The following is a 114,225-nucleotide window of genomic DNA, read 5'->3' as shown; positions in this document are numbered from 1 at the left end:
GCCTGGAATACACCTCGTGGGTTGAACGCATGCGCACGCCAGAGGTACTGCGGGCAGCAATCCTTGAGCTGCAACAGGCGATGGGCCAGGAAGTGCGCGATTATTACGAAGTTCAAGCCGACGGCACCTTCAGCACCGATGTGCTGGTGGTCTTCGCCGAACGCTGATTGATTTTTCCCGACCTGCCCACGGGCGGGTCGCTTGATGAAATGAGGAACGCATGAGCAAGCAGATTCTGATTCTCCCTGGCGACGGTATTGGGCCGGAAATCATGGCCGAAGCGGTCAAGGTCCTTGAGCTTGCCAACAGCAAGTACAGCCTGGGCTTCGAGCTGAGCCACGACGTGATCGGCGGCGCTGCCATCGACAAGCACGGCGTGCCGCTGGCTGACGAGACCCTGGACCGCGCCCGGGCTGCCGATGCGGTACTGCTCGGCGCCGTGGGTGGGCCGAAATGGGACAAGATCGAGCGTGACATCCGCCCTGAGCGCGGCTTGCTGAAAATTCGTGCGCAACTGGGCCTGTTCGGTAACTTGCGCCCGGCCATCCTCTACCCGCAACTGGCTGACGCGTCGAGCCTCAAGCCGGAAGTGGTGGCGGGCCTGGATATCCTCATCGTGCGTGAGCTGACCGGCGGTATCTACTTCGGCTCGCCACGGGGTGTGCGCGAGTTGGAAAATGGTGAGCGTCAGGCCTATGACACGCTGCCATACAGCGAGAGCGAAATCCGCCGTATCGCCCGTGTCGGTTTCGACATGGCGCGCGTGCGCGGCAAAAAAGTCTGCTCGGTGGACAAGGCCAATGTGCTGGCTTCCAGCCAACTGTGGCGTGAAATCGTCGAAGAAGTCGCCAAGGATTATCCGGACGTCGAACTGAGCCACATGTACGTCGACAACGCCGCCATGCAACTGGTGCGCGCACCCAAGCAGTTCGACGTGATTGTCACCGACAACCTGTTCGGCGACATCCTGTCCGACCAGGCGTCGATGCTCACCGGTTCCATCGGCATGCTGCCGTCGGCGTCCCTGGACACCAATAACAAAGGCATGTACGAGCCGTGCCACGGTTCGGCGCCAGACATCGCGGGGCAGGGCATTGCCAACCCGCTGGCGACGATTTTGTCGGTGTCGATGATGCTGCGCTACAGCTTCAACCTGGGCGATGCGGCGGACGCAATCGAGAAGGCCGTCAGCCTGGTGCTGGATCAGGGCTTGCGCACCGGCGATATCTGGTCCCAGGGTTGCACCAAGGTCGGGACGCAAGAAATGGGCGACGCAGTAGTCGCCGCGCTGCGGAATCTGTAATCTCTCGGGCCCGCTTGCAGTTGTTGCTGCAAGGCGGCCCACTTTTTAACAAGGTGTAGTTGCGATGAAACGTGTAGGTCTGATCGGTTGGCGCGGTATGGTCGGTTCCGTGCTCATGCAGCGGATGCTGGAAGAGCAGGATTTCGATCTTATTGAGCCGGTGTTTTTCACCACTTCGAACGTAGGTGGCCAAGGGCCGTCCGTGGGCAAGGATATTGCCCCGCTCAAGGACGCCTACAGCATTGAAGAGTTGAAGAGCCTTGACGTGATCCTGACCTGCCAGGGTGGCGACTACACCAGCGAAGTCTTCCCCAAGCTGCGCGAAGCCGGCTGGCAGGGTTACTGGATCGACGCCGCTTCGAGCCTGCGCATGCAGGACGACGCGGTGATCATCCTCGACCCGGTCAACCGCAAGGTCATCGACCAGCAACTGGACGCCGGTACCAAGAACTACGTGGGCGGCAACTGCACCGTCAGCCTGATGCTGATGGGCCTGGGCGGCCTGTTCGAAGCGGGCCTGGTGGAGTGGATGAGCGCGATGACTTATCAGGCGGCCTCCGGTGCCGGCGCGCAGAACATGCGTGAACTGATCAAGCAGATGGGCGCGACCCACGCCGCTGTCGCCGATCAACTGGCTGACCCGGCCAGCGCGATCCTCGATATCGACCGCCGTGTGGCCGAGGCCATGCGCAGCGATGCTTACCCGACCGAGAACTTCGGCGTGCCATTGGCCGGTAGCTTGATCCCCTGGATCGACAAGGAACTGCCCAACGGTCAGAGCCGCGAAGAGTGGAAGGCCCAGGCCGAAACCAACAAGATCCTGGGGCGTTTCAAGAACCCGATCCCGGTGGATGGCATCTGCGTGCGCATTGGCGCCATGCGTTGCCACAGCCAGGCGCTGACCATCAAGTTGAACAAAGATGTGCCGATCGCCGATATCGAAGGGCTGATCAGCCAGCACAACCCTTGGGTCAAGCTGGTGCCGAACAACCGCGATATCAGCATGCAGGAGCTGAGCCCGACCAAGGTCACCGGCACCCTGAATGTGCCGGTGGGCCGCCTGCGCAAGTTGAACATGGGCAGCCAGTTCCTCGGCGCGTTCACCGTCGGCGACCAACTGCTGTGGGGCGCGGCTGAGCCGTTGCGTCGCATGTTGCGGATTTTGCTGGAGCGTTGATCGCTTGAGGCAATAACAGAAACCCGCGTTCTGGTGACAGGCGCGGGTTTTTTGTTGCCTTTGAAGCCCTTATCGCAGGCAAGCCAGCTCCCACACTTGAATGTATTCACAGGTCAAAATGTGGGAGCTGGCTTGCCTGCGATGAGGCCATCAACAACACCGCAAAAAGCAGGCTAATTGCCTCGCCTGCCACCACCCGGTAAAGTGCCGCTCCCCCGTAATGCCCGAGGCAATCCCATGACCCAGACCTTTGAAATCGCCGTGATCGGCGCTACCGGTACCGTTGGCGAAACCCTGGTGCAGATTCTCGAAGAGCTGGAGTTCCCGGTGGGCACCTTGTACCTGCTGGCGGGTAGCAACTCGGCGGGGGCTTCGGTGCCGTTTCGGGGCAAGAACGTGCGGGTCAAAGAGGTCGACACGTTTGATTTCAGCAAGGTGCAGTTGGCGTTCTTCGCTGCAGGCCCAGCGGTGACCCTGAGCTTCGCCCCGCGTGCCACCGCCGCTGGCTGCGCGGTGATCGACTTGTCTGGCGCATTGCCCGCCGAGCAGGCGCCGCAAGTGGTGCCGCAGGCCAACGCCCATGTGCTGGGCGCGTTGAAAAAGCCTTTCCAGCTCGGCAGCCCGAGCCCTTGTGCCACCTACCTCGCGGTGGTGCTGGCACCGTTGCGCAATGTAGTGGACATCCAGCGCGTGAGCGTCACCGCCAACCTGGCCATCTCTGCCCAGGGTCGCGAGGCCGTCAGCGAGTTGGCGCGCCAGACTGCCGAACTGCTGAACGTGCGTCCCTTGGAGCCAGCGTTCTTCGATCGGCAAGTGGCGTTCAACCTACTGGCGCAAGTCGGCACGCCAGACGTCCAAGGTCATACCGCCCTGGAGAAGCGCCTCGTACACGAACTGCGTGCGGTGCTGGAAACACCTTTACTAAAGATTTCCGCCACCTGCGTTCAAGCCCCGGTGTTTTTCGGCGATAGCCTGACTGTGTCGCTGCAACTGGCCGCGCCGGTCGACCTGGCCGCGGTGAACCGCGCCCTCGACGCTGCGCCGGGAATCGAGCTGGTCGAGGAGGGCGATTACCCCACAGCCGTAGGCGATGCCGTCGGCCAGGACGTGGTGTACGTCGGGCGAGTTCGCGCAGGTATCGACGACCCGGCGGAACTAAATCTGTGGCTGACGTCAGATAACGTACGCAAAGGCTCGGCCCTGAACGCCGTGGAACTGGCGCAGTTGTTGATAAAAGACCTTGTGTAAAAGATACTTGGCGGCAATTTGTAGATTGATTCTAGCCAGGCGCTATGCTTGGTCCCAAGTGAAACACAAGCGCGTCGGTGACCTATCGGCTCGCCATGCCTTATGGCAGCGGTTACCAACCTTCTCGCAGAGCGGGAAGTGTTCAAACAAAGGATGAGGCTATGGTTCAAGTTCGCAAACTGGTGTTAGCAATAGCGGCCGCCTCGGCGCTGTCCTCCGGTATGGCGCAGGCGCTGCAACTTGGGGAGATGACCCTCAAGTCGAAGTTGAACCAGCCGCTGTCGGTGGAAATCGAATTGCGCGATGTGGGCGGCCTCACGGCGTCCGAGATCACCCCCAGCCTGGCTTCGGCCCAGGCCTTCGTGGATGCGGGTGTCGACCGCCAGGCGTTTCTCGATGACCTGACGTTCACGCCGGTGATCAACCCCGAAGGTCGCAGCGTGGTACGTGTGACCTCCAGCAAGCCGTTGCCCGATTCCTACGTGCGTTTCCTGATGCAGGTGCAATGGCCCAATGGCCGCTTGATGCGTGACTACAGTGTGCTGCTCGACCCGGCCAAGTTTGACCAGCCGGCACCGACTGCCAGCGCGCCGGCCAGCTCTGCGCCTGCCACTGGCACGCTTGCCCGGCACACCACCACGCCCCACGATACCTTGTGGGAGATTGCCGCGAAGAACCGTCATGGCGCCTCGGTCCAGCAAACGATGCTGGCTATCCAGGCGCTTAACCCGGATGCCTTTGTTGACGGCAACATCAACCGCCTGAAAACCGGCCAGGTGCTACGCCTGCCGGATATCACCCAAAGTACAGCCCTGGCCCAGCCGCAAGCGATTGCCGAAGTGAGTGCGCAGAACGCCGCCTGGCGCCAGCGCCAGCGTAGCCCTCAGGGGCAAGTGGCCGGTAAGCCGCAGTTGGATGCAACCCGGCGCACCCAGGCCGGCAATGCGCCGTCGAGCACCCAGGCCAAGGACAATTTGAGCCTGGTATCGGCGCAAGCCGCCAAGAAAGGTGGCAAAGGCGCAGCCGGGGACAGCCGCGCCCTGAGCGACAAGCTGGCGATGACCCAGGAGGAGCTCGACACCACGCGGCGCGACAACGAGGAACTGAAAAGCCGTGCCGCCGACCTGCAAAGCCAGTTGGACAAGCTGCAGAAGCTGATCCAACTGAAGAATGACCAATTGGCTCGTTTGCAGGCGCAAACCGGTGAGCCAGCCGCGATCCCCGCGCAGTTGCCCGGTGAGCCTGCAGCCGAGCCTGCGGCCCCTGTTGCAGCGCCAGCGCCTGAACCTGTCAAGCCGGCTGCCGCGCCGGCCAGTACCGAAGGCAAGTTCAATGATCTGCTGACCAACCCGATTGTGCTCGGCATCCTTGGCGGTGCGGCCCTGCTGGTGGTGCTGCTGCTTCTGTTGCTATGGGCTCGCCATCGCAATGCTCGCCGTGAAGAAGAGAAGCACCTGCGCATGGCTCGGGCGTTGGCCGAAGAGCCTGAGTTCGTTTCCAATATCGATCAAGACCTGCCGCCTGACAGCTTCGAGGGCCTTGAAGTGCCGCCGCCGAGCGTCAAGCTCGCCACCGCAGCGGCGCCAACAGCCGCACCCGCACCAGCCCCGGTGGTCGAGACGGTTGTGGCACCGACGGTCGCCTCCGTGCTGGCGCCGTTGGCGGTTGCCGTGGCTCAGGAAAATTCCAGCGACGCCCTGGCCCAGGCCCAATCCCATATTGACCGTGGCCACCTGAACCAGGCGGCGGATGTGCTTGAACAAGCCATCAAGCACGAGCCCAAGCGCAGCGACCTGCGTTTGAAGCTGATGGAAGTCTATGGCCTGCAGAACAACAAGGACGGGTTCGTCACCCAGGAGCGCCAGTTGGTGGCCAACGGTGAGAACCATGCCCAGGTCGAGCAGCTCAAGGCGCGCTTCCCGGCCATGGCCGTGTTGGCGGCGGGTGTCAGTGCCGCAGTGGCCGCCGCAGCCCTGGATGCGCAATACGTCAAGGACCTGCTCGATGACAAGCCGGCCTCGGCTGCGCAGGCAGATACCTTCGACACCGATTTCGACCTGAGCCTGGATGACCTGGAAGCCGCCTCGCCGGCCGAGATCGCGCAAGACCAGCAAACCTTTGAAACACTGCTCAAACAACAGACCGAGTCTAAGGCCGACGCACAGGACCTGTCGGACTTTGACCTGGACCTGCAGCTGGACCCGCCCGCGTCGCAAACCGATGACGACTTCCTGTCGGGCCTTGAAGAGCAGATCAAGGATGTACCGCCGGTGGAGCCGCCGACTCTGACGCCGGCTGCGCTGGACGAATTCGACCTGCCGGAAGACTTTGACCTGTCGCTGGCGGACGAGCCGAGCAACCCAGCGGCCAAGCCCGATGCCTTCGCGTCGGAGCTGGACGACGTCAATGCTGAACTGGATCGATTGTCCCAGAGCCTGGAGCATCCGCCGATCGAGCCTTCCTTCACGGCTGAAGATGCCGCGCTGGGTGCTGAGGATGAGCCGGATTTCGACTTCCTCTCGGGCACCGATGAAGTGGCTACCAAGCTCGACCTGGCCCAGGCCTATATCGACATGGGCGATGCTGACGGCGCGCGAGACATCCTGTCCGAGGTGCTGACCGAAGGCAACGAAGGCCAGCGTGGCGAAGCCAAGGAAATGCTCGGCCGGATCTAACGGTCGAGGCAGAAAAATGTGGGAGCGGGCTTGTTGTGGCGAGGGAGCTTGCTCCCGCTGGGGTGCGTAGCGCCCCTGAAAAGCCGGCTCCAGCTGCGCTGTCGAACGGGAGCAAGCTCCCTCGCCACAAAAACCCCAGATTAAAAGCCCCCTCTCATGCACCCTGACGCCCTATAATGCCCGCCTTTGCGCAACTCATCAGGCTCACAGTTCTTGGCAAATATAGATAACGCAGCTGCCGAAATGGCGGCCGCAGGCTTTTACCGCATCGCACTGGGCGTGGAATACAAAGGCTCGCGCTATCGCGGCTGGCAGCGTCAGGCCTCTGGGGTGCTGACGGTGCAGGAAACCCTGGAAAACGCCCTGTCCAAAGTCGCCAACTCGCCGGTGTCGCTGATGTGTGCCGGGCGTACCGATGCCGGCGTGCACGCGTGTGGCCAAGTGGTGCACTTCGACACCCAGGCCGAGCGTTCGATGAAGGCGTGGGTGATGGGGGCTAATATCAATTTGCCCCATGACGTCAGCGTCAGCTGGGCCAAGGTCATGCCGGCGCATTTTCACGCCCGTTTCAAGGCCATCGCCCGCCGTTACCGCTACGTGATCTACAACGATCAGATCCGCCCGGCGCACCTCAATGAAGAAATCACCTGGAACCACCGCCCGCTGGATGCCGAGCGCATGGCCGAAGCCGCGCAGCATCTGGTCGGGGTGCATGACTTCAGCGCCTTCCGTGCCGGGCAGTGCCAGGCCAAGTCGCCGATCAAGGAAGTCCACCACCTACGGGTGACGCGCCACGGCAAGATGATTGTGCTGGATATCCGTGCGGGTGCCTTTCTGCATCATATGGTGCGCAACATTGCTGGCGTGCTGATGACCATCGGCACCGGTGAGCGTCCGGTGGAGTGGGCCAAGGAAGTGCTGGAAAGCCGCATTCGCCGCACGGGCGGGGTCACGGCGCATCCGTTCGGCCTGTACCTGGTGGATGTGGAGTACCGCGACGAGTTCGAATTACCGGAACGCTTTATCGGGCCGCACTTCCTCACCGGTTTCAGCGAACTTGGCGGCTGACGCCCGGAAAAGCTTTTGTTACCATCCGGGACTTTCTCGGTCCAACCCTGAGGTTCCTACGACATGTCAGCCGTTCGTAGCAAGATTTGCGGGATTACCCGCATAGAAGACGCGCTGACGGCAGTCGAAGCGGGGGCGGATGCCATTGGCCTGGTGTTTTATGCCAAGAGCCCACGGGCGGTGAATGTGCTGCAGGCGCGGGCGATCATCGCTGCATTGCCGCCCTTCGTGACCACCGTGGGGTTGTTCGTCAACGCCAGCCGCTGCGAGCTCAACGAAACCCTGGATGCGGTGCCGCTGGATATGTTGCAGTTCCATGGCGACGAATCGCCAGAGGAATGCGAAAGCTATCAGCGCCCGTACATCAAGGCGTTGCGGGTCAAGGCCGGGGACGATATCGCCGCAGCCTGCGCCGCTTATACCGGCGCTCGCGGGATTCTGTTGGACACCTACGTCGACGGCGTACCCGGTGGCACGGGCGAGGCGTTCGACTGGACGCTGATTCCCGAGGGGTTGAGCAAGCCGGTCATTCTCGCGGGTGGGCTCACTCCAGCGAATGTCCAGGCGGCCATCGAACAGGTCCGGCCGTATGCCGTGGACGTCAGCGGTGGGGTGGAGCAGGGCAAGGGGATCAAGGACCCGAGCAAGATTCGCGCGTTCATGCAGGCCGTGCGCAACAGCAGGGATGGGATGTGACGGCTGGCAGTCTGCCGCCGTCCATAACTACCACTGTGTAAAACAGCCCGGCGCCGCCTGTGGGTGGCCCGGAAACGAAGTGGCAACCCTGCGCTGGCAGGTTGTCTGGAAGGCCGAGGATACGGGCGGGAAATGGCAGGTCCAACGTCTGACCCCGTCCCGCCTGTGTCATCGCCACATATGAATTTAGCTCAAGGGCATACGCGGGGCTGTGTTCGAGCCACCGGTACTGGAGAAAAGAAAGCATGAGCAACTGGTTAGTAGACAAACTGATCCCTTCGATCATGCGTTCCGAGGTGAAAAAAAGCTCGGTTCCTGAAGGTCTGTGGCACAAATGCCCATCCTGCGACGCGGTGCTGTATCGCCCGGAGCTGGAAAAGACCCTGGACGTTTGCCCCAAGTGCAACCACCACATGCGTATTGGCGCACGCGCCCGTATCGACATCTTCCTGGATGCCGATGGCCGTAATGAACTGGGTGCCGACCTGGAGCCGGTTGACCGTCTCAAGTTCCGCGATAGCAAGAAGTACAAGGACCGCCTGGTCGGCGCACAGAAGCAGACTGGCGAGAAAGACGCGCTGATTTCGGTCAGCGGCAAGCTGCTGGGCATGCCGGTAGTGGTCTCGGCCTTCGAATTCTCCTTCATGGGCGGTTCCATGGGTGCCATCGTCGGTGAGCGCTTTGTTCGCGCTGCCAACTATGCCCTGGAAAATCGTTGCCCAATGATCTGCTTCGCCGCCTCCGGTGGTGCGCGTATGCAGGAAGCCCTGATTTCCCTGATGCAAATGGCCAAGACCTCGGCGGTACTGGCGCGTCTGCGTGAAGAAGGCATTCCGTTCATCTCCGTACTGACCGACCCGGTCTACGGCGGCGTCTCCGCCAGCCTGGCGATGTTGGGCGATGTGATCGTTGGCGAGCCTAAAGCCCTGATCGGTTTTGCCGGCCCACGCGTGATCGAGCAGACCGTGCGGGAAAAACTGCCGGAAGGCTTCCAGCGCAGCGAGTTCCTGCTGGAGCACGGTGCGATCGACCTGATCATTCCGCGTGGCGAACTGCGCCCGCGCCTGGGCAGCCTGCTCGCGCAAATGATGGGCTTGCCGACGCCTGTGTACATCGCGCCTAAGGTCGAGCCGATCGTCGTGCCGCCGGTGCCAGCAAACCTATGACCCAACGTACCCTGGGCGAATGGCTCGCCTACCTTGAGCAGTTGCATCCGTCCGCCATCGACATGGGCCTGGAGCGCTCGCAACAGGTAGCGGCCCGCCTCGGGTTGGGCCAGCCGGCACCGCGTGTGATCACGGTGACCGGCACCAACGGCAAAGGCTCCACCTGTGCCTTTGTCGCCGCGCTGTTGCAGGCCCAAGGCCTCAAAGTCGGCGTGTACAGTTCGCCGCACCTGCTTCGCTACAACGAGCGGGTGCAGCTCAATGGCGTCGAAGCCACTGATGCCCAGCTGTGCGAAGCCTTCGCAGCCCTGGAAGCCGGGCGTGGCGACATTTCCCTGACCTATTTCGAGATGGGCACCCTGGCGGCGTTCTGGCTGTTCGAGCGTGCGCAACTGGATGTGGTCGTGCTGGAAGTCGGCCTCGGCGGGCGTCTGGATACGGTCAACGTGGTGGATGCCGACCTGGCCCTGGTGACCAGCATTGGTGTCGATCATGCCGATTACCTGGGCAATACCCGCGAATCGGTATCTTTTGAAAAGGCCGGGATCTTCCGTCAGGGCCGTCCGGCGCTGTGTGGTGACCTGGACCCACCGCAACCCTTGCTCGACAGGGCGCGCGAACTGGATTGCCCGTTCTACCTGCGGGGTCGCGAGTTCACCCTGGACATCGGCCACACCCATTGGCAATGGCGTGGGCAGGATGCACGTGGCCAACGGGTAGAGCTGCTTGATTTGCCGTTGCTGAACCTGCCGATGGAAAACGCCGCGCTCGCGCTGCAAGCCTATTTGCTGCTGGACCTGCCGTGGGACGCCGCGCAGATCGCCGCGACCTTGCTGGCAACGAAAGTGGTGGGGCGCCTCGATCGCCGAACCTTCGACTGGCAAGGCAAGCGCCTGAGCCTGATGTTGGATGTAGGCCATAACCCCCATGCTGCGCAGTACCTGGCTCAGCGTCTGGCACTTACGCCGCCGGTGGGGCGTCGCCTGGCGGTGTTCGGGTTGTTGGTCGACAAGGACCTGGACGGCGTGGTTGCGCCACTGCTGGGCAGCGTCCAGTCTTGGGCCGTTGCGCCGCTGGACACGCCACGCAGCCGTCCTGCGGTTGAGTTGGAAACTGCCTTGCAGAACCTTGGCGCGCCGGTGACGTCGTATGCAAGCGTCACTGCAGCCCTGGAGGCGCAGTGTGCGGTAGCGACGGCCGAGGACGAAATCCTGTTGTTCGGATCATTTTATTGTGTTGCCGAGGCGCTTGAATGGCTGGCCCGGCGCTCCACGGAGGAAGCTGCACATGGCATTACTGGATAGCGCATACAAGCAGCGAATGGTCGGGGCCTTGGTGCTGGTGGCGTTGGCGGTAATCTTTCTGCCGATGCTGTTTTCCCGCCAGGACGAACAGCGCCAGGTGGTGGTTGAAGCTCCTGCTGCGCCCCAGGCGCCGGTGGTGCCGCAGGTTCAGGTCGAACCGGTGGTCGTGCCTGAGCCTCAGGTGTTGCCGGAAGAGCCTGTGCCCGTCGAGGAGGAGGTCGCCACACAGCAGGCGCCTTCACAGGCCCCTTCGATGCCGGTGCAGCCAAGTGTGCCGGTGGTCAAGCCAACGCCAGCCCCGGCTGTCGCCGCCAAACCGGCTGCACCGGCGCCAGCGCCCAAGCCGGTAGCGCCGCAGCCTGCAGCGCCTGGCAAGCCGGATGTGGGGCAGAGTCGCATCGACCCTAATGGCCTGCCGATCAGTTGGTCGATCCAACTGGCCAGCCTGGCCAATCGCGAAAGTGCCGACGCCTTGCAGAAAAAGCTGCGTGCCCAGGGGTATAACGCTTATATCCGCAGCGCTGACGGCAAGAACCGTGTGTTTGTCGGGCCGCTGATCGAGCGTGCCGAGGCAGATCGCCTGCGCGATTTGCTGGGTCGTCAGCAGAACCTCAACGGGTTTGTGGTGCGTTTCCAGCCCGAGCGCGGCTGAACGGGCAATATGCTCTAAATGTGGGAGCTGGCTTGCCTGCGATGGCGGTGGTTCAATCGACAACGATGTCGAGCGTGCCGCCCTCATCGCAGCATAGGTATCTACATAACTCTGTTAGCTCAACGGTAACCACGATGCGACGCGAGCCGCTCTTGATCTTGATCTGCTTTTGATCTTAGGCGCCCCGTTAAACCACGCTGGCGGATTACGGGCACACCGAGCCTAAGCGAGGTGCCGAGTGGTGGGGCAAGAGCGCTTTGCTTACTTTTGTCTGGGCCGGCATTCCGGCTTTTCGAAAGTGAGCCGCCGTCAGGGCGGAACCCTAAGTGGCCGTTACCGCAGGAATGGATATGTACACGGTCCAACTGTGTTGACTGTCAGGCCGTCTTCGCAGGCAAGCCAGCTCCCACATTGGATCGCGGGGCATCAGTTATATCTGTGTCGGCTGCCAGGCCGTCACGGGAGCAAGCTCCCTCGCCACAGATTTAGCGTCGTGCCGAAGTTGTGTAGATACCTATGCTCATCGCAGGCAAGCCAGCTCCCACATTGGTTTGTGCTGGGGTTGAAATGCGATTGGTCCGTCACAATCTATTGATTTGCAAAGCACCCGCAATCACCGCTTACCGATAGCCCGGCGCTCTGCTAAAATGCGCCGCCTTATCCGTACGTAGGCTGCACTGTGCCATTTACCTGGGTTGATTGGGCGATCGTTGCAATCGTCGCCATCTCCGCTTTGATCAGTCTGAGCCGCGGCTTTGTAAAAGAAGCACTGTCGTTGCTGACCTGGATCATCGCAGGAGTCGTAGCCTGGATGTTCGGTGGTTCACTGTCAGTCTACCTGGCCGGGTACATAGAGACACCTTCGGCTCGCGTCATCGCGGGCTGCGCCATCATGTTCATCGCCACGCTGTTGGTGGGGGCAATGGTCAATTATCTTATTGGCGAGTTGATACGTGTCACCGGCCTCTCCGGGACCGATCGATTTCTCGGCATGGCCTTCGGGGCTGCGCGTGGCGCGCTGCTGGTGGTCGTGGCGGTCGGGCTGTTGAGCCTGGGGCCGGTACAGCAGGATTCGTGGTGGCAGGAGTCGGTACTCGTGCCAAAATTTCTATTGGTTGCAGACTGGTCCAAGAACCTCATCCTGGGGTGGAGCAGTCAGTGGCTGGCCAGCGGAATCAGCGTACCCGCTGATCTTCCGTTCAAGGAGCACCTCTTACCGGCCAAAACGCCTCAGTAAGCTGTGTTCAGTCAAGATTCATTAAGTAGGGGTTGCGTCGCATGTGTGGCATCGTCGGTATCGTCGGTAAGTCGAACGTCAATCAGGCGCTGTATGACGCGCTAACCGTCCTCCAGCACCGCGGCCAGGACGCTGCCGGTATTGTGACCAGCCACGACGGCCGGTTATTCCTGCGCAAGGACAATGGCCTGGTGCGTGACGTGTTCCATCAGCGTCACATGCAGCGCCTCGTCGGGCACATGGGCATTGGCCATGTGCGCTACCCGACTGCCGGTAGCTCGACCTCGGCCGAAGCTCAACCGTTCTACGTCAACTCGCCTTACGGCATCACCTTGGCGCACAACGGTAACCTGACCAACGTTGAACAACTGGCCAAGGAGATCTACGAATCTGACCTGCGCCACGTCAACACCAGCTCCGATTCGGAAGTGCTGCTCAACGTGTTCGCCCACGAGCTGGCTCAGCGTGGCAAGCTGCAGCCGACCGAAGAAGACGTGTTCGCCGCCGTGATCGACGTGCACAACCGTTGCGTCGGTGGTTATGCGGTGGTGGCGATGATCACCGGTTACGGCATCGTTGGTTTCCGCGACCCCCACGGCATTCGCCCGATCGTGTTCGGCCAGCGTCACACCGACGAAGGCGTCGAGTACATGATCGCTTCCGAAAGCGTGTCCCTGGACGTGCTGGGCTTCACCCTGATCCGCGACCTGGCGCCGGGCGAGGCTGTCTACATCACTGAAGACGGCAAGCTGCACACCCGTCAATGCGCTGTAGCACCGAAACTCACCCCATGCATCTTCGAGCACGTCTACCTGGCGCGTCCGGATTCGATCATCGACGGCGTCTCGGTCTACAAGGCGCGCCTGCGCATGGGCGAGAAGCTGGCCGAGAAGATCCTGCGCGAGCGTCCCGAGCACGATATCGATGTGGTCATCCCGATCCCGGACACCAGCCGTACCGCTGCGCTGGAACTGGCCAACCACCTGGGCGTCAAGTTCCGCGAAGGCTTCGTGAAGAACCGCTACATCGGCCGTACCTTCATCATGCCCGGCCAGGCTGCGCGCAAGAAGTCGGTACGCCAGAAGCTCAACGCCATCGAGCTTGAGTTCCGCGGCAAGAACGTGATGCTGGTGGATGACTCCATCGTGCGGGGCACCACCTGCAAGCAGATCATCCAGATGGCCCGCGAAGCCGGGGCGAAGAACGTGTACTTCTGTTCCGCCGCGCCTGCGGTGCGTTACCCGAACGTGTACGGTATCGACATGCCGAGCGCCCATGAGCTGATCGCGCATAACCGTTCGACCCAGGATGTGGCCGACCTGATCGGCGCCGACTGGCTGATCTACCAGGACCTGCCGGACCTGATCGAAGCGGTTGGCGGTGGCAAGATCAAGATCGAGCAGTTCGACTGCGCCGTGTTCGACGGCAAGTACGTGACCGGCGATGTCGACGAGGCCTACCTGAACAAGATCGAACAGGCGCGCAACGACTCGTCGAAGATCAAGACCCAGGCGGTCAGCGCGATCATCGACCTGTATAACAACTGAGTAAACACCGGCCCTGAGGGGCCGGTTTTGTATCTTAAATAAAGCATTGAGTAAGGAGTCGCAGCATGAGTCAGGAATGGGATGCCGGTCGGTTGGACAGCGACCTCGATGGCGTAGCTTTCGATACCCTGGCTGTGCGCGCCGGCCAGCACCGTACCCCGGAAGGTGAGCACGGCGACCCGATGTTCTTCACCTCCAGCTACGTGTTCCGTACCGCCGCCGACGCCGCTGCGCGGTTTGCTGGCGAAGTGCCGGGCAACGTGTATTCGCGCTACACCAACCCGACCGTGCGTGCGTTCGAAGAGCGCATTGCGGCCCTGGAAGGCGCCGAGCAGGCCGTGGCGACTGCCACCGGCATGGCGGCCATCCTGGCCGTGGTGATGAGCCTGTGCAGCGCCGGCGACCATGTGCTGGTATCGCGCAGCGTGTTCGGCTCGACCATCAGCCTGTTCGAGAAGTACTTCAAGCGTTTCGGTATTGAAGTGGACTACGTGCCCCTGGCGGACCTGTCCGGTTGGGAGGCGGCCATCAAGGCCAATACCAAGCTGTTGTTCGTCGAATCGCCGTCCAACCCGCTCGCTGAGCTGGTGGACATCGCCGCGCTGTCCGAAGTCGCGCATGCCAAGGGCGCGATGCTGGTGGTGGACAACTGCTTCTGCACCCCGGCCTTGCAGCAACCGCTGAAGCTGGGTGCGGACATCGTGGTGCACTCGGCAACCAAGTTCATCGACGGCCAGGGCCGTTGCATGGGCGGCGTGGTGGCCGGTCGCAGCGAGCAGATGAAGGAAGTGGTGGGCTTCCTGCGCACCGCCGGCCCGACCCTCAGCCCATTCAACGCCTGGATCTTCCTCAAGGGTCTGGAAACCCTCAGCCTGCGCATGAAAGCCCATTGCGCCAACGCCCAGGCCCTGGCCGAGTGGCTGGAGCAGCAGGACGGTATCGAGAAGGTGCATTACGCCGGCCTCAAGAGCCACCCGCAACACGCCTTGGCCCAGCGCCAGCAGCGCGGTTTCGGTGCAGTGGTGAGTTTTGAAGTGACGGGCGGCAAAGACGGCGCCTGGCGCTTCATCGACGCGACGCGCTTGATCTCCATTACCGCCAACCTGGGTGACAGCAAGACCACCATCACCCACCCGAGTACCACCTCCCACGGGCGCCTGGCGCCGCAGGAGCGTGAAGCGGCCGGCATCCGGGACAGTCTGATCCGCATCGCGGTGGGCCTGGAAGATGTTGCTGACTTGCAGGCAGACCTGGCCCGCGGGCTGGCGGCCTTGTGATCGAGTGGTCCATGGAGGCTGCGGCGGCCAGTAACGGGCGCGTGGCGCTGGTGACGGGCGCGGCGCGGGGCATTGGCCTCGGGATTGCCGCGTGGCTGATCAGCGAAGGCTGGCAGGTGGTGCTGACCGACCTGGACCGCGAGCGCGGTGCCAAGGTGTCCAAGGTGCTGGGCGACAATGCCTGGTTTATCACCATGGACGTGGCCGACGAGAAGCAAGTGGCCCAGGGTGTCGCCGAGGTGCTGGGGCAGTTCGGGCGCCTGGATGCGTTGGTGTGCAACGCGGCGGTGGCCGACCCGCGCAATATCACCCTGGAAAGCCTCGACCTGGCGTACTGGAATCGCGTGCTGGCGGTCAACCTCAGTGGGCCGATGCTGCTGGCCAAGCACTGCGCGCCTTACCTGCGTGCCCATGGCGGTGCCATCGTCAACCTGGCCTCGACCCGGGCGCGTCAATCCGAGCCTGATACCGAAGCCTATGCGGCCAGCAAAGGTGGGCTGTTGGCCTTGACCCACGCCCTGGCCATGAGCTTGGGGCCGGAAGTGCGGGTCAATGCAGTCAGCCCTGGCTGGATCGACGCCCGTGACCCGGCTGCGCGGCGTGCAGAGCCGCTCACCGACGCCGATCATGCCCAGCATCCGGCGGGCAGGGTGGGGACGGTGGAGGACGTGGCGGCGATGGTGGCCTGGTTGCTGTCACGTCAGGCCGGGTTCGTCACTGGGCAAGAGTTCGTGGTGGACGGCGGCATGAGCAAGAAGATGATTTACAGCGAGTAGGGCGGGTAGCTGTCTTGAAGTCATTTTGTCTTTTTCAGAAAAACTTCAAGCAGGCTATTGACTTAGGTCCGCTACCTGCGTAAATTTCGCGGCCTCAACGAAGCAAAGGGTGATTAGCTCAGCTGGGAGAGCATCTGCCTTACAAGCAGAGGGTCGGCGGTTCGATCCCGTCATCACCCACCACTTCTTGAGAGTTTTGCCCTAGGGCAAGACGCAACGTTAAAGGTTGCACCGACGCGCAGCGGTAGTTCAGTCGGTTAGAATACCGGCCTGTCACGCCGGGGGTCGCGGGTTCGAGTCCCGTCCGCTGCGCCATATTTTCCAGGTTCGATATGTCGGGCTTGAGATTGAACAGCCAAGGCTGATCGATCAGATGTTTAAAGGTGGTTGAGGGTTCATGCTCAATCAGCCAAGCGATACGCAGCGGTAGTTCAGTCGGTTAGAATACCGGCCTGTCACGCCGGGGGTCGCGGGTTCGAGTCCCGTCCGCTGCGCCATATCTGCATCAAGGCACACTGAACGCCTTGCAGCACAAGGAAAGCCACTGGCTCACCTTGATCCGATAGCAAAGACCCTGGTCGAAAGACCGGGTTTTTTTGTGTCTGGGGTTTGAAAAAAACCCATCTTCTTCGCTGCCATCAGCGCTCATTATCGGCAAACGGCCGGCAGATCATTTCGATGCTGTCGGCCGTTTTGCGTTCTTGTGTCAAAAAATTTCAATGTGGTTATTTGCCGCAGGCGCAGAAACCTTTAAAGTTAACCCTTCGGTCAACTTTGCACTGTCGTCATGGCCTTTTGATTCGTCGAGAAAGGCTTCTGCAAGTCTCCAGATTCGGTGTACTTAACCATAAGGGCGGATTTATAACCGCTCAGAGGATGATCCATGTCCAACCGTGAAATAACCCGGCGCTCGTTCCTCCAGGGCGGGCTGGTGGCGGGTGTGAGTGTCACGCTCACGCCGCTCAGCACCCAGGCGCTGGCTGCCTTGATGGAAAACAGCGTGACCGTGCCGTCTGAAAAGTGGCTTGGCCATAACGGCAAGGCGCGCCAGCGTAACGATGCCTTGTCGAAAGTCTGCGGCAGTAAGGTGTTTGCCCGCGACATCCGTTCCAAGGACATGCCTGGCTGGCCCCAGCAGCAAGGTCACGCCATGTTGCTCAAAACCATCAAGGCCGACCAGATCTACGCGGGCTACGACCTGTCGTGGCTTGGCGCCGAGTTGCAGCCGGACCGCATTGTCACCGCTGCCGACCTGGACAAAGACGGTATCGTCTTCCCGGAAGAACATGCGCCGGACCCATTGCTGCCCGAGGGCAAAGTGCCGATGTTCATCGGTCACCCGGTGGCGATCCTGATCTGGAACGACTTCGAGCGTTTCCGTCAGGCCAAGAACAAACTCAAGTTCAATGACAAGGCGATTCGTTACGGCGCCAAAGTGCCGTATTACGAAGGTGACCCCTACGGTAGCTTCCGCTACGTGCGCGTGGGTGGCCCGACCTCGGCCGACGAAGACGAATTCGCCAGCCTCAAGGATTCGATCCTGTTCCCGATGCTGAAAAACCGTCGCCCAGTGTGGAATTCCCAGCCGAACCTGCACGGCAACCTGACCGAGCGCGGGCTGTTCTACGCCGAGCGCATGAAGAGCCAGATCAACACGCCACCGGACAACTGGCTAGTGTTTGACGAGCGCTACAAAACCCCATCGATCGAACCGGCCGCCATGGAGCCGGACAACGGCAACGGTTGGTACGATCCAGCAACCAAAACCCTGCACTTCGTGGTGGCCACCCAGTGCCCATTGGAAGTTGCGACCGAGACCGCCAAAATGATCTCGCCGTCGCGCTTCGGCCTGGCTCATCTGAACATGCACCCGGGTTACACCGTGGGTTACGGTTCCAAAGACCACAACATTTTCGTCTACTACGCCGCCCTCGCTGCGTTGTATGGCGCCGGTGTGCCGGTGCGCCTGGCCAACGACCGTTACGAGCAATTCCAGAGCGGCATCAAGCGTCACCCGTTCGATATCCGCTATCAGTTGGCAGTCGACAAGAACGACCACAGCTTCAAAATCTTCCTCGCCGACATGAGCGTCGACGGCGGTGGCCGGATCAACTACAGCCCATCGGTGGCTGCGGTCGGCGCCACGGCGGCGCAGTCGATTTACTACATGCCGCAGAACGACCTGCAGGTCACTGCGTACCACTCCCGTGGCGTTGAAGCCGGTTCGATGCGTGGCTACGGCACCCTGCAAAGCATGGCGGCGACCGAAATGATGGTCGACGAAATAGCCGGTCGACTCGGTGTAGATGCCATCGAGCTGCGGCGCAAGAACGCACTGCGTTCGGGCATGAAGAACACCCAGGGCGCGATCCCTGCCGGTGCGTTACGGTTGCACGAAATTCTCGATAAGGCCGCTGCGCACGATGTGTGGAAAAACCGCGACGCGATCAAGCAACAACGCGAAGCCGCAGACCCGGATAACTGGTATGGCGTCGGTTTTGCCATCTGCCAGAAAGACTTCGGCACCGGTTCCGAAGCGCCGATGGCCAGTGTTGAATTCAGCGCTGACGGTCGCATCAGCCTGCGCCACATCGGAATCGAAATCGGCACCGGCATGTCCACTTCGCAGTCGCTGGTGGTTGCCGACTTCCTCGGCAGCCCGGCCCACGAAGTGAAGACCGGTGAAACACAATGGCAGGAAATGCAGCTGGTCACCGGCGGCAACCCTTACACCATGAGCCAGGCCGAGCAGGACAACCTGCTGCGCAACCCGCGTTGGGTGGGCAAGCTCGCGTCGGCGTCGTCCGCGACCAACTCGGCGTACTACTTCAGCCATGCCACCCGTGAAGCGGCGCGCGTTCTGTTCAACCACGGCTTGTGGCCGGCTGCGCTGGAGATCTGGCGCCAGGGCCCGTTCGGCGGCCAGGCCAACCCTTATGTGGTGCGCCGCGAAGACGCGCATTGGGTGGACGGCAAGCTCACCGCCAACGGCATGCAGCCATTGAGCTTTGAAGAACTGGCCAAGCGCGCTCATGAGCGCGGCCTGGTCACCGCTGCCACGGTCCACGGGTTCAACCGCTGGAGCTGGGCCGAGGCTGAGTACAGCATCGACGGCGTGCGCGAGCGCCTGCCGCTCGACGGTCTGGCGGTGAAATACGGCGATGGCGCACCGAAAGCCAAGCAGGCGCTGATGAGCACTGCCGGTTTCCACCTGCTCGATCGCCAGAACGTCAGCTATCCCGCCACCCAGTTGAATAACGCTGCGGTGACGTACTACAGCCCCGTCGCCACGTTGGTCGAGTTGAAGGTCAACAAGGGTTCAGCGCAGGTCGAAGTGCTCAATCACCATTCGTGGGTCGAGTGCGGGCGTGTGCTGGTTGAGGAGTTGGTCAAGGGCCAGCTCGAAGGCGGTGTGGCCATGGGCATCGGTCACGCCTTGATGGAGGAAATGCCGTTGTACGAAGGCGGGCCGGGGGAGGGCGACTGGAACTTCAACCGCTACCGTCTGCCGATGGCACGTCATGTTGCCGTGTGGAAGCAGACCTCGGAGATTCTGCCGGCGCTGTCGCCAAGCGACCCGTCCAAAGGTATCGCTGAAGTGGTGATGATCCCGATTGTCGGGGCCATCGGTAATGCGGTGGCACACGCCATCGGTAAACGTGTTCGCGACCTGCCAATCACGGCTGCACGCATCAAGGAGGCCCTCAATGGCTAACCGTCCGCTTCAACTGACCCTCAATGGTCAACCCGTCGGCCCGGTGGACATCCCTGATGACCTGCCGATGATCGACTACCTGCACGAATACAAAAACCTCACCGGCTCGCGGTTGGGCTGCGGCCAAGGCATTTGCCACGCCTGTGTGGTGATCGTCGACAACCCGGACGGCACCAGCGAAGAAGTGCGCACCTGCATCACTGGCGCGCATTACTTCGAAGGCAAGCAAGTGCGCACTATCGAAGGCCACGCCAAGCGCGATGAGTCGGGCCAGGTCACTGAGCTCAACCCGATCCAGCAGCGCTTCGTGGATGAGTTCGCCTTTCAGTGCAGCTATTGCGCGCCGGGCTTCGTCAACGCGGCGACCGTGTTGGTGGAGAAACTGCAACGCCAGCCGACCGTGCACAGCAAGCTGGAACAAGTCATCGAGGACAGCCTCGGTCATCACGTCTGCCGTTGTACCGGGTACGTGCGTTATTACAACGCCACCCGCAACGTGCTGACCGATCTCGGCCTGGTCAAGGAGGGTTAAGCATGAAGCTTTTTCTGACCCGCCTGGCCTTGGCGGTCGGCCTGGCCGCGCCGGTATTGTTTGCCCACGCTGATGATCAGGCCAAGCGCGGCGAATACCTCGCCCGCGCCGCTGACTGCATGGCCTGCCACACTGCACCGGGCGGCGCGCCGTTTGCCGGCGGCCTGCCGATTGTCTCGCCGTTTGGCACCATCTATGGCACCAATATCACGCCAAGCAAAGAACACGGCATCGGCTTGTACAGCGATGACGAGTTCTTCGCTGCGTTGACCGAAGGCAAGCGTCGCGACGGTGTGTACTTGTATCCGGCGATGCCCTACACCTCGTACCACCTGATGCCGCGTGAAGACTCGGACGCCATTCATGCGTACCTCAAAACCATCGAGCCGATCGAGCGTGCAGCGCCGGTCACGAGCCTGAGCTTTCCCTTCAACGTGCGCCTGGGCTTGATGGGCTGGAACGTGCTGTACGGCAAAGCGCTGAAACTGGAACCGGCCGAAGGCAAGAGCGAAGCCTGGAAGCGCGGCCAGTACATGGTCGAAGTGCTCGGCCACTGCGGCGAATGCCACACGCCACGTGGCCTGCCCGGTGCGATGGAGCTGGACAAGCGCCTGACCGGCGGCATCCTCAATGGCTATCTGGCGCCCAGCCTGCTCGCCACGGACCTGGCCGCGCGCGGCTGGAATGAGCAGGACCTGGCCACGTTCCTCAAGCACGGCATGAGCGCCCAAGGGACGATGTTCAACGAGATGTTCCCGGTGTTCCACAACAGCACCCAGGGCCTGAGCGATACGGACCTGGCCGCGATGGCGACCTTCCTGCTCGGCGATAAACCGCCGGCAGCCAAGGCGTTGGTCGAAGTGCCGGTGGACAAGCTCGGCCCGAGCGCTCAGCGCGGCCGCCAGGAATACCTGAACGTCTGTGCCGGTTGCCATGCTGCGGGTGGCGAAGGCAAGCCACACATCGCGGTGGCGATGCGCGGCAACACCACGCTGCGGCTGGAAGACCCGCGTAACCTTGTGCGGGTGATCGAGGACGGGATCGGCGAGCAGAAGTTCTCCGGGTTCGAGCATATGCAACCGATGCCGGGCTTCGCGGGAAAACTCAGCCCGGAACAACTCACCGATTTGATCAATTACCTGCGCCAAGGTTGGGGTGGGCAGTCGGCGGAGCTGGCGGTGAGCGATGTGCAGAAGCTGCAGGCTGAGGCGCCGTCCATCGAGCGCAAGGCGCACTGACATGCAGCATCTGGATCTGCAAGTGGTGCGACGGGCGCTGGCGTGGTCGATGGCGGGGCAGCGCCTTTGGCTGTGCACCGTGCTGGCCACCTACGGCTCGGCGCCGCGGGCGCCGGGTTCGCTGTTGGCGGTGAACGCCGCTGGGCAGTGGATTGGGTCGTTGTCGGGTGGTTGCGTCGAGGAAGACTTTCTCGAGCGCGTCGCCGAAGGTGCGTTTTTCGATGCGGTCAACGTGGTGCGCTACGGCGCAGGGGACGATCCGCGCTCGCGGGTCAGCCTGCCCTGCGGCGGCATTCTCGATGTATTGGTTGAGAAGTTCGAGCCTGACTGCGAGGTGCAGGCGCACCTGCGTGAAGTGGAGTCGGCGCTGCTCGGGCAGCGCCGCTTGATTCGCCAGGTCGACCTGGCCAGCGGGGAGCGCAGCCTGGTCGCTGATTGTGAGCAGGGCGCGCGCATCGAGCGTGACAGTGCGCGGGTACACATCCGCGTCGGTGCGGCTCAGCGTCTATTGCTGGCCGGGTACTCCAGCGTGGCGCAGGCGTGTGCCGAGTTTGCAGTCGGCCTTGGGTTTGAAGTAATTCTCTGCGACCCACGCGAGGAGGTGCTCGAAGGCGTGGTGCTCAATGGCGTGGAGATTCGTCGCCAGTTGCCGTCGGTGTTTATTGCCGACGGCGGCTGTCACCGTGATACGGCGGTGGTGGCGCTGACGCATGACCCGCGTATCGACGATCTGGCGATGATGGAAGCGGTGCGTACCGACGCGTTCTACATTGGCGTGATGGGGTCGTTGCAGACCTCGCAGAAACGGTTTGAGCGACTGCGCCGCGTCGGTGGGTTGGGGGAGCCTGAACTGGCGCGGATACACGCGCCCATCGGGCTTAACCTGGGCAGCAGGACGCCGTCGGAAATTGCGTTGGCGGTATTGGCCGATATCGTACGGATTCGTAGCGGGATTGCACGTGACCAGCTCTGAAGCGCATCTTTGCTTGAAGGCTTTATGTAAATGTGGCGAGGGAGCTTGCTCCCGCTGGGCTGCGAAGCGGCCCCAAAAGCCTGGGAGCGCTACGCACTCCAGCGGGAGCAAGCTCCCTCGCCACAGTTTGCCTGTGTTTACATCCCGAATTTATCCCGCAACCCGTAGTACCAAGCCCCCAGCGCCGCAAACGGCGTGCGCAACATTTGCCCACCCGGGAACGGGTAATGCGGCAAGCCCGCAAACGCATCAAAACGCTCAGCCTGACCTCGCAAGGCCTCCGCCAGTACTTTGCCTGCCAAGTGCGTGTACGTCACGCCATGGCCGCTACAGCCCTGGGAGTAATAGATGTTGTCACCCAGGCGACCGACCTGCGGCAAACGCGACAGGGTGAGCAGGAAATTGCCGGTCCAGGCGTAGTCGATCTTCACGTTCTTCAGTTGCGGAAAGGCCTTGAGCATTTTCGGTCGGATGATCGCTTCGATATTCGCCGGGTCCCGCGCGCCATAGACCACGCCGCCGCCGAAGATCAGGCGCTTGTCGCTGGTGAGGCGGTAGTAGTCGAGCAGGTAGTTGCAGTCCTCGACACAGTAATCCTGTGGCAATAAAGTCTTGGCTACTTCATCGCCCAGTGGCGCCGTGGTGATCACTTGGGTGCCACACGGCATCGACTTGGCCGCCAGCTCCGGCACCAGGTTGCCCAGGTAAGCGTTCCCCGCGACGATAATGAACTTGGCCCTGACCCTGCCTTCGGCGGTGTGTACCACCGGATTGGTACCGCGCTCAATGCGCACCGCTGCCGATTGCTCATAGATCGTGCCGCCCAGGGATTCCACAGCCGCGGCTTCACCGAGCGCCAGGTTGAGCGGGTGGATATGGCCACCGCTCATGTCCAGCAAACCCCCCACATAGTTGTCACAGGCCACCACCTCGCGGATGCGGCGCTCGTCCAGCAACTCCAGTTGCGTATGGCCGTAGCGCTCCCACAGGCGCTTTTGCGACTCCATGTGGCCCATGTGCTTGCTGTTGAGGGCGGCGAACACGCCACCGTCCTTCAAGTCGCACTGGATCTGGTACTTGGCCACGCGCTCACGGATGATCCTGCCACCTTCAAACGCCATCTGCCCCAACAACTGCGCCTGCTGGGGCCCGACGCTGCGCTCGATCACGTCGATATCGCGGCTGTAGCTGTTGACGATCTGCCCACCGTTGCGACCCGAAGCACCAAAACCCACCTTGGCGGCTTCCAGCACCGTGACGCGAAAGCCGTTCTCCAGCAAAAACAGCGCACTGGAAAGCCCGGTATAGCCGGCCCCGATCACGCACACATCGGTCTCGACTTCACCTTGCAACACAGGACGGGGCGGAACTGCATTCGCGGAAGCGGCGTAATACGACTGGGGGTAGGGGGTGTTCGCCATCCTGGAACCTCTGTTTTATATTTTTTACGAGTGCGCCGATCCTACCTGAGTTGAAAATTGCCTGCCAGCCACCCGAAAATCACGGGTGTACCCGGCGCAAATAAAAAATTCGCATATTCATAGGGTTAGCTGCAAAAAAGATGTTGACACCCCTTCGGAATTCCGTAGAATGCCGCCTCACAGCAGGCACGTAGCTCAGTTGGTTAGAGCACCACCTTGACATGGTGGGGGTCGTTGGTTCGAGTCCAATCGCGCCTACCAAACAAAATCCGCTCTGCTGGGCGGTCTGGAAGGGCTCACCGAAAGGTGGGCCCTTTTTTGTTGCCTGAAATTTGGGCAAGGGAAAGTCAAGACGCCGGGCAGCGTCCTTCTGGGCTTGTATGTCCAATCAGGCGAAAAGCGTCGCCACCGCCAGCAGGCAAATTACCTGGGCGAACAGCTGGCAGCGTATTTCGCCAAGCGTGGTCGCCATACTACTCATTTGTCCGGCATACATAGCGGGAACCCTCATTGTCGGCATGACGCCGTGAATGAACTCCAAGTACACACAGCTGCATCGTGGAGTATAGGCGCTGATCAGGAATTTTCCCTGCCGACGCCCTAGCGAGTTCATCTTCACGACTTTTCCAAAAAAACTGCGCTGAATCTCTGCATGGCACCGTACCGCCCGAAGCCATCCCCCCACAAAAATTATTGGTTTGCAGCAACAATTTTTCTTGTTGGACACCCCCGGCCTTAGGCAGCAAAGTTGCGCCACTGACGCTCGACCTTCCAGGTCAACAATAAAAAACCGAGCCGACTGCACGCCACTTTCACGCTGTGAGCCCTTTGCCCACATCCTGCTGTAATGGCGCCGCAGCGCGCACTAAAGGACCTCCCCGCCATGCAAACTGTTGTGAACTTATGGCCGTTGATCGGCGTACTTGTCATCGTGGTCGGCTTTGTATTGCGCTTCAATCCGCTGTTGGTGGTCACCGCAGCCGCCATCGCCACCGGGCTTGCCGCCCAGTTCCCGCTGGAAAAAATTCTCGCCACCATGGGCGATGGCTTCCTTCAGACCCGTGCGCTGCAACTGATTCTGTTATTGCCGCTGGCGGTGATTGGCCTGCTGGAGCGCCATGGCCTGCGCCTGCATGCGCAGAACTGGATCGCACGCTTCGAACGCGCCACGGTCGGGCGCTTGCTGATCATTTATCTGTTTGTGCGTGAGTCCACGGCGGCCATGGGGTTGACCAGCCTGGGTGGGCACCCGCAGATGGTTCGGCCGCTGCTGGCGCCGATGGCCGAGGGCGCTGCAGAAAAACGTTATGGCAAGCTGCCTGACAAGCTGCGCCACAAGGTACTGGCCATGTGCGCTGCCACCGACAACGTCGGGTTGTTCTTTGGTGAGGACATCTTCGTGGCCTTTGGTGCGATTGCGTTGATGCACACCTTCCTGCTTGGCTCGGGGATTGATGTGGAGCCGCTGCACATTGCGGTGTGGGGCATCCCGACGGCGATCTGCGCCTTCATCATTCACGCTATCCGGTTGCATCGTTTCGACCGGCGCTTGACCCGCGAAATGAGCTCGGCCACCGCTCCGGTGGAGGCTGCTCAATGATTATTTCCATTCAATACCTGTACTGGCTGGCGGGCGTGCTGTTGCTGATCACCGCCGGCATGATCCTGCTCGACCGTTCCCACCCCAAGCGCTGGTCCAGTGCGCTGTTCTGGTTGTTGTTCGCCGTACCGTTCCTTATAGGCGAGCGCCTGCCTTCGGTGGTCATCGGAGTGGGTGTGGTGGTGATGGCATTGATTGCGGGCTTGGGCGGCGTTGGTCGTGGCCGCCATGCCGAATTGCACGACAAGGCGTCCCGCGCCAGTGCCGGGCGCCTGGGCCACAAACTGTTCATCCCGGCGTTGGCGATTCCGCTGACCACGGTGATTGGTTCAGTGTTGCTAAAACACACCGAAATCGGCGGTGTACCGCTGCTGGACCCGAAGAACACCACCTTTGTCTCCCTCGGCATCGGTTGCCTGATCGCCCTTGGCCTGGCCTGCTGGCTGACCCGGGATACGCCGGTACAAGCGTTACGCGAATCCCGTCGCCTGACCGAAGCCCTGGGCTGGGCCATGGTGCTCCCGCAAATGCTGGCGATGCTCGGGCTGTTGTTCAATGAGGCCGGGGTGGGTACGGCAGTCGCTCATGTCACCACCACCTACATCAACCTGGATTACAAGTTGGTGGCGGTGATGGTCTATGTGTTGGGCATGGCCTTGTTTACCGTGATCATGGGCAATGGTTTTGCGGCCTTTCCGGTCATGACCGGTGGCGTCGGCGTGCCGGTGCTGGTGGGGATTTACGGCGGCAACCCTGCAGTGATGGCGGCGATTGGTATGTTCTCTGGCTATTGCGGTACGTTGATGACGCCGATGGCGGCCAACTTCAATATCGTACCGGCGGCGCTACTGGAGCTGCCGGATAAAAATGCGGTGATCAAAGCCCAAATACCCACGGCGCTGATGATGCTGGTGGTCAATATCGTGCTGCTCTATCTGTTGATGTGAGGCCACTGTGCAAAACGTATTGCTGACGGGCTTCGAGCCCTTTGATAAGGCGGCGGTAAACCCCTCTTGGGAGGCCGTGCGCCAGTTGGACGGTGTGCAGTTGTACGAGGGGGTGCAGATGGTTGCGCGTTGCTTGCCCTGCGCATTTGCCACCGCTGCCGAAACCTTGCTCCAGTTGATCAACGAACTGCGGCCGGCAATGGTCATCGCCACGGGCCTGGGGCCTGGGCGCAGTGATATTTCCATCGAGCGCGTTGCGATCAACGTAAACGATGCGCGTATTCCCGACAATCTGGGGGCGCAGCCGATTGATATTGCGGTAGTGGATGGCGGCCCGGCGGCGTACTTCTCGACGTTGCCGATCAAGGGCATGGTCAAGGCGGTGCGTGAGGCGGGTGTTGCGGCCTCGGTATCGCAGACGGCGGGGACGTTTGTGTGCAATCAGGTGTTTTATCGCTTGCAGCACGCCTTGGTGGGGACTGGGGTGCGCAGTGGATTTATTCACGTACCTGGTTTGCCTGACGCGGGCGAGCCTTCGATGGCGCTATCGACAATAGTCGAGGGTTTGAGGGTTGCGGCGTTGGCAGCCTGGCAAACCCAAGTAGATATCGCCTTGAGTGGTGGTCAGGTGAGCTGACGGCAGGCGCTGTTGTTTGGGTACGCTGTGTTGCGATTTCAACTACAGTTCAAGCACATATTTGCGTTGGGAAGTCGCCATGTTAAAGCGTACGAAGTTTGTGTCGGTTGCGTTGTCCCTTGCACTGTCCGTGACCAGTGGCCTTGCCCTTGCAGATCCAGGCAATGGCAAAGGCCAGGGTAACAATAAAGGTGATGTCTACGGTGGGCAGGGCAAAGGCCAAGGCAATACCAAGGGTGATGCCTATGGTGGGCAGGACAAGGGTAAAGGCCAGGGTAATAACAAAGGTAATGCCCAGGGTGGGCAAGGTAAGGGCAAGGACAATGGCGGGCCCTCCAGGAATGACTTCAGCGTTGATCGCGGTCTCGTACTGAACGTGCTGGGCGGTCACCGCGATTATTGGAGCCCAGGGCCAGCCTTACCGCCTGGCATTCAGAAAAACCTGGCACGCGGCAAGCCCCTGCCGCCCGGTATTGCCAAGAAGCTGGACGGCCGCTTGCTGGGTCAGTTGCCTCGCTACGACGGTTACGAGTGGCAGCAAGCGGGAACCGACTTGATATTGGTGGCCATTGCGACCGGTATCATCTACGAAGTTCTGAACGGTGCGTTTGATTGAGTTGCAGCGCCTTCAGGCTTCACGGCCGGGGAAAAACAACTCAAAACAGGTTACGCCATCTTCACTGCTTACGCGGTACCGCCCGTTATGCAGTTGCATGATGGTCGCTACGATCGAGAGTCCCAGTCCGTTGGACTGGGATGACCGCTCGCGGGATTCATCCACCCGGTAGAACCGTTCGAACAGCCGCGGCAGGTGCTCGGCCGGGATCGTCTGGCCGTGGTTGCTGACCCTCAGGTTGATGCCCGCACCATCCGGCACTGCCTGGATACTCAGTTCCGAGCCCGGCGCGCCATATTTGATGGCGTTGGCGCACAGGTTGGCCAGGGCACGGCGCAGCAACATCGGTTCAGCCCAAATCACCCCTTCGCCCAAGGCGGTGATGTGCATGTCCACATCACCGGCCAACCCCTCGAAGTAATCCGCGATGCGTTCCACTTCATCCGCCGCGTCCAGCGCCTGGCGCTGGCGCAGTGCGCTGGCGGGGTCGGTGCGGGCCAGGAACAGCATGTTGTCGAGCATTCGCGCCAGGCGTTCCAGCTCTTCGACATTGGAGGCCAGCAGTTGCTGGTAGCTCTCGATGCTGCGCTGCTGCTGCAGGGCAACCTGGGTTTCGCCGAGCAGGTTGTTGATCGGGGTGCGCAGTTCATGGGCCATGTCGGTGGACACTTGGCCCAGTTGTACAAAGCCTTTGGCCAGGCGTTCAAGCATGGTGTTGAACGAGTCGATCATGGGCAGCAACTCTTTCGGTGCGCCGTGGCTGTCGAGCCGTTCGGCCAGGTTGCTGACGCCGATCCCTTGGGCATGCCGGGCCAGGCGGCGCAATGGCAGCAAGCCGCGATGAACCAGTAGGTAACCCACCAGCGCCAGGATGATCGCGGCGATACTCGCCAGGATGTATACGCTGAGTCGATAACTGGCGAGCACCGCGGTGCGCTCTGTCATCAGGCGGCCGCTGGTGATTTGCAGGCTGCCCAGGTCGCCGGAGTCGATAGCCACGGCCACCAGCGAGAAGGGAATACCGTTCAGGCCTGGCAAATGTTGCACGTCGCTCAACATGAGTTTGTGATCCTTGGGGAGCGGCTGGATCGACGGCAACTCAATATTCCCCGGGTTTACCAGCAGCAGTGGCTGTTTGCCGGGGGCGGCAATGCTCAGCACGGATTCGCGATTGCCCAACATGTTCTGGAACAGCTCTGGCTTGGTCTTGATCAGGTCCAGGGTATTGCTGTCGTTGAGCAGGTTGCGCAGCTGATCCACCCGCGATATCAGCGCGGCGTCGTCGCGGCGGATCAGTTCGCGCTCCAGTTCCCGGTACAGCGCCACGCCCAGGGTGGCCAGCAGGGCAAAGGCGAGCAGGGCGAAGATCAGTGCAAGGCGCAGGGTCAGGGAGTAAGGGTGTTGGCGGTTCATGGCTGGGTATCGAAGCGGTAGCCAATGCCCCGTACGCTGTGGATCAGCTTGAGCTGGAACGGGTCGTCGATTTTCAGGCGCAGGCGGCGCACGGCGACATCCACCACATTGGTGTCGCTGTCGAAGTTCATGTCCCATACCCGCGAAGCAATCAGCGAGCGGGACAGCACCTGGTCCTGGTGCGTCGCGAACAGATGCAGCAGGGCGAACTCTTTGTTGGTCAGGGTAATGCGCGTGCCGGCGCGGGTGACCCGACGTTTGAGTACGTCAATGTGCAGGTCGGCGATTTGCAGTTGTTCTTCATCCCGGCTCGGGCCACGACGGTTGAGGGTACGCAGGCGCGCCACCAGTTCGGCGAACGAAAAGGGCTTGATCAGGTAGTCATCGGCACCCAGCTCAAGGCCTTTGATGCGGTCGGCGATGTCATCGCGGGCGGTGAGGAACAGCACCGGCGTATCGGCTTCTTTGCGCAGGCGGCGCAGCACTTCCCAGCCATCCATTTTCGGCATCATCACGTCCAGTACGATCACGTCGAACGGCGTTTCAAGGGCCTGGTGCAAGCCGTCCACGCCATCGCGGGCCAGGCTTACGCAATGCCCCAGCTCCTGCAGGCCATTGAGCAGATAATTACCGGCCTTGGGTTCGTCTTCGACTACGAGGATGTTCATGGAAGGTGCTCTGCTCCAATAAGTTGCGCCAGTGTAGCCCGATCAATTGTCATTGGCGCAACCGGTGCCCTGGACTTGGTAATCCAGCACATGTTCGCGGTCTTGGTGGTCCAGGTAGCGCAGTTGCGCCGGCACAACCCCGCATTGGCCGTAGGTGTCGGTGCTCGACAGCACCTTGGCGACATCCAGGTGCACGAAGAAGCCGGTTTTATCGTGGATCACGTGGGTGGCGGGGGCGGTGTCGGCAGCGAATACCGAGCCAGTGGCAAGCAAAGCGGCGAAGCCTAAGGCGAAGAGTTTCATGGTGGTGTCTCACGTTCCGGGTGGGTAGTGAGCTCACGGTAACCAGGCGACCCCAACAGCCAACCAACAGGATCATGACAAGTTCGTCATTTTTGCCTTGGAACTGACGGGCCAGGACTCGGCGTTTACAAGCGTCGAGGTGATCCGTAGATTGCAGGGCCCAGCCCATGAGGAAGCCGCGCAGTGTCCAGCCCAACTCCAAATGTATTTACCCGGCGTTACCGCGCCTTTCTGTTCGATATGGACGGGACCCTGCTCAACTCCATTGCCGCTGCGGAGCGCGTCTGGGGCATCTGGGCTGCACGGCATGGCTTGGATGTGGAAGCGTTTCTGCACACCATTCATGGCGCCCGCGCGATTGATACGATCACCCGCCAGGCATTGCCGGGCGTCGATCCACAGGTAGAAGCCCAATGGATCACCGAGGCTGAGCTGGACGATGTCGAAGGCATCGTGGCGATTCCCGGCGCGGTGGCGTTTTTGGCGAGCCTGCCCGTCGATCAATGGGCGTTGGTCACCTCAGCGCCAAAGGCATTGGCCGTGCGCCGGCTGCAAGCAGCGGGCATCCCCGTGCCGGCGGTACTGGTGACAGCCGAAGATGTGAAGACGGGCAAGCCCGATCCGGCCTGTTATGTGCTGGGTGCTCGGCGCCTGGGCGTGCCGGTGCAAGACTGTCTGGTGTTCGAGGACGCCACAGTGGGTATTCAGGCTGGGGAAGCGGCGGGGGCGGATATCATGGTGGTGACCTCGACACACTTGACGCCGATGGTGACCGCCCATGCTTGCATCGAGCAATACGGTGCGTTGAAAGCCGAGCGTGGGGCTGATGGCTTGCTGTCCTTAAGTTCGTTGGCGCCATGATACGTGGAAGGCCGAGCCCGTTACCGGTCTCGGCCTTCCATGCAGTCGATGGGATCGGACAGTGCCTGCAGCCGGCTGTTTTTCATCCCCTGGCGCGACACCACCATTTCCCTGAGTATCTCGGTGGCGAGCCGGTTGATGGCTTCTATACCGTGATAATGCGCGCGCACGATGCCGGTAATGGCGAAGTGATCGGTTCCCGGGCCGCTGAGAACGGCTGAGAGAGTACCGTCGGCATGCAGCGTGCACTCAACGGTATAGCTGGGCAGGCGCGCTGCCAGTGCTGATTCGATCTGGGCTTTACTGAGGGTGTCCATCTGTATCTGCCCCTTTGGCTGACTGCGCAAGCCCAATGATAGGTGGTGCGGCGGCGCTGTAAATACCGGCGATCCGATAACAGGTAACCGCCCTCAGCGTGCGGTTTTTTCATGGGTGCGATGAGCTGCACGCTGACGCAGCTTGCGCAAGATCACCTTCTGGATGGGCTTGAGGCAGAACGCAAGCAGGTAGCCGCAGAGCAGAAGCGCAAGATCCAACCAGGAATGGGTGTCGGGATCAGCCCCTTCCACTTCCATTCTTAAGCAGCATCCGAGTGCCACGAAGACCAGCCCTATCAGCAGGGCGATCATCCAGGATTTTGAAACAAGCGGTTGCGACGCGGCTGGCCTCATCGACGTGTTCCCGAAATGCACTCGGACGGCAGGATAAAGTGTCAGAAGTTGGGCTGCCAATAGCGCGACAAGTTCCGGATACCCTGACAGTTTCATCTTGCAGCGAAGGGAGGGCTCAAGGTGCGCTGGTCTCGCGCGGAAGCGCGAACAGGCCAATTGGGTTTTCGCCAGCCGTTACAGTGAACGAAAAGGCTGGCTACTGGAGGCGTTTCAAGGCGTCTGGTTTTTGTCGGGTGCAGTCAGGCCGGCCTGGATACGCTGGTAAATCTCCTCGCGATGCACGGCAACATCCTTAGGTGCGTTGATGCCGATTCGTACTTGCTGGCCGCTAACGCCCAGGATGGTGATCGTAATGTCATCACCGATGTTTATGCTTTCACCGACTTTGCGGGTGAGTATAAGCATGGACTTCTCCTTGAATTACTTTTAAGGACACATGTTTCAGACAGGGTAGGTGTCGGATGTGTGTAGCTTACTGCGAAGCGCTTCCCTGTGACTGCCTCTTTCTAGGACGCATAGAGGCGACATTAATTCCCATGGCGGTATCATACAGGTCGCGATACATGATTCGCATTGTTTAAGCCAACGTTTATGACGGCCAGAATAGACAGTGAATGGTAAAGTTGCCTCTTTGATCCTCAAAGGAGCAGGGCAGTGCGTAAAGTAGCGATGGCAATTGTGGTGTTGGCGTTGGCCGGATGCGGTGAAGGTAAGTCGGTCGACGCCCCCAAGGCCAAGCCTGCCGTGACCGAAAGCCTGCCGCAAACCGGTGCGATTGCCGCTCAGGAATGGGATATACGGGTCGGCCCGCCGGACCATAAGCTGCAGGCGATCACCGACCTAACCGCCTGGTTGCTGGAGCACGGGTTCAATTTCTACATTGTGAAAGTCGACGGCAAGGATGAGGTGCTATTGGGGCCGTTCGCGACCAAAGCCGAGGCCGAAGCCAAGCAGGCGCTGCTAAACGAAAAAATGGCGCGGGCCAAGAAAAACGACACCGTGTCGGAGATTATCGAACACAAGGCTGCGCAGTAGTGGGCGAAGTGGGCGGCCCCCCCGCCCACAGTCAGCCGCAGGCCTTCAGGTTGACCGGGCCGACGAATTCATTACCACGTCCCATTACGCACGCCACTGTCTGGTTGCGCTGGCGCTCCCAGGTTTGCACCGGATAGGTCTTGTTCCAGGCTTCATACAATTGCCGGTCCTGCTTCGACAGGCGCAGGCCATACTGCTTGCTCATATAAAAATACGTGCGTGCGATCATCCCGCGAATGGACGGGCGCGGCATGACTTTCTTCGCCTTGAAGTCCACCTGGGTCAGGCATGAGCCGTACTGCCCGCTTTGCACCGGCAGCCAGCCAAAACTGAAGTTGTTACGGTCACCATTCACTTCGCCGATGCTCGGCACCAGGTTGTGCAGGTCTGCCTCGGCGCGCTTGAACACCTCATCATGGCGCGTGCAGTTTTTTCGCCCGCCATTTTGCCAGCATTGGCGCTGATGTCCGATTTGCCAGGCCGGCACGATGTGTTCCCACTCAATGCGTGCAGCGCGGTTGGCGTTTTTGCGGGGGATGTAACCGCAGGCTTTCAGGTTCACCCGGTTACCGGTGTATTTGCAGCCGCAATAAAATTCGGTGGATTGCGGCGCGTAGAGCTTCCAGGCGATTTTCTTGGCTTCGCTGAAGGTGCGAGGGGCTTGGGCGTTGGCGGTGAAGGCTAAAAACAGACAGCACACAGCAATAAAACGGGCACTCACAATCAATCTTCCTTCGGCACAACCCAAAAAATCTGCACGCCACCGTCGTCCCGATAGGCGAGGGTGACGTTGTCATTTTCTGCAATCTCTTCCAGTAAACGTTGCCAATCGTTCTCCGGTTCCTCGGGTAAACGGAAGATCAACGCCGCCTTGGCTTTCTGCGCGTTGGTCGAGTTGATGATTTTTTGCACGCGGATAGCCAGGCGCTGATAGGCGTCAGGCGCTGCAGGTGCTGCGGAAGAGGGCTTTGCCACAGAGCATTCCTTAATGGGCTGTACGCACATACAGTATTTAACTGTAGGCAATTTCGCAACTGCTTAAATTTCAAGAAGTTCGTCTGACAGCGAATCAGGGAGTTTGTTGAGGTTCGGGGGGAGAGGGGCTGAATGTGGCGAGGGAGCTTGCTCCCGCTCGGGTGCGTAGCGCCCGCAAGTATTTTGGGCCGCTTCGCAGCCCAGCGGGAGCAAGCTCCCTCGCCACAAAAGCATCTTTCTACAGATGAATCAGCAGGGATCAGTATTCCCAGAAGATCCGTTGCAGTTCCTTGCTGTCCTGGGTCTTGGTCAGGGCGACCATGGCCAGGATGCGGGCTTTCTGCGGGTTCAGGTCAAGGGCGGCGACCCAGTCGTATTTGTCGTCTGGCTGTTCGGCGTTACGCAGAACCATGCCACCGGCGTTGACGTGGGAAGAGCGAATGATCTGCACGCCTTGTTTACGCAATTCCACCAGCGCTGGAACGACCTTGGACGATACTGACCCATTGCCGGTACCGGCGTGAATGATCGCTTTGGCACCCGCTTGGGCCAATGCCTTGTAGGCAGTGTCGCTCACGTTGCCATAGCCGTAGGCAATTTCAACGTCAGGCAGGCTTTTGATGGTCTTGATGTCGAACTCAGAATCCATGGTGTGACGCTTGGCCGGCAGGCGGAACCAGTAGGATTTACCCTCGACGACCATGCCCAGCGGGCCCCATGGGCTCTTGAACGCTTCGGTCTTGATGTTGATCATCTTGCTGACGTCGCGGCCAGATTGGATCTCGTCGTTCATGGTCACCAGCACGCCTTTGCCCCGTGCATCCTTGCTACCCGCGACCGCAACGGCGTTGTACAGGTTAAGCATGCCGTCTGCCGACATCGCGGTGCCTGGGCGCATGGAACCGACCACCACGATAGGCTTGTCGGTTTTTTCCACCAGGTTCAGGAAGTAGGCGGTTTCTTCAAGGGTGTCGGTGCCGTGGGTGATCACGATGCCGTCCACGTCCTTGCTGTCGGCCAATTCGGCGACACGGCGACCCAGTTGCAGAAGGTTTTCGTTATTGATGCTTTCCGACGCAATTTGCATCACTTGTTCGCCGCGAACATTGGCGATCTGGCTAAGCTCAGGAACGCCGGCGATCAGTTGTTCGATGCCGACTTTGGCCGCCTGGTAGGTGGCACTGTTGGCCGCACTGGCGCCGGCGCCAGCGATGGTACCGCCGGTGGCGAGGATGACTACGTTGGACAGTTTGGTCTTGCTTTCGACTTCCTTTGCCTGGGCGGCAACGGGGAACAGCAGCAGAAGGGCCAGGGCGCCCGGAATGACGTTCTTCAATGCAGATTTCATTATTTTTCTCTCTGGTTTTTGATGAGTGCTGTAGCAGGTTCATCTAGAACACCCGGGCGGTTCTGAACGCCGCGAGGTGCTGAGAAAGAGCAGGATTTGTACCAGACTGAGCATGTTGGTTTTTATAAATTAACTTATTGATTTAAAACAACTTAATCTAATATTTTAGTTTCATGGGGCTTGGCGCTGTCCGGCTTTCCGAACGCGAAGGGTTGTGGTGTTCGGTTGTCCGAAAGCGAACACGATTTGTCCGAGCGCTGTGGTCGATCATTCGCAGTGCAGCCTGTCGTTTTCAGCGAACGTCAGAGAGGGTGAATTTGCTTAAACGTATCAGCCGTCGGTAGCTCAAGGGAGAGTTTGGAGGCCGCCAATGAAAGGCTTGCTGCTACCGTTGACAAATCTCGACAAGGTTCTCATAGTTTGCTCAACGCAAACGTTTGCGAGATGTTTCACTGCGCCCTTGGCGCATCGTGACAGCTCGTATCAGCCGCCCAAGTGGGAGGGCTGCCGAAGGGCTCTTCGGTGCAAGCGTTGCTCACAATAATCATAAGATCGGAGTGAACCCATGAAGCTGCCATTTGCTGGACGTCTTCTTGCTGTTGCTGTGCTTGCTGCCGCATCCGCCGCTTTGCCTCTCTCTTCTGCATTTGCCGATGACGCTGCCAAAACGCCTACCGTGGGTTTGGTCATGAAGTCCCTTGCCAATGAGTTTTTCGTCACCATGACCGACGGTGCGAAGGATTACCAGAAAGCGCACCCAACAGAATTCAAGTTGATCTCCAACGGCATCAAGAACGAAACCGATACCAGCGCGCAGATCGCCATTGTCAACGAAATGATCAACGCCAAGGTTGATGCGCTTGTCATTGCTCCCGCCGACTCCAAGGCACTCGCCAGTGTGCTGAAAAAGGCTTCTGATGCCGGTATCAAGGTGGTCAACATCGACAACCGCCTGGACCCGGAAGTACTCAAAAGCAAAAACCTCGATATTCCTTTTGTAGGCCCGGATAACCGCAAAGGCTCCAAGCTGGTGGGCGACTACCTGGCCAAGCAACTGGCCGCCGGTGACAAGGTCGGCATCATCGAGGGCGTACCCACTACCACCAATGCCCAGCAGCGCACCGCAGGCTTCAAGGATGCGATGGACGCGGCAGGCATGAAGATTGTTTCCACCCAGTCCGGTAACTGGGAAATTGACCAAGGCAACAAGATCGCGGCAGCGATGCTGAGCGAAACGCCGGATATCAAGGCGCTGTTGGCCGGTAACGACAACATGGCTCTGGGCGCTGTTTCCGCCGTGCGTGCGGCAGGCAAGGCCGGCAAGGTGTTGGTGGTAGGTTACGACAACATTGACGCGATCAAGCCAATGCTCAAGGACGGCCGCGTGTTGGCCACCGCTGACCAGGCCGCCGCCCAGCAAGCCGTGTTCGGTATCCAGAACGCGCTGAAGCTGGTCAAGGGTGAGAAAGTCGATGCCAAAGATGGCGTGATCGAAACCCCGGTCGAACTCGTCATCAAGCAGTAATCCTGGCAGTACCCAACAGCGCCCGCTCGTCCTGAGCGGGCGCCTGGAGATTTTCCTATGTCATCTTCCGCCCCGAACGCTGTCCTCTCGGTCAGCGGTATCGGTAAGACCTATGCCCAACCGGTTCTCTCCGACATCACCCTGACGCTCAATCGCGGGGAAGTGTTGGCGCTGACCGGTGAGAACGGCGCAGGCAAAAGTACCTTGTCGAAGATCATCGGCGGCCTGGTCACGCCCACCACCGGGCACATGCAATTCAACGGTCAGGATTATCGCCCCGCCAGCCGCACCCAGGCCGAAGCCTTGGGCGTGCGCATGGTCATGCAGGAACTCAACCTGCTGCCGACGCTGACCGTGGCTGAAAACCTGTTCCTGGATAACCTGCCGAGCCGCTGTGGCTGGATCAGCCGCAAACAACTGCGCAAAGCCGCGATCGAAGCCATGGCCCAAGTCGGCCTGGACGCGATCGACCCGGACACACTGGTAGGCAGCCTGGGCATTGGTCACCAGCAAATGGTCGAGATCGCTCGTAACCTGATCGGCGACTGCCATGTATTGATCCTCGACGAGCCCACGGCGATGCTTACTGCTCGTGAAGTCGAGATGCTGTTTGAACAAATCACGCGCCTGCAGGCTCGAGGCGTGGCGATCATTTATATTTCGCACCGGCTCGAAGAGTTGGCCCGTGTCGCCCAGCGTATTGCGGTATTGCGCGACGGCAAGCTGGTCTGCGTCGAGCCGATGGCCAATTACAACAGTGAGCAGTTGGTGACCTTGATGGTCGGTCGCGAACTGGGTGAACACATCGATTTGGGCCCGCGCACCATCGGAGGCCCGGCCTTGACCGTGACGGGCCTGACCCGTTCGGACAAGGTCCGCGATGTGTCCTTTGAAGTACGCGCCGGTGAAATCTATGGCATTTCCGGCCTGATCGGCGCCGGCCGCACCGAATTGCTGCGCCTGATTTTCGGCGCCGACCCGGCCGACAGCGGCACCGTGGCCTTGGGTTCGCCGGCGAGGGTGGTGAGCATTCGCTCGCCGGTCGACGCGGTCGGTCATGGTATTGCCCTGATCACCGAAGACCGCAAAGGCGAGGGCCTGCTGCTGACCCAGTCCATCAGCGCCAACATCGCCCTGGGCAACATGCCGGAAATTTCCGGCGGGGGCGTCGTCAACAGCCGTAACGAAACCGCTCTGGCCAAGCGCCAGATCGACGCCATGCGAATCCGCAGTTCCAGCCCGACGCAACTGGTGTCCGAGCTGTCGGGTGGTAACCAGCAGAAGGTGGTGATTGGCCGCTGGCTGGAGCGCGACTGCGCAGTAATGCTGTTCGATGAGCCTACCCGCGGTATCGACGTCGGTGCCAAGTTCGATATCTATGCCTTGCTCGGTGAACTGACCCGCCAAGGCAAAGCGCTGGTGGTGGTGTCCAGTGACCTGCGTGAGCTGATGCTGATCTGTGACCGCATCGGTGTGCTGTCCGCCGGGCGCCTGATCGAGACCTTCGAGCGTGACAGCTGGACCCAGGACGAATTGCTCGCCGCCGCCTTTGCCGGCTATCAGAAACGTGATGCGCTGCTCAACGAAGCAGCACCTAGGAATACCCCATGAAAACAAACATTTCCCCCGGTAAAACTGGCGGCAACTTCTATGGCCTGGGTACTTACCTCGGGCTGGCAGGTGCCTTGCTGGCGATGATTGCGCTGTTCTCGGTGCTCAGCGATCACTTTCTGTCCTATGACACCTTCAGCACCCTGGCCAACCAGATTCCAGACCTGATGGTGCTGGCGGTGGGCATGACCTTCATCCTGATCATTGGCGGCATCGACCTATCTGTGGGATCGGTACTGGCATTGGCGGCCTCGGCAGTCAGCGTGGCGATCCTGGGCTGGGGCTGGAGCGTGTTGCCCGCCGCTCTGTTGGGCATGGGCTGCGCGGCGTTGGCCGGCACCATCACCGGTTCCATCACGGTGGCCTGGCGCATTCCGTCATTTATCGTATCTCTCGGCGTGCTGGAGATGGCCCGCGGCGTGGCCTACCAGATGACGGGCTCGCGCACCGCTTATATCGGTGACTCGTTTGCCTGGCTGTCCAACCCGATTGCCTTCGGTATTTCCCCGTCGTTCATCATCGCCTTGCTGGTGATCATCGCGGCCCAGTTGGTTCTGACCCGTACGGTCTTCGGCCGCTACCTGATCGGCATCGGCACCAACGAAGAAGCGGTGCGCCTGGCGGGTATCAATCCCAAGCCTTACAAGGTCCTGGTGTTCAGCCTGATGGGCCTGTTGGCCGGTGTGGCGGCGCTGTTCCAGATCTCGCGCCTGGAAGCGGCGGACCCGAATGCCGGTTCGGGCCTGGAGCTGCAAGTGATCGCCGCCGTGGTGATCGGTGGCACCAGCCTGATGGGCGGGCGTGGCTCGGTCATCAGTACGTTTTTCGGGGTGTTGATTATTTCGGTCCTGGCCGCCGGGCTGGCGCAGATTGGCGCGACGGAACCGACTAAACGCATCATTACCGGTGCCGTGATCGTGATCGCCGTGGTCCTTGATACTTATCGCAGCCAGCGCGCCAGTCGGCGGGGCTGAACCATGGCAACGATCAAGGATGTGGCAGCGCTTGCAGGTATTTCCTACACCACCGTGTCCCATGTGGTGAACAAGACGCGCCCAGTCAGCGAGCCGGTACGCATCAAGGTCGAGGCGGCGATCAAGCAGTTGGACTACGTGCCCAGTGCCGTCGCACGCTCGCTCAAGGCCAAGACCACGGCCACCATCGGGCTGCTGGTGCCCAACAGCCTCAACCCGTATTTTGCCGAGCTGGCTCGGGGTATCGAGGATTACTGCGAGCGTAATGGCTATTGCGTGATCCTCTGCAACTCGGATGACGACGCAGAGAAACAGCGCAGTTATTTGCGCGTGTTGCTGGAAAAGCGCGTCGACGGCTTGATCGTCACATCCGTGGGCGGTGATGACAGTGGCCTTGCCGCAGGCTTGAGTGCAGTGCGCACGCCCATGGTGATTGTCGACCGGGCGCTGGATGGGATTGATGTGGACCTGGTGCGCATCGATCACGAAGAGGGCGCTTACCTGGCGACCCGGCACTTGCTGGAATTGGGGCACCGGGACATCGCCTGTATCGGCGGCCCTGGGCATACCCGCGTGGCGCAGATGCGCCTGGCGGGTTACCAGCGTGCATTGCGCGAGGCGGGCATCGAGGTGTTGGCCAGTCGTACCCTGGAAAGCGATTTCACCAGCACGGGCGGGTATGCCGCAGCTGTACAGTTATTATCGCAACACCCGCCCAGCGCGATTTTCGCCAGCAACGATATGATTGGTTTTGGCGTGCTGCGCGCCGCCGCCGAGCGCAATGTGCGGGTGCCGGGCGAGCTGTCGGTGATCGGTTTCGATGACATCCAGATGGGGCGCTACGTCTATCCGGCGCTGACGACGGTCGGCCAGTCGATCCTGCAGTTGGGCGAGACTGCGGCCGAATTATTACTGCAACGAATAGCAACACCCCAACTGCCGATCGATCAACGTATCGTGACGCCCAGTATTGTTTTGCGTGAGTCGACCGCGCCATTGGCTGATGTGTTCGCCCAATACCGCTGAACCGAATTGATGAGTACTGATGTATGCCAGCAAAAGTAGTGGTAATAGGCAGCTTGAACATGGACCTGGTCACCCGCGCCAGTCGCTTGCCGCGTGCCGGTGAAACCCTGATCGGCCAGACGTTCTCCACTGTGCCCGGCGGCAAGGGCGCCAACCAGGCCGTCGCCTCGGCACGCCTGGGGGCGAGTGTCGCAATGGTGGGATGCATCGGTACCGACGCCTATGGCAGCCAATTGCGCGATGCGCTGTTGGTGGAAGGGATCGATTGCCAGGCAGTCAGCACGGTGGACGGCTCCAGCGGTGTGGCGTTGATCGTGGTCGATGACAGCAGCCAGAACGCCATTGTCATTGTGGCCGGCAGCAACGGTGAGCTGACGCCTGCGTCGCTGCGAACGTGCGACGCTGTGCTGCAGGCGGCAGACGTGATCATCTGCCAGCTTGAGGTGCCGATGGAGACCGTTGGGTATGCGCTCAAGCGGGGTCGCGAGCTGGGCAAGACCGTCATCCTCAACCCGGCCCCGGCAAGCGGACCATTGCCCGCTGACTGGTATGCCTCGATCGATTATCTGATCCCCAATGAAAGCGAGGCCAGTGCTCTCAGCGGCGTAGCGGTCGACTCCCTCGACAGTGCCAAGGTCGCCGCGACCGCGCTGATCCAGGCGGGTGCTGGCAAGGTCATCATTACCCTGGGCGCCCAGGGCGCGCTGTTTGCCGACGGCAAGAGCTTTGAGCACCTGGTGGCGCCGAAGGTCAAGGCGGTGGATACCACCGCTGCTGGCGATACCTTTGTCGGTGGCTTTGCCGCCGCGCTGGCCGCGGGCCAGAGCGAAGCCGAGGCGATCCGTTTTGGCCAGGTGGCGGCGGCGTTGTCAGTGACACGCGCCGGCGCTCAGCCTTCCATTCCTACGCTGCACGACGTACAAGGTTTTGTGCCCGCATGAAAAAGACACCTTTGCTGAATATCGCCCTGTCGCGCGTGATCGCGTCCCTGGGCCACGGTGACATTCTGGTCATCGGCGATGCCGGCCTGCCGGTACCTCCCGGCGTCGAATTGATCGACCTGGCACTGACCCAGGGCATCCCGGACTTCATCAGCACCTTGCGCATCGTGCTTAGCGAAATGCAGGTGGAAAGCCATGTTCTGGCAGAAGAGATCCTGCTGAAACAACCGCCCGCGCTGACCGCGCTAAATACGCTCACAGAGCAGGCTGCACTGGGCGAGCGACGCCTGCTCAGCCATGACCAATTCAAGCAATTGAGCCGCAATGCCCGCGCTGTGGTGCGCACTGGCGAGTGCCAGCCGTACTGCAATATCGCTCTGGTGTCCGGCGTAACGTTCTAGTGTCCCCTATGACAAGGAGTGCTTTATGCAACGTGGTCTACCTACCCTGAAAAACCTGTTCCGGAGTGTTCTGCTTTTGTCCGCGCTCACTGCTGCAAGCGCCCAAGCGGCGGAAAAAATCGACCTGATCATCGATACCGACCCGGGTGCCGATGACGTGGTGGCCTTGCTGTTCGCCATGGCCTCGCCGGAGGAGTTGAGCATTCGTGCGCTGACCACCGTCGCCGGCAATGTGCGCCTGGACAAGACCTCCCGCAACGCGCGCCTGGCGCGCGAGTGGGCAGGTCGCGAGGACATCCCGGTGTACGCAGGTGCGCCAGCGCCGTTGTTGCGCAAACCGATCTACGCCGAGAATATCCATGGCAAGGAAGGCATCTCGGGCGTCACGGTGCATGAACCGAAAAAAGGCCTGGCCGAAGGCAATGCCGTCGACTACCTGATCAAGACCCTGAGCAGCGCCAAGCCGCACAGCATCACCATCGCCATGCTCGGCCCGCAGACCAACCTGGCACTGGCACTGGCTCAAGCGCCCGAAATCACCCAGGGCATCAAGGAAGTGGTCGTGATGGGCGGGGCCCACTTCAACGGCGGCAATATCACCCCAGTGGCCGAGTTCAACCTGTTCGCCGATCCGGTGGCGGCGGAGATCGTGCTCAAAAGCGGTGTGAAGTTGACCTACCTGCCGTTGGACGTGACCCATAAAGTCCTCACCAGCGACGCCCGCCTGAAGAAGATTGCGGACCTGAACAACAACGCGAGCAAGGTCGTCAGCAGTATTCTGAATGAGTACGTCAAAGGCGATATGGAGCACTACGGCATTCCGGGTGGCCCGGTCCATGACGCTACCGTGGTGGCGTACCTGCTCAAGCCTTCGCTGTTCAGCGGTCGTGAGGCCAATATGGTGGTCGACAGCCGCGAAGGCCCGACCTTCGGCCAGACCATCGTCGATTGGTATGACGGCCTCAAGCAGCCGAAGAATGTGTTCTGGGTTGAGAATGGCGACGCCCAGGGCTTCTTCGATCTGCTGACCGAGCGCCTGGCGCGTCTGAAGTAAGTTAGCGGGGCGGCGCTCGTCGCCCGGTTCTATTCGCGCTCTTGGGCGCCCATGTAGTCGGCCGGGTATTTCTCGAATATCTGGCCGATGAACGCTTGTGCCGCCTGGGTGCCCAGTTCCTTGACCAACAGGTCGATACCAATGATCGCCAGTTCTTCCGGGCTTCCGGGGCTGTAGGAACTTTGCCCTTGGGGCCACTTGGCTTTGATGTCGGCTTGAAGCGTTACGGTGGTCATGGAAATCTCACGGGCTGAAAAATGCGGGGGCAATGCACTGGAACGCCGTTCCAGAGGGGCGCAGTTAAGCATTTTGTACGGCATTTGGCACTGCTACTTAGGCATGAAGCAGCGGCTGTGCGACACTGCTGGCCTGTTAAATGGCCGGGAAACACCGCGTGCAAATCGATTTGAGCAAGCCCGACAAACTGACGCTGGACGCCGTGCGCCAATTGATTGGCAGCGCCAGTGATGACGAACATACCCAGTTGCGGGTGACCAAAGAAGGCATCGCCTACATTTCTTCCGGCGTAGTCGGGGGGGCTGATATCGCTGGCCTGGTGTTTCGCCTGGAGACCTGGGCCAAAGGTTCCGGCTATGTCGGCAACGTGGCGGCCAGCGATGAAGTCTGGGTCATGCAGATTTTCAACGCGCTGAAGCAGAATTGGCCTACTCCTTCGTCGGACTACATCGATATCTACTGAATACGTTCATATCTAGTCACGATTCACCAAGCGATTGCAGGCCGTGACTCAGGCAGACTTGCCCACAGGCGGTTAACGTCTTGAAACCAATCGCTTTGAATGCTGTCGCACGATCTCTGTCCACTTTTTATCATAGGAGGCTTCATGCCTTGGAAGCTCGCATCATTCGGTACTTTGTTGGCTGCGCTTGCGTTGGCGGGTTGCAGTACCCCGGGTGCCTCTGAGCCAGGCAAAGCTGCCACTGTGACCGATGCCGGTCATAGCCGCTGTGAGTCGAAGGCCGCAGAGTTCGCCATCGGCCAGAAAGCCTCGCCCCAGTTGCTGGAGCAAGCACGCACGCGTGCTGGCGCGCAGAATGCACGCATCCTCAAGCCCAACGACATGGTCACGCTGGAGTATCGCTCTGACCGCCTGAACCTGAACACCGACGACAATCTGGTGATCAACCGGGTTAACTGCGGCTGATACGGCTTTTGCATCGCCCATAAAAAACCCCGTCACATGGACGGGGTTTTTTTAGCTCAGCGGAGAATTACTCGCCGCGAACCTGTGCAGCTTGCATACCCTTTTGGCCTTTCTCAGCCACGAAGGAAACGGTTTGGCCTTCTTTCAGGCTTTTGAAACCGTCGCTTTCGATAGCTTTGAAGTGTACGAACAGGTCGTCACCGCCACCTTGAGGAGTGATGAAGCCGAAGCCTTTTTCATCGTTGAACCATTTAACGGTGCCGGTTTGGCGATTAGACATGGTGTATCTCCAAGAAACATATATTTTCAGTAGTGCTGTGCTGCTCAGGCCAACTGGGCACACAGGGCTATCATAGTCGAAATGTTCGGCTTGGGAGCCCCCCCCAAGGCACTGTTTGCTAATCAATCGCTTTGCGTTTGACCCGTTGTTGGGCTGAAAGCCCCGATTTACGGGGCTTTGCGACGAAATATCAGCTGTTAAAAAAAGCCGTAAAACCTGCATAATTTGTGTGAAATGGCAGTTTTCAGGCCGTTTTTTCAGCGAAATGACCGTCGAATCATCAGCCAATCTTACTTTTTCTTCACCACTTTGCAGGACGAAATAGCCGCGACTGCTTTGTTTCTAAGCTCCGGGCTGGCGTTCTGGTTGGTCATCAATTCCTTGATCTCGGCAGTGCTCAATTCGGCATTGATCTTGTCAGCGCCACATTCACAGTGGGCTTTGGCAGTTTTGACGTCCACGTTCCGGCTGGCGGCGGCACTGCAGTCGCTGACGAAGGCGTCACGGGCGCCAACTGGCCAGTTGGAAGGGGCTGCAGCCTGCGCGCCGAGGGAAAGGAGGCTCAGGGTAGCGGCGACAGCGAGGGTAGAGGTAAAACGCATCATGGGATGCTCCTTTGGGTCGAGGACGAACGGCGATTCTCAGTGGCTTTGAGGCCCTGCGTACAGCTCAAGTTCACTTTTGCAGCTATAAAGCCATGAATTGCTCTTTACCCAGCGCTTGGCCGACGCGATGACCGTTCATCTGTGCTAGCATCCTCGCCTGGCTATTTCCGGGCGCGCCATTTGCCGCCTTGCCAGGTTCTTTTTGTTCACTCCAGTCACTCTGGTTCGATTATCGGTTGGCCGAAAGGCTCCTGCCGCTGTAAGGCAGGCGTTCATTATTGAGCGGCCTGGTGTTGGATCTTGTACTGGCTCATCCCAACCCACGTGACCTTTGGTAGGGGTCACCACTAGGAGAGGAGGCGCCATGCCAACTATTACTCTTCCCGACGGCAGTCAGCGTTCATTCGATCATCCGGTTTCCGTAGCCGAGGTCGCCGCATCCATTGGTGCTGGCCTGGCCAAGGCCACCGTGGCCGGCAAGGTCGACGGCAAGCTGGTTGACGCCAGCGACCTGATCACCAGCGACGCCAGCCTGCAAATCATCACGCCCAAGGATCAAGAGGGGTTGGAGATCATTCGCCACTCTTGCGCGCACTTGATTGGCCATGCGGTCAAGCAACTGTATCCAACCGCCAAGATGGTGATCGGCCCGGTCATTGAAGAAGGCTTCTATTACGACATCGCCTATGAGCGTCCTTTTACTCCGGACGACCTGGCGGCCATCGAGCAGCGCATGCACGCGCTGATCGAAAAAGATTATGACGTCATCAAGAAAGTCACCCCGCGTGCCGAAGTGATCGACGTGTTTACTGCACGTGGCGAGGACTACAAGCTGCGTCTGGTAGAAGACATGCCGGACGAGCAGGCCATGGGGCTGTACTACCACGAAGAATATGTGGATATGTGCCGTGGCCCGCACGTGCCGAACACGCGCTTTCTCAAATCGTTCAAGCTGACCAAGCTCTCCGGTGCCTACTGGCGCGGTGACGCCAAGAACGAACAGCTGCAACGGATCTACGGCACGGCCTGGGCTGACAACAAGCAACTGGCCGCCTATATCCAGCGCATCGAAGAAGCTGAAAAACGCGATCACCGCAAGATCGGCAAGCGCCTCAACCTGTTCCACCTTCAGGAAGAAGCGCCGGGCATGGTGTTCTGGCACCCGAATGGCTGGACCCTGTACCAGGTGCTTGAGCAGTACATGCGCAAGGTGCAGCGCGAAAACGGTTACCTGGAGATCAAGACTCCCCAGGTGGTTGATCGCAGCCTGTGGGAGAAATCCGGGCACTGGGCCAACTACGCCGACAACATGTTCACCACCCAGTCGGAAAACCGCGACTACGCCATCAAGCCGATGAACTGCCCATGCCACGTGCAGGTATTCAATCAGGGCCTGAAGAGCTACCGCGAGTTGCCGATGCGCCTGGCCGAGTTCGGTGCCTGCCACCGTAACGAACCATCGGGTGCGCTGCACGGCATCATGCGGGTGCGTGGCTTCACCCAGGACGACGCCCACATCTTCTGCACCGAAGAGCAGATGCAGGCCGAGTCCGCAGCGTTCATCAAGCTGACCATGGACGTTTATCGCGATTTCGGCTTTACCGAAGTCGAGATGAAGCTGTCCACTCGTCCGGAAAAACGCGTCGGTTCCGACGAACTATGGGATCGCGCCGAAGCGGCATTGGCCGCTGCGCTTGACAGTGCGGGCCTTGCGTACGATCTGCAGCCGGGTGAGGGCGCGTTCTACGGTCCGAAGATCGAGTTCTCGCTCAAAGATTGCCTTGGCCGTGTCTGGCAGTGTGGTACCCTGCAGCTCGATTTTAACCTGCCGATCCGTCTGGGAGCCGAATACGTCTCCGAAGACAACAGCCGTAAACACCCGGTTATGCTGCACCGGGCGATCCTCGGTTCGTTCGAACGGTTCGTCGGTATCCTGATCGAGCACTACGAGGGCGCGTTCCCTGCGTGGCTGGCTCCGACCCAGGCAGTGATCATGAATATCACTGATAAACAGGCAGATTTTGCCGCTGAAGTTGAAAAAACTCTCAACGAAAGCGGATTTCGTGCCAAGTCCGACTTGAGAAATGAAAAGATCGGCTTTAAAATCCGCGAGCATACTTTGCTCAAGGTTCCCTATCTTTTGGTTATCGGAGATCGGGAAGTCGAGATGCAGACTGTCGCTGTGCGTACTCGTGAAGGTGCTGACCTGGGCTCGATGCCCGTCGCCCAGTTCGCTGAGTTCCTCGCGCAAGCGGTTTCCCGGCGTGGTCGCCCAGATTCGGAGTAATTATTATTAAGCGTGAAATGAGACAAGATAAACGAGCTGCACCGAAAGCCCCGATCAACGAGAATATCTCGGCACGCGAGGTTCGGTTAATTGGCGCTGATGGCGAGCAGATTGGCATCGTCTCGATTGATGAAGCGCTTCGTATTGCAGAAGAGTCCAAGCTGGACCTGGTGGAAATCTCCGCCGATGCAATCCCACCTGTTTGTCGGGTGATGGACTACGGCAAATCGATCTTCGAAAAGAAGAAGCAGGTTGCCGCAGCGAAGAAGAACCAGAAGCAGATTCAAGTAAAAGAAATCAAGTTTCGTCCAGGGACGGAGGAAGGGGATTACCAGGTAAAACTGCGCAACCTGGTACGTTTCCTGAGTGATGGGGACAGGGCCAAGGTATCCTTGCGATTCCGCGGCCGTGAGATGGCCCACCAGGAGCTGGGGATGGAACTCCTCAAGCGGGTTGAAGCTGACCTGCTGGAGTACGGTTCGGTCGAACAGCATCCTAAGATGGAAGGACGCCAGCTTATTATGGTCATCGCCCCGAAAAAGAAGAAGTAATCAACAGGGCACGGCAGGCCTTCTGATTATGTTTATCAACTGAATGCGGAGTACCGAACATGCCAAAGATGAAAACTAAAAGTGGTGCTGCTAAGCGGTTTCTGAAAACTGCTAACGGCATCAAGCACAAGCACGCTTTCAAGAGCCACATCCTGACCAAAATGTCGACCAAGCGTAAGCGTCAACTGCGCGGTAGCAGCTTGCTGCATCCGTCTGACGTGGCAAAAGTCGAGCGCATGCTGCGCCTTCGTTAATTTTGGTTCAAGAATAGAGGAAGTAACTCATGGCTCGTGTAAAGCGTGGCGTCATGGCCCGTAAGCGTCACAAAAAAATTCTGAAACTCGCTAAAGGCTACTACGGCGCGCGTTCACGCGTATTCCGTGTTGCCAAGCAAGCGGTAATCAAGGCAGGCCAATACGCCTACCGTGACCGTCGTCAGAAAAAACGTCAGTTCCGCGCTCTGTGGATCGCTCGTATCAACGCCGGTGCACGTGTTAACGGTCTGTCCTACAGCCGTTTCATCGCTGGTCTGAAAAAAGCGTCCATCGAAATCGACCGTAAGGTTCTGGCTGAACTGGCCGTGAACGAAAAAGCGGTGTTTGCTGCGATTGTCGAGAAAGCTAAAGCCTCCTTGGCTTAAGTACCCCCGACAGTCACCCTGGGCTACTCCTGTGGCCCAAGGTGGTAAACGTCATAAATAGGGGAAGAGCCTTCAAGCTCTTCCCCTATTTTGTATCTGGAGTCTGTACATGGAAAACCTGGACGCGCTCGTCGCCCAAGCCCTTGAGGCTGTGCAAAGCGCTGAAGATGTAAATGCCCTGGAGCAAATCCGGGTTCACTACCTTGGCAAGAAAGGTGAATTGACTCAGGTGATGAAGACCCTGGGAAATCTGCCCGCTGAAGAGCGTCCGCAAGTCGGTGCGCTGATCAACGTCGCCAAGGAGCGTGTCACAGAGGTTCTCAATGCGCGCAAGGCGTCGCTCGAGGAGGCCGATCTTGCGGCCAAGCTCGCCGCCGAGTCCATTGACGTGACCTTGCCTGGTCGTGGCCAGGCGTCGGGCGGTCTGCATCCGATCACCCGGACTCTGGAACGTATCGAACAGTTCTTCACCCACATCGGCTACGGCATTGCCGAAGGCCCTGAGGTCGAAGACGACTACCACAACTTCGAGGCGCTCAACATCCCAGGCCATCACCCGGCCCGGTCGATGCACGACACCTTCTATTTCAACGCCAACATGCTGCTGCGCACCCATACCTCGCCGGTACAGGTCCGCACCATGGAAGCGAACAAGCCGCCGATCCGCATTGTCTGCCCAGGCCGTGTGTACCGTAGCGACTCGGATATCACCCATTCGCCGATGTTCCACCAGGTCGAAGGCCTGCTGGTTGATCGCGATATCAATTTCGCCGACCTCAAAGGCACCATCGAAGAGTTCCTGCGGGTGTTCTTCGAAAAAGAGTTGGCGGTACGTTTCCGTCCTTCGTTCTTCCCGTTCACCGAGCCATCCGCTGAAGTCGACATGGAATGCGTGATGTGCAGCGGTAAAGGCTGCCGTGTGTGCAAGCAGACCGGCTGGCTGGAAGTGATGGGCTGCGGCATGGTTCACCCCAACGTGCTGCGCATGTCCGGGATCGATCCGGAAGAGTTCTCGGGCTTTGCCTTCGGCATGGGCGTTGAGCGTCTGGCCATGCTGCGTTACGGCGTGAACGACTTGCGTCTGTTCTTCGACAACGACTTGCGGTTCCTCGCGCAATTTCGCTAGTCGTAACGAATCTTTAGGAGAGCAGGATGAAATTCAGTGAACAATGGCTGCGTGGTTGGGTAAGCCCGCAGGTAGATCGCGACGAGCTGGTTGCTCGCCTGTCGATGGCCGGTCTTGAGGTCGATAGCGTTACGCCGGCCGCCGGTGTTTTCAGTGGTGTGGTGGTCGGCGAGGTGTTGAGCACCGAGCAGCACCCGGATGCCGACAAATTGCGTGTGTGCCAGGTCAGCAACGGCTCGGAAACCTTTCAGGTCGTGTGCGGAGCGCCTAATGTGCGCCCGGGCCTGAAGATCCCGTTCGCTATGATCGGCGCCCAGTTGCCGGGCGACTTCAAGATCAAGAAGGCCAAGCTGCGTGGCGTTGAATCCAACGGCATGCTGTGCTCCCAGGCCGAGCTGCAAGTGGGTGAGGGCAATGATGGCCTGATGGAGCTGCCGGCCGACGCGCCAGTGGGTCAGGACATCCGTGTTTACCTGGAACTGGAAGACGCCAGCATTGAGGTCGACCTGACCCCCAACCGCGGCGACTGCCTGTCCCTGGCTGGCCTGGCCCGTGAAGTGGGCGCGCTGTACAACGCACCTGTCACTCGTCCAGTGGTCGCTGCCGTACCGGCGGTACACGACGAAGTACGCTCGATTGAGGTACTGGCGCCAAACGCCTGCCCGCGTTACCTGGGGCGTGTGATCCGTAACGTGGACCTGTCCACGCCAACCCCGCTGTGGATGGTCGAGCGCCTGCGTCGTGCCGATGTACGCAGCATCGACGCCGCCGTCGACATCACCAACTACGTGATGCTGGAACTCGGCCAGCCGTTGCATGCGTTTGATCTTGCCGAAATCAATGGCGGCATCCGCGTGCGTATGGCCGAAGAAGGCGAGAAGCTGGTGCTGCTCGATGGCCAGGAAGTCAGCCTGCGTGCCGACACTCTGGTCATCGCCGACCACACACGTGCCCTGGCAATTGCCGGCGTGATGGGTGGCGAGCACAGCGGTGTATCCGCGACCACCCGTGACGTATTCCTTGAAAGCGCGTTCTTCGACCAGATCGCGATCGCTGGCAAGGCTCGTTCCTACGGCCTGCACACCGATGCGTCGCACCGCTACGAGCGTGGCGTGGACTGGAAACTCGCCCGTGAAGCCATGGAGCGCGCTACCGGCCTGCTGCTGGAAATCACCGGTGGTGAAGCCGGCCCGATTACCGAAACCGTCAACGAACAGTTCCTTCCGTCGATTGCGCCGATCACCCTGCGTGCCAAAAGCGTTGAGCAGATGCTTGGCCTGGTCATCGAGCCGGCTGAAATCGAGCAACTGCTGTCCGCGCTCGGCCTGGGTATTTCTGCGGGCGGGGAAGGGCAGTGGCAAGTTGCAGTACCTAGCCATCGCTTCGACATCAGTCTGGAAGTCGACCTGATCGAAGAGCTGGCGCGCCTGTACGGTTACAACCGCCTGCCGGTTCGCTATCCGCAAGCACGCCTGGCACCGCAACCGAAGGCCGAAGCGCGTGCGCATCTGCCTGAACTGCGCCGCCTGCTGGTAGCCCGTGGTTATCAGGAAGCTGTGACCTATAGCTTCATCGATCCAAAACAGTTCGAGTTGTTCAACCCTGGTGTTCAACCGCTGTTGTTGGCCAACCCGATCTCCAACGATATGGCCGCCATGCGTTCGTCGCTGTGGCCGGGCCTGGTGAAGGCACTTTCCCACAACCTGAACCGCCAGCAAGACCGCGTGCGTCTGTTCGAAAGCGGCTTGCGTTTCGTCGGCCAGCTTGATGGCTTGAAGCAAGAGCCGATGCTGGCGGGCGTCGTCTGCGGCAGCCGTCTGCCGGAAGGCTGGGCGCAAGGCCGTGAGGTCGTGGACTTCTTCGACGTCAAGTCAGACGTGGAAGCGGTGCTCGGCTTTGCCGGTGCGTTGGACGCCTTTACGTTCGTGCCGGGTAGCCACCCAGCCTTGCATCCAGGCCAGACTGCACGTATCGAGCGTGAAGGTCGCCTGGTGGGCTTTGTGGGCGCCATTCACCCAGAACTGTCGAAAACCTTGGGGCTGGACCGTCCAGTCTTCGTGTTTGAGCTAGTCTTGGCTGAAGTTGCGTCGGGCAAGATGCCTAAATTCAGCGAGTTGTCGCGCTTCCCTGAAGTGCGTCGCGACCTGGCCCTGATCGCCGACCGTGAAGTCGCCGCCACTGCGGTTCTGGATGTAATCCGTGAAAATGCAGGGGAATGGCTGACAGACCTCAGGCTATTTGACGTTTATCAGGGTAAAGGCATTGATCCGCATAGAAAAAGCCTTGCAGTTGGCTTGACCTGGCAGCATCCATCGCGCACTCTTAATGACGATGAGGTGAATACCACGACGCAAAATATCCTCACCTCGCTCGAACAAAGGTTGAACGCCACGTTAAGGAAGTGACGTATGGGGGCTTTGACGAAAGCTGAGATGGCGGAACGTCTGTACGAAGAGTTGGGTCTGAACAAGCGCGAGGCCAAGGAATTGGTCGAGCTGTTTTTTGAAGAGATCAGACACGCTCTGGAAGACAACGAACAGGTCAAATTGTCCGGTTTCGGCAATTTTGACCTGCGAGACAAACGCCAGCGGCCTGGCCGCAATCCAAAAACGGGAGAAGAAATCCCGATCACGGCTCGCCGTGTGGTCACCTTTCGTCCAGGGCAGAAGTTGAAGGCCCGAGTTGAGGCTTATGCTGGAACCAAGTCATAACGACGAGCTACCCGTCATCCCAGGCAAGCGCTACTTCACCATCGGTGAAGTCAGCGAGCTGTGTGCGGTAAAACCGCACGTGCTGCGCTATTGGGAGCAGGAGTTTCCTCAACTCAACCCCGTCAAACGCACCGGGAACCGTCGGTATTATCAGCGCCAGGACGTGCTGATGATCCGACAGATCCGTGCGTTGCTGTACGACCAGGGGTTCACCATCAGCGGCGCACGCCAGCGTATGTCCGGTGATGAAGCCAAAGACGACACCACCCAATACAAGCAACTGATCCGCCAGATGATCTCCGAATTGGAAGATGTACTGGTGGTGCTGAAAAAATGATTCAAGCTTTAAAAATACTTCCACATTTCAAAAGCTTGCGGTATATTCCGGTTCGCTTCGTTAAGAAGCGAACCCAGTAACACGCCTAGTCGGGGCGTAGCGCAGTCCGGTAGCGCACTAGCATGGGGTGCTAGGGGTCGAGTGTTCGAATCACTCCGTCCCGACCATATTTTTCAATGACTTAGCCCAACCTTCACCGGTTGGGCTTTTTCATGTCTGCGAAAAAGCCCCTACTAAAACCCCTACTGCATCGTGGGCTGTTGTGGGCCCTGCCTCCCCTCCGTGACTGCATGGCCGTGGTCGCAGGCATCTCAACCACAACCACAAGCGCGTAGCCGCCAAGCTGGGGCTGTTGCCCTCGCCAGTGGCGCTGGAGAGCCCCATCGACGTCGAGTGAGCAGCAATGCATGCCTGACGAACATCCCTCCGACGTTGCCGGTGTCATCCGTGTTGATTGCGCGGGCGAACAAATGAGTGAGCCAAGTTGTTCAATCCTGAGGCTGCGTACGAAATATCCTAATTTTTAGTCCGTGGGGTTTTCCTGTGGATTTTGTTTGGAAAATCTATTATTCGGTCAAGTTCCTACGGTGGGTTGGCGGATGACCCGTTACGCACTGAGAAGGTCCGATACTGCCAGTGCATCCAATTAGTCAGGCGCAGCAACGCGCTGCCAGAAGACTGGCTTATGCGCCTGAAGCCTCGGAGACCACGGGCCTACGGCGCAGGCGGATTACACAGAAAATATTCATGGAGGAAGAATGTTCAGCGAGTGGAGCCAGAAAACGATTCCGGTGATGGGGAAAATCCTCACGTCATCTAGGCAACCTTCCATCACTGAGGCCCTTGCGCAGTTCTCCGCTGGCATCGCCCACGAATCCGTTTGATGCCGTATCCACTTGTCTTTGATCGAACGGAACACGACAGGATTGCGGCAGCCGCCCGTCACATTGTTGCTGCGCAGGGCAGGCTTGCCAGCGCCTTGATGACACGTTGTTCCCGTGCCGACGTTCTTCTTCAATTAGGTTTGCCGGTTGCCTGGGAACCTTATGTTGACTGGCGGCAGCTGGTCGATGCCCCGCATCGCGTCGCACGTGTGGATCTGGTGCCGTTACGTGATGGTCACGCGATCTGCGAGTTGAACTTCTCCGTCGGAGTCGGCGGCGGTGAACTGCACGACTACTATCGTATTTTCGCTGATTCGTTCGGGTTTCCCGATTCGGATGCTGACATCTCTCCCTTCCAAAACCTCGCTCATCTATACAGGGAAACCAGCGCACGGGTGCCAACTGAGCACCTGATCCTGCTTGACTGGAGTTCGCATGCGGCCTTGGGCTACCCCAATCAATACCTGGCACATAAACACCTGGCCCACAGCATTCCCCGCATGGATATCCAGATCCACGATGAAACCAGTCTGGTCTCGAAATGGCGTGGTTGCTCTGACCTGTCAAACGTCTTGATCCATCGCTGTTTTACTTTCGATGACGTCACGGTCAACGCCGATATTTACGATGACCTTTTGCAGCGTGGCGCACGGTTTTCCAATGGCCTGGAAGCCGAGTTGCTGATGAGCAAGGGCTGGCTCGCAATGCTCTGGGACGCTCGCAACCACCACTTGCTGGAGCCCGAACAAATCACGGCGATTCGTGACCTTCTACTGCCAAGCTGGAGTGTAGGGGATGTGGATAGAGACTGGTTGCTGAGCAACAAGGACCACCTGATCTTCAAGCAAAAGAACACCTACGGTGGCAAGGGAATCGTACTTGGAAGCAGTCTGCCGTCTGCAGCTCTCTGGCAGCTTTTGCTTGATGTGGGCCTGGATGCATGGATCGCGCAACGTTTTGTGGATACGCCGACGCTGAAGCACGCTGTCGACCGCGATGGCGTCTATGCCGATCATCGATTGGTGTTGGGCATGTATCTGCATGGCGAGAGGGCGAGCGGGCTCTTGGTGCGGTCGGGCAGTCGCTCGGCGGTGATCAATGCTGGCAGCGGTGCACTCGCGGGCTGGGCGCCTGCGCTTACCTGCGACCAGCGTGAGCAACTGTACGACTCGATCCTTTCAGAACGTTGACGTTGCGGTTTCCATATACCCGAAAAAACAGGAGTAGGAAATGAACGAAGTAACTGAAGCCACCATTACTGACATTTACAGCCAGTATGCCGAGGAACTCCAGAGTACTGGCAGTACCCTGATTCCGGCCGGAATCGTGTTCTCGGGTGAGGAGATCACTCGCTTGGCGGGACTGCAGGCGCAGATACCAGAGGAGACGGTCACCAATGGTGATGCGGGTGACAAGCATGCTATCTACGTGCGCAGGATTATGGTGGATCGCGCCGGTGAGCTACCGAGCACTGTTAATCGGCCATTCTCGGATGGCATCATCGATATCCTGTCCGGCGGGCAGCGGCCGGAGTGTTTGGCCGCGCTTTTCCAGTCACAAGACCCGTTCCATATCCGCCGATGCCAGATGAACCGAATGATTGCCGGCTCTTTTGTTGGCGTTCATCTCGATGCTGCCAGCAATCCCGATTACGATTATTCGATGATTGTGCAGCTAGGGCGCAATTTTGAAGGTGGGGCGTTCGTGGTGCATACCGACAACGGTCAACAGCGTTCTTACATGGCGTCGTATGGCTCGGTGCTTGTCACCACCTGTAAGTACCGTCATGAGGTGAGCAAGGTGCTGTCTGGCGAGCGCAATTCGTTGGTGTATTTCTATTCAAAGCATGCAGGGGCCAATCGTCGCAGCCAGTAGTCTATGCTGCGGGAGTACACGGCCTGAGCAAAGCGCGACAGGCTGTTCAGGCCGGCCTCCAGGATCAATCGTTCGAGTGTGGGTCTCGCAGATCGGATGTGTCGCGTTCCATCAGAGCGAAAGGGCGACCTTCGAATGCTATTGTCTGACGCCGCACATAACCCGCCGAGCGCCCAAGTGCAAGGGCGGCACGGTTGGCTTCATCGGTAATCGCAATGGTGCGTCGCAACCCTTTCTGGTGATCCATCCACTCCAGTGCCGCGTCAGTGGCCTCTTGGGCAATGTTGCGGCCCCACGACGACCGTGCCAGTGTGCATCCGAACTCCGGCAAGCCTTCAAAACCGGTCGGCATCTCACGATGGGTGTAGGCAAAGCCAAGCTCCCCACAAAATCGGCTTTCGGCGCGAGTGCGGATAGTCCAATAGCCAAAACCGTGGAGCTCCCAGTGACCGACATAGCGCAGTAGGCGGTTCCAGGTTTCTCGCCTGTCAAAAGGGGTGGCGCGTATCAGTCGCACGACGAACGGATCCTGCCACATGGCTAGGCAATCTTCTAAGTCTTCTAGTTGATGACGATCCAGAATCAGGCGGTTCGTCATGATCGTCCAGGTCTTATCCACTCCAGGCACTGTCGTTCTCCGATGTTGGACTTGGGCGCGCGCCATTGAGCAGAAAGTCTACTTAAGCCCAGTATTTGCCTGCAAGCTTGCAGGTGCGGTCTGGTCACTATGCCATTAGCACACCTGCCCTAATTGATCCTCGCTAAAGCCCACTATTAAAGTTGGAAGCGCAAGCCAATGTATTAACGATGGGAAGGGGAGTGAAGATGACAATAAAAAAATACGTCTATATGACGGCTGCAGCCTGCCTGTTAGCGACTTCAAGCGCGCATGCGTCGTTCGCCACCAGTTGCCAGGATTCTCAGCCGTGGTACCACTTCAGCATGATTGAAGCGGCAACCTGTTGGCTCTCTGGCCAATGGTAACCGGGTCGCCCCCGCTGTGGTTCGGCGGGGGAGAGCCCCAGTGATTCCGCTCAAGTCGTGCCTATCGGGGATTGCCCATGATCGCGCCTGATTTGAGTCATATAAGAGTTGTTTGAAATAGCTTGCTACCTCACCTGGCATGACGCTGCGAGCGAACCGTTGCGCCTGTGATCACGTCTGTGCGAATGGCGGACGGTTGCCCAGCGTTGTTGCGTGCATAGCTGCATAGCGTGATTGGCAGCTCTGCTATATCGAGGAAAATGCCATCCATGGCCAGGGCGTAGCGATCGTCGTCAGTATCGCCACAGGTGGTGCTGATCGCCGCGTTCACGCTGTAGTAGTAATGCTGGCTAAAACCGTTGTGCTGGGTTTCCCAGGCGATGTGATAGCGGTGTTTGAGCTGCGGGGCAGGTGCCGGGTTGGTCAGGAATACCGAATGGGTGAACACATTGCGCAGCAGCGCTTCGGTCAGCGGCTGCTCGGCCTTTTGCACCCCGAGTATGCATAGCACATGCGGCCCCAGCACTGGTCCAATGGGCTGGTTGATGTAGGCCTCCTCAGAGGTAGCAGCCACCTGGTAGCCATGTGTACGTGCGCAATCGCTGATGTCATTCACGGCCTTGAATCGGTAGAACGGTTCCTGGATCGAGAACCTCAGGTTCCAGCTCGGACGGGTAATTTTGTCGGCGGCGTCACGTTGTAGATGTACATAGGGCTTCAGGTTCCACGGCTCGTCCAGCGTGATTTCAACCGCCTTGAGCTGGCAGGTTGGGGTGTCGTTACGGAAAACACCGTCTACAAAGCAGTAGTACAAGTCGTTGGCGGGATAGCTGTAGTTGAATTTGGCGGCTTCGCACGCCGAGTTGTTCTGGCAGCTATTGAGAATGTCTTTCTGAATGGCAGACGCGACCTTGCTGATGATGCTGGTGATTTCATTGGTGTTCCGGTCCAGCATCGGACTGCCGGAACTGCCTGGGCGCAGGCCGTTGCAGCGGTTGCGCAAGGCACTGGGGAACACGCCGGGATGTTCGGCAAAGCTGTTGAGGGTCGACTCCACACAGGCACTCATGCGCAGGCCCTTTTTCAGAAAACCGGTCGGCGCCCCCACGTTGATCACTTCTCGATCCGACGCTTGACGCTGAGAGGCCAGCTTGAGTGGCATGATCGCGCCGGCCACCAGCACGGCCAGCGACGTGTCCAGCTCGAGCACGGCCAAATCGGTGCCCGCCATGCTGCTCCAGTGTGCTGTCTTGACGGCGTAGCTGACATGCCGTTCGGGCGTGTCATGAAAGTAATTGAAGGTGACATCGGCGGTGAACGCCTGGTTGATGCGCGCCGTGCCGTAACTGAAGAACACACAATGCCCGCTGGTCAGCGCATAAGCCGGGCCGACGGCCTTGCCCTGGCGATTGCGTGTGTCGAGCAGAACGGCATTGCAGGTCTGGCCCAAGGCGTTTTTCAGTGAACCTATGCCGGTCCATTGCGGGTACCGTTGGGTTTTATTTTCAAGCGCCACGGAAGGTGACTGTTCGGTAAGGCCCTCGGCCAGGTCTCTGGCGTGGCTGGGCCAGACAGTGCCGAGCAACAGGAAATACAGAAAGGCGGAAGTGGTATGAGTAAGTGACATAAGGGGCCTCGACAAGGAAGTCATTGATTGGCTGAAACTATCCAATCAGGCCAAGGCCGATGACATACAGGGCTATTGCGTAACCCTTGATGCGAGTGCTGGGGGCGGGTTGACGTTGAAGGTGTGAGCGATTTCACACTGAATTTGCAGCGCCCGTTACCAATTTTGTAACTCAATGTTGGTTCGCTGGAACCCCTGGCGGCACCGTCGTATAAAACTGTTGGCAGAGGTGCTTTTCGCCCACCTTCCGTGGCCGTTCAGTTTGCATCTACGCCTGTTGATCGGAGGTGTGCGATGCGCAAGTTGATCTTCTTCAGCTTTCTTCTCGTAGGCGCCGGATTCGGCTATCTCTGGGGGCCGCCGGATGATTGGCTCACTCGTCTGTTGATGATGGGCGTCAGCATGATGTTTGCCGGGGCGATGGGTGGGGCTGTGGCCGATGTCGGTCGTGGGAGTGCGGCCTCTGATGCTCATGACTGGTATGAGATATATCGGCCAATGGGGTCTGACGTTCAATCAAATGAATACGCGGCCAACTATTGGCGAGACAAGTGGCATGCGCCTTTCTCTCACTCGAAGAGCTTTGAGCATGAGCCCTCAGAGCGAATTCACATCCCACATAAATGGTAGAAGTGTCATTTTTTTAAGAAGTCCTTCAGGGCATCCTTCGCTCGATTGAGGGTGGAGCGACTGTCACTGCTGACTTGCTTGGCGGCTTGCTCTACTTGTGACTTGTTCGACGCAAGCGTGCCGTCATCGGTGTCCACCAGATCGGCGCGTCGGTTGAAGTCCGCTTGATCAGCTTGAGTTTGACTGCGCATCTGCTCACCTCGTGATTGCACTTGCTCACGCATGGGTGTGCCGGATGCCGGTGGACCTTCTGGAAGCGTATTGCGCCACATTTCGACAGTCTGCCGCTGGCGCGCAAACGTACTGGTGGGGTCGCTCTGTTGATCCGTCTGTCGTTGCATTGTAAGGCGATGCTCGTTCATGTCGCTGAATGAAGTGGGCAGGGCAGTGCCGTCGGAGAGCACTCGGTTGGGTGGCAAACCCTGGCGTGCCAGTTCGGCGTCCATCATCACCTTGGCCGCCGCGCTGTTGCCGCCGTACTGCTCGGCATAGCGCATGAACATGGCCAGGTTGTGTGGGTCTTGTGCGAGGTCGATGGCGATTGATTCACCTTGCTCGTAGGTAGAGGACATACGTTCGGCATAGGCCACGCGTTCGGTCAAACTGGCTTGCGTCTGTTCTGAGCGTGATGCGCTGGTGGAGAGGCGGGCACTCAGGTCCTGCGCCTCACTGGCACTGTTCGTTACGGCATGGCTGTAGCCCGTGCTGTTGGACACCTGATCGGCAAATTGTTTGAAGCGGTCTACCTGCTCCTGGCTCATGCTGGAAAGCGCCTTTTCCTCTTGGTCGGACAGGGTGGATTGATACGACTTGTCTGAAGATCCCCGACCTAGAAATGCTAGTTTCCGCGCCTTATTGCAGTGTTTCCGGCGGCACCGAAAGCAATATTTGCCACCTGTGCTTGACCCAGGCCTGTAGCCCTCGAAACGCCCTGAGAAATCCGATCCAACTGGGCCAGTGTTTCGCCTTGCCCCTCCAAACTCGTGCTACTCGACGCACTGGACTGTGTCCCACTCTTCAACGTCGCCAGCCCCCGGCTAAACGCCTCCGTCAACACCGCCGCCCGCTCGCGATTGGCCGTCACCGCCTCACCATATGCCGCATCCACATGCAACCCGGACAAGCCGCCGACCAGGGCCATACCGAGGTGGTCCATGCGCTTGACCGCCGCCCAGGCAATCAACGGGATGCTCAGCACCAAATAACCCACGATGGCCTCCCCGGAGAGCGTGCGCGAATAGATTGTCGAGGCGGTCTGCAGCGTCAGCCCCTTGAGCCCGCCGCCCAAGTCGGCAGCGGCCGCCAGGTCGTACGCGGCGTAGATGGTCGCCATGTAGTTGAGCACGGCGTACAGCGGTGGCCACAGCTGGATCCAGATCAGCACGCTGATATAGCCCTTGAGCGCCATCAGCGTTTCGCGCCCGCCAGTGAGCATCAGCAGCAACACCAGGATCGGGAACAGTGCATACATCAGCGCCTCGATGACATTACGCAGCATCGGCAGGGTTTGTTCTGCGACCTTGCCAGCGTTGATCCAGGCGGCGTTTTGCTGGGCGATGGCCTGGGCACGGCCGACGGCCAGTACCATGGTCGCCGGGTCGTTGGTTTTCTGCCCGGTGATGCGCGTGCTGTCGTCCAGGGCATTGAGCACGGCGTTCTGGCGGAGGATGCTGGCAGCGGTGGCCGAGGAATCGGCAATGCTGTTTTTCAGGTAGGCCTGCTGGATCTCGTTGGCAATCACCCCGGCGGCCACGGTGTCGGGCAGTGTGGGGTTGAGGGAGAAGGCTAGCCGGCCCTCGATCCGCCGCAGTTCGGCAGGCAGGCGTTGGTCCAGGTTGGCGTAGACCTGTGGGCAGGTGGCGATATCGACCGTACCCGTCGTGGTCAGGGTGCTGAAGCGGGCCGGGTTGGGGTTGCCCAGCAGTTCCCAGACATTTTCGTTGCGGCTGAGTTGGCCCGGATCGAGGCTGCCGTCCATCAAGTCGTAGCTGCTGCAGTGGTAGAGGAAGTTGATCAGGTCGGTGCGGAACGCCGGATCCTGAAACACCACGTTGCGGGTTTCGCGCACCAGACGATGCCCGAACAGCAGGCCATTTTTCTGATAGGACAGTTCACTCGGTAAGGCGCCGGCGCCTGGAATAACCTGAAAGGCGGTCTCGAATAGCCCGGTCAGGGTATGCCCGACCGTGCTGGTGAGGCTGCCCAGCGCGGCAATCCCCAGCGGTACATTGGCCACCACCTTGACTGGCGCGCCGCCGGTCTTGTCGACGATGCCGACGGTGACCTTGGGCATGATCATCAGGGAGAACACCAGCGCTACCGAACCCAGCCAGATCCAGCCTTGCAGCTTTTCCGGGGCGAAGGCGTAGGCCACCAGCGCGGCGAAAAAGCCGCAGAACACCACCGCTGCCAGCGCCGCGCGATAGTCACTCGAGGCATGGATCGCGGCGGCGGCATTGAAAATGCCGAACAGGCTGTCGGCATTTTGGTAGGCGTAGATTTCCCACATTCGTCGGACCTCTCTAGGGACTCTGGTAGGCCGCTTGTTGGCCGAGCATGTCCATCACCTGCTGCGGCATACGCGTGCGCAGTTGGCGTTCCAAGTCTTCCAGATGGCTGGCTACCACGCGGAACGAGCCGACCTTCTGGTACAGCAGGTTCTTTTCCTGGGCCAGTTGCAGCAGCATGGCCTGTGCTCGTTGGCGCACGCGGTCGGCCTGTTCACGCTGTCCGGCCTGCAGGGTGTAGTCCTTCTCCAGCGCGGCCAAACCCACACGAGGTTGCGTTCCAGAAACACATAGGCGTAATCGGCGGCGATCAGTTCGCGCTCTTGATCGTCCAGATGGCTGCCTGTGCGTTGCAACGCGGTCCAGGTCAGGTTGCCGACAAAGGGTGCGCGGTTGCGCACCTGTGGTTGCGGCGGTTCCGCTCGGGGCCGATTGAAACCCTGACGGGTTGGTTTATCCATGGGCGTCATCGCCGACATCAGCGGGTGAAAGAACCGGGCCTGGTTGTTACAGCGATGGAGGGTCAATGCTCATCAGAGAGGAACACCGCGGTCAGGCGTCGGTCTGCTTCGGTGAAGATGCAGAGGGCCGAGCTGTCACTGATGGCGTAGGACGACAGCAGGTAGCCGCCGCGCTCTACGGCCGCGTCGTTGTAGTGCCGATGATCTTCGCGTACATCGCCCCAGTCGCCGCAGATGTGCCGGCGCACGTAGGGTAACGGGTCGAGCAGATCCTGTCGGATCAGGGTGTCGACACGGCTGGACAAGGTCAGGCCGCCGCAGGGGAATCGTGGCTGGAGGGGAGCGAATGCGGGCATAGGGAAACGCAGATCCTCCACGGTGATGGGGCTTCGTACTCTAGCAAGGGAGATCACTCCGGTGACGAGGCGGTGGTCACAATCACGCTCGGCTGCATAGGCAGCTTCATCATTTTCTGACGGGACGTGTGTCCAGACCACTTGTCGTCTTGAACGCATAGAGCAGGCAGCGTATCGCTTCGCGATCCTGGTCCGACAACGAACGGTAGTAGTGAACCAATCGCTCTTCCTCTCGGTCGAGCTGGCGGGACCGCAGGGATGTGTCCGGGGCGCTGCGCAGCGGGGGAGAAAACGCGGTGTTTGACATGATCCTAGTCCTTTATAACGTGGCATGGGCGTCTTGCCCTTAAACAACTCCATACATAGCGTTTAACGTCGAAATAGGCTCGTATTTTTTCGTGACTGGGAGGTTTTTCGGAAGTGGCTGTCGGACATGGTCGGCAGAGATGTGAAAAGCAATCTCTCAAGGTTGGTCGGCCAATTTGACCTTCATCTTCAGATTGGGAGTGGGAAGGCGCGAGCCGCATGTAGGACGGCGGTCAAGGTCCATACGAGCTGTCAGGGGGGATATTCCGGTGTGTCTGCGCACGTGACTGACATACAAGATCACGGCCATGAACTGCGAGGTTTTTTTGAATGTCAGCCCATAGCCGCGAACGAAGGAGCTTGCATGGCTGTTGAGCGTCAATGCCAGCTGGCTGGCAGCGAGGCGCGGCCGGGAATGATCAACGGCATGCTCATTGAGGTGGTAGGCGGAATCAAGCGAATCCGGGGTATATGTAGGAAATCTCGCTAATGCGTTGTCGAAAACTCCCTCTCGTGCTTTGGGGGCTGGTCAAGATTGATTGAGATACTTCATTGTAGTGGGGAAGGAAATAAGTGCACGGCTCGTAGCACTTTGACCTCATGAAATGGAATTTATGTACTGTGGCCGGTGGCTTTGCTAGCGAGCGGTTAGGTACTGGTTCCAGTCTTGCTTTATTTGCAGCAGCAACTGGAGGGGCGGGGTCATGGCTTCAAATAGCTTTCAAAATGAAGTGCCTAAAGCACGGGTCAACATTAAACTTGATCTGCACACAGGTGGGGCGCAAAGAAAAGTTGAATTGCCGCTTAAACTGATGGTGATGGGTGATTACAGTAACGGCAAAGAACAACGCTCGCTGTCCGAAAGAAGCAAGGTCAACATCAATAAAAATAACTTCGACAGTGTCATGGCTGAGTTCTCTCCTGGCCTGAAGTTTTCGGTGGCGAATACGCTGGCCAATGACGATTCAGAAGCCTCTGTCGAGCTGAAGTTTCAGCGCATGAAGGATTTCGAGCCGGAGCAAGTAGTGCGGCAGATCCCGCAGCTGCGTGCCCTGTTGGCCATGCGCAACCTGCTGCGCGATCTCAAGTCCAACCTACTGGATAACGCAACCTTCCGTCACGAGTTGGAGAGCATTTTGAAGGATGACGCATTGAGCGATGAGCTGCGCGCTGAACTGGCTGCGCTCGCTCCGAGCGACGATCGTTAATCTATCTCGGTTCGCTTAATAAGGAAGTTATCACATGCCTGTTGAAAGCTCTAACGTGCAATCGCGCGACGCTGTTGTGTTGTCTGAAGAACGTTGCGGTGTCTACAGTTCACTGTTCAGTAAGATCAACTTGAACCCGGTTTCAGAGCTGGGTGATATTGATATGTTTCAGTGTACGGAAGCGTTGTCGGAGGCTTCTGCCGATGAGCGGGTCACTGCTGCAGTCAGTGTGTTCTTGAAAGTGCTCAAAGAGTCGTCGAAAAAGGTTGAGCGTTTGGACAAGACGCTACTGGATGAGCACATCGCATCGTTGGATGCACAAATTAGTCGCCAACTGGATGCGGTGATGCATCATCCTGACTTTCAACGCATTGAGTCGATCTGGCGTGGCACAAAGTCGCTGATTGATCAGACGGATTTTCGCCAGAACGTGAAGATTGAGTTGTTGGACATCAGTAAAGATCACTTGGTGCAGGACTTTGACGATGCGCCGGAAATTGCCCAGAGCGGTTTCTATGCGCATACGTACACCCAGGAGTATGACACGCCAGGTGGTGAGCCCATTGCCGCAGCCATTTCCAACTACGAGTTCGATAACCAGCCGCAGGACATCACCCTGTTGCGCAATATTTCCAAGGTGGCTGCCGCTGCGCACATGCCGTTCATTGGTTCCGTCGGGCCAGCATTCTTCGGCAAGAAATCCATGGAGGAAGTTGCCGCTATCAAGGATATCGGTAACTTCTTGGATCGTGCCGAGTATATAAAGTGGCACAGTTTGGCCGGGAGTGACGATGCGCGCTATATCGGTCTGGTTACGCCGCGGGTGCTGGGCCGTTTGCCTTACGGGCCGGACACTGCTCCAGTGCGCATTTTCAACCATGTTGAGAGTGTTAAAGGGCCTGACCATGAAAAGTACCTGTGGGTCAGCGCAGCCTTCTCATTTGCTGCAAATATGGTCAAGAGCTTTATCGCCAATGGTTGGTGTGTGCAGATTCGTGGGCCTCAGTCCGGTGGCGCGGTCACTGACCTGCCGATTCACTTGTATGATCTGGGTACCGGCAATCAAGTCAAGATTCCGTCCGAAGTGATGATTCCGGAAACCCGCGAGTTCGAATTCGCCAACCACGGCTTCATTCCGCTTTCGTACTACAAGAACCGCGACTACGCGTGCTTCTTCTCGGCCAATTCTGTGCAGAAACCGGCGCTGTATGACACCGCTGATGCCACCGCCAACAGCCGCATCAATGCCCGCTTGCCCTATATCTTCCTGTTGTCGCGCATTGCCCATTATTTGAAGGTGATCCAGCGCGAAAACATCGGCACCACCAAGGATCGCCGTTTGTTGGAGTTGGAACTCAACAAGTGGATCGGCGGGTTGGTGACTGAAATGACTGATCCAGGCGATGACCTGCAGGCTTCACACCCGCTGCGGGATGCGAAGGTGACGGTTGAAGATATAGAGGACAACCCCGGCTTCTTCCGTATCAAGTTGTACGCCGTGCCGCACTTTCAGGTTGAGGGTATGGACGTGAACCTGTCGCTGGTTTCGCAGATGCCCAAGGCTAAAGCCTGACTCAGTCGTAGGGAAACGATGCCATGAAGATCGATCGCCCTCTATGGGCTGCAGGGGCGTTGCTGTGCCCGCAGCAATTCCAGCAGCAGGCGCGCTGGGAGGCCTGGGCCAACGAGCAGGTCGCTCGTCTGTCCCTGGCCCATCCTTGGGGTGTTCAGGCCGTTGAGTTTGACACGGAGGCTTTGCGGCTGGGCAAACTCAAGATGACTCAACTGCGTGTGCGAATGCCGGATGGCACCTGGATCGACACGGAGCGGGTGGACCGCCTGCCTCCCGCCTTGGAGCTGGCTCAGCTCTTGGCTGACGACGATCAGCAAGCGTTGTTGCACTTGGCCTTGCCGCTGGAGCAGGCCAACGGCAACAACTGCCTGTTTGAAGGGGGCAGGGCTGATCGACCGATGCGCTACCGCCAGTCGTGGCGCGAGGTACAAGACATCTATGCGGATGAGGTCCAGTCAATCGGTGTGATGGAGCATGCACTGAGCCTGCGCCTGCATCGCGATGACAATGCCGATTACCTGACCTGCCCGATTGCGCGTCTGGTGCGTGACGGGCAGGGCGCCTGGAGCCTCGACCCGGCTTATGTGCCACCGCTGCTGAGTTTCGCTGCGCATGCGGGGTTGTTGAGCCAGTTGGACAACCTGTTGACGCAATTATCGGCCAAGCGGCAACGACTGATGGGCATGCGCCGCGAAAGCAATCAGCGCATGGCCGATTTTGCCGTGGCCGATGTGTCGCTGTTCTGGTTGCTCAATGCCTTGAATACCTATCAGCCGGTATTGGAGGATCTTCAGGCGTTTCCCGCACGGCACCCCGAGCAGGTCTATCAGCAGTTGATAAAGCTGGCAGGCAGTCTGTTGACGTTCTCACTGGAGCACGATATCGACAAGATTCCAGCCTACCGGCACGAGTCTTTGGAGACGGTGTTCCCGCCATTGATGCACACCATTTCCTTGCTGCTGGAAGCCAGCCTGCCGTCACGGGTCATTGCCCTGGAACTGGAAGGACATGGCCCCAATCGCTGGCAGGTCACGCTGAACGACCCTCGCCTGCGCGAGCGTGACGGTGCTGATTTCTATCTGTCGGTGCGCTGCCGACTACCGGCGGCGCAGTTGCAGGGTCAATTCCCACGTCTGTGCAAAATCGGTACGCCGGACGAGGTCAATTACCTGATCAACGCGGCGCTCGACGGTGTTCCGCTGCAATCCCTCAGCCATGTACCGGCGGCGATTCCATTACGTCTGGAAAACCAGTATTTCGCGCTGGACCTTGATCACTCCAAGGGGCAGGCGGTGCTGGACGAAGGGGTATGCGCGTTCTATGTGCCAAGCACCTTGGCCGACGTGAAGCTTGAACTGTTTGCGGTGCTGCGCTCATGAACCTGACTGCCTCCAAGGAACGCACCGCAATGGCTGTGGATATTGATGCGCTGTTGCAGGACACCTACCTGCTGGTGGTTGAGTTGCGCCAGGGCGCCTCCGTGCCGCGCAGTCAGGACCTGTCGCAGCTGTGTGTTGAGCAGGTTGAACACGTTCGGCAGCAGTTGAAAGCGGCGGGCCTGAGCCAACGCAGCATCGATCACATCAGTCATGCTCAGTGCGCGTTGCTCGATGAAACCGTACTCACTTGCGCCGACGGTGACGCGCACGCCTCCTGGGCCAGCGAACCATTGCAGACCAAGTTCTTCAATCGCCATCAGGCGGGCGAGTTTCTGTACGAGGACATGCGCGACGTCTTGCGCGATCCTGCGCCCGATCGGCAGGTACTGACGGCCTTTCAACGGGTACTGATGTTGGGGTTTCGTGGGCGCTATCGTGATCTGAGTGATCCCGAGCGTGAGCAGTTATTGGTTGACCTCAGTGCACGGATCACCCCACTTCAGGTCAGTCAAAGCCTGATAACGCAGGCGAACGGCCGTGAGCTGATCGCAGGCTTGGCTTGGCTGCGCTCACCTCTGGTCCATGTAGTGGCCGTGGGGATGTTGCTTACGGCCACATGGTGGGGATTGGATTACCTATTGAGCGGCGCAATTGCCTCGCTCTTGCCTGATCAGGTGTGAGGGCCAGATGACCTTCAACCTGTATCGAATACTTTACCTGTGGGCAGGGGCACTGGTCCTTGCTTTGCTGGTCATCATTCCGCTCGCGATATGGCTACGTACCCTCGGCGTGTTCATCGCGGTGTGTTGTGTTGCGTGGGCCTGGGTATCGCTGCGTCGCCGTGTCGAACGGCAGCGCGGGTCGGTGCGGCTGGCCGATAACGTGGCCTTGCCTGCGGCGTCGTTCCGTCACCCTGTAGTGCTGGTCTGCGGTGATGGCCTGGAGGGCCTATTCGGCACTGCTCCAGCCGAGCATTTGGCCCTGCGTGTCACCGAGCAAGGTTGCTATGTGCGCGTGCCAAGCCTGAAGCAGCTGCCAACCGTCACCGATAGCGTCCTGGCCTTGCGCCCAGGCTGGGGTGGGCAACTTGGCGTGATGTTCACCGTCAACCCCGGCGCCCATAGCGATGGCGCCGTCCTCGCCGGTCAACTGCGCGCCTTCAATCACCAGTTGGCCTTGGCACGCAAGCGCGGTATTGCGCTGCCGCTGTTGCTGGTGAGCTACCTGCAAACCTTGCAGGGCGAGGAGCCTTGGTTCAGTTGGAACAACGGCCAGGCCGACGTCCGTGTGCGTGATGCGGGTGCTTGCGTCAGCTTGGATGAGTGGCAGCAGCAAACCACTGGCTCGTCCATACAGGCTGCCCGGATGCACGCGAGCATACAGCTGAACAGCGTGGTGGCCTGGCTGCATGACGCCGTGCTGCCACACCTCGGCACTCGCAGCTCTTCAGGTTTGGCTACGGCCTGCGCAGTCAAGTTGGTACCGGCATTGCCTCATGCCGCAAAAGGGAGCCTGTGGCAGCAATGGTTGCGCAGTAGAGTGGCGCTCACTGACCACAGGCATCCCGTGACGGATGCGGTCTTACCGTTCCCGGACGCTTTGCTCAGTCTGCTCCCCCTCGGCCCGCTGCGCTCCCCGGTACACCGCGCAAGCATCGCTGCCCTGTGGTTGTTCGCCGTCGCAGGTGTAGTCGCACTCGCAAGCTCGGCGTGGCAGAACACCTTGTTGGTGCGTCAGGTCAGTGACGATCTACGGCGCTATGCGGCCATTCCACAGCCGACCCAGCGTGAGCAGCGCGAGTTCCTTTGGCGTGAAGACGCTGTGACTGTTCTTCGCCAGGACGCCCAGCGCCTGGATGCCTACTACCGGCACGGCGTGCCCTTGGCATTCGGCTTGGGCCTGTACCGTGGCGAACGCCTGCGTGCGCCGCTGCTGGCAGTGCTGGCCGCGCATGTTGAGCCACCGTCGACCACGCCGCCCACGCGAATTGCCAATCCGGTCCGACTGGACAGTCTGTCGCTGTTCGCTACCGGCAGTGCCCAGCTCAAGCCGGATTCGACCAAAGTCCTGATCAATGCGCTGGTCGGCATCAAGGCACAGCCAGGCTGGTTGATTGTGATCGCCGGGCATACCGACGCTACCGGCGACTCGCATAACAACCTTCGGCTATCTCACGCCCGCGCCGCCGCCGTGCATGCCTGGATGCAGCAGATGGGCGGCATGCCCGACAGCTGTTTTGCCGTGCAGGGCTTCGGCGCCAGCCAGCCGATCGCCAGTAACGACACCGAACCGGGGCGTGCAGCCAATCGCCGCGTAGATATCCGTCTGGTACCGGAGGCAGGGGCGTGTGTGCTCTCTACCGCGGAGCCGGACAGGCAACCCCCTGTCGCATCCCGCGACAGTTAAATTTCCAAGAAAAGGAGCTTCACATGGCAATTCCCGTTTACCTCTGGCTGCAAGACGACGGCGGCGCAAGCATCAAAGGTTCGGTGGACGTGCAAAAGCGCGAAGGCAGCATCGAAGTGGTTGCCCAGGACCACAGCCTGTACATCCCCACCGACAACAACACCGGCAAGTTGACCGGGACGCGCGTACACACCCCGTTTCTGTTTTCCAAGGAAATCGATTCGTCCAGCCCTTACCTTTACAAGGCGGTGACCACCGGGCAAACCCTCAAGAGCGCTGAGTTCAAGTGGTATCGCATCGACGACGCCGGGGAGGAAGTCGAGTATTTCATCACCAAACTGGAAAACGTCAAGGTGGTGAAAGTCGCACCGAAAATGCACGACGTCAAAGACCCAGCCAAAGAGAAGCACAACCATCTGGAGCAGGTCGAGTTGCGTTACGAGAAGGTCACCTGGACCTACAAGGACGGCAACATCATCCACTCCGATTCGTGGAGCGAACGCCAAAGCGCGTGATAAGCACGGAGCCGCAGGCGTGCTTTCGCCTGCTGGCTGCCGGTGTGCTGGGTTGAGCGTCCGTTCGCGGGCGTTCAGCCAAACACATCGAGTTGCAGAACCCCGGCTGGTTTTATCGACGACACACCCAGATTACCGAACAAGGATGTAACCGTATGGCACCGAATTCCACCCGCTTGCTTCGCCGTCTCAATCCTTACTGCGCCCAGGCATTGAGTGCGGCGGCCTCGCTGTGCCAGAACCGTGCGCATGCGCAAATCACCATTGAGCACTGGCTGCTCAAGTTGCTGGGGCAGGGGGACGGTGATTTGACCGTGATCGCGCGTCGTTACGAGTGGGATATGGAGACGCTGTGGTACGGGCTGCTGGAGCATATCGATGGTTTGCCACGCAGCGTACAGAGCAAGCCGCAGCTGTCGGAGCCGTTGCAGCAATTGATCAAGAACGCCTGGTTGCGTGCCTCGCTGGACGATAACAATGACAGCCTGCGCTCTGTCCACCTGCTGAGTGCGTTGATGGAGACGCCCAGCTTGCTGGTGTGTGAAGCCGCCTGGCCTTTGCTCAGCCTCAGTGAGGCTCAGTTGCAGCGCCTTTTGGTGCTGTTGGATCAATCGTCCGAGGAGCGGCCCGAGGTGCAGGCTTCAGCCGCGTCGGACAGCCCCGCAACGTCTTCAGATGAGCCCGCCATACTCCCACCCAGCGCAACGAAAAAAGTGGAGGCGTTGCAGGCGGTATTGGACAGGTTCACCCACGACCTCACTGCCAAGGCAGCGCAAGGGCAGATCGATCCGGTATTTGGCCGTGACGATGAAATCCGCCAGGTCATTGACACCCTCAGCCGCCGTCGCAAAAACAACCCGATTCTGGTGGGCGAGCCCGGTGTCGGCAAAACAGCACTGGTCGAAGGCTTGGCGTTGAGAATCGCCCACGGCATGGTGCCGGACAGTCTCAAATCGGTCAGTGTACGCACCCTTGACCTGGGGTTGTTGCAAGCTGGCGCAGGCGTCAAAGGCGAGTTCGAGCAACGACTGAAAAATGTGATCGACGCCGTGCAACAGTCCGAACAGCCGGTGCTGTTGTTCATTGACGAGGCCCACACCCTGATCGGCGCCGGCAACCAGGCGGGCGGCGCCGACGCGGCCAACCTGCTCAAGCCCGCCTTGGCCCGCGGTGAATTGCGTACCATCGCTGCGACCACCTGGAGCGAGTACAAACAGTATTTTGAGCGCGACGCGGCCCTGGAAAGGCGCTTCCAGATGGTCAAGGTCGATGAGCCGGATGATGCCAGCGCCAGCCTGATGTTGCGCGGCCTCAAAGGGCGCTACGCCACCCACCATGGCGTGCACATTCAGGATGCGGCCGTGCAGGCTGCGGTCAGCCTGTCGCGGCGCTACCTGACCGGTCGCCAACTGCCCGACAAAGCCGTCGACCTGCTGGACACCGCCAGCGCCCGAGTGCGTATGAGCCTGGACTGCGAACCGCATGCGTTGATCCGCCTGAGTGCCCGGCAAGTGGCCCTGGAGTTGGAGGGCCAAGCCCTGGAACAGGATCAGCGCCTTGGCGGGCATGGTGCCAATGAACGCCTTGCGGTGATTGCCGCCCAACACGCCGAGCTGCAACGCCAATACATCGGTCTGGAGCAGCAGTACCGGCAAGAACTTGACCTGACCCAGCAACTGATTGATGCGCGTCAAACGCAGCCGCTGCAGCGCGAGACCTGCGCGCAATTGCAACGACAGTTGAGCGATGTCCAAAGCAACCAGCCGCTGCTGTCGCTGGATGTCGACGCGCGTAGCGTGGCCGAAGTCATTGCCGATTGGACCGGGGTGCCCCTGGGCAGCTTGCTCAAGGACGAACAGACCAATCTGCTGATGCTGGAGCAGCAGTTAGGCGAGCGTGTCATCGGGCAGGCGCCGGCCCTGAGCGCCATGGCCCAGCGCCTGCGGGCGGCCAAAACCGGCCTCACCGATGACAAGGGGCCTCTGGGCGTATTCCTGCTGGTCGGCACCAGCGGCGTGGGCAAGACCGAAACCGCCCTGGCCCTGGCCGACAGCCTGTTTGGCGGCGAAAAATCGCTGATCACCCTCAACTTTTCCGAGTACCAGGAAGCCCACACCGTCAGCCAACTCAAAGGCTCACCGCCCGGCTACGTCGGTTACGGCCAGGGCGGCGTGCTCACCGAAGCCGTGCGCCAACGGCCTTACAGTGTTGTGCTGCTCGACGAGGTCGAAAAGGCCCATCGCGATGTACTGAATTTGTTCTACCAGGTCTTCGATCGCGGCTTTATGCGCGATGGCGAAGGGCGCGAGATCGACTTTCGCAACACCGTCATTCTCATGACCTCCAACCTCGGCAGTGACCTGCTGCAAACCTGTGTGCAGGAACAACCTGACACACCGGACATCGTGCTGCATGAACTGCTGCGTCCCATCCTGCGCGAACACTTCCAACCGGCATTGCTGGCACGCTTTCAGACCCTGATCTATCGCCCGCTGCCAGCCGATGCACTCAAGCGCATCGTGGCGATCAAGCTGGCCCAGGTCGCCAAGCGCCTGCAACGTCATTACGGCCTGGAGTGCCAGATTGACGACCCCCTGAATGACGCGCTGGTTGCCGCCTGCCTGCTGCCCGATTCAGGCGCGCGCAATATCGATAGCCTGCTCAACGAGCAAATCCTACCTGTGCTCAGTCAGCAACTGTTGGAGCGCCGCGCGGCGCAGCAACGTACCCACGGCGTGAGGCTCAGCTACAGCGACGATGAAGGCATCAGCTTGCATTTCACTGATGTTCAAGACACGGCTCAGTCTGTCGCCCTGGAGGTGTGAGCATGTCCAGCAAATTGCAAAACTTCTTCGACCACAGCCGGCATACCCTGAGTGTGCGCAACGTCGAGGCCCGGCTTGATGTTCTGGCTTTTGAGGGCCAAGAGCACCTGAGCCAACCCTTCACCTACCACGTGGAATTCACCAGCACCGAGCGTGATCTGGCAGCGGAAAGTCTGCTCGGCCAGGACGCCAGTTTCAGCCTGCACGCCGCGCCGCAAAAGCTGCCGGTCGCCGGGCTCAGCGCACCGGAGGTAAAGCCGTTGCGCACCCTGCATGGCGTGGTCACCGGCTTCAAGCGCCAGTCCGGCTCCAATGACCAGGCGACCTATGAAATCACCCTACAGCCACGCCTGGCCCTGCTCGGTCGCGGCCGTCAGTTCCGTATCTACCAGCACCAGTCGGTGCCGGAGATCGTCGAGAGCATCCTGCGTAACCGCCACGGCTTGGAAGGCCAGGATTTTCTGTTCAGCCTGAAACGCGGCTACCCCAAGCGTGAACAGGTCATGCAATATGGCGAAAGCGACCTGGACTTTATCGCCCGCCTGCTGGCCGAAGTCGGCATCTGGTACCGCTTCACCAGCGACGAGCGTCTGGGCATCGATGTGGTCGAGTTTTGCGACGATCAACGCCTCTACCAATTCGACATCGAACTACCCCTCCGGCCGCAATCCGGGTTGGGCAGCAGCGGTCAGGATGCGGTGTGGCAACTGCAATCGAGCCACGCCGTGGTCGAGCAGCAGGTGCATTTTCGCGCCTACCACCACCGCGATGCCAGCGCCCACCTGAGCGGTGAAATCGACCAAAGCCGGGGCGCGACCACCACCTACGGCGAGGCCTATCACTACGCTGAACCTTACACGTCCCTCGGCGACCGGCTGGATCAAGACGAGGATCTGCAAAGCGAAAGCGGCTACTTCTACGCCCGTCTGCGTCACGAGCGTTATCTGAATGGGCAGACCCAACTTAGCGGCGTGAGCAGCAGCGCCACCCTGGCGCCGGGGCAAGTGCTGAAAGTCTCTGGCGGCGCGCCTCAGGCCTTCACGCCCGGCGCGGTGATCACCGGTCTGACTACCACGGCTGCCCGCGACCAAAGCTTTGAAGCCACCTTCCAGGCCATGCCCTATTCAGAAACCGTGTGCTTTCGCCCCGAACTGAAGGACAAACCCCAAATCGCCGGCACCGTCCCAGCCCGTGTCACCAGCCCACAGGCCAACGACCCCTACGCGCATATCGACCTGGAAGGGCGCTACCGGGTGAATTTCCTGTTCGATCGCGACAGCTGGAAGTCCGGTGAGGAGAGCGTCTGGCTACGCCTGGCCCGGCCCTACGCCGGCGACACCCATGGCCTGCATTTACCGCTGATTGCAGGCACCGAGGTAGCCATCGCTTTCGAGCAAGGCGACCCGGATCGTCCCTACATCGCCCATGCCCTTCACGACAGCCAGCACGTTGACCACGTTACCCTGCGCAACGACAAGCGCAATGTGCTGCGCACCCCGGCCAACAACAAACTGCGCATGGACGATACCCGCGGGCAGGAACACATCAAACTCAGCACCGAACACAGCGGCAAGAGCCAGCTCAACCTCGGGCATCTGGTGGACTCCAAGAGGCAAAGACGCGGCGAAGGGTTCGAACTTCGAACTGATGGATGGGGGGCCATTCGCGGAGGGAAGGGGTTATTCGTGACAGCTGATGAACAGGCTAGTGCTGCGGGTGATGTGCTTGGCATGGAGCCTGCTTCGGGACTCGTCGAAGGCGCGCGGCAGCAAATGGTCGACTGGCAGGAGGTCACTCAGGCACACCAATCCCGGCAACCGGATATTAATGGTTTGCGCCAACTACAAACTGATGCGAAGAACCTGCAGGGCTCTGCAATTCTGCTGAGCGCACCTAAAGGAATAGGAGCGGTTACCCCCGCTAGCATGCTGCTTAAAAGTGGCAAGGCACTTTACCTGCAAAGCGACGAAGAGCTCAATTTGGCAGCCTCTAAGAGGCTGTCTGTTAATGCCAAGCAAAGTATTTCGATGTTGGCACAGCAGGAGGGTATGCGTCTGGTTTCAGGCAAGGGGCCGTTGGAAATTGAATCGCACGGAGACGTACTGGGTCTGACTGCTCTGCAAGATATCACCGTGCAGTCGGTGCAGGGGCATTTGCAATTGACCGCGAAGAACGGCATCACATTGGGCTGTGGCGGTGCCTATATCCGTATTACTGCACAAGGAGAAATCCATATACATGGTCCGAGCTTACTTAGCTTTAAGGGGCAGCATCGATACAACCCACCAACCAGTGAGAATTTTCCATTGCCTGAGTTACCTGGTTCAGTGTGCAAAGAGTGCTTGAAAAAGGCTCAGGCTGCTGCTCAGGGGTTCGTACCTAGGGAGGTGCGAGCATGAGTGAACCTCGACTCCAAGGCTGGCTTGATTTACTGGAAGTGTCCTGTGCTGAGGCCGGTATTACTTACCTGGATATTATTATCGATCAGGCAGGAGGTGAGATTCCGTTAATTCCAAGTGTGCTTAGCGTTGAGCCAGCACTTCAGTGGCATTCACTATTCACGGGATTGCCAGAAGAAGCTGCCGTAGACCTCGCTCCATTGTTGCTGCGCGTCGATATGGCGCACCCCTTACAGCGGCAATGGCTGATTGGTGTTATGCAAGATATCAATGTGCGTTCACAAGTTTTAGTGATGGCCTCTGTCTGGCCTTTTTATGCCTTGGCTGACCATCTTCGAAAATGTATGGAAGCTCGAAATGGCGGCTGCATGGGTGTGTTTCGCTTTTACGATCCACGCCTGTTTTCGCTGCTATTCAGTCATGTCTTACTGCCCGAACAACAGCAGTTATTGCTGCACCCCGTAGTTTTTTGGAGTTGGCTTGATCGAGACGGCGTCCCTAGACATTTGCCAGGGAGGGCCGGCGCTCCGGAATTATTCGATCCTATAGAACTGAGCGATAGTCAAATTGACACGCTCTGTTGTGCCAGCGACGCCACGTTGGCGCTATCCAGTCTGAACTCTGTGTTTCCCGAGGACTGGAAGGCGGAGCAGCGCTTTCAAGTTTGTTACGCCGGGATGCTGGAAGCAAGCCAGAAGGGGTTACTAACCACAACTCAACGTGAAGCTTACATCCTCAACAATCTGAGCAAGGCCTGATTGGTCTACTTAGGGAATCCATGGAGCGAATGTTATGTGTAGTGTCATAAAAGTCAGATGCTTGTTGGCCGTACTCGTTAGTTTGGTTGGTGCAGTTTCTTCGATGTGCTCTCAGGCCAGCACTCTTTATGGCGTCAATCACACCCAGTTTTCGATCAATCAATTCAGCGTGAACGGTCGCTCGGGAGTTGACATCATCGGCCCGTATCAAGGAGGTGGGGGAGGATGCTGCTACGCTGCTCCGTCGCACTGGAAAGAGGGCTTGACGGTGCGTGTCGACTGGGAAACGGGAGTTGCTTATCCCAAAGGTTTTCCTAGTTATGCGGATCCGGAAAAGTACGAAGCATGGGCAAGGAAAATAAGTGCGCAGAAACGTCTGCACAGCAAAGTTGTATCTGTGCCCGACTATATGGGGCAAAAGATCTGTGGTCTGACGGTACATTTTCTGCCTTGCGATGATATTCAGGTAACGACGTCCTGTTATGCGTTTGGTAGCCGCGAATATCCGATCAAGACTGCGTTGCGTTTGCCGGTGCCACAGTCATGCGAAAAATGAATCATGTCTCATATCCTCCGTTCTTTCCGGTCAAGGGCTGTTTTCCTACGCAAGATCAGGTTAGGGAAGGTCTTCAGTATCACCCTCAGACTTGTGAGGACTCTGTCTAATGTTTCGACTCTATAAAGTCATGCGCGTCCTTGCTGTTCTCTTGGCGGTAGGGATGGGCGTGCTAAATCAAACGGTTAAAGCCAATACCCTTGAAGGTATCAATCATACTCACTGGGTAATTAATTACTTTAGTGTTAATGGCCACTCAGGGGTTGATGTCATTGGGCCCCACCAAGTGGGGGGAGTAGCTTGTTGTTACGTTGTTCCAGTACGTTGGGAAACGGGTATGACAGTGCGTATTGATTGGGAAACAGGTTTGTCCGGTTCTAAGGGGTTTCCCGGATATGCCGACACTGCTAAATATGAGGCGTGGGCAGAAAGGTTTGAGGCGCAGAAACGGCGACATAGCAAATTAGTTATGGTGCCTGACTATACAGGCCAAGAGGTATGCGGCGTAACAGTTCATTTTTTGCCATGTGATGATATTAAGATAACTACATCTTGTGACGGATATGGTAGTCGTAAGTATCCGATCAAAACGCCATTGTATTCGCCGGAGCCAAAAGCATGCCAAAAGTAAGCCCTGCCTTTGTATGTTATCCCCCGCAGTTTCCAGTTCAAGGGCGTTTGCCTAGTCGACCTGAAAAGGTTGAAGAGAATATCTTGATTCAGTGTGAGCAGGAGCGTAAGTATAAAGACGCTGCATGCTTGGCGGCTGGATATAATGTCACTCCTCCTTGTTGCAAGACTTTACATGTCAGCCTGTTCTTTGACGGTACAGGAAATAATCTAAATAATGACCTTTATCAATCTGCCATCCCGCACCCTACAAATGTCGTTAGGCTATTTCGAGCGAGTATTGGAGCCGGATATGCTGGCGGTACAGCAATAAATTCCGCTATTGCCAAAGAGTTGATGGATCGTGAAGGTATCGGCAATGGTCAATATTTCAAATATTATATGCCTGGCGTGGGAACGCCTTTTCCTGAAATTGGAGACTTGGACTATAGCTCTGGAGGGCTAGCGTACGCCCGTTATGGCGAGGAGCGAATTAACTGGGGGCTATTGATGATTTTCGACGCGCTTCGGCGCACCCTAGGGGAGCCAAGGATGGGGCATGGAGCACTAAAAGAAGCTGTTATGAAAATGGGAACAGCATGGGGTTCTCCTGCTTCTATTGGTCGATCAAAGCGGTCCAATGTGATTCGTGAACAACTTGAATTGTTAAAAATTCCTTTGATCAATGCAATGGGGAAAAGACAAGGTAAATCGACTTTGCTGGGGGTTGAACTTTATATATATGGGTTCTCTCGTGGCGCAGCCACCGCCCGCGCTTTTGTGAGCTGGCTGAATGATCTATTAAGTGTGGATCCCTACTTTAAGTTGCGGGTTAGTGGTGGTTTAGCACTGCCAATTTCCGTGAAGTACTTGGGGCTGTTTGATACTGTGGCTTCTGTGGGGGTGGCCGATATAGCACCAGGTGCGGATGGACACATGGGGTGGGGTGACGAAACTCAGCGTTTGCCGAAGGGTAAATTAGTTAAACGTTGCTTGCATATCGTTGCTAGCCATGAGCAACGTTTGAGTTTTCCATCAGAGTCTATCCGTTATGAGGATGGTAGTTACCCTGATAATAGCGATGAGGTTATCTATCCGGGAGTCCACTCTGATCAGGGTGGCGGCTATCCACCTGGGGATCAAGGCAAGGCTGTAGGAGCGAATGATCGTTATTTGCTGTCGCAGATCGCGTTACACGACCTCTACGCCGACGCGTTTGCCCATGGAGCACCATTGAAAGTTCCAGAGGAAGTTCTGCCGCCGTTGTTAAGAGTTGAGCGTTGGCGCACAATGAATTACGACTTGATCCAAGTGTTTCGTGTGGATTCTACTTTAGTCAATCGTTTCAATGCGTGGAGGCAGGTGACGCTAGGCTTGCCCAATGCTCCCCAACCTCTTCCTGCAAAACAAGCTGAGCTATATCAAGGGATAAGGGGGAGTATAGCTTTAGAGGCTGCGTTGCGCAGCCAACTCACTTGGATTACTGCTTGGCGCATTGATCGTTATGCGTTTCTAAGTCTTAAGGAAGCTGATTTCTATCGTGAGGCGAGTGATGCCCATTCTGACGAGGACAGACGAAAGACTGCTGAGATTGAGCGAAATCGTAAGCAAGGTGAAATAGAGGCGCGTCGGGAAAGTCAAAAAAAAGGCGGTGGTGGGTGGCCGCTACCCGAACCAGGAGTCCCAACCTTTGACCCGGATATAGCAAAAAATCAACTTATTGAAGCTGCAATTGAGTTTAGGAAAATATATCAGAATCTTAATGACGATCCGTATATCGTATTTTTAAATAAAATGAAGTCTAAAAGCCCTGTGGCTCTTGTTACCTATCTGAATTCCGCCACGACTCGAACCGAACGTGAGCGGATGAGAGCAGCGGGTAGAGCTAAGGTTAGTCGGTTGTTTCCTCCTCCTGAGGGGCAGAGGAATCATTTGGACGAAAAAACTCGCGGAAATGTAGATGAAAGAATCAATAGTATGCAGCCTGAAGGTCTTTTGCGTGCGCTATTCGACGATCATGTACATGATTCTCGTGCTTGGTTTCTTCATTCTGATCTCAATAGATCATATTGGAGAATTCCTTACATACACGTATGGATAAAGCTTCCGATTTCAATAGGGCGTGAACCTTGGGGCAGTTACTTCAATGAGCGAAACGTATTTTTTGGTAATCTCGATAGGCGGAATTTGGGGGCGCTGGTCGATAATGAACCAAGGTTTTTAGTGGTGGGAGAGACTCAGCATGGTGCCGATCTTGTTGCTTCAGATAATTCGGTTACACCTACTCGAGATGACAGCGGTCTCGTACAGGCGCAAAAAAATATTGATTCACATTGGGGGGCTTACTACGCAGAAGCTCATAGAGGGGATTGCGCGACTGCCTGAACTCTTGCGGAGAGAGGTTCTCAAGGATATCAATTGATTTTGTCTGAAAAATTAAAATTCGATTGATAATGAAGTTTTTGGTTTTAAACCATATTTTACTGGCTTTGTATACTCACGGTACACCGGTACGCTATCTCTGCTTCAGTCATTTCTAAAATTTGATTTGCTATTAGGTAGGAGGCAAGACAATGAAACCTTTCGTACGCAAAGGTGACACCTTGCACGAGTACGGCGGTGAAGTGCTAGAAGGGCACTATCTCTGCCATGGACAACCCATCGCATGCCAAGGTGATTCGGTGCGCTGTGACCTACATGGGATGACAACGATTGCCGAGGGCAGCGATCTGGTTCAGTTCGATGGTCGTCCGGCAGCTTTGGATGGTCACTGTTGCGACTGTGGTTGCACGTTGGTCAGCTCAATGCCTGACACCTCGGCGGCCTCATGATCAAGGCGCCAGAGTTCGCTTTGTATCCAGAGGTCCAGCCTCCCGCCTATTCGCGTTGGATCGCTAGTGGCATGGTGCTGTGCACCTTGGCTGGTGGCACCACTGTGCTTCTGCGCGCATTTATCGAGGCACGTTTAGCTGTGGCTGGCGTGACCCTTGTGCTGCTTATTTGGCTGTTAGCGTTACTGGTGCGAGTAGTGTTCTACCGCGTGAACCAACACAACGCGCGGTGCTACGCCATGTCGGTGGAGCAAGTGCAACGAACATGGTGGGCGCGTCATCGGCAGACTGTCGCCTTGGTCGAGGCTGTGTTGTTGGGCCCCACGTGCAGCGCGCCGGAGCATCGAGGGAGTTTTTTTGATCCTGACCATCAGCCTGCTTTAGTACAGGAAATGCCCGAGGGGGCCGTGATTCGTCTGCGACAGATCTTAGGACGAGAGACTGTAGAGCGTGAGAGGCAGTTGGCGATTTTTCTGGCATTGCAATGGCGTGAGCAACGGGGAGATGGCCCTCTCGCTGATCCCTTGCGTTGTTATTGGCAGGGATCGGCGAATGCTTGGCGGGCGTTTGTCACCGAAGTAAAAAAGATATATCCGCAGGTTCAATTGCCTGAACTCCCGGAGCCTTGGCAAGGCATTGGTAGTTTGGACGAGATCATCGACCTTCTTCAAGGAATGTCCGCCGATACCTGCATCCTGTGTGCGGGAGTCCAGTCGACACCCCCCGAAAGTGACAGGCGTTTTCCTGGGGGAGAGGCTGCGGTGCTATGGCTGCTTGGCTCGCAAAGTGGCGTGCGTTTCCTGCGCGGCGAATGGTTTTCGGCCGATGTAGATGAGCTCCCTAAAGTAGTGGAGCGAGCGCAGCAGCAAAGTTCATTTGAGGTGTCTGCGCCGATATGCGTGTCACTTCTCCAGCCGGATATTCCCGCCATTCGTTGGAATACCAGGCAAAACGTGCAAAACACGCACTTTGGTGCTTTAGAGAATCTTGAAGCAATGGTGCTGCAAACCCTGGCCGCCTGGTATGCCGAGCAACATGGAGTGCCCTGTGCGTGGTTGGCTTCTGACCCTCATCACACCTTAGCCCTTGGAATTGTGGAACCCGATGACTCAAGTAGCTGAAACTCCAAAAATTTCCTCTTGGCTGACAACACTCTTATTGTCGGTGCTTGTCGCCGTGCTCGTCGCGTTGGGTGCGGTGAGCTGGTGGCTATGGGCGGGTATAGCGTTCAACCGCAATACGCTATTCGATGTAGTGCTCAAAGGTCTCCTGTGCTGGGCGTTGTTATCAGTTTTGGCAATATTTTCCTGGCAGATCGTGCAGCGCGGAGTGCGAAGGCTGGTGATCAGTACGCCAGTGCTGCCTTCTATAGATTTAGCTGAGCGCACTATGCAGGACGACACGTTAGCGGTTGATCAATACCTGCGTGATCAATACGGCTTCTTCTGGCGTCGAAAAGTCCGTCTGTTTTTGGTAGTGGGTGAGCCTGCCCAGATTGCAGCCATCGCTCCGGGCCTGACCAAAGAAAATTGGCTGGAAGGACAGAGCACCGTGCTGCTGTGGGCAGGCAGCGTCCAAGGTGAACCGCAAGACTCTTTGCTTTTGCAGTGGCGTGGCCTGTGCCGCAGGCGTGCGCTCAATGGGGTGGTCTGGGCATTGAGCAAAGACCAGTGCACCGATGCCGCCGCCATGAGCGCCGGTGCCCGTCGCCTGCAAACCCTGGCCCGTGCGTTGCGCTGGCAGTTGCCGTTGCACCTGTGGCAGGTCGGCGAGAGTGCATGGTCTCAGGACGATCGCGATAGCCAACCCGTGGGCTGCCTGCTGCCGTCACGTGTCACCCCCCTGATTCTAGAAAACAGTCTGGATAGTTTGCTCGACCCCTTGCGCCGTGCGGGCCTGGCGCAAATGCACGATGCCGTGACCCATGACTTCCTCCTGCGGCTTTCCCGCGATTTACAGGCCGAGGGCATTGCCCGCTGGCGCCAGGTACTGACGCCGCTATTGGGTGAGTTTTCCCGCGGTGTACCGTTACGCGGCCTATGGTTCAGTCTGCCGGTGCCGCCTGTTGAGAGCACGCTTGAACACTTTTGGCCGGTGAATACGGCCTGGCAAGGCGTTCTCAACGATAAAGCCGCCAGTGGCCGTCGATTGGGCTGGAGCGCACACCGAATCACCTATGCGCTGACATTGGGATTGGCCGTACTGTGGAGCGCCGGACTGCTGCTGTCTTTCGTCAGCAATCGCGTACAGATCGCCCAGATACACACCTCACTTGCTGCCCTGCAACACTCCTCGCAAGGTGACGAGCAACTCCAGGCCCTCAATGAATTGGTCCGCGAGCTGGCGCGCCTGGATGATCGCGTCCAGGGCGGCGCTCCGTGGTACCAACGCTTTGGCTTGAACCACAATCAAACACTGCTTGAAACGCTGTGGCCACCTTATGTCGAGGCCAACAACCGTCTGATCCGCGACCCGGCCGCCGCCATGCTGCGCCAACAGCTCAACGCGCTGGTCAGGCTGGCCCCGGACAGCCCCGAGCGTGCGGAACGTGCCCGCGATGCCTATGCCCAGCTCAAAGTCTATTTAATGATGGCGCGCCCGGAAAAATCCGATGCCAGTTTCCTGGTCACAACCCTGAGTGAAGTTGAGCCGACACGCACAGGCGTATCACCTGGGCTATGGCAAAGCCTGGCGCCCAACCTGTGGCGGTTCTATGGCGAACACCTGACCGCGAACCCTGGCTGGCGCATCCAGGCCGACCCCAGGTTGGTTGCTCAAGTCCGGCAGGTACTGCTCGGCCAGTTGGGCCAACGCAATGCTGAGGCCAGCCTGTATCAACAGTTGCTCGATGACGCCGCCAATCACTACCCGGAACTGGGCCTTCACCAACTGGTAGGTGACACCGATGCCCCGGCCTTGTTCTCCACCGATGCCAGCGTGCCGGGCGTATTCACCCGCCAGGCCTGGGAGGGCCAGGTGCGCCAAGCCATCGACGAGATCGCCGAGGCCCGCCGCGAGGAAATCGACTGGGTGCTCAGCGACAAGCCCGCCGACATCGACACCCGCTTGAGCCCGGACCAGCTCCGCGAGCGGCTCACCGAACGGTACTTCCAGGACTACGCCAGTGTCTGGCTGGATCTGCTCAACAGCCTGCGCTGGCAGGAAGCGGGGAGCCTCGCCGAAGTGATTGACCAATTGACGCTGATGAGCGACGTGCGCCAATCCCCACTGATTGCGCTGATGAATACCGTGGCTTATCACGGTCAGGCGGGCACTCGAACCCAGGCGTTGGCCGACTCACTCATGAAGTCCGCGCAAAAGCTGATCGGGCAGGACAAGGCGCCGCTGATCGACCAACTGGCCCACCTGCCCAGCAGTCCTTTGGATGCGACCTTTGGCCCGTTGCTGGCGCTGCTGGGCAAAGGTCCGGAAGGCAAGAGCGGCGCCGATGGCTTGAGCCTTCAAGCCTTCCTCACACGGGTAACACGGGTACGCCTCAAGTTACAGCAAGTCAGCACGGCGGCCGATCCGCTGGAAATGACCCAGGCACTGGCGCAAACCGTGTTTCAAGGTAAAAGCATCGACCTGACCGACACCCAATCCTACGGCAGCCTGATGGCTGCCAGCTTGGGTTCGGAGTGGGGTGGGGCGGCGCAAACGCTGTTCGTGCAGCCGCTGGAGCATGCCTGGCAACGCGTCCTGCAACCGTCTGCCGCTGGGATCAACAGCCAATGGCAACGCTCGATCGTCAACCATTGGGACGACGCTTTCGCCAGCCGCTACCCGTTTACAGCCACTGCCAGCGATGCGTCCTTACCGATGCTGGGCCAGATGATCCGCGCAGACTCCGGCCGCATCGAGCAGTTTTTGCAGCGGCAATTGAGCGGCGTGTTGCGCAAGGAGGGTAGCCGTTGGGTCGCCGATCCGCGCCACAGCCAAGGGCTGCGCTTCAACCCGCAATTTCTGACCGCCATCAACCAGCTTAGCGAGTTGGCCGATGTGCTCTACACCGATGGTGGCATGGGGCTGAGCTTTGAGCTGCAAGGCAAACCGGTACGCGATGTGGTGCAAACCACCTTCATCCTCAACGGCGACAAGCACCAGTACTTCAACCAGAAGGAGAGCTGGCAGCGGTTCAACTGGCCGGGGCGTAGTGACTATCCCGGCGTCAGCCTGAGCTGGACCAGCCTGCTGGCCGGCGAACGATTGTTCGGCGATTACCCCGGTACCTGGGGGCTAATCCGCTTGTTGGAAAAAGCCCAGGTCACGCCGTTGGACGATGGTGACAGTCGCTACCGCATGGTGCTCAAGGCGCCCGATGGCTTGAACCTGATCTGGCACCTACGTACTGAATTGGATGCCGGGCCGTTGGCCCTGCTCAAACTGAGGGGCTTCAAGTTGCCCCAGCAGATTTTTCTCGGCGAGAACGCCACCGAAACGCCTTATGCACAGAATGGGAGTTTCCCATGAGCCTGCGCACCTTGATCGCCCGCTGCCTCGGCGAGCGCGACGCATTGTCCGTCGCCCACGAGCAAGCCGCCCACTGGCAACCCTGGCTGCACCCCATCAGCACCGACTCCCCCGTCGGCGAAGACCCCGGCTACGACGATGACTTCCAGCGCATGCGCGAAGAGGTCAACAAGCTCTCCGGTGCCGATGCAGAGCAGGTCGCCCAACTGGCGGAGAAGCTGCTGATCCATAACTGCAAGGACCTCCGTGTCGCCACCTATTACCTGTGGGCACGCTTACACAAGGACGGCGAAGTCGGCCTGGCCGACGGCCTCAGCCTACTGGCCGCTCTGGTGGAACGCTTTGCCAACGCGGTTCTGCCAATCCGCCCCACCAGCCGCAAGATGGCCTTGGAATGGTTGGCCGGCGGCAAGGTGCTGGACACGCTCTCGCTGTATCCGGAAGTGGTCAAGGCCGAGGCTGAGCGCACTGCCGCAGCACTCGCCTGGCTGGAGCGCGGGCTGGGTGCGTGGCCGCAGGAGCAGCGTCCAAATTTGGAACCCCTGTATACCGCCCTGTCCGCGAGATTAGCGCAGTCCGGTGGCATGGACGCCTTGGTGCCGCAGAACACCGCCAGCCATGAAGCGACTGCACATACGCCAGCGGCGCAGGTCAAGTCCGGGCGCGACCTGTTGGACAGCGGCCGGGCCTTGGCGTCGTACCTGCGTGACCAACCTTTGGGCTGGCTGGCGGCCCACCGCCTGATGAAAAGCTTGCGTTGGGACACGGTGCACCAGGCGCCACCGCAAGATACGAACAACAACACACGCCTGACGCCGCCGCGCAGTGACTACCGGGCGCAGCTCAAACGTTTGTACCTGCAACAGAACTGGTTGGAGTTGATCGAGCAGGTCGAGCGGATTTATGCCGAGGGGGTGAACCATTTCTGGCTCGACCTGCAGTGGTACCTGTACCAGGCCCTGAGCAAACAGCCCGCGCCGCAGGACCGCTGGGCCGATATCGCCAAGCGTGACCTGGGCATGCTCCTTGAGCGCCTGCCGGGTCTGGATGTGCTGTGCTGGAGTGACGGCAGCCCCTTCGCCGATGAGACCACCCGCGAGTGGATTGCCCAGCACGTCAGCGGCAACCAACCTCAGCAATGGTTACCCGTGCCCTCGGCGGCACCGGCCACTGGCGATACCGACATCCTGTCCCTGGAAGGCGAGGCCGTGGCCCAGGCCGACAGCGATGGGGTGGATCAGGCGCTGGCCTGGCTGGCCGCACGCCCCGGTATCCACACTGGGCGCCAACGCTGGCTGCTGCGCCTGCTGATGGCGCGCGTTGCCGAGCAGTATGCCAAAAGCGATCTGGCCATCCATCTGTTGGCAGAGCTGGATGCCACGGCGCAACGCCAAGCCTTGGCCGAGTGGGAGCCTGAACTGAATTTTGAGGTCAAGGCGCGCCTGCTCAAACTGCTGCGGGTGAAAGCTCAGCGTAACGACGCCGACAAACCCACCCTGGCGCGGCGCATGGAAGCCTTGCTGGCGGCGCTGGTGGCCATCGATCCGGTACGCGCCGCAGTGCTTTGCGGCTAACCCTCCTATATCAGGATTCTTTCTGTGAGCATGGATAATCTGACACTGCGCTACTTTGATGCCGAAATGCGCTACCTGCGCGAGGCCGGCAAGGAGTTCGCGGACGCATTCCCGGATCGGGCGGCGCAGCTCAACCTGGACAAACCGGGCGCACGGGATCCCTATGTGGAGCGTCTGTTCGAGGGCTTCGCATTCTTGATGGGGCGCCTGCGGGAAAAGCTTGACGATGATCTGCCGGAGTTGACCGAGGGGCTGGTCAGCCTGTTGTGGCCGCATTACTTGCGCACCATCCCATCCCTGTCGGTGGTCGAATTGGCGCCTGAACTGGCGCAGATGAAACGCAGCGAGTTGATCGCCCAGGGCTTTGAGGTGCTGTCGCAACCCATCGGGCCACAACGCACCCGTTGCCGTTACACCACCACCCAGGACGTGACCCTGCGACCGCTGGCGTTGGAGTCGGTAGGGCGCGGTCATGAAATGGATGGTCGCTCGGTGTTGCGCCTGCGCTTTGCCTGTGGGGCGCTGACGGACTGGAGCCTGATCGACCTTCGCCGTTTGCCGCTGTACCTGAACGCCGATGCGCCGCTGGCCAGCGCGTTGCATCAGGCGCTGACCCTGAATGCGCAAGCGATGTATGTGCGCTGGCCCGGCCAGACCGAACGTCAGCCACTGACCGCGCATTTTGCGCCCAAGGGGTTTGCCGATGAAGACCGGCTGTGGCCCAAGGGTGACAGCGCCTTCAGCGGTTACCAGCTGTTGCTGGAGTACTTCAGCTTTCGTGAAAAATTCATGTTCGTGACCTTGTGTGGCTTGGAGCAGTTGAAGATTGCGCCTGGCACGGCGTGGTTCGAACTTGAAGTGGTGTTGCGTGAACCTTGGCCGGCCAACTTCGACTTGAACAGCGAACACATCCGCCTGCACGCGGTACCGGTGATTAATTTGTTCGCGCTGGAGGCCGACCCGCTGACCCTGGCGCCCCTGCAAACCGACTACCTGTTGCGCCCCATGCGCTTGCAGGACGGCCATACGGAGATCTATTCGGTGGACCGGGTCACCGCGTCGAGGAACGCCGAACGCCAGGACTACGTGCCGTTCACCAGCTTTCGTCACAAGGGCGGCATGCTGCGCGACGAGTCCCCGGAACGCTACTTTCATACACGCCTGAAGCGCGCAGCGAATGGCCTGCATGACACCTGGCTGATTTTGGGCGGCGAGGGCTTTGACAAGGACCGCCTGCGCGAGCGTGAAAGCCTGTCCTTGCGCTTGACCGGCACTCACGGCCAGTTGCCGCGCAAGGCGCTGCAAAGCACCTTGCTCGATACGCTGGTGCAGTCCACCCAGTCCGGTTTGCGCGTGCGCAACCTGTGTGCGCCGACCTTGCCGTGCTACCCGCCGAACCGCGACCGCTTTCACTGGCGGGTGCTCAGTCACCTGGGCTCGAACTTCCTGCCGATGCTCGACAATGCCGAGGTGCTGCGCGGCACCTTGGCGCTATACGACTGGACCGGCAGCGAACTGAATCGCCGTCGTCTGGCGGCGATTGTCGAGGTCAAACATCATCTGGTGCAGCGTTTCGAGAAAGGCTTTCTGCTGCGCGGGGTGGATATCGAAATCACCCTGGATGGCAATGGCTTCTCAGGGGAGGGCGACATCAGCCTGTTCGGCGAGATGCTCAACCGCTTCTTCTCCTTGTATGCCGACATTCATTTGTACACCCAGCTCACGCTGATCCTGCAACCTACTGGAAAGTGCCTGCGATGGAACGAGAACCACAGTCAGCGAATTCCCGGCTGAAAGCCGGCGGCCTGCTCGATGCTCTGCAGGACCAAGTGGCCGAGGCCAACCTGTACCGCTTTTGCCAGTTGCTGGAACAGGCTTTGCCCGGTCATCCGCCCTTGGGCAGTACTGCGCGCCCGGCCGATGATGCCGTACGCTTTCGGCCAGATCCGGGCATGGGTTTTCCGGCCAGCGAGTTGAAGGCGATTGAAACCGATGAGGCTCACCCGGAGCGACCGGCAACCATACGCACGCGTTTGCTCGGGTTGTACGGGGTCGACTCGCCGATGCCGACGGTGTTTCTGGATGACATCGCACAGCGCCGAGAAGGGCATGAAGCGTTGGAAGCCTTCCTGGATATTTTCAACCACCGGATCTTCACCCAGTTCTACCGGATCTGGCGCAAGTATTCCTACCCGGCGACGTTCGAAGCCGGCGGTACCGATGCCACCTCGCAATGCCTGTTGGGCCTGATCGGCCTGGGCATTCCGGGCACCGCCCAGCAGATCGCCACGCCGGTTTCGCGCTTTCTGGCCCTGCTCAGTGTGATGCGCCTGCCCACGCGTAACGCCGAAGGCATCACCGCGCTGGTCAAGTTGCTGGCCCCCAACACCCAGGCACAGGTGACCCCGCATTGGCCGCTGAAAATTGCGCTGGAACAGCCGGCCAGCCTTTCCCGCCAACGTCCAGTGAGCTTGTCCCAGGGGACGCCGTTGGGCAGCGCTGGCTTTGATGCCAACAGCCAATTGCGGCTGACGCTCTACACCGAAGACACGCAGGAAGCTAGCGGCTGGTTGCCCGGTGGCGAGTTGTACAGCGATTTGCTGGTGCTGCTACGCGTGTACCTCGGGTGGCGCTGTACAGCCAAATTGCAGTTGTCATTGCCGGTGCACAGCCTGCCGGTGCCCGTGCTGGGGCATGCGCCCATCCGGCTCGGCATGACCGGCGTGCTGGGCTTGGGCAGTGATGCCTGGCAGGTGGCAGAGCACGACACGCTCACGATCAACCTGGGCCGCTACCAAGGCCTTTCGATTAATCCCCACAACAGGGAAACACAGCATGTTGCGTACCTTTTTTAGTCTGGTGATGTTCGCGGCGCTCGGCGGATGTGGTCTGGCCCAGACCGTCGCGGATGGCACGGCATCCACCGCCAAGGCGATCTTCTACAAGCAGGTGAAAACCCTGCACCTGGATTTCAGTGCACGCACGGCGCTGAACACCGCCGCCACGGACATGCGCGCCTTGTCGGTGCCGACCCTGGTGCGGGTGTACCAATTGCGCGACAGCAAGGCGGTAGAGCAGGCGACCTACGACGGGCTGCTGGGCGATGACGATCAGCTGTTGGCGAGCACATTGCTCGACAAACGCTCGGTGGTGGTGAAACCCGAAGAGGGCGCACAGTTGAACGTACCGATGGACAAGGACGCGCAGTTCGTCACGGTGGTGGCGTTGTTCCGCAGCCCCGACACCCAATTGAATACTTGGCGCCTGACCCTGACCCGCGATGACCTGGACCCGGACCGGGCGCGAGTCATCGAACTGGGGGATAACCGCTTGACGCTGCGGCCCTTGGCCAAGGACTGAACCATGACCGAGTACAACCCTTCGCTGTACGAAATGCTGCTGCAAAATTTCGACGGTGAGTTGGACTTGCATCGCGTCAGCGAGGAGGACCAGCACGCCCTGTCGGTGCTGGACAACCTGCAGCGCATCCTCAATAGCCGCGCCGGTGCGCTCAGTCATCTGCCCGATTACGGGCTGCCGGACATGGGCTTGATCCTGCAGGGGCTGCCCGCCACAGCCCATGGCTTGATCGGCACCATGACCGCCACCTTGCTCAAGTACGAACCGCGTCTGGCGGCGGTCGCCATCGAACTGCAGCCCCAGACGCTGCCGGGGCACCTTGAGTATGCGTTGGATGCGCAATTCAAAGATGGTCAGCACGTGAGCTTTGGCACCACGCTGGCGCCCGAAGGAAAAGTACTGGTACGCCACTTGAAGCGACAGCATTACCTGACCAAGCCTTGAACCTATAACGGAAGGGAAGCCCTATGACGGCGTTGTTTGAGATGCGTATTCGAGTCGGTGGTGATCCGCGTGGTTTCAGTGAATTTACAGCATTGCGCGAGGAGTTGGCCAAGCTCAACCATCCTGCCTGCCCGGATGTGGACTGGGCCAAGGTGGAGCAAAGCTGCCTGGCGCTGTTCCAACACAATGGCGCCGACCTTCAAACCGCCTGTTTATACACCTTGGCACGCGGTCAGCGTCATGGGCTGGAGGGCATCACCCAAGGCGTGGTGTTGCTGGAAGCCCTGAGCCGCGAGTGGGCACGCCTGTGGCCGCCGATGGCGTCGGTGCGCCTGGACCTGCTGGGATGGTTGTTCGATCAACTGCAACTGCTGATGCGCAGCATGGCGATGACCGCCCACAGTGTGCCCGCGCTGGCTCAGCTGGACACCGAGCTGGCACGTTTGCATGCGCGTTTACTTCCTCAGGGCGCTAATCCTCTGCTGACATTGCAGGCTCTGCGCCTCCAGGTGGGCAGCCTGATCCGGCGCCTTGAACAGAGCTACGCATCGGGCGAAAGGGTGCTGGCACCTGTCAGGGTGATAACGCCGACATGGGTGACCCCCGTGGTTATTCTGCCACCCCCTGACGTGGAGCCACGCAGGCGGCGTCTGGCCTTGTGGCTGTTTGCCGGAGCGCTGATTATCGCCTCGCTCGCGGGACTTGGTTTGCGGACGTGGCTGGCAAATCAAGACCCTCCACCCCCCAAGCCCGAACCCGTGCGATTGGACAGCCTGTCGCTGTTCGATGCCGGCAGCGCAATCCTGAAGCCAGGCTCGACCAAAGTACTGATCAATGCCCTGGTCGGTATCAAAGCCCAACCGGGCTGGCTGATCGTGATTGCCGGGCACACCGATGCAACCGGAGTTACAGAGCAAAACCTGGCCCTGTCCCACGCCCGCGCCTCAGCCGTGCGCGACTGGATGCAGCAGATGGGCGACATTGCCGACAGTTGTTTTGCGGTGCAGGGTTTGGCGGCCAATCAGCCGATCGCCAGCAATGCGACCGAGGCCGGGCGTACCGCTAATCGACGTGTCGATATCCAACTGGTGCCACAGGTTGGGGCTTGCGAGCAGGCTGTATTGACAGGGGAGAGGCGCCCGTCTGCCTAAGCTGTCTAGGCTGGGGCAGGTGACGTGGCATGACTGGATGCCGTAGCCAATCCTTTTCAAGGGGCTGGCAAGCCGCTGAGTTGACGTACCGTCTGCACCAACCCCTCGGAACACCGCTGCAACTGCTTCAACTGCCGCTGAAAGCGCTGCAAATCATGCTGCGTCTGCGTCAGCCGCTCCGCCGCCAACACTGCCATATGCCGCTCCCCAGTCAACACATAGAGCACATCCACGCCCGCAGCAGCGATGGCCGCCAGATAGTTGGCCTTGGGGAAACGGCTGGCGTCTTCGTAGTGGCGCTGCGCATTGGCCTCCACGCCGCCGATCTCTCCCAGTTCGCGCTGGGACAATGCCAGCCGTAGCCGTTCTTCGCGTAACCGTGCGCCGATGGTCATCCCTGATCGCCCCCTGGTGTTTGCGTTACCCATGCTGGTTGAGGGGCATTGGGCAGGCAGAGACCGCGGGGCGTCAATGGCTTTTTCCTACAGCCTGATCGGGGTTGTTCGCTTGGCGCTTCCACGCGTGGCGGGCTTGGCCTTAACGGGCCGGCAGGCCAATGTCGGCGGCTCGGCTTGCAGCACCTGCAACAAACAGCGCGTGGCCTCGCGGTCGCTGTTTGACAGCGTTCGGTAGTACTGCAACACCCGTACTTCGTCGCGTGTTAACCGCAGTACGGTTTGCGCGCTGGTGTGAGTCAAGGCTTTGACCGGTCGATGATCAGCAATCGGCATGGCGCTATGTCCTATCATTGTTTTCCAAGGTTGGGTTTCACGCGATACGGCAAGTGTTTAAAGGCGTGCCCCATTCTCTGGTTAATCAATAACGTTTTAGACCCACCACCGCACGTCTTTTTTCATACCTCAAGTACGTTTCCGATCCCGCTGTCGGGAACACAACCGCAGGCTGTAAGACACGGCCCGTTAAGGCGATAGAAGGTTCTGAGATTCAATATTCAGAACTGACCCGGTTGATGCAGCGTTCGCGCATCTTGCCGATAAAACGTCAGGGACTTCACCTGCGTTTGCACATAGCTGTGCGCAACGGTGGTTGGCGAGCTGGCCATGACCAGAACATTCAAACTGTGATCCTTCAAGTCGACTGAGCCGGATAGGCACAGTGCCGTGGCGCCTTCGACTCCTGGTGCCGTCAGGCTAACCGATTGCAACGCCAGCCCGCTGGTTCGGGCATTGATGTCGGTGAAGCCGGATACTTCGGCTTCGCCGGTGTCGGCTGACAGTGTGCCACTGACATAGCCAAATGCATGGCGCTGGCCTGCATGCACACGCAGGCTCAAGCAGCTTCCATCAGCGGCGGCCCAGGTGCCGCTTAGGGGGTCTTCAATGTCTGGCCCTGATGTGGGAGCGGTAACCGGAGAATGTTCCGGCCCGTAAGCCACTCTGTGGTACAGCAACTTGTCGACGTAGGTGCCTTGGTCAGCAAGCCCCGGGAAGTCACTGGTGGCTACCAGCAGGTGCGATAGTGCCAGCCTGTCTTCGTCCTTCACGCGCAGAATTTGTCCGCTGAGCCCAGAAGACCAGTTCCAGCTGGGATCAGAGGGTTCTTCACCCAGGGAGTGCCAGTCGATGGCCAATGCTATCGGAAGGCCTTGTTCTGCATGGACGGTGGCGGGCGCTTGATAGCCGGCCACGGCATATTGGCCTGTCGAACCCGTCGAGGATTGGTAGGTGCCGCAGATCCGGTTCCCTTCAACCTTTAGCGTCATGACCGAACCATAGTCATTCTGCCAGGTGCCGGCGGCCGTCATCGGCCGCGAAGGCGCTTGGGCTTTGGCCGTGGCGTTGAAGATAAGCTTTCCGTGGGTGAGGGGCCTCGGTGCCGTGTCGAACGGTTGCGAGGACGAACGCGTGATGATCTGCGGGCCGCCGGGGCGATTGAAGAGCCACACGCCAGCGGGCGCCAATGAGTACGCACCCGGACGACATTGGACCACACGGTACTCATAGACGGTGTAGCAATGCTCCATCACCAATGAACCCACCAGCACCAGGTCGGCCAAGCCGAGTGGCTCAAATTGAGGCAGGGTTTTGCCTTTGCTGGGGCCTTCCTCAATCAAGACGTTGTAGAGGTTGGCCCCGAGGGTAATCTCGCCATCGGCGAAGCCGAGGACCACGTCGGGGGCGCCACCTTGAGCGATGCGCGCCAGAGTCTGGCGCATCAGCCGGTCGTCTCCTTTGAACCGGGAGGAGCCGGAGTCCAGGGCAAAGGTCAGGTCTTGGGCCAACACTTCGCCGCCGACGGCGTAGGAGGTGAGGGGCGTGGACCAGATGTACTCCACCCCAGCGACCTTGTTGTAGAGCGACCAGGGCAGAAATACATGCGGGCCTCGGGTCTTGCTGGCATCAACGCCGCCCAACTGACAGCTGCCGCGCCGTGAGGCGGCCTCCCAATCGAAGGTGATGAAGGGGTGTGTGGGATCAACTTTGCCGCTGTTCATCAATGCCTGGAACACGAATGAGCTCCGGCCGTCGACATAGGCGCTGCTGCTGGGCAAGCCAATGCCGCCGTCCCAATCCAATTGGCGAAACTGTGCACCGCTGTAGTCTGCCGCCAGTAGCAGCTGGGTGGGCAGCGTCGTTTGGTTAATGTGCAATACGTCCGTGCCCGACTCGACCTGCATGGTTCCCCATGGGCCAAAGCTGTAGGGTCGTTGCAGGCAGTCGGTGAAGGTGAAGCTGCTGGACGCCTGATAGTCAAACCGGCCTGCACTGTAGTGTTGGCATCGATCCGCTGCGCACAGGCTGGAGGTGACCCAGGTGATGTTGGTACCTGTGTCCAGCGAGAGTTTCAAAGGTTGCCCCGGGGTGCCGACGCGCAGGGTTGAGTACCAGGGTGTGGCACCGTTGTTCTGGTAGGGGCCACGCTGCATGGCGAGGGTAATGCCCCCCACCTGATGTTCATTGTTCATGGTGAATTCCGTTTCTGATAAGCGTGATTGACGCTGATGTAGAGGGGCCGTGGAAGCGACCGGTGAGGGTCGCAGCCAGGGGCGCTCCGCTATTCAACCGCAGTCACCGGTTGGCGGATGTCGGTGAGCGCCGAGGGCGTTCGTGTGAAAGCGCGATGCGCTGCCCGTCAGTCCAGCGTCTTGCCTTCGGTTTCGGGAATGAACAGCGTCAGCACCACGGTGGCCAGCATGAAGGCGTTGATGAAGGTGGTGGTGATGTTGAACGATGCGCCATAGGCCACCAGCGCACCGATCAAGGAGGGCGCGAGAATGTTGGCGATGCGTTGGGCCAGAATCGCCCATGCGTAACCGATGGTGCGTAGCTGAGTCGGGTACAGCTCGGCGATCCAGGTGCCCCAGACGCCCCAGGCGCCCAGGCTGAAGAACGCCAGCGCAAAGTTGCTCAGGTACAGCATCTCCAGCGTTTGTGAGTTGGCAAAACCATAGCCGGCGATCACCGAGGCACTGATAAAACCGACGATGATCTTCTTGCGGCCATAGCGGTGGGTCAACCACGACGCGGCCATGTATCCGGGGATCATGCACAGCGCTGACAGCGCAATGAAGCCATAGCTCTGCGGCAGGGTCAGGCCGCGTTGTTGCAGCAACGTCGGCAGCCAGGTTTGCAGGCCCCAATAGCCCCAGGAAAACGTGAAGTTGACCAGGATCTGCAAGGCGCTGATTTTCAACAGCGCCGGGGCGAACAGCTCGCGTTGTCGGCCACGGCTGACGGGGTCTACCTGCAGTTGGCAGTCCTGCGGCACCTGCACGGCACCGCGGCTCAGTCGGGCGAGCACGGCGCGGGCCTGGGGCTGGCGCCCGACACTGGCCAGCCAGTACGGCGACTCCGGCACCCAGCGTGCTACCACTAGTGCCCACAGGCCACCGAGCGAGCTCACCGCAATGACCGTGCGCCAGCCATAGGGCATCAGCCACACCGTAGCCCCCAGCGCCAGGAGCATGCCGATGGGCCAGCCCGACGCCAGGTACACCGTCAGGGCACCGCGCTGGCGCACAGGCAACAACTCCTGGTAGTGGGCGAAGGTGACCACCATCATGCCCACGGCAGCGACGCCGGACAGCAGTCGCAGCACGTACAGGGTGGTGTAGTCTGGCGCGAAGGCGCTGACCAGGGATATCACGCCGTAACTGGCCAGGCTCCAGATCACCGCCCCTTTGCGCCCGATGCGTTCGGCCAGCTTGCCCCAGATCAACGAGCCCAGCAGCATGCCAATGAACATGGCACCAATCAGGTGGCCCACGGCTAAAGCATCCAACGCAAAGTCCTGGGCGATCAGCGGCGCGGTGTAGACAATAATCATCATCTCCCACGCCTCGATGGCGAAGACGAAGAACAGCGCGAGACAACACTTGAGGTGCTCGCGGGTCAAGGGTACATCGTGGAAAACATCGCCCACTTGTCGGGTGTAATGTGCTTCATGCTTGGGCATTGCAATGGCTTCGCTCATGAGGGTGAGGTCCCAGTGAGGAGAGGTGGCCACTCGGCCACCTCAAGGTTGAGGGGCTAGGCGTCCACGCGATTGCCGATGGGCACGGGGCCCTGGAACAGGCCAAAGGTTGTGATTTCGCTTTCAGGCGGTGGCTCGCAGCTGCCAACGCGACTGGGCGACCAGCCAAAGCGTTGCTTCATGCCGGCCAGCGCTTCGGCCATCTTGAACGCGGCCACGACGGGGTCGATGACCGGCACGCCCACCTCACGCTGCACTTGCTCAAAGAAGCCGAACTCAATGGTGCAGCCCAGAATAATGGCTTCGGCGCCGTCTTCTTCGACGGCCTGGAAGGCTTGTTCAATGATGCGCCGCCGGGTCAGGGCGGGGTCTTTCTGGAATTCATCGACCCCCATTCCCAGGGCGCGCATTGACGCGAGCCGATCCCCCGCGCCGTAGCCACGTACGCGCTCGCGCATCTGCTCCATCCATTTGTCACGCCCGACAATAATCGAGTAGCGATTGGCCAGTTGTGCGGCCACCTGCAGGCTCGCCTGGCAGGGGGCGACGACCAGGCAGTTGCCGGAAATTTCCCGCGCGTCCTCCAGGGCCGGGTCGTAGAAGCAGCCAATCACCAAAGCGTCAATGTTTTGCTGGTCGCAATCGCGGGCGATGCGGACGGTACGCTCATAGGTCAGTGCCTCATAGGTCCGGTATTCCAGGTGTGTCGGACTGGGCGTCATGTCAAAGGACACCACTTCAACGTGGGTCGACGGTTGTTTGATGCCGTGCAGTAAGTCGGCGATCGGCGCATCAAAGGTGGGGCAGCCAATCGGATTGAGCCAGCGTACCGAAACCGGTGCATCGTGGGGTTGGGGGGACGGTGTTGTTGCCGTATCCATGCGTGATGTCCTCAATTGAAATGGGTTGCCAGGGCTAGAAGAACTTCACCAGCGCCATGGTTAGTTCAGTGGAGCGCGGCAGGTTGGCGCTGTGGTAGTAATCGACATTGATATTGGCGGACAGGTAGAGTTCTTGTTGGGCAAACCCGGTGTAGGTCATGGACGGACCGATCTTTCCCACTCGCGATGATGCAAAGCTGGAGGCCGCACGGTTGTTGACGTGGTAGACGTGGTGCAGGCCCAGCCACAGGTCGTCGCGCACTAGGTAGCCTGCGGCGATGTCGGCGAACCAGTAGCTGACGCCGCCACGCAATTGTCTCGGGTCGCCGTCACCCAGGTCGGTGGCGTTGCGATTACGCGCGGCGTAATGCACGCCGACGGGGGTGAAGGTGGCGGCGAATTTGCCCTGGCGCCAATAGTTGGCCACGCTGAAACTGACCGCGTAACGGTTGGCAAAGGCACCGTGGCCGGCGACATTGTCGTTGCCGTTGGGGAACTCGACCATCAGTGTCGGGTTGGTCCAGAACGTGGTGTAGTCCGCAGCGCCGTAGGCACTGGTGGGTTCAAGCACGTTGTAGTAGTAGGCGAAGCCGAGGTTGGGGGAGGCAACGCCCCACGGGCGGGTGTTCTTCGCCCCTTGGGTGCTGGCATAACCGGGCACGGCGCCGACCCAGAACTGCAATTGATCGCGGGTGGTGTCGGTAAAGCCGGTTTCGGAAAAGTACGCCAGCACCGTATTGCCCCCGGCACGTACAGTGCCGTCGACGTTGCGGTTGAACACGGGAAAGGTTTCCAAGGCCCAGCGCCCGGGTAATCCTGGCTGTCCAAAGCCAATGAACTGTTCGGCGTGGGCCGAAGGGCTGTTGCCCAACGCCAGGGCCAGCGAAACCACAGCGCCGCAGCGCGATAGCGGATGTTGCAACATGACGGTTCCCTCTTATTGTTGTAGGTGAACGCCTGGGAAAGCCGCCGCATGGCGGCCGGTTGGATCAGGGCATGACGCCGTACACGGCGTAGGCGGTTGGCTCGTCGAGGTAGCCGTTTTTCAGGTCGTCGCGCACGGCGGCGGGGTCGCGTGCCGCCGGCGGTCCGTAGCCCCCGCCGGCTCCGGTACGCACGCGCACCAGGTCGCCCTCGTTCAGAGGGACACCGCTGGCCATGGCGTAGCGTTCCGGCGGCTGGTCACCACGCAGGACTTCAACGTAGTTGGGCGTGCCGTCCATCCCTCCTTGCAGGCCCCACGGCGGCACAACCGAGCGGGTGTAGCCGCAGGTCAGGAAGCTGCCGTCGGCCCGCACGCGGTAGTCGATGCAAATACCGCGACCGCCCCGGAACTGCCCATGCCCGCCCGGTTCGTCGTTCAGCGCCATGCGCTCCACGTACAGGCCATAGCGGGCCTCGCACACCTCAACCGGGCAGTTGTAGGTTTCGCCATGCAGCCCGGAATAAACGGCGTTGTTGCCGTCGCGCCCAGGCTCAGCGCCCCAACCACCAATCTCTGGTTCCACCAGGGTAAAGACGCGGCCGGTGTCCGGATGCCGACCGCCGATAATGGTGGCGCAGACTGAGGCGAAGTTGCCGGCGGGCAGGCGGTCGGGGAACTGCTGGGCCAGGCAGCGCAGGATCAGGTCATGCACGCGGATCAGGTTCTCGAAATAAAAGCCTTCAGCCGCTGGCGACTGGGCATCGAACAGCGAACCCTGACGCGTCAGCACAGTAAGCGGACGGAAGGTGCCGCCGTTGGTGATGCCCTGCGGTGCCGTCAGCGCCTTGAAGGCCATCTGCGCCGCCACCACGGCGCCGTCCCGGCTCAGGTTGGTCGGCCCTGCGCACTGGTCGGGGTTGTCGCGCAGGTCAATGGTCAGCGTGTGGTCATGGATCTGTACGGTAACCTTGAAGAGGCTACCATCGTCCTGCGGTTCCTCCAGAAACAGGCAGGCATTGGGCAGCTCCATCAGGGCCTTGCGCGAGACCTTTTCTCCCAAGTCCATAAAGTCCTGCATGGCCAGCAGGAACAGGTCCGTGCCGTACTTGGCGGTCAGCTCGCGCAGGCGCAGGGCGCCGCCCCGCACCGCGGCCACGCCCGCCCACAGGTCGCCCTCCATGAAGTCCGGCATGCGCGTGTTGGCGCGCAGGATCTGCAACACGGAGCGGATCGGTTGGCCGCGGCTGATCAGCTTGACCGAGCACAGGCGCAGACCTTCCTGGAAGATATCGGTGGCCTGTGTCGACAGTGACCCAGGCACCATGCCGCCGACATCGTTCCAGTGCGCAATGTTGGCGGTCCAGGCCACCCGGCGCCCTTCGGCGAACACTGGCATGGCCAGCACCACATCATTGAGGTGGGTCACAGCGCCGCTGTGAGGGTCGTTACAAATGAAGATATCACCGTCCTGGATATCGTCTGGGCCGGCATGTTGAAGCAGGATCTGTTTGACCGCCTTGTCCAACACGCCGACAAAGGCCGGGATGCCGGCTCCGGAACTGGCGATGTCACCGTTGGCGTCGGTGATGCCGGTGCCCATGTCCAGCACCTCATAGATCACCGGGCTCATCGCCGCTTTGCGCATGGCGGCGAACATCTCGTCGGCAATGGCTTGCAGCGAGTTCTGGATAATGTCGCGGGTGAAGATGTCGAGTGTATGCATGGTGATAATCCCGTCAGCCGTTGAGCGTGATGTGCAGGTTGCCGAGGCGGTCCACGAGCACGTGGTTGTGCGGGTGAACCACGACGGTGGTGCCGGCGTCTTCAATCACGGCGGGGCCGTCAAAGCACATCTGGGGTTCCAGCAGGGCGTAGTCATAAATGGCCGCTTCGTGGATGCCCTCCGTGGCGTAATCGACGAGGCGTTGGCCTTTGCGGGCGGCGTCAATCGTGCGTCCGGTGATGGGCAGGGCCTGGGGGATTAACTTGTCGATTTGGGCGACAGCGACCAGATGGAAACCGACAATCTCCAGCGGCGCCTCAAGGCGGTAGGTGTAGTGCTGCTCATAGAGCGTGTGGAAGCGCGTTGCGATGTGCTCCCAGTCAGTGTCCAGGCGTTCATCAAGGCCCAGCGGTACTTCCACCGAATGCTCCTGGTTCTGGTAACGCAGCTTGCAATGCACCTGAGTTTCGACCCGCTCCGGGGGCACCGCCTCGGCCGTGAACTGCTCACGGGCGCTGGTCATCAGCTCGTCCAGAAACCCTTGGGTGTGTACGAGGGCCTGTGACTGCGTGGCGTCAACAAAGCGATTGATGAACAAATCACGACGCAGATCCGACAGCGTCATGCCCCAGGCCGAGAACACCGAGGCTCCACGGGGAACGATGACCTTTTTAACGCCCAGTTCCTGGGCCAGGGCCACCGCATGCAGCGCGCCGCCGCCGCCAAAGGCCATCAGGGTCAGTTCACGCGGGTCGTGGCCACGGCTCAATGACACCAGCTTCAAAGCGTTGACCATATTGTTGTTGGCCAGGCGTATCACGCCGCGTGCGATCTCATCGGCAGGCAGTTGCAGGCGGTCACTCAGCGCGTTGAAACCCTGGGCGACAGCCTTGAGGTCGGCGCTCACTTCGCCGCCGCAGAAGTACTGAGGGTTGATGCGGCCCAGCGCCAGATTGGCGTCGGTGGTCGTAATCTCGGTACCTCCATGGCCGTAGGCCGCCGGGCCGGGCACTGCACCGGCGGACTGGGGGCCTACGTGCAGTTTGTCGAAGGCATCGACCCAGGCGATGGAACCGCCGCCATTGCCGATTTCCACGAGGTCCACCACCGGGACCATGATCGGGTAGCCGGCATTGATTCGGTCGCGCTCGATCCAATAGTCCGTCTTGATCGCGACCTGGCCGTTGCGGATCAGCGCGCATTTGGCCGTGGTGCCGCCGATGTCCAGCCCCAGCAGGTTGGGCTCGTCGATCAATCGGCCCAGTTCGGCCGCTGCCCAGAAGCCACTGGCTGGCCCGGACTCGACCATGGTGATGGGGATATCGCGGGCATGGGCCACGCTGTCGACGCCGCAATTGGACTGCATGATGTACAGCGGTGCCTGATAGCCCTCGCTGCGCAGTCCGGCTTCCAGCTCATCCAGGTAGCGGGCGGCGATCGGTTGCACATAGGCCGAGAGGGCCGTCGTACTGGAACGCTCGTACTCACGCCACTCGCGGGTGATCTGGTGCGAGGCAACCACCGAGACCTCGGGCCACAAGCGTTTTACCTCGTTCAACACTGCCTGTTCGTGGCTGGGGTTGGCATAGGCATGCAGCAGGCAGATGGCGATGGCTTGAACGCCATTGGCACGCAAGCCCTCAATCATGGCCGGCAGTTCATCCAGCGCCAACGGCTCGCGTTCGCGCCCATCGGTGCACAGGCGTCCGGCAATTTCCAGGCGCAGGTAGCGCGGAACAAACGGTACGGGCTTGACCCACTTCAAATTGAAATAGTCAGGCCGGTTGGCGCGTGCGATTTCCAGGATGTCGCGAAAACCCCGTGTGGTAATCAGGGCGGTTTTGACCCCACGGCGCTCGGTCAAGGCGTTGATGACCACCGTGGTGCCATGGGCGAGAAAATCCACCTCCGACAGGGTGACCCGAGCCTTGCGGATCACATTGAGAATGCCCTGGGCAAAGTTCGGTGGGGTGGTGTCGACCTTGGCGGTACGGATCGTCTGCTGCCCGGTGACGGGGTCGTTCTCGAAATACACCAGATCGGTGAAGGTACCCCCCACATCGGTCGCGACGCGCACAGTCTTGCGGTTTGATTGCACAGTGTATCTCCTGAATTTCTTGTTCTTCTAAGGCACAGGAGATGACTGCCATCGCGACCATCCTCTGCGGATGGTCACGATGCTAGGCAGTGCATGGGTCGGGTTACCACGGGTGGGGCGGGTAGGGGGCGGGCAATCGCGCATTGCCCCTACCCAATTGGGTAGGCTGGCGGCTCAGAGCGAGGCGTCGAGATGTCCTTGGTGCAGTGCCGCACTGATTGCGGCGGTGCGGTTGTCCACCCCCAGTTTGGCGAACAGGTGCTTGAGGTGAAATTTCACGGTGTTTTCGGAGATCTCCAATGCGAGCGCGATGGCTTTGTTGGATTGGCCGTGGGAGAGCAGGCTCAGCACCTGATGTTCTTTTGTACTCAACACGCTGTGTGCGGGCATGGGATGCGCCCGCCAGCCGCGCAATCGCTTGATCACCGAGGTGAGCATGGGCGGCGGCGCCGGATAATCCAACAACGCCGGCAGCAGGCAAGGCCCCACTTCCAGAAGCAGCCCTGGCAGACCATATTGGAAGATCGGGGCCAGGGCCTGTTCGGTGTCCTCGGCGTGAAGCGTTCGCACCTTGCTGCTGGCAGCCAAGGCCATCAACCTCAGGCGCCAGGTCGGCAGCAGCAACCCTTTTGTTTCTATATCCGCCGCGGCACGTCGCAAACGCGTCAGCGCCGCAGCCGAGAAGCCGCTCTGCAACTGCATACGGGCCAACGCCAGCGTGGCGGCTTCTTGGCTACGCCAGTCTTGGGTGCAGTTGGCGGTGTGCTCCAGGTCCATCTCTAAAAGCGCTTGGCGCGCTGTCGGCAATTGTCCGCCTTGCACCCACGCATCAATACGCCAGGCCTGCACCAGCCCCGATAAACGTGGCCATTGGCGGGCATCGGCCAATTGTTCCACATGGTTCAGCTCCAGTAGCGCCGCGTGCAGGCCATGGCTACGCAACCGTGTGCGCCAGGTGACTTCAGCCGTGGCGGCGACAATATCCAGCCACCCGTCGGCATGCTCCAGCGCGGCCCAGCCGTCCTCGAGCCAAGGCGGGGTCTGCGCCCATTCACCTTGCCAATACAGATGCCTGGCCTTGAAACAGCCCACCAGTGCCCGTAACGAACTTTCCTGGCCGAATTGCTGGGTGGCAAAGGTCAGGGCCTGCTCCAGCAACACGCCGGCGTCGTCGATGCGTCCAGCGAGTGCCAGGGCTTGGGCCTCGTGAATACGGCAATAGTTTTCGCCGCGTGGGCTGGCAATGACGCGCATTTTGACGTGCGCGTCTCTGATGGTGCGCAGGCTCGCTTCCAGTTCGCCGCGCGTCAGGGCGGCCAGGGCAAGCACGCACGCCAGGGTTGCTTGCGCAAGTGTCGGGTCGAGTGGGGATGCATTGGCGTGCACGGTCAGGGTTTTGGCATCAAGAGTGTCCAGATGGTCCTGATAGGCCGCGGCAAGGGTCTGGATGACGTGAAAGTCGCGGGCCAGTCGTGCGTCGCCTGCGACCTTGCCGCTGGTGCGTTGCAACAACTGCGTCGACAGTGCGTGATCGCCTAGCTTGGCGTGCAGATAGGCCTGGAGCAGCAGGAGATCGGGGTGGTCGCTGCACGTGGCGGCATCGAACTGTTGCAGCAAACTTTGGGCGTAGCGGATGCCATGGTGCAGCACCAGCTCCCACCCACCTGCGCTGACCACCAGGCTCACCGCCAATGGGATGTCGTCAGCCTTGAGCGCATGGTGAACGGCCTGGCTCCAATCCTTCTGGCCCGCAAGCCAGTGTGCCGCCGCACGATGAATAGACTGGCGCTGCCGGCTGTTGACGCGCAGTCGCAGAAAATCACGCAGAAGCGTGTGGTAGCGGAACCATTGGCGCTCCGGGTCCAGCGGTATCAACAAGGTGTCCAGGTGCGCAAGTTGGCGCAGCTGCTCGGCACTGTCATGACGACCACACACCGCGTCTGCCAGGTCGGCATTGAAACGCTGCAGCAGGCACGTCTGCAGCAGCAGTGATTGGCCTGCTTCGGGCAGGCGGGTGAAGATGTGCGTGGTGAGGTAGTGGGCGACATCCGCCACACCACCGGAGAAGGCGGTCAAACCGTACATCGAACCATCGTTACTCGTGCGCCATAAGCGGGCCAGTTGCACCGCCACGGCCCACCCTTCGGTGGCCTTGTGTATCTGACACAAGGCGCTGGCCTCCAGATCAGCGCCGAGTATGTCGCCGGCTTCTTCAAGGGATAGGGTCAACGCTTGCGCACAGACTTCGTGTACCCAGCCCTTGGCTTTCCAACGTGACAATGGCCAGTCTGGCTGTGTGCGGCTGGCCACTACCCAGTGCAGCCAAGGCGCCGCATGCTCCAGCAAATGGCTCAAGAGGGCGCTCACCTCGGGACTGGCAGCGAGATGGTAGTCATCCAGAAACAGGGTGACTACACGGTTTTCCCGGGCCAGTGCCTGCAACAAAGCGTTGAGCGTGCGTCGTGGCTGCACGTCCATCGCCTGTGAGGCCGCAAGATGGGGTAAGTGCTCCAGCTCAACACCCGCCTGGTCCAAGGCCAGGATCAGGTAGGCCAGAAAGCGGTTGTGTTCGACATCAGCCTCATCCAGCGACAGCCAAGCCGATACCGTATCGGGCGCTTGTTGCCGCAGAGCTGCATGCCATTGCATCAGCAAGGTGGTTTTGCCGTAGCCGGCTGGAGCCGTCAACAGTGTCAGTGGGACAAGCGCGTTCTCCTTTAGAGAAGCCAACAGCGCTTCTCGCGTAACAGACGTCGGCAATACCTGCGGCGGCGTCAGCTTGCCCATCCAGTACCCTGCGTTTGATGAATGGGAGGGGGGCTTTTGATTCATGGTGAGCGTCACTGGCGAAGAGGTTTTAGCGTTGTTGTAACAGCAAAGCCGGGGAGGCATCGGTTAACTGTGTTACAGCTTTTGCATTCAGTGGGCGGGGCATCTTTGTCGTAGGCGTTCGCGGGCGAGCGTCAGCATGGCTGGGCGTATAGGTGTCCTGTGCGAGAACTGATATTTCGCTGGCTGCCACAATCATTGAAGACTGCCCAAACGTACCGACCGTCGGAACCGGTATTTTTGACAGGTTACGCGTTGGGCCACCTGGTGGCCCCTGACACTTCCTTCTATCCGAGATGGGAGTTGTGCAATGAACCGGAATGCGTGCGCGGTCGGCGTGTCTGCACTCTTGATTGCTTCGCTGATCCTTCTTGGCCCTCGGGCGATGGCCGAGGGCGAGGATCTACAAGGCAACAGTCCTCAAGGCATTCGCTATGGCGGCGGGGATGAAATCCTGCTTCAAGGGTTTCATTGGAACTCCATTCGTCTGCCCGCTGGCGATTGGTATACGACGCTTCTGAACCAGGCCGCACTGGTGGGTAAAGACGGCTTCACCGGCGTCTGGCTACCACCCCCGTGGCGCGATGTGTCCAAATGGTCGGATCCGAAGGCCGGAACCAGCGGAGGAGGGGAAGGCTACTACTGGAGTGATTTTGACAAAAACGGTGCCTACGGTAGCGAGAGTCAATTGAAGGCTGCTGTTGCGGCGTTAAAGACCGCTCACGTCAAAGTGATTTTTGATGTGGTGCCCAACCACATGAATCGCGCCGATACAGGATCTGTGTTGCGAGCGGTACTCAGTGACAGCACGGCATGGCGCGATGGCTGTGCGCAATGTGACACTGGCGAGCCCTTTATGGCGGGCGATTCCGACCTGAATATCGGTAATGGCAAGGTCGCTGCTTTGTTCAAGGGCGAGTTTGAAAACCTGCGCGATAACTACGGTGCCGATGGGCTGCGCTTTGATTTCGTCAAAGGCTATGGTGCTGACTCGGTCAATGACTGGATGAGTAGCTTTGGTAATACCCGTTTCTGTGTCGGGGAGCTCTGGAAAGGCCCCAGCGAATATCCTGTCGATGATTGGCGCCATATGGCCGGTTGGCAGGACGCACTCAAGGATTGGTCTGATCGCGCCCACTGCACCGTGTTTGATTTCGCGCTCAAGGAGCGCATGCAGAACGGAGCCCTTTCTGAATGGCGTAATGGTCTCAATGGCAACCCGGATCCTGCCTGGCGATCCATCGCCGTGACCTTTGTCGACAACCATGACACCGGCTATTCCCCAGGCACGGGGGGGGGGTCAGCATCACTGGTCCTTGCCTGAACACCTGCGAGACAAGGCCTACGCCTACATCCTCAGCAGTCCGGGTACCCCGATGGTCTATTGGCCGGATATGTACGACTGGCCGCGGGGCGCCTTGATCCGAGAACTCATCGCGGTACGTCGGGGTGCTGGCGTACGGGCTGACTCGTCTATCGTGTTTCTGAGTAACTATTCGGGCTTGGTCGCAAAGACCACGGGCGATAAGCAAACATTGCTGGTGGCGCTTGCGTCAGATCTTGACGGTACAAAGGTTTCGTCGAGGTTCACGCAAGTGCTGGACCGCAACAGCGGAGACATCCGTATTTGGCGTTCTCTCCCGCAAGCCAAAAGCGTCAGTGTCCAGATGAGGTGTGATCAAGGTAAAACTGAAAAAGGAGAAAGCGTCTATGCCGTCGGATCAGGCCTTGAACTGGGGGATTGGTCACCGGCTCGCGCTGTACGTTTGACGGATGTGAGTGAGTATCCTCGTTGGCAAGGCCAAATCGAGTTGCCGGAGGGCAGCCACTATGAATGGAAGTGCATCGTGCGTAGCGAGCAGGATGCAACGGTGGTTCGCTGGCAGAGCGGGGACAACACATCGTTTGATGCTAAGCAAGGCGGAATCAGCGCAGGCAGTTTCTAGCGGCGCAAGCGTAAAGGGTTGAGTCCCTGCAAACGGGTGCGAGCATGACGGTAACAGCTCGCTCACCGATTGCAGGACACCCCTTATGAATACCATCCCCTCCGTTTCAAGCTCCGCATTGCTGGGCCGGTCGGGCTCGCGCTTACCCATCTGCGGCAAGATCCGCGCGGGCATCAAGGTGCTCACCAAGCACGCAGCACAACAACCCCAAGCGCAGACGCTGTACGACCAGGGCGTAGCCGCCGGCCAATCGTTCGACGAAATTGAAGCTGCCATCCTCGACGCGCTGCCCACGCTCAAGCACCCCTTGGTGCCGCGCAATGTGTCTTGGTTCACGGTGCGCGCGCAGGACTACGCCAACCCGGTGCTGGCCCAGCAGATCCTCGATGCTTATGGCGAAACACGTGCCGATGGCGAGCGTCGACTGTACCGGTTTCCGGTGGTGTTTCCGTCCGATCATTGGCCGACGGTGATGCCCCATCAGTTGGCGGTGTGGGGCGCGCGGGAGAAGCGTTTCTGGTCGCAGTATTCGGCTGATGGCCGCACGCGCCAATGCTGGTGTCCGGCGCCGCTACCGAGCGGCCAAGAGGCCCGTCCCATACGGCCTTTTGGCGGGCGACAGGCGATGCTGCGGGCCGACAACGGCGGGATTTGCAACCCTGAAACCTGTCCGCAATACCAGAACCGCGAGTGCAACCTGGATGGCCGCTTCTTGTTCTTCATTCCCGGCATTCCCTCGGTCAGCGTGTTCGAGCTGCACACCCGTAGCTTCTATGCGTTGAACGCGGCGATCCAGACGTTTGAAACCATCAGCTTTATGCGCGGCGGGCGCATCTCTGGGTTCCTGGATCGGGATCACACGCCGTTTTTCCTCAGCAAGCAGTTGCGGGAAGTGGCGTACATCGATGACGAGGGGCAGCCCGTGCGGGTACCCCAGTGGATCATCCAGCTGGAGGCGCCGGTGGACGTGAGCCCGTTGTTGCGCGAGCGCGATGACCCGGACACCTGCCTGATGCCGGCAGTGCTCGCCGCGCAGGTGCGGCCTGATGAGCCGACGCAGGAGGCGCCGGTGGAGGTAACGGTCCCTGTCGCGGCAGCAGTGACCCCAGTGGTGAACGGGGATGAGTCGCCGAGTCACGCGCAGGTGTTGGCGTTGGTGGAAACCTTCGGTTTGGACTTGGAGCGTTACACCGCGTATACCGACCGCCGCTGGGGCACGGGGTGGAAGCTCAACCGCCAAGGGCGACGGCGGGCCTGGGATGAATTGGAACGTTACCGCCAAGACCCGGAGGGGGACGTCGACAAGATCGAAACCGAGCTGGCGCAGGCCGCTGGAAGGCGGGGATGACGGGCATGGGCGCAGCGCCGATTGCCGTTGGCCGAATGGGCGCTGCAGCAGTGGCAAGCGCGGATGCGCCGTATACAGGCGCGGGCACGGGAACTGGTCGCGCTGCGGGCCGAGAGCGAGCGGCTGGCGCAGGAGCAGTCACTGTTGCGGGGCAAGGTCGCGCAGGTCAATGCGGCTTTGACGACGTTGTGGCAGCGCGAGCAAGTGGTGGGTTCCAGCGTCAACCTGCAAGAGCGACGTGCGCAGGTCGAGGCCGATCGAGCGCGACTGTTGCATCGGCGGGCACGGTTATTAGCCACCGATGAAGTTAAGCGCTTGAATCTTTTGCACTGTCAGTTAATTGAAAGAGAGAGCACCTGATGACCCGCCGTTATGGCTAATTGCAACTAGTGGCTATTGGCTGCTAACGCTCTAAATCAGTGCATTTGGCAATGTTTTGTATTTAATTACCCCCTTATCCGGAACTAGGGCTATAACTTCCAGTCGATACACCCGGCTAACGCCTGCCTGGGCTATGGCGAACTAATGGCATTGTTCGGTAGTTCTAAATAGCCATACTTTTCGCAACGTTAGATATTCCTCAATGATGTCGTCAGTGCCCATCGATGCTTGCAAGATGCAGATCCCGCATACCGACCAAGTGTGCGCGTGGCTGATGCAGCACGCCGGGCTCAAAATCGCTGATCTGGAACGCGCCCAGCGTTTATCCACTGAGCCTGGCGACCTGCTCGGTTTACTCACGCGCCTGGGCCTGGTGTCCGAAGTCGAACTGGCTCGCGCCTGGGCCGATTTGCTGGATGCGCCACTGCTGCTGGCTGACGCGGCGCCGCCGTTGCTCGATCCGCTTCCCGTGCTCACCGAGCGCTTTATGCGTCATTACCAGGTCGTGCCGATGGGTTGGCATCAGGGCGGGTTGCGCGTAATGGCCTCCAACCCGGCGCAGTGGTATCCGTTCCAGGCCCTGGCGTATGCCTGTGAGGTGTCGGTCTGGCTGGCCGTCGGTTCGCGTAATGAAGTCGAGACGCTGATCGAGCGCTATTACGGCCAGGGCCGTTCCGCCATGGGCAGCCTGATCGAAAACCTCGATGAGCAGGGCGGCGTGCTGGAGGACATCGAACACCTCAAGGACATGGCCTCCGAAGCGCCAGTGATTCGCCTGGTCAATCTGATCCTGCAGCGCGCGGTGGAACAGCGCGCTTCGGATATCCATATCGAACCCTTCGAAAACCAACTCAAGGTGCGCTACCGCATCGACGGCGTGCTGCACGACGCCGAAGCACCGCCTGCCAGTTCGTCGGCGGCGGTGATCTCGCGGGTGAAGATCATGGCGCGCCTGGACATTGCCGAACGGCGCCTGCCCCAGGACGGGCGCATCATGCTGCGCATCCAGGGCAAAGCGTTGGACCTGCGGGTGTCCACGGTGCCCACCAGCTTTGGCGAGTCGGTGGTGATGCGCCTGTTGGACCGGCAAACCGTGCAATTCGATTTCCCCAGCCTGGGCTTTGATGGCCCGCGCCTGGCGGCCTTCCAGGATCTATTGGCGCGGCCTCACGGCATCCTGTTGGTCACCGGGCCTACGGGCTCGGGCAAAACCACCACGCTTTATACCGCGTTGTCGCAGCTCAACACGGCTGAACGCAAGATCATTACCGTGGAAGACCCGGTGGAATACCAGCTTGAAGGGATTAACCAGATCCAGGTCAAGCCGGCCATCGGCCTGGACTTTGCCGGAGCGCTGCGCGCCATCGTGCGCCAGGACCCGGACGTGATCATGATCGGCGAAATCCGCGACCTTGAAACTTGCCGCATTGCCGTACAGTCCTCCCTCACGGGTCACTTGGTGCTCTCAACCCTGCACACCAACAGCGCCGCTGCGAGCATCACGCGCTTGCTGGACATGGGCGTGGAGAGCTACCTGATTGCCTCCACGGTCAGCGGTATTCTCGCGCAGCGCCTGGTGCGGCGCCTGGACCCTGCCACGCGGGTTGCCTTCCAGGCCCCAGCGGAATTGATCAAGGAGCACGGCCTGGATCGCCTGACCGAGCAGCGTCCCATCCTGCTTTACCGCGGTGACTATCACGGCCGCAGTGCCCTCACTGAGTTGTTGGTAATGAACGACGAGTTGCGTGGCCTGCTGATGGGCCACGCCGACGCCGCCAGCCTCGAGCACGCCGCCCGCCGCGCCGGTTTGCGCACCTTGTATGAAGACGGATTGCGCCAGGCCCTGGCCGGTGTCACCTCCCTGGAAGAAGTGTTGCGTGTCACCCGTGGAGATGACGCGTGAGCCTGTTCAAGTTCCGCGCTCTGGACAGCCAGGGCGTGGCCCAGAACGGCACGTTGCAGGCCATTGACCAGGCGGCTGCTGTCGCCGTCTTGCATCAGCGCGGGTGGTTGCTGCTGCACATCGAAACGGCCAGCAGCCCCTTGTTGCGCCAGGCACGCGGGCAGTTGAAGGGCGCCGCGCTGGTGAGTTTCACCCAGCAGTTGGCCACGTTATTGGGCGCCGGCCAGCCCCTCGAACGCGCTTTAAACCTGTTGCTCAAGCAAGCCCGCCATCCTGCGGTGCGGGCCTTGATCGAGCGTATCCGCGACCAGGTCAAGGCCGGCAAACCGCTGTCGGCTGCGCTGGAGGAGGAGGGCGGCACGTTTTCCCCGCTGTACCTGAGCATGGTGCGCGCCGGTGAAGCCGGCGGGGCGTTGGAAGGTACCCTGCGCCAGCTCAGCGACTACCTGGAGCGTAGCCAGTTGCTACGCGGCGAGGTGATCAATGCGCTGATCTACCCGGCGTTCCTGGTGGTGGGTGTACTGGGTTCCCTGGCGCTGTTGCTGGCCTATGTGGTGCCGCAATTCGTGCCGATTTTTCAGGACCTTGGCGTACCGATTCCTCTGATCACCCAGGTGATCCTGGCGCTCGGCGAGTTCCTCGGCGCCTATGGCCTGGTGGTGCTGGCCGGGTTGTCGATCAGTGGGTGGATCCTGGCGGCGCGCCTGCGCGACCCCCTTCGCCGTGAGCGTTACGACCGTCACCTGCTGAGCATCCGCGTGATCGGCCCGCTATTGCAACGGGTGCAAGCCGCCCGCCTGACCCGCACCCTGGGCACGTTGCTCAGCAACGGCGTGGCGCTGCTGCCCGCGCTGGTGATCGCCCGGCAAGTCTGCAGCAACCGTGCGCTCCAGGCGCAAGTGGCGCTGGCAGCGCAACGGGTCAAGGGTGGCGGCACCCTGGCCGATGCGTTCGGTCGCCAGCCGCTGCTACCGGAGCTGGCGCTGCACATGATTGAAGTCGGTGAACAGGCCGGCGAACTGGACAGCATGCTGCTCAAGGTCGCCGACATTTTCGACGTCGAGGCCAAGCGCGCCATCGAACGCTTGCTCGCGGCACTGGTGCCGACCCTGACCGTGGTCATGGCGGTGCTGGTGGCGGTGATCATGCTCGCGATCATGCTGCCGCTGATGAGCCTCACCAGCCATATATGAACTTTCAAGGAGCAGAACCGATGAAAACCCGACACCGCCAAGGCGGCTTCACCCTTTTGGAAATGCTGGCGGTGATCGTGCTGCTGGGTATTGTCGCGACCATTGTGGTGCGCCAGGTCGGTGGCAATGTGGACAAGGGCAAGTACGGCGCGGGCAAGGCGCAATTGGCCAGTTTGAGCATGAAGATCGACAGCTACGCCTTGGACGTGGGGGCGCCGCCCAACAACCTGCAACAACTGCTCGACAAGCCGGCCAGTGCTTCCAACTGGGCCGGCCCCTACGCCAAGCCTTCGGAGCTGAAAGACCCGTTCGGCCACGGGTTCGGCTATCGCTTCCCCGGTGAGCACGGCGCCTTCGACCTGATCTTCTACGGCCAGGACGGCCAACCCGGCGGTGAGGGCTACAGTGCCGATCTGGGCAACTGGGAATAACCCGCCCGTGGCCCAGCGAGGCTTTACCCTGCTGGAGATGCTGGTGGTCATTCTATTGATCGGCATTGCGGCGGGGTTGTTGGGGTTGGGTGTACGGCAAGGGCTGCAGGTGGCCAAGGAGCGCCGGGTGGTCGCGCAGATGGTCGAGGCCCTGCGTGCCACGCGGGCGAGCGCCATCGTCAGCGGCCAGGCGGCGCGCACTCAGTTCGACCTCCAGGGCCGCTCGTTCCAGGCTCCAGGGCGTGCGTCACAGCAGTGGCCAGCGCAGGTGCAAGTGACCTTGCACAGTGCCGAGCAGGCTGGGCCCGCGGTGGTGTTCTATCCCGACGGCAGTTCCACAGGCGGTAACCTGCTGCTGGCCAACGGCAGCCGTCGTTGGCGCATCGACATTGGCTGGCTTACCGGCAGTGTGCAGTCCAAGGCGCTGCCATGAAGTACCAGGCCGGTTTCACCCTGCTGGAAATGCTCGCCGCCCTGACGTTGATGGCGGTGTGCAGCAGCGTGTTGCTGGTTGCCTTCGGCCAGAGCGCGCGCGCCTTGTCCCAGGTGGCCCACAGCGACCGCCTCAGCCATGCCGCGCTCACGGTGCTGGACCAGGAAGCCGCCGGTCCGCTCACGGAGGGAACCCGCCAAGGCGAACTCGAGGGCATCCATTGGCAATTGACCAGTACCCGCCAACAGCCGCACCTGTTTCGTCTTGACCTGAACGTGCGTGAAGGCGCGCATCAGGCGCACTTCAGCACCTTGAAGGCGCGCCTGTGAAGCGCCGTGAGCAGGGCTTCACGTTGCTGGAAGTACTCGTGGTGCTCAGCTTGCTGTCGGTGTTGTTGCTGCTGGTGAGCGCAGCGTTGCTGGGGGCCAATCGGGCGGTGGCCAAGGCCCAGGCCTACACCGTCAGCCTGGATGAAATGCGCGCCGCCCAACAGTTTTTGCGCACATCGATCAGCGAGGCGCTGCCGCTAAAGCTCACTGACGATGACAGCCAGGCCGAAGTTTTTTTTATCGGCACGCCTGAACGTCTGCAGTTTGTGGCGACCTTGCCCGGTGTATTGGGCGGGGGTATCCAGCGCTTTACCCTGCAACGGGTCGGGCAGGATCTGCAGGTGGCTTTTTCGCAGAGGGACTCCCACGCCAACGCGCAGCGCGATGAGCCGCAGGTGCTTTTGCATGACGTCGAGGCGCTGCAGTTCAGCTATCGCGGTGTCTCGCCACTGGGCCAGCCCACCGACTGGTTGAGCCCGTGGCCCTGGCCCCGGCGCCTGCCTACAGCGGTGCGCATCGACGCCTCCGTCGACGGGCCGGTGCCATGGGTCGCCCAGGTGGTTGCGCTGCGCCTGAACCTGTCCAGCGCGAGCAGCGAAGAATGAAGCGCCAACGCGGTGCGGCCCTGTTGCTGGTGTTGTGGGTGCTGGCCTTGCTCAGCGTATTGCTGGGTGGCCTGGCCGGGTGGGTGCAACTGCAAAGTCGCCAGGCGCTGTGGCTGCGCCAGCACACCCAGACACTGTTGGCCGCCCAGGCCGGTATCGCACAGGTCATGGCGCAAGGGCAGTGGGTGGCGGACGGGCGTTCTATTGCGCTGACCTTCGACGACGCCCGCTTGCAGGTCAGTGTGCGCAGTGAGCGCGGCAAGCTGTACCTGGTCAACGCCGCCTCCCAAGACCTCACGCGCCTGGCCCTGGCCTGCGGCGCTACACCGGTTCAGGCCCAGCAGTTGGCCAAGGCCCTTGAGACTCGCCGCCATCAGGGCCTGGCGCCGTTTCGGGTGCTGGAAGAGGTACGTCAACTCCCCGGCATGACCCCGGCGCTCTACAGCCAACTACTGCCACACATCACCTTGTGGAGCGACCTCGACCGGCCCGCTCCGGCATTCGCCAGCCCCCTGATGCGCAAGGCGTTGAACCTGCCACGCCAGGACGCCGAGGGCGTCGACCCCGGCCAGGTCGTGGAAATCGACAGCCGCGCCGAGCGCCCCGGCGGCTATCAGGCACGCCTGCGACTGACCCTTTTACTAAGCCCTGCGGAGGACAGCGCACAGCCCTATCGGGTAGTGCGGTGGCAAGAATGATTCAACTCGAACCGATTGCCCGCTATTGGCGCGGCAGCCTGCTGCAACAAGGCTGGCGTTTGTGGCTCACGGAGTTACGCGGCTGTTTGCCCAAGTGGCTGGCGTTCCAGGAACCGCCCGAGCACGTTCATCACTGGCCGCTGACGACACCGGTGGTCCCAGGCAATACGCGCCAGGTGCTGATGCTTGCCCCCGACGCCGTGTTGCAGCAAAGCGTGCAACTGCCTCTGGCTGCCGCGCGCAACCTCGTGGAGGTGGTTGGCTATGAACTGGACCGCTACACCCCGTTCAACGCCGAGCAGCTCTACTTCGTCGCCCGCCAGGAGCGGCGCACACCCAGCCACCTGGAGGTGAGGGTGGTGGCGATCCTGCGCGAGCGCCTTGACCAGGTCCTCACTGACTGCGCCGCCCTCGGCCTGTACCCACACCGCGTGGATGTGGCGGGCCTGGGTATCGACCTGCTGCCCGCGCCGTTACGCCCGCGTTCGCGGCCTGCCGGCAAGCAATTGCAGCGCAGCCTGCCGTGGTTGTGCGGCGCGTTGCTGATCGCGGCGATGCTGTTGTGGCTCAACGACCGCCAGCGGGTACTCGACAGCATGCACGCCACTGTCCAACAGCAAAAAGCCGAGGTCGCCCAGGTGCACGCCCTGCGCCAGCAACTGCTCAACACCCGTGGCGCGGCGCAGTACCTCAGCCAGCGTAAACGGGCGCAACCGCCCCTGGCCGCGCTGCTGAATGACTTGACCAGTTGCCTGCCCGCCGACACCTGGCTCGACCAATTGGACGTCAAGGACGGCGAGGTGAGTTTCTCCGGCCAGAGCGCCAAGGCCAGTGGCCTGATCAGCCGCATCAAAGGCTGCCAGCGCTTGGACAACGCGCAGTTTGAAGGTGTGATCCAACCCGACGCACGCAGCGGCAAGGACCAGTTTGCCTTGCGTGCCCACTTACGCCAGGAGGCCGCCGATGCGCCGACCCCTCACACCCCGTGAACGCCGCGGCGCCGCCTTGTTGACCCTGGCGTTGGTGCTCGGCGCGGCCTATTGGCTGTTGATCGACAGCTGGTTCGCCGGGCCGCTGCGGGCCATGGGTGAACAGGCCGAACAGTTGCGTGAACAGCAGCAGCGCTATGCCAGCGTCATACGCCAGGGCGATGCCTTGCGCGAACAGCTGGCGCAAGCACAGCAAGACCCGGCCAGCAGCGCCAGCCTGTTGCCGGGGGACGACCCGGACGTGGTCGCTGCCGACCTGATGCAGCGTCTCGCCGACCTGATCAACAGCCACGCCAACCTCGGCGGCGGCTGCAACCTCACCCAGCGCAAGCCGATCACGCCCGAACAGAACGACAGCGAGCCCTATCGTCAGGTCAAGGTCAGCCTCACGCTCAATTGCGCCATCGAACCGCTGACCGCGATCCTGCATGGGCTGGAATATCAGCCGCCTTTTCTGTTCGTCGATGAGTTGCATATCCGTCGCGACAAACAGGCGCCAGCCAGTGGCGGGGCGGGCAAGCTGGCGGTGCAACTGCTGGTGCGCGGCTACCTGCAACCGGCGCGGGTGGCACCATGATTGGCCCCTTGCGTCCTCTGGAATGGGGCTGGCTCGGCGTGGCCGGGCTTTTGGGGGTGTTGATGGCGATGATCCTCAGCAGCATCGGCGACGCCCCCCGGTGGTTACCCGATGCGCCGGCGCATGCGCCACCCTCGTTCCAGGTGCAGGCCGCTCCCACGCCAGCGTTGCAAGACCTTGCCGGTACCTGGCAAGCGCCGCTGTTCAGCCCGGATCGCCGCCCGGACCGGGAGGTGGGTAAAACCCAGGTGGCGAGCCTGGCCAACCTGACCCTCAGCGGCATCATGATCACCGGCAACCTGCAAATGGCCATGCTCAAGCAAGCCGGTGGCCCAACGCTCACGGTGCGCTTGGGCCAGGCGTTGCCCAACGGCTGGCGCCTGGAGCACCTGACCCCGCAATACGCCCGTTTTGCCCTCAACGGGCGCACCCAGACCCTGAGCCTCTACGGTAAGCGGTTACCCCTGATCTCACATCCCCGCGAGTCTCTCCCTTGATCGA

Annotated in this window: 108 protein-coding genes and 5 tRNA genes (1 of these 113 only partly in view); 84 read left to right on the top strand and 29 right to left on the bottom strand. The window is 59.9% G+C overall.

The features are described 5' to 3' along the window. The 21 genes from CLM72_RS18185 to CLM72_RS18080 form a co-directional block, all read left to right on the top strand. On the top strand, positions 1-167 hold the final stretch of the coding sequence (locus CLM72_RS18185; RefSeq protein ID WP_105227365.1) for a class I SAM-dependent methyltransferase. 598 nt of this gene lie to the left of the window's left edge; only the last 167 of its 765 coding nucleotides appear in the window; its start codon lies off the left edge, out of view; its stop codon occupies positions 165-167. 53 nt (positions 168-220) lie between these two features. Then, positions 221-1,303 carry a 3-isopropylmalate dehydrogenase gene (gene leuB / locus CLM72_RS18180; RefSeq protein WP_003192555.1) on the top strand — a complete coding sequence of 361 codons (1,083 nt, stop codon included), beginning with the start codon at positions 221-223 and terminating at the stop codon, positions 1,301-1,303. Between the two features lie 64 nt (positions 1,304-1,367). Beyond that, positions 1,368-2,480 (top strand): aspartate-semialdehyde dehydrogenase, encoded by a 1,113-nt coding sequence (gene asd, locus CLM72_RS18175; protein ID WP_003192554.1) that lies wholly within the window; start codon positions 1,368-1,370, stop codon positions 2,478-2,480. A 237-nt stretch (positions 2,481-2,717) separates the two neighbouring features. Continuing rightward, positions 2,718-3,728 carry an aspartate-semialdehyde dehydrogenase gene (locus CLM72_RS18170; protein WP_054922592.1) on the top strand — a complete coding sequence of 337 codons (1,011 nt, stop codon included), beginning with the start codon at positions 2,718-2,720 and terminating at the stop codon, positions 3,726-3,728. A gap of 161 nt (positions 3,729-3,889) precedes the next feature. Then, a complete protein-coding gene (locus tag CLM72_RS18165; protein WP_105227364.1) occupies positions 3,890-6,403 on the top strand; it encodes a FimV/HubP family polar landmark protein in 2,514 nt (837 codons plus the stop codon). Between the two features lie 243 nt (positions 6,404-6,646). Then, positions 6,647-7,471, top strand: a complete 825-nt coding sequence (gene truA / locus CLM72_RS18160; protein ID WP_003192549.1) for a tRNA pseudouridine(38-40) synthase TruA — start codon at positions 6,647-6,649, stop codon at positions 7,469-7,471. Positions 7,472-7,534: 63 nt separating this feature from the next. Then, entirely contained in the window at positions 7,535-8,167 is a 633-nt protein-coding gene (locus tag CLM72_RS18155) for a phosphoribosylanthranilate isomerase (RefSeq protein WP_105227363.1), read from the top strand. Positions 8,168-8,412: 245 nt separating this feature from the next. Further along, a complete protein-coding gene (gene accD, locus CLM72_RS18150) occupies positions 8,413-9,333 on the top strand; it encodes an acetyl-CoA carboxylase, carboxyltransferase subunit beta (protein ID WP_003192545.1) in 921 nt (306 codons plus the stop codon). Next, a complete protein-coding gene (gene folC / locus CLM72_RS18145; protein ID WP_105227362.1) occupies positions 9,330-10,637 on the top strand; it encodes a bifunctional tetrahydrofolate synthase/dihydrofolate synthase in 1,308 nt (435 codons plus the stop codon). Before accD ends, folC begins: the two co-directional genes overlap by 4 nt. Continuing rightward, positions 10,621-11,289 (top strand): SPOR domain-containing protein, encoded by a 669-nt coding sequence (locus tag CLM72_RS18140; RefSeq protein WP_105227361.1) that lies wholly within the window; start codon positions 10,621-10,623, stop codon positions 11,287-11,289. The genes folC and CLM72_RS18140 overlap by 17 nt, the downstream gene beginning before the upstream one ends. A 679-nt stretch (positions 11,290-11,968) precedes the next feature. Then, positions 11,969-12,526: a CvpA family protein gene (locus CLM72_RS18130; RefSeq protein ID WP_003192538.1), complete on the top strand. Its 558-nt coding sequence runs from the start codon at positions 11,969-11,971 to the stop codon at positions 12,524-12,526. 41 nt (positions 12,527-12,567) lie between these two features. After that, on the top strand, positions 12,568-14,073 hold the full coding sequence (purF, locus tag CLM72_RS18125; RefSeq protein WP_003192537.1) for an amidophosphoribosyltransferase: 1,506 nt from the start codon (positions 12,568-12,570) through the stop codon (positions 14,071-14,073). A gap of 65 nt (positions 14,074-14,138) precedes the next feature. Continuing rightward, positions 14,139-15,350, top strand: a complete 1,212-nt coding sequence (locus tag CLM72_RS18120; RefSeq protein WP_105227360.1) for an O-succinylhomoserine sulfhydrylase — start codon at positions 14,139-14,141, stop codon at positions 15,348-15,350. 11 nt (positions 15,351-15,361) lie between these two features. After that, positions 15,362-16,126 (top strand): SDR family oxidoreductase, encoded by a 765-nt coding sequence (locus CLM72_RS18115; RefSeq protein WP_003192533.1) that lies wholly within the window; start codon positions 15,362-15,364, stop codon positions 16,124-16,126. 107 nt (positions 16,127-16,233) lie between these two features. Continuing rightward, positions 16,234-16,309: transfer RNA gene (locus tag CLM72_RS18110), tRNA-Val, on the top strand. A gap of 55 nt (positions 16,310-16,364) precedes the next feature. Next, positions 16,365-16,441, top strand: a tRNA-Asp gene (locus CLM72_RS18105). Positions 16,442-16,546: 105 nt separating this feature from the next. Then, a tRNA-Asp gene (locus CLM72_RS18100) sits at positions 16,547-16,623 on the top strand. A 386-nt stretch (positions 16,624-17,009) separates the two neighbouring features. Continuing rightward, the gene (locus tag CLM72_RS18095) at positions 17,010-19,841 is read left to right on the top strand and encodes a xanthine dehydrogenase family protein molybdopterin-binding subunit (protein WP_105227359.1); all 2,832 of its coding nucleotides are present in this window, start codon (positions 17,010-17,012) and stop codon (positions 19,839-19,841) included. Further along, positions 19,834-20,373 carry a (2Fe-2S)-binding protein gene (locus CLM72_RS18090; RefSeq protein ID WP_034128255.1) on the top strand — a complete coding sequence of 180 codons (540 nt, stop codon included), beginning with the start codon at positions 19,834-19,836 and terminating at the stop codon, positions 20,371-20,373. The genes CLM72_RS18095 and CLM72_RS18090 overlap by 8 nt, the downstream gene beginning before the upstream one ends. A 2-nt stretch (positions 20,374-20,375) precedes the next feature. Then, the gene (locus tag CLM72_RS18085; protein ID WP_105227358.1) at positions 20,376-21,611 is read left to right on the top strand and encodes a cytochrome c; all 1,236 of its coding nucleotides are present in this window, start codon (positions 20,376-20,378) and stop codon (positions 21,609-21,611) included. Between the two features lies 1 nt (position 21,612). Beyond that, positions 21,613-22,584, top strand: a complete 972-nt coding sequence (locus tag CLM72_RS18080) for an XdhC family protein (protein WP_105227357.1) — start codon at positions 21,613-21,615, stop codon at positions 22,582-22,584. Positions 22,585-22,721: 137 nt separating this feature from the next. On the opposite strand, the gene CLM72_RS18075 is transcribed toward CLM72_RS18080, so the two are convergent. After that, a complete protein-coding gene (locus CLM72_RS18075) occupies positions 22,722-24,005 on the bottom strand; it encodes an FAD-binding oxidoreductase (protein WP_105227356.1) in 1,284 nt (427 codons plus the stop codon). A gap of 184 nt (positions 24,006-24,189) precedes the next feature. On the opposite strand from CLM72_RS18075, the gene CLM72_RS18070 reads away from it, so the two are divergent. From CLM72_RS18070 to CLM72_RS18045, 5 genes are all read left to right on the top strand, one after another. Next, positions 24,190-24,266: transfer RNA gene (locus CLM72_RS18070), tRNA-Val, on the top strand. 622 nt (positions 24,267-24,888) lie between these two features. Continuing rightward, entirely contained in the window at positions 24,889-25,605 is a 717-nt protein-coding gene (locus CLM72_RS18060) for a DUF969 domain-containing protein (protein WP_014719143.1), read from the top strand. Next, positions 25,602-26,552, top strand: coding sequence for a DUF979 domain-containing protein (locus CLM72_RS18055; protein ID WP_105227355.1), 951 nt, complete (start codon positions 25,602-25,604; stop codon positions 26,550-26,552). The genes CLM72_RS18060 and CLM72_RS18055 overlap by 4 nt, the downstream gene beginning before the upstream one ends. A gap of 7 nt (positions 26,553-26,559) precedes the next feature. After that, on the top strand, positions 26,560-27,189 hold the full coding sequence (pcp, locus tag CLM72_RS18050; protein ID WP_105227354.1) for a pyroglutamyl-peptidase I: 630 nt from the start codon (positions 26,560-26,562) through the stop codon (positions 27,187-27,189). A gap of 79 nt (positions 27,190-27,268) precedes the next feature. After that, on the top strand, positions 27,269-27,805 hold the full coding sequence (locus tag CLM72_RS18045; RefSeq protein WP_105227353.1) for an anti-virulence regulator CigR family protein: 537 nt from the start codon (positions 27,269-27,271) through the stop codon (positions 27,803-27,805). 12 nt (positions 27,806-27,817) lie between these two features. Here the strand turns inward: CLM72_RS18045 and CLM72_RS18040 are convergent, their stop codons facing one another. The 3 genes from CLM72_RS18040 to CLM72_RS18030 are packed head-to-tail and all read right to left on the bottom strand — an operon-like array spanning position 27,818 to position 30,189. Beyond that, positions 27,818-29,218 carry a heavy metal sensor histidine kinase gene (locus CLM72_RS18040; protein WP_105227352.1) on the bottom strand — a complete coding sequence of 467 codons (1,401 nt, stop codon included), beginning with the start codon at positions 29,216-29,218 and terminating at the stop codon, positions 27,818-27,820. Then, positions 29,215-29,886, bottom strand: a complete 672-nt coding sequence (locus tag CLM72_RS18035) for a heavy metal response regulator transcription factor (protein WP_032896183.1) — start codon at positions 29,884-29,886, stop codon at positions 29,215-29,217. Before CLM72_RS18035 ends, CLM72_RS18040 begins: the two co-directional genes overlap by 4 nt. Before the next feature lie 42 nt (positions 29,887-29,928). Further along, entirely contained in the window at positions 29,929-30,189 is a 261-nt protein-coding gene (locus tag CLM72_RS18030) for a DUF2790 domain-containing protein (protein WP_054922395.1), read from the bottom strand. A 183-nt stretch (positions 30,190-30,372) separates the two neighbouring features. On the opposite strand from CLM72_RS18030, the gene CLM72_RS18025 reads away from it, so the two are divergent. Next, the gene (locus tag CLM72_RS18025) at positions 30,373-31,050 is read left to right on the top strand and encodes an HAD family hydrolase (protein WP_105227351.1); all 678 of its coding nucleotides are present in this window, start codon (positions 30,373-30,375) and stop codon (positions 31,048-31,050) included. A 20-nt stretch (positions 31,051-31,070) separates the two neighbouring features. Here CLM72_RS18025 and CLM72_RS18020 read toward each other — a convergent pair whose 3' ends face one another. From CLM72_RS18020 to csrA, 3 genes are all read right to left on the bottom strand, one after another. After that, on the bottom strand, positions 31,071-31,367 hold the full coding sequence (locus CLM72_RS18020; RefSeq protein ID WP_105227350.1) for a hypothetical protein: 297 nt from the start codon (positions 31,365-31,367) through the stop codon (positions 31,071-31,073). A 93-nt stretch (positions 31,368-31,460) separates the two neighbouring features. Continuing rightward, a complete protein-coding gene (locus tag CLM72_RS18015; RefSeq protein ID WP_105229164.1) occupies positions 31,461-31,721 on the bottom strand; it encodes a hypothetical protein in 261 nt (86 codons plus the stop codon). A gap of 210 nt (positions 31,722-31,931) precedes the next feature. Next, entirely contained in the window at positions 31,932-32,126 is a 195-nt protein-coding gene (csrA, locus tag CLM72_RS18010) for a carbon storage regulator CsrA (protein ID WP_003192511.1), read from the bottom strand. Positions 32,127-32,390: 264 nt separating this feature from the next. Here csrA and CLM72_RS18005 point away from each other — a divergent pair, with 264 nt between their 5' ends. Further along, complete coding sequence (locus tag CLM72_RS18005; protein ID WP_019820896.1) at positions 32,391-32,756, top strand: SPOR domain-containing protein; 366 nt, start codon at positions 32,391-32,393, stop codon at positions 32,754-32,756. A gap of 31 nt (positions 32,757-32,787) precedes the next feature. Here CLM72_RS18005 and CLM72_RS18000 read toward each other — a convergent pair whose 3' ends face one another. The 3 genes from CLM72_RS18000 to CLM72_RS17990 form a co-directional block, all read right to left on the bottom strand. After that, positions 32,788-33,477, bottom strand: coding sequence for an endonuclease (locus tag CLM72_RS18000; protein ID WP_105227349.1), 690 nt, complete (start codon positions 33,475-33,477; stop codon positions 32,788-32,790). Positions 33,478-33,479: 2 nt separating this feature from the next. Then, positions 33,480-33,731 (bottom strand): DUF1654 domain-containing protein, encoded by a 252-nt coding sequence (locus tag CLM72_RS17995; protein ID WP_034128242.1) that lies wholly within the window; start codon positions 33,729-33,731, stop codon positions 33,480-33,482. Positions 33,732-33,990: 259 nt separating this feature from the next. Then, complete coding sequence (locus CLM72_RS17990) at positions 33,991-35,079, bottom strand: asparaginase (protein ID WP_034128241.1); 1,089 nt, start codon at positions 35,077-35,079, stop codon at positions 33,991-33,993. Between the two features lie 565 nt (positions 35,080-35,644). On the opposite strand from CLM72_RS17990, the gene CLM72_RS17985 reads away from it, so the two are divergent. Genes CLM72_RS17985 through CLM72_RS17955 form a run of 7 tightly spaced genes read left to right on the top strand, consistent with a single transcriptional unit; the run spans position 35,645 to position 42,611 of the window. Further along, on the top strand, positions 35,645-36,604 hold the full coding sequence (locus CLM72_RS17985) for a sugar ABC transporter substrate-binding protein (RefSeq protein ID WP_003192504.1): 960 nt from the start codon (positions 35,645-35,647) through the stop codon (positions 36,602-36,604). Positions 36,605-36,661: 57 nt separating this feature from the next. Further along, complete coding sequence (locus CLM72_RS17980; protein WP_105227348.1) at positions 36,662-38,215, top strand: sugar ABC transporter ATP-binding protein; 1,554 nt, start codon at positions 36,662-36,664, stop codon at positions 38,213-38,215. Beyond that, the gene (locus CLM72_RS17975; protein ID WP_105227347.1) at positions 38,212-39,189 is read left to right on the top strand and encodes an ABC transporter permease; all 978 of its coding nucleotides are present in this window, start codon (positions 38,212-38,214) and stop codon (positions 39,187-39,189) included. The genes CLM72_RS17980 and CLM72_RS17975 overlap by 4 nt, the downstream gene beginning before the upstream one ends. A 3-nt stretch (positions 39,190-39,192) precedes the next feature. Continuing rightward, entirely contained in the window at positions 39,193-40,215 is a 1,023-nt protein-coding gene (locus tag CLM72_RS17970; protein WP_003192500.1) for a LacI family DNA-binding transcriptional regulator, read from the top strand. A 23-nt stretch (positions 40,216-40,238) separates the two neighbouring features. Beyond that, the gene (rbsK, locus tag CLM72_RS17965; RefSeq protein WP_054922656.1) at positions 40,239-41,156 is read left to right on the top strand and encodes a ribokinase; all 918 of its coding nucleotides are present in this window, start codon (positions 40,239-40,241) and stop codon (positions 41,154-41,156) included. Continuing rightward, a complete protein-coding gene (rbsD, locus tag CLM72_RS17960) occupies positions 41,153-41,557 on the top strand; it encodes a D-ribose pyranase (RefSeq protein ID WP_034128236.1) in 405 nt (134 codons plus the stop codon). The genes rbsK and rbsD overlap by 4 nt, the downstream gene beginning before the upstream one ends. A 25-nt stretch (positions 41,558-41,582) precedes the next feature. Then, positions 41,583-42,611: a nucleoside hydrolase gene (locus CLM72_RS17955; protein WP_105227346.1), complete on the top strand. Its 1,029-nt coding sequence runs from the start codon at positions 41,583-41,585 to the stop codon at positions 42,609-42,611. Between the two features lie 29 nt (positions 42,612-42,640). Here the strand turns inward: CLM72_RS17955 and CLM72_RS17950 are convergent, their stop codons facing one another. After that, positions 42,641-42,847, bottom strand: coding sequence for a hypothetical protein (locus CLM72_RS17950; RefSeq protein ID WP_003192496.1), 207 nt, complete (start codon positions 42,845-42,847; stop codon positions 42,641-42,643). Positions 42,848-43,005: 158 nt separating this feature from the next. Here CLM72_RS17950 and CLM72_RS17945 point away from each other — a divergent pair, with 158 nt between their 5' ends. Both CLM72_RS17945 and CLM72_RS17940 read left to right on the top strand, forming a co-directional pair. Continuing rightward, positions 43,006-43,311, top strand: coding sequence for a hypothetical protein (locus CLM72_RS17945; RefSeq protein ID WP_105229163.1), 306 nt, complete (start codon positions 43,006-43,008; stop codon positions 43,309-43,311). Positions 43,312-43,455: 144 nt separating this feature from the next. Continuing rightward, positions 43,456-43,776, top strand: coding sequence for an I78 family peptidase inhibitor (locus tag CLM72_RS17940; RefSeq protein ID WP_054898318.1), 321 nt, complete (start codon positions 43,456-43,458; stop codon positions 43,774-43,776). A gap of 67 nt (positions 43,777-43,843) precedes the next feature. Here the strand turns inward: CLM72_RS17940 and CLM72_RS17935 are convergent, their stop codons facing one another. Both CLM72_RS17935 and CLM72_RS17930 read right to left on the bottom strand, forming a co-directional pair. After that, positions 43,844-44,056: a cold-shock protein gene (locus tag CLM72_RS17935; RefSeq protein WP_003234260.1), complete on the bottom strand. Its 213-nt coding sequence runs from the start codon at positions 44,054-44,056 to the stop codon at positions 43,844-43,846. Positions 44,057-44,346: 290 nt separating this feature from the next. Then, positions 44,347-44,661, bottom strand: a complete 315-nt coding sequence (locus CLM72_RS17930) for a hypothetical protein (RefSeq protein ID WP_105227345.1) — start codon at positions 44,659-44,661, stop codon at positions 44,347-44,349. Between the two features lie 364 nt (positions 44,662-45,025). Here CLM72_RS17930 and thrS point away from each other — a divergent pair, with 364 nt between their 5' ends. The 11 genes from thrS to CLM72_RS17875 all read left to right on the top strand — a co-directional run bounded on the left by thrS (position 45,026) and on the right by CLM72_RS17875 (position 55,072). Beyond that, on the top strand, positions 45,026-46,948 hold the full coding sequence (gene thrS / locus CLM72_RS17925) for a threonine--tRNA ligase (RefSeq protein ID WP_105227344.1): 1,923 nt from the start codon (positions 45,026-45,028) through the stop codon (positions 46,946-46,948). Further along, entirely contained in the window at positions 46,948-47,499 is a 552-nt protein-coding gene (gene infC, locus CLM72_RS17920; RefSeq protein ID WP_015884933.1) for a translation initiation factor IF-3, read from the top strand. The genes thrS and infC overlap by 1 nt, the downstream gene beginning before the upstream one ends. 59 nt (positions 47,500-47,558) lie before the next feature. Continuing rightward, entirely contained in the window at positions 47,559-47,753 is a 195-nt protein-coding gene (rpmI, locus tag CLM72_RS17915; RefSeq protein WP_002553160.1) for a 50S ribosomal protein L35, read from the top strand. A 29-nt stretch (positions 47,754-47,782) separates the two neighbouring features. Then, the gene (gene rplT / locus CLM72_RS17910; RefSeq protein ID WP_003192488.1) at positions 47,783-48,139 is read left to right on the top strand and encodes a 50S ribosomal protein L20; all 357 of its coding nucleotides are present in this window, start codon (positions 47,783-47,785) and stop codon (positions 48,137-48,139) included. Positions 48,140-48,248: 109 nt separating this feature from the next. After that, positions 48,249-49,265, top strand: a complete 1,017-nt coding sequence (pheS, locus tag CLM72_RS17905; protein WP_003192486.1) for a phenylalanine--tRNA ligase subunit alpha — start codon at positions 48,249-48,251, stop codon at positions 49,263-49,265. A 26-nt stretch (positions 49,266-49,291) separates the two neighbouring features. After that, entirely contained in the window at positions 49,292-51,670 is a 2,379-nt protein-coding gene (gene pheT / locus CLM72_RS17900) for a phenylalanine--tRNA ligase subunit beta (protein ID WP_105227343.1), read from the top strand. 3 nt (positions 51,671-51,673) lie between these two features. After that, positions 51,674-51,976, top strand: a complete 303-nt coding sequence (gene ihfA / locus CLM72_RS17895; protein WP_002553164.1) for an integration host factor subunit alpha — start codon at positions 51,674-51,676, stop codon at positions 51,974-51,976. Further along, positions 51,957-52,313 carry a MerR family transcriptional regulator gene (locus CLM72_RS17890; RefSeq protein WP_003174972.1) on the top strand — a complete coding sequence of 119 codons (357 nt, stop codon included), beginning with the start codon at positions 51,957-51,959 and terminating at the stop codon, positions 52,311-52,313. The genes ihfA and CLM72_RS17890 overlap by 20 nt, the downstream gene beginning before the upstream one ends. A gap of 90 nt (positions 52,314-52,403) precedes the next feature. After that, a tRNA-Pro gene (locus CLM72_RS17885) sits at positions 52,404-52,480 on the top strand. Between the two features lie 716 nt (positions 52,481-53,196). Further along, a complete protein-coding gene (locus CLM72_RS17880) occupies positions 53,197-54,387 on the top strand; it encodes a circularly permuted type 2 ATP-grasp protein (RefSeq protein WP_146120427.1) in 1,191 nt (396 codons plus the stop codon). Positions 54,388-54,427: 40 nt separating this feature from the next. Beyond that, entirely contained in the window at positions 54,428-55,072 is a 645-nt protein-coding gene (locus CLM72_RS17875) for a 2OG-Fe(II) oxygenase (protein WP_105227341.1), read from the top strand. 64 nt (positions 55,073-55,136) lie between these two features. On the opposite strand, the gene CLM72_RS17870 is transcribed toward CLM72_RS17875, so the two are convergent. Continuing rightward, positions 55,137-55,670, bottom strand: coding sequence for a GNAT family N-acetyltransferase (locus CLM72_RS17870; protein ID WP_158688691.1), 534 nt, complete (start codon positions 55,668-55,670; stop codon positions 55,137-55,139). A 516-nt stretch (positions 55,671-56,186) separates the two neighbouring features. Next, positions 56,187-57,683, bottom strand: a complete 1,497-nt coding sequence (locus tag CLM72_RS17865; RefSeq protein ID WP_105227339.1) for a serine protease — start codon at positions 57,681-57,683, stop codon at positions 56,187-56,189. Between the two features lie 294 nt (positions 57,684-57,977). On the opposite strand from CLM72_RS17865, the gene CLM72_RS17860 reads away from it, so the two are divergent. Continuing rightward, on the top strand, positions 57,978-58,313 hold the full coding sequence (locus tag CLM72_RS17860) for a hypothetical protein (protein ID WP_105227338.1): 336 nt from the start codon (positions 57,978-57,980) through the stop codon (positions 58,311-58,313). Between the two features lie 5 nt (positions 58,314-58,318). Here the strand turns inward: CLM72_RS17860 and CLM72_RS29100 are convergent, their stop codons facing one another. From CLM72_RS29100 to CLM72_RS28785, 5 genes are all read right to left on the bottom strand, one after another. After that, complete coding sequence (locus CLM72_RS29100) at positions 58,319-59,074, bottom strand: hypothetical protein (RefSeq protein WP_105227337.1); 756 nt, start codon at positions 59,072-59,074, stop codon at positions 58,319-58,321. A 77-nt stretch (positions 59,075-59,151) separates the two neighbouring features. Next, positions 59,152-60,822, bottom strand: a complete 1,671-nt coding sequence (locus CLM72_RS17850) for a conjugal transfer protein TraG N-terminal domain-containing protein (protein WP_105227336.1) — start codon at positions 60,820-60,822, stop codon at positions 59,152-59,154. A 13-nt stretch (positions 60,823-60,835) separates the two neighbouring features. Continuing rightward, positions 60,836-61,087, bottom strand: coding sequence for a hypothetical protein (locus tag CLM72_RS17845; protein WP_218275502.1), 252 nt, complete (start codon positions 61,085-61,087; stop codon positions 60,836-60,838). Between the two features lie 256 nt (positions 61,088-61,343). Then, complete coding sequence (locus tag CLM72_RS17840) at positions 61,344-61,637, bottom strand: hypothetical protein (protein ID WP_105227335.1); 294 nt, start codon at positions 61,635-61,637, stop codon at positions 61,344-61,346. A 109-nt stretch (positions 61,638-61,746) separates the two neighbouring features. Continuing rightward, entirely contained in the window at positions 61,747-61,944 is a 198-nt protein-coding gene (locus CLM72_RS28785; protein ID WP_158688690.1) for a hypothetical protein, read from the bottom strand. A gap of 703 nt (positions 61,945-62,647) precedes the next feature. Between CLM72_RS28785 and tssB the strand changes: the two genes are divergently transcribed. From tssB to CLM72_RS17735, 21 genes are all read left to right on the top strand, one after another. After that, positions 62,648-63,151, top strand: coding sequence for a type VI secretion system contractile sheath small subunit (gene tssB / locus CLM72_RS17835; protein ID WP_105227334.1), 504 nt, complete (start codon positions 62,648-62,650; stop codon positions 63,149-63,151). 34 nt (positions 63,152-63,185) lie between these two features. Further along, entirely contained in the window at positions 63,186-64,724 is a 1,539-nt protein-coding gene (gene tssC / locus CLM72_RS17830) for a type VI secretion system contractile sheath large subunit (RefSeq protein ID WP_105227333.1), read from the top strand. A 23-nt stretch (positions 64,725-64,747) separates the two neighbouring features. Beyond that, positions 64,748-66,103: a type VI secretion system baseplate subunit TssK gene (gene tssK / locus CLM72_RS17825; RefSeq protein WP_105227332.1), complete on the top strand. Its 1,356-nt coding sequence runs from the start codon at positions 64,748-64,750 to the stop codon at positions 66,101-66,103. Continuing rightward, positions 66,100-66,783, top strand: a complete 684-nt coding sequence (gene tssL / locus CLM72_RS17820) for a type VI secretion system protein TssL, short form (protein WP_105227331.1) — start codon at positions 66,100-66,102, stop codon at positions 66,781-66,783. Before tssK ends, tssL begins: the two co-directional genes overlap by 4 nt. Positions 66,784-66,790: 7 nt before the next feature. Continuing rightward, positions 66,791-68,509 carry an OmpA family protein gene (locus CLM72_RS17815; RefSeq protein ID WP_105227330.1) on the top strand — a complete coding sequence of 573 codons (1,719 nt, stop codon included), beginning with the start codon at positions 66,791-66,793 and terminating at the stop codon, positions 68,507-68,509. A 23-nt stretch (positions 68,510-68,532) separates the two neighbouring features. Continuing rightward, entirely contained in the window at positions 68,533-69,024 is a 492-nt protein-coding gene (locus tag CLM72_RS17810; protein WP_105227329.1) for an Hcp family type VI secretion system effector, read from the top strand. Between the two features lie 155 nt (positions 69,025-69,179). Then, on the top strand, positions 69,180-71,849 hold the full coding sequence (tssH, locus tag CLM72_RS17805) for a type VI secretion system ATPase TssH (protein WP_105227328.1): 2,670 nt from the start codon (positions 69,180-69,182) through the stop codon (positions 71,847-71,849). 2 nt (positions 71,850-71,851) lie between these two features. Further along, positions 71,852-74,248, top strand: a complete 2,397-nt coding sequence (locus CLM72_RS17800; protein ID WP_105227327.1) for a type VI secretion system Vgr family protein — start codon at positions 71,852-71,854, stop codon at positions 74,246-74,248. Continuing rightward, on the top strand, positions 74,245-75,006 hold the full coding sequence (locus CLM72_RS17795) for a DUF4123 domain-containing protein (RefSeq protein WP_105227326.1): 762 nt from the start codon (positions 74,245-74,247) through the stop codon (positions 75,004-75,006). Before CLM72_RS17800 ends, CLM72_RS17795 begins: the two co-directional genes overlap by 4 nt. 34 nt (positions 75,007-75,040) lie before the next feature. Continuing rightward, on the top strand, positions 75,041-75,562 hold the full coding sequence (locus CLM72_RS17790; protein ID WP_105227325.1) for a DUF3304 domain-containing protein: 522 nt from the start codon (positions 75,041-75,043) through the stop codon (positions 75,560-75,562). 109 nt (positions 75,563-75,671) lie between these two features. After that, a complete protein-coding gene (locus tag CLM72_RS17785; RefSeq protein ID WP_158688689.1) occupies positions 75,672-76,193 on the top strand; it encodes a DUF3304 domain-containing protein in 522 nt (173 codons plus the stop codon). Next, the gene (locus CLM72_RS17780) at positions 76,181-78,556 is read left to right on the top strand and encodes a DUF2235 domain-containing protein (protein WP_105227324.1); all 2,376 of its coding nucleotides are present in this window, start codon (positions 76,181-76,183) and stop codon (positions 78,554-78,556) included. The genes CLM72_RS17785 and CLM72_RS17780 overlap by 13 nt, the downstream gene beginning before the upstream one ends. 188 nt (positions 78,557-78,744) lie before the next feature. Beyond that, positions 78,745-79,002, top strand: coding sequence for a PAAR domain-containing protein (locus CLM72_RS17775; protein ID WP_105227323.1), 258 nt, complete (start codon positions 78,745-78,747; stop codon positions 79,000-79,002). Then, positions 78,999-80,123: a hypothetical protein gene (locus tag CLM72_RS17770; protein WP_105227322.1), complete on the top strand. Its 1,125-nt coding sequence runs from the start codon at positions 78,999-79,001 to the stop codon at positions 80,121-80,123. Before CLM72_RS17775 ends, CLM72_RS17770 begins: the two co-directional genes overlap by 4 nt. Continuing rightward, on the top strand, positions 80,107-83,472 hold the full coding sequence (locus CLM72_RS17765) for an ImcF-related family protein (protein ID WP_105227321.1): 3,366 nt from the start codon (positions 80,107-80,109) through the stop codon (positions 83,470-83,472). The genes CLM72_RS17770 and CLM72_RS17765 overlap by 17 nt, the downstream gene beginning before the upstream one ends. Then, the gene (gene tssA, locus CLM72_RS17760; protein ID WP_105227320.1) at positions 83,469-85,046 is read left to right on the top strand and encodes a type VI secretion system protein TssA; all 1,578 of its coding nucleotides are present in this window, start codon (positions 83,469-83,471) and stop codon (positions 85,044-85,046) included. The genes CLM72_RS17765 and tssA overlap by 4 nt, the downstream gene beginning before the upstream one ends. Before the next feature lie 24 nt (positions 85,047-85,070). Further along, complete coding sequence (gene tssF, locus CLM72_RS17755) at positions 85,071-86,840, top strand: type VI secretion system baseplate subunit TssF (RefSeq protein WP_105227319.1); 1,770 nt, start codon at positions 85,071-85,073, stop codon at positions 86,838-86,840. Continuing rightward, positions 86,804-87,901, top strand: a complete 1,098-nt coding sequence (gene tssG / locus CLM72_RS17750) for a type VI secretion system baseplate subunit TssG (RefSeq protein ID WP_105227318.1) — start codon at positions 86,804-86,806, stop codon at positions 87,899-87,901. Before tssF ends, tssG begins: the two co-directional genes overlap by 37 nt. Then, positions 87,882-88,406, top strand: a complete 525-nt coding sequence (gene tssJ, locus CLM72_RS17745; RefSeq protein ID WP_105227317.1) for a type VI secretion system lipoprotein TssJ — start codon at positions 87,882-87,884, stop codon at positions 88,404-88,406. Before tssG ends, tssJ begins: the two co-directional genes overlap by 20 nt. 3 nt (positions 88,407-88,409) lie before the next feature. Further along, the gene (gene tssE / locus CLM72_RS17740) at positions 88,410-88,850 is read left to right on the top strand and encodes a type VI secretion system baseplate subunit TssE (RefSeq protein WP_105227316.1); all 441 of its coding nucleotides are present in this window, start codon (positions 88,410-88,412) and stop codon (positions 88,848-88,850) included. Between the two features lie 23 nt (positions 88,851-88,873). Beyond that, complete coding sequence (locus tag CLM72_RS17735; RefSeq protein WP_105227315.1) at positions 88,874-90,001, top strand: OmpA family protein; 1,128 nt, start codon at positions 88,874-88,876, stop codon at positions 89,999-90,001. A gap of 56 nt (positions 90,002-90,057) precedes the next feature. Here CLM72_RS17735 and CLM72_RS29335 read toward each other — a convergent pair whose 3' ends face one another. The 9 genes from CLM72_RS29335 to CLM72_RS17690 all read right to left on the bottom strand — a co-directional run bounded on the left by CLM72_RS29335 (position 90,058) and on the right by CLM72_RS17690 (position 102,849). Then, positions 90,058-90,396 (bottom strand): transcriptional regulator, encoded by a 339-nt coding sequence (locus CLM72_RS29335; RefSeq protein ID WP_256595208.1) that lies wholly within the window; start codon positions 90,394-90,396, stop codon positions 90,058-90,060. An 87-nt stretch (positions 90,397-90,483) separates the two neighbouring features. Further along, the gene (locus tag CLM72_RS17725) at positions 90,484-90,732 is read right to left on the bottom strand and encodes a hypothetical protein (protein WP_105227314.1); all 249 of its coding nucleotides are present in this window, start codon (positions 90,730-90,732) and stop codon (positions 90,484-90,486) included. Positions 90,733-90,953: 221 nt separating this feature from the next. Then, entirely contained in the window at positions 90,954-92,927 is a 1,974-nt protein-coding gene (locus tag CLM72_RS17720) for an avidin/streptavidin family protein (protein ID WP_105227313.1), read from the bottom strand. A gap of 167 nt (positions 92,928-93,094) precedes the next feature. Beyond that, positions 93,095-94,435 carry an MFS transporter gene (locus tag CLM72_RS17715; protein ID WP_256595207.1) on the bottom strand — a complete coding sequence of 447 codons (1,341 nt, stop codon included), beginning with the start codon at positions 94,433-94,435 and terminating at the stop codon, positions 93,095-93,097. Between the two features lie 56 nt (positions 94,436-94,491). Further along, a complete protein-coding gene (locus CLM72_RS17710; RefSeq protein ID WP_105227312.1) occupies positions 94,492-95,316 on the bottom strand; it encodes an aspartate/glutamate racemase family protein in 825 nt (274 codons plus the stop codon). A gap of 34 nt (positions 95,317-95,350) precedes the next feature. Beyond that, on the bottom strand, positions 95,351-96,241 hold the full coding sequence (locus CLM72_RS17705) for a hypothetical protein (protein ID WP_105227311.1): 891 nt from the start codon (positions 96,239-96,241) through the stop codon (positions 95,351-95,353). A gap of 64 nt (positions 96,242-96,305) precedes the next feature. Next, positions 96,306-97,964, bottom strand: a complete 1,659-nt coding sequence (locus CLM72_RS17700) for a hydantoinase B/oxoprolinase family protein (protein ID WP_105227310.1) — start codon at positions 97,962-97,964, stop codon at positions 96,306-96,308. A gap of 13 nt (positions 97,965-97,977) precedes the next feature. Continuing rightward, positions 97,978-100,062, bottom strand: a complete 2,085-nt coding sequence (locus tag CLM72_RS17695) for a hydantoinase/oxoprolinase family protein (RefSeq protein WP_105227309.1) — start codon at positions 100,060-100,062, stop codon at positions 97,978-97,980. Between the two features lie 174 nt (positions 100,063-100,236). Next, on the bottom strand, positions 100,237-102,849 hold the full coding sequence (locus CLM72_RS17690) for a LuxR C-terminal-related transcriptional regulator (RefSeq protein ID WP_256595206.1): 2,613 nt from the start codon (positions 102,847-102,849) through the stop codon (positions 100,237-100,239). A 352-nt stretch (positions 102,850-103,201) separates the two neighbouring features. On the opposite strand from CLM72_RS17690, the gene CLM72_RS29330 reads away from it, so the two are divergent. From CLM72_RS29330 to CLM72_RS17625, 14 genes are all read left to right on the top strand, one after another. Then, complete coding sequence (locus tag CLM72_RS29330) at positions 103,202-104,215, top strand: alpha-amylase family glycosyl hydrolase (protein WP_256595205.1); 1,014 nt, start codon at positions 103,202-103,204, stop codon at positions 104,213-104,215. After that, the gene (locus CLM72_RS29325; protein ID WP_256595204.1) at positions 104,208-104,837 is read left to right on the top strand and encodes a glucan 1,4-alpha-maltotetraohydrolase domain-containing protein; all 630 of its coding nucleotides are present in this window, start codon (positions 104,208-104,210) and stop codon (positions 104,835-104,837) included. Before CLM72_RS29330 ends, CLM72_RS29325 begins: the two co-directional genes overlap by 8 nt. An 85-nt stretch (positions 104,838-104,922) precedes the next feature. Next, positions 104,923-106,185 (top strand): hypothetical protein, encoded by a 1,263-nt coding sequence (locus tag CLM72_RS17680; RefSeq protein ID WP_105227308.1) that lies wholly within the window; start codon positions 104,923-104,925, stop codon positions 106,183-106,185. A gap of 21 nt (positions 106,186-106,206) precedes the next feature. Continuing rightward, a complete protein-coding gene (locus CLM72_RS17675; RefSeq protein ID WP_105227307.1) occupies positions 106,207-106,545 on the top strand; it encodes a hypothetical protein in 339 nt (112 codons plus the stop codon). 226 nt (positions 106,546-106,771) lie between these two features. Beyond that, a complete protein-coding gene (gene gspE / locus CLM72_RS17670) occupies positions 106,772-108,469 on the top strand; it encodes a type II secretion system ATPase GspE (protein ID WP_168220195.1) in 1,698 nt (565 codons plus the stop codon). Further along, positions 108,466-109,662 carry a type II secretion system inner membrane protein GspF gene (gspF, locus tag CLM72_RS17665; protein WP_105227305.1) on the top strand — a complete coding sequence of 399 codons (1,197 nt, stop codon included), beginning with the start codon at positions 108,466-108,468 and terminating at the stop codon, positions 109,660-109,662. Before gspE ends, gspF begins: the two co-directional genes overlap by 4 nt. 20 nt (positions 109,663-109,682) lie before the next feature. Then, complete coding sequence (gspG, locus tag CLM72_RS17660) at positions 109,683-110,093, top strand: type II secretion system major pseudopilin GspG (RefSeq protein WP_019821138.1); 411 nt, start codon at positions 109,683-109,685, stop codon at positions 110,091-110,093. A 7-nt stretch (positions 110,094-110,100) separates the two neighbouring features. Further along, positions 110,101-110,526 (top strand): GspH/FimT family pseudopilin, encoded by a 426-nt coding sequence (locus tag CLM72_RS17655; RefSeq protein WP_034128224.1) that lies wholly within the window; start codon positions 110,101-110,103, stop codon positions 110,524-110,526. Beyond that, on the top strand, positions 110,523-110,855 hold the full coding sequence (locus tag CLM72_RS17650) for a type II secretion system protein (protein ID WP_105227304.1): 333 nt from the start codon (positions 110,523-110,525) through the stop codon (positions 110,853-110,855). Before CLM72_RS17655 ends, CLM72_RS17650 begins: the two co-directional genes overlap by 4 nt. Next, positions 110,852-111,460: a prepilin-type N-terminal cleavage/methylation domain-containing protein gene (locus tag CLM72_RS17645; protein WP_105227303.1), complete on the top strand. Its 609-nt coding sequence runs from the start codon at positions 110,852-110,854 to the stop codon at positions 111,458-111,460. The genes CLM72_RS17650 and CLM72_RS17645 overlap by 4 nt, the downstream gene beginning before the upstream one ends. Then, positions 111,457-112,158, top strand: coding sequence for a general secretion pathway protein GspK (locus CLM72_RS17640; protein ID WP_105227302.1), 702 nt, complete (start codon positions 111,457-111,459; stop codon positions 112,156-112,158). Before CLM72_RS17645 ends, CLM72_RS17640 begins: the two co-directional genes overlap by 4 nt. Then, positions 112,155-113,147 (top strand): PilN domain-containing protein, encoded by a 993-nt coding sequence (locus CLM72_RS17635; RefSeq protein ID WP_105227301.1) that lies wholly within the window; start codon positions 112,155-112,157, stop codon positions 113,145-113,147. The genes CLM72_RS17640 and CLM72_RS17635 overlap by 4 nt, the downstream gene beginning before the upstream one ends. Then, positions 113,122-113,724 (top strand): type II secretion system protein GspM, encoded by a 603-nt coding sequence (gene gspM / locus CLM72_RS17630; RefSeq protein WP_020300756.1) that lies wholly within the window; start codon positions 113,122-113,124, stop codon positions 113,722-113,724. The genes CLM72_RS17635 and gspM overlap by 26 nt, the downstream gene beginning before the upstream one ends. Continuing rightward, positions 113,721-114,221 (top strand): general secretion pathway protein GspN, encoded by a 501-nt coding sequence (locus tag CLM72_RS17625; protein ID WP_105227300.1) that lies wholly within the window; start codon positions 113,721-113,723, stop codon positions 114,219-114,221. The genes gspM and CLM72_RS17625 overlap by 4 nt, the downstream gene beginning before the upstream one ends. The last annotated feature ends 4 nt before the right edge of the window (positions 114,222-114,225 follow it).

Source organism: Pseudomonas sp. MYb193, from assembly GCF_002966775.1.
Taxonomy (GTDB): Bacteria; Pseudomonadota; Gammaproteobacteria; order Pseudomonadales; family Pseudomonadaceae; genus Aquipseudomonas; species Aquipseudomonas paracarnis.
Note: the sequence above shows the minus strand (reverse complement) of the source record. Positions and strands in the feature narration are given on the sequence as shown.

Excerpts from the sequence above, each read along its gene's own strand:
- CLM72_RS17635 (WP_105227301.1), top strand. The coding sequence starts at position 112,155 with ATGATTCAACTCGAACCGATTGCCCGCTATTGGCGCGGCAGCCTGCTG.
- CLM72_RS18155 (WP_105227363.1), top strand. The coding sequence starts at position 7,535 with ATGTCAGCCGTTCGTAGCAAGATTTGCGGGATTACCCGCATAGAAGAC.
- CLM72_RS17725 (WP_105227314.1), bottom strand. The coding sequence starts at position 90,732 with ATGCCGATTGCTGATCATCGACCGGTCAAAGCCTTGACTCACACCAGC.
- CLM72_RS17890 (WP_003174972.1), top strand. The coding sequence starts at position 51,957 with ATGCTGGAACCAAGTCATAACGACGAGCTACCCGTCATCCCAGGCAAG.
- purF (WP_003192537.1), top strand. The coding sequence starts at position 12,568 with ATGTGTGGCATCGTCGGTATCGTCGGTAAGTCGAACGTCAATCAGGCG.
- CLM72_RS17700 (WP_105227310.1), bottom strand. The coding sequence starts at position 97,964 with ATGCATACACTCGACATCTTCACCCGCGACATTATCCAGAACTCGCTG.
- CLM72_RS17970 (WP_003192500.1), top strand. The coding sequence starts at position 39,193 with ATGGCAACGATCAAGGATGTGGCAGCGCTTGCAGGTATTTCCTACACC.
- CLM72_RS17930 (WP_105227345.1), bottom strand. The coding sequence starts at position 44,661 with ATGATGCGTTTTACCTCTACCCTCGCTGTCGCCGCTACCCTGAGCCTC.
- CLM72_RS29330 (WP_256595205.1), top strand. The coding sequence starts at position 103,202 with ATGAACCGGAATGCGTGCGCGGTCGGCGTGTCTGCACTCTTGATTGCT.
- tssE (WP_105227316.1), top strand. The coding sequence starts at position 88,410 with ATGACCGAGTACAACCCTTCGCTGTACGAAATGCTGCTGCAAAATTTC.
- CLM72_RS18095 (WP_105227359.1), top strand. The coding sequence starts at position 17,010 with ATGTCCAACCGTGAAATAACCCGGCGCTCGTTCCTCCAGGGCGGGCTG.
- CLM72_RS17680 (WP_105227308.1), top strand. The coding sequence starts at position 104,923 with ATGAATACCATCCCCTCCGTTTCAAGCTCCGCATTGCTGGGCCGGTCG.
- CLM72_RS18170 (WP_054922592.1), top strand. The coding sequence starts at position 2,718 with ATGACCCAGACCTTTGAAATCGCCGTGATCGGCGCTACCGGTACCGTT.
- CLM72_RS17800 (WP_105227327.1), top strand. The coding sequence starts at position 71,852 with ATGTCCAGCAAATTGCAAAACTTCTTCGACCACAGCCGGCATACCCTG.
- CLM72_RS17780 (WP_105227324.1), top strand. The coding sequence starts at position 76,181 with ATGCCAAAAGTAAGCCCTGCCTTTGTATGTTATCCCCCGCAGTTTCCA.
- folC (WP_105227362.1), top strand. The coding sequence starts at position 9,330 with ATGACCCAACGTACCCTGGGCGAATGGCTCGCCTACCTTGAGCAGTTG.
- rbsD (WP_034128236.1), top strand. The coding sequence starts at position 41,153 with ATGAAAAAGACACCTTTGCTGAATATCGCCCTGTCGCGCGTGATCGCG.
- pheT (WP_105227343.1), top strand. The coding sequence starts at position 49,292 with ATGAAATTCAGTGAACAATGGCTGCGTGGTTGGGTAAGCCCGCAGGTA.
- CLM72_RS17870 (WP_158688691.1), bottom strand. The coding sequence starts at position 55,670 with ATGACGAACCGCCTGATTCTGGATCGTCATCAACTAGAAGACTTAGAA.
- CLM72_RS17955 (WP_105227346.1), top strand. The coding sequence starts at position 41,583 with ATGCAACGTGGTCTACCTACCCTGAAAAACCTGTTCCGGAGTGTTCTG.
- truA (WP_003192549.1), top strand. The coding sequence starts at position 6,647 with ATGGCGGCCGCAGGCTTTTACCGCATCGCACTGGGCGTGGAATACAAA.
- CLM72_RS17625 (WP_105227300.1), top strand. The coding sequence starts at position 113,721 with ATGATTGGCCCCTTGCGTCCTCTGGAATGGGGCTGGCTCGGCGTGGCC.
- csrA (WP_003192511.1), bottom strand. The coding sequence starts at position 32,126 with ATGCTTATACTCACCCGCAAAGTCGGTGAAAGCATAAACATCGGTGAT.
- gspM (WP_020300756.1), top strand. The coding sequence starts at position 113,122 with ATGCGCCGACCCCTCACACCCCGTGAACGCCGCGGCGCCGCCTTGTTG.
- CLM72_RS18030 (WP_054922395.1), bottom strand. The coding sequence starts at position 30,189 with ATGAAACTCTTCGCCTTAGGCTTCGCCGCTTTGCTTGCCACTGGCTCG.
- CLM72_RS17850 (WP_105227336.1), bottom strand. The coding sequence starts at position 60,822 with ATGTGGGAAATCTACGCCTACCAAAATGCCGACAGCCTGTTCGGCATT.
- CLM72_RS17985 (WP_003192504.1), top strand. The coding sequence starts at position 35,645 with ATGAAGCTGCCATTTGCTGGACGTCTTCTTGCTGTTGCTGTGCTTGCT.
- tssL (WP_105227331.1), top strand. The coding sequence starts at position 66,100 with ATGAACCTGACTGCCTCCAAGGAACGCACCGCAATGGCTGTGGATATT.
- tssB (WP_105227334.1), top strand. The coding sequence starts at position 62,648 with ATGGCTTCAAATAGCTTTCAAAATGAAGTGCCTAAAGCACGGGTCAAC.
- CLM72_RS18085 (WP_105227358.1), top strand. The coding sequence starts at position 20,376 with ATGAAGCTTTTTCTGACCCGCCTGGCCTTGGCGGTCGGCCTGGCCGCG.
- CLM72_RS17720 (WP_105227313.1), bottom strand. The coding sequence starts at position 92,927 with ATGAACAATGAACATCAGGTGGGGGGCATTACCCTCGCCATGCAGCGT.
- CLM72_RS17815 (WP_105227330.1), top strand. The coding sequence starts at position 66,791 with ATGACCTTCAACCTGTATCGAATACTTTACCTGTGGGCAGGGGCACTG.
- CLM72_RS18005 (WP_019820896.1), top strand. The coding sequence starts at position 32,391 with ATGGCAATTGTGGTGTTGGCGTTGGCCGGATGCGGTGAAGGTAAGTCG.
- CLM72_RS17770 (WP_105227322.1), top strand. The coding sequence starts at position 78,999 with ATGATCAAGGCGCCAGAGTTCGCTTTGTATCCAGAGGTCCAGCCTCCC.
- CLM72_RS17795 (WP_105227326.1), top strand. The coding sequence starts at position 74,245 with ATGAGTGAACCTCGACTCCAAGGCTGGCTTGATTTACTGGAAGTGTCC.
- rplT (WP_003192488.1), top strand. The coding sequence starts at position 47,783 with ATGGCTCGTGTAAAGCGTGGCGTCATGGCCCGTAAGCGTCACAAAAAA.
- CLM72_RS17940 (WP_054898318.1), top strand. The coding sequence starts at position 43,456 with ATGCCTTGGAAGCTCGCATCATTCGGTACTTTGTTGGCTGCGCTTGCG.
- CLM72_RS18055 (WP_105227355.1), top strand. The coding sequence starts at position 25,602 with ATGATTATTTCCATTCAATACCTGTACTGGCTGGCGGGCGTGCTGTTG.
- tssK (WP_105227332.1), top strand. The coding sequence starts at position 64,748 with ATGAAGATCGATCGCCCTCTATGGGCTGCAGGGGCGTTGCTGTGCCCG.
- CLM72_RS17990 (WP_034128241.1), bottom strand. The coding sequence starts at position 35,079 with ATGAAATCTGCATTGAAGAACGTCATTCCGGGCGCCCTGGCCCTTCTG.
- CLM72_RS17640 (WP_105227302.1), top strand. The coding sequence starts at position 111,457 with ATGAAGCGCCAACGCGGTGCGGCCCTGTTGCTGGTGTTGTGGGTGCTG.
- CLM72_RS17860 (WP_105227338.1), top strand. The coding sequence starts at position 57,978 with ATGCGCAAGTTGATCTTCTTCAGCTTTCTTCTCGTAGGCGCCGGATTC.
- CLM72_RS17980 (WP_105227348.1), top strand. The coding sequence starts at position 36,662 with ATGTCATCTTCCGCCCCGAACGCTGTCCTCTCGGTCAGCGGTATCGGT.
- CLM72_RS29100 (WP_105227337.1), bottom strand. The coding sequence starts at position 59,074 with ATGAGCCAGGAGCAGGTAGACCGCTTCAAACAATTTGCCGATCAGGTG.
- pheS (WP_003192486.1), top strand. The coding sequence starts at position 48,249 with ATGGAAAACCTGGACGCGCTCGTCGCCCAAGCCCTTGAGGCTGTGCAA.
- gspE (WP_168220195.1), top strand. The coding sequence starts at position 106,772 with ATGTCGTCAGTGCCCATCGATGCTTGCAAGATGCAGATCCCGCATACC.
- leuB (WP_003192555.1), top strand. The coding sequence starts at position 221 with ATGAGCAAGCAGATTCTGATTCTCCCTGGCGACGGTATTGGGCCGGAA.
- CLM72_RS18015 (WP_105229164.1), bottom strand. The coding sequence starts at position 31,721 with ATGAGGCCAGCCGCGTCGCAACCGCTTGTTTCAAAATCCTGGATGATC.
- CLM72_RS17765 (WP_105227321.1), top strand. The coding sequence starts at position 80,107 with ATGACTCAAGTAGCTGAAACTCCAAAAATTTCCTCTTGGCTGACAACA.
- CLM72_RS17735 (WP_105227315.1), top strand. The coding sequence starts at position 88,874 with ATGACGGCGTTGTTTGAGATGCGTATTCGAGTCGGTGGTGATCCGCGT.
- tssC (WP_105227333.1), top strand. The coding sequence starts at position 63,186 with ATGCCTGTTGAAAGCTCTAACGTGCAATCGCGCGACGCTGTTGTGTTG.
- ihfA (WP_002553164.1), top strand. The coding sequence starts at position 51,674 with ATGGGGGCTTTGACGAAAGCTGAGATGGCGGAACGTCTGTACGAAGAG.
- accD (WP_003192545.1), top strand. The coding sequence starts at position 8,413 with ATGAGCAACTGGTTAGTAGACAAACTGATCCCTTCGATCATGCGTTCC.
- CLM72_RS18090 (WP_034128255.1), top strand. The coding sequence starts at position 19,834 with ATGGCTAACCGTCCGCTTCAACTGACCCTCAATGGTCAACCCGTCGGC.
- CLM72_RS17710 (WP_105227312.1), bottom strand. The coding sequence starts at position 95,316 with ATGGATACGGCAACAACACCGTCCCCCCAACCCCACGATGCACCGGTT.
- rpmI (WP_002553160.1), top strand. The coding sequence starts at position 47,559 with ATGCCAAAGATGAAAACTAAAAGTGGTGCTGCTAAGCGGTTTCTGAAA.
- CLM72_RS17950 (WP_003192496.1), bottom strand. The coding sequence starts at position 42,847 with ATGACCACCGTAACGCTTCAAGCCGACATCAAAGCCAAGTGGCCCCAA.
- CLM72_RS18140 (WP_105227361.1), top strand. The coding sequence starts at position 10,621 with ATGGCATTACTGGATAGCGCATACAAGCAGCGAATGGTCGGGGCCTTG.
- CLM72_RS17790 (WP_105227325.1), top strand. The coding sequence starts at position 75,041 with ATGTGTAGTGTCATAAAAGTCAGATGCTTGTTGGCCGTACTCGTTAGT.
- CLM72_RS17975 (WP_105227347.1), top strand. The coding sequence starts at position 38,212 with ATGAAAACAAACATTTCCCCCGGTAAAACTGGCGGCAACTTCTATGGC.
- CLM72_RS18115 (WP_003192533.1), top strand. The coding sequence starts at position 15,362 with ATGGAGGCTGCGGCGGCCAGTAACGGGCGCGTGGCGCTGGTGACGGGC.
- CLM72_RS17865 (WP_105227339.1), bottom strand. The coding sequence starts at position 57,683 with ATGTCACTTACTCATACCACTTCCGCCTTTCTGTATTTCCTGTTGCTC.
- CLM72_RS17810 (WP_105227329.1), top strand. The coding sequence starts at position 68,533 with ATGGCAATTCCCGTTTACCTCTGGCTGCAAGACGACGGCGGCGCAAGC.
- CLM72_RS17715 (WP_256595207.1), bottom strand. The coding sequence starts at position 94,435 with ATGAGCGAAGCCATTGCAATGCCCAAGCATGAAGCACATTACACCCGA.
- tssG (WP_105227318.1), top strand. The coding sequence starts at position 86,804 with ATGGAACGAGAACCACAGTCAGCGAATTCCCGGCTGAAAGCCGGCGGC.
- CLM72_RS17650 (WP_105227304.1), top strand. The coding sequence starts at position 110,523 with ATGAAGTACCAGGCCGGTTTCACCCTGCTGGAAATGCTCGCCGCCCTG.
- CLM72_RS18075 (WP_105227356.1), bottom strand. The coding sequence starts at position 24,005 with ATGGCGAACACCCCCTACCCCCAGTCGTATTACGCCGCTTCCGCGAAT.
- tssA (WP_105227320.1), top strand. The coding sequence starts at position 83,469 with ATGAGCCTGCGCACCTTGATCGCCCGCTGCCTCGGCGAGCGCGACGCA.
- tssJ (WP_105227317.1), top strand. The coding sequence starts at position 87,882 with ATGTTGCGTACCTTTTTTAGTCTGGTGATGTTCGCGGCGCTCGGCGGA.
- CLM72_RS17785 (WP_158688689.1), top strand. The coding sequence starts at position 75,672 with ATGTTTCGACTCTATAAAGTCATGCGCGTCCTTGCTGTTCTCTTGGCG.
- gspG (WP_019821138.1), top strand. The coding sequence starts at position 109,683 with ATGAAAACCCGACACCGCCAAGGCGGCTTCACCCTTTTGGAAATGCTG.
- CLM72_RS17705 (WP_105227311.1), bottom strand. The coding sequence starts at position 96,241 with ATGTTGCAACATCCGCTATCGCGCTGCGGCGCTGTGGTTTCGCTGGCC.
- CLM72_RS18165 (WP_105227364.1), top strand. The coding sequence starts at position 3,890 with ATGGTTCAAGTTCGCAAACTGGTGTTAGCAATAGCGGCCGCCTCGGCG.
- CLM72_RS18045 (WP_105227353.1), top strand. The coding sequence starts at position 27,269 with ATGTTAAAGCGTACGAAGTTTGTGTCGGTTGCGTTGTCCCTTGCACTG.
- CLM72_RS29335 (WP_256595208.1), bottom strand. The coding sequence starts at position 90,396 with ATGACCATCGGCGCACGGTTACGCGAAGAACGGCTACGGCTGGCATTG.
- CLM72_RS18060 (WP_014719143.1), top strand. The coding sequence starts at position 24,889 with ATGCAAACTGTTGTGAACTTATGGCCGTTGATCGGCGTACTTGTCATC.
- CLM72_RS28785 (WP_158688690.1), bottom strand. The coding sequence starts at position 61,944 with ATGTCAAACACCGCGTTTTCTCCCCCGCTGCGCAGCGCCCCGGACACA.
- thrS (WP_105227344.1), top strand. The coding sequence starts at position 45,026 with ATGCCAACTATTACTCTTCCCGACGGCAGTCAGCGTTCATTCGATCAT.
- CLM72_RS17875 (WP_105227341.1), top strand. The coding sequence starts at position 54,428 with ATGAACGAAGTAACTGAAGCCACCATTACTGACATTTACAGCCAGTAT.
- CLM72_RS18020 (WP_105227350.1), bottom strand. The coding sequence starts at position 31,367 with ATGGACACCCTCAGTAAAGCCCAGATCGAATCAGCACTGGCAGCGCGC.
- CLM72_RS17880 (WP_146120427.1), top strand. The coding sequence starts at position 53,197 with ATGCCGTATCCACTTGTCTTTGATCGAACGGAACACGACAGGATTGCG.
- CLM72_RS18080 (WP_105227357.1), top strand. The coding sequence starts at position 21,613 with ATGCAGCATCTGGATCTGCAAGTGGTGCGACGGGCGCTGGCGTGGTCG.
- CLM72_RS17775 (WP_105227323.1), top strand. The coding sequence starts at position 78,745 with ATGAAACCTTTCGTACGCAAAGGTGACACCTTGCACGAGTACGGCGGT.
- tssH (WP_105227328.1), top strand. The coding sequence starts at position 69,180 with ATGGCACCGAATTCCACCCGCTTGCTTCGCCGTCTCAATCCTTACTGC.
- CLM72_RS18120 (WP_105227360.1), top strand. The coding sequence starts at position 14,139 with ATGAGTCAGGAATGGGATGCCGGTCGGTTGGACAGCGACCTCGATGGC.
- CLM72_RS18035 (WP_032896183.1), bottom strand. The coding sequence starts at position 29,886 with ATGAACATCCTCGTAGTCGAAGACGAACCCAAGGCCGGTAATTATCTG.
- CLM72_RS18040 (WP_105227352.1), bottom strand. The coding sequence starts at position 29,218 with ATGAACCGCCAACACCCTTACTCCCTGACCCTGCGCCTTGCACTGATC.
- CLM72_RS17935 (WP_003234260.1), bottom strand. The coding sequence starts at position 44,056 with ATGTCTAATCGCCAAACCGGCACCGTTAAATGGTTCAACGATGAAAAA.
- CLM72_RS17690 (WP_256595206.1), bottom strand. The coding sequence starts at position 102,849 with ATGGGCAAGCTGACGCCGCCGCAGGTATTGCCGACGTCTGTTACGCGA.
- rbsK (WP_054922656.1), top strand. The coding sequence starts at position 40,239 with ATGCCAGCAAAAGTAGTGGTAATAGGCAGCTTGAACATGGACCTGGTC.
- asd (WP_003192554.1), top strand. The coding sequence starts at position 1,368 with ATGAAACGTGTAGGTCTGATCGGTTGGCGCGGTATGGTCGGTTCCGTG.
- CLM72_RS17840 (WP_105227335.1), bottom strand. The coding sequence starts at position 61,637 with ATGCCCGCATTCGCTCCCCTCCAGCCACGATTCCCCTGCGGCGGCCTG.